This window comes from Alkalimonas amylolytica (genome assembly GCF_900107845.1).
In the GTDB taxonomy this organism is placed as follows: Bacteria; Pseudomonadota; Gammaproteobacteria; order Enterobacterales; family Alteromonadaceae; genus Alkalimonas; species Alkalimonas amylolytica.
The window spans coordinates 57,672-173,014 of sequence record NZ_FNRM01000003.1 but is presented as its reverse complement, the minus strand read 5'-3'; the positions used below and the strand labels follow the sequence as shown (position 1 = coordinate 173,014).

Sequence of the window (115,343 nt, the reverse complement as noted above, 5' to 3'; positions counted from 1 at the left end):
TGCTCATAGGAGGTCAATTCCGGCAGAGGTTTGCAATTAAACTACTCGAAAAATGGTTTTTCGTATAGTCGACGCCTACTCTTTCCATGTTTTTTTAGCTACTATTGGTTATAGAACAATACAGTATCCTAAGTTAACTGGAATATCCAGTAACTTGCCCCAGCCTTGTGACAGGGAACCGACTGATGAAACTCCAGCAATTGCGCTATATTGTCGAGGTACTTAACCATAACCTGAATGTATCAGCCACAGCGGAAAGCCTATTTACCTCACAGCCGGGAATCAGTAAGCAAGTCAGAATGCTGGAAGATGAGTTAGGTATTCAGGTGTTTGGCCGCAGTGGCAAGCATTTGACTCATGTCACTCCCGCCGGAAAAGAAGTCATAGAGATTGCCCAGCAAATTCTGGCGAAGGTTGAAAGCATCAAGGCGGTAGCAAAAGAGCACACCTTACCTGATCAGGGCAAACTTAATATCGCTACCACTCACACTCAGGCGCGGTATGCATTGCCACCGGTCATTGGTGGCTTTATTGAAAAATACCCGAAGGTAACCCTGCATATGCATCAGGGCTCGCCTCAGCAGATTTCTGAAGCCGCCTCCCGTGGTGATGCAGACTTTGCTATTGCAACAGAAGCCATGCATCTTTATGGTGATTTGGTGATGTTGCCTTGTTATCACTGGAATCGCAGCATCATAGTGATGCCCGATCACCCATTAGCCCAGCTTTCACGCAAATTGACGGTGGAAGATATTGCGCAGTACTCAATTGTTACCTATGTGTTTGGTTTTACCGGGCGCTCAGAGCTCGATAGAGCTTTTAATGCTTGTGGCCTTGAACCGAAAATCGTTTTTACAGCGACCGATGCGGATGTTTTGAAAACCTATGTCCGGCTTGGGTTAGGGGTAGGGGTACTCGCTACGATGGCCATTGATCAAGCTTTGGATAAGGATCTGGTAGCACTGGATGCCAGTCATTTATTTGAAGCTTCCACTACAAAGATAGGTTTTCGTAAAGGCGCTTTTTTACGCAGCTACATGTACGACTTCATTCAGCGCTTTGCGCCTCATCTGACCAAAGATGTCGTTGAAAAAGCCAATCTGCTGCGGAATCAGGATGAAATTGATACCATGTTTGCTTCTTTTGATTTACCCAGTCGCTAAAGCACCAGGCCAAGCGGGGTCAGCTTGGCACCGTACCTTTATGGTGGACCTGTGAAGCCTGATGAGTCGCAATGGTTTGCCAAAATGAGTCAATAATGGTGTAAGACGCCATTAAACAGCCATCTTGCTGGTTTCGTCAGCCTCTAACACACGCTTGAGCTCTTTGCACTTGCCAGTACAGGAAAAACTGAATTGCGCATGGGCATTACCACCCCTCCCTGCAATTTGGACGTCTAGATGTTGATATGTCTACTCTTGCCGGTTATGATGGGGAACTCAAATTGTAAAATAGCCTGAAGTTAATGAAGAAACCTCATCATGGTTGAGTTAAAACACCTCAAAGCCATTCAAGCATTGCGCGATACCGGTTCTGTGAGTGCTGCGGCGAACCTGTTGTGTCTCACGCAGTCTGCCTTATCACATCAGCTTAAAGAACTGGAGCACCGGTTGGAGCAAGGGTTATTTGAACGCAAAACAGAGCCGTTGCAATTTCTGCCAGCGGGGCAGTTGTTGTTGCAGCTGGCTGAGCAGGTATTGCCGGCTGTGCGGGCGGCAGAGCAAAGCTTAAAGCAAGGAATGCAGGCTTCTAAGTGTGAAATCCGTTTTTGTGTGGAGTGCCACGCTTGTTATCACTGGTTGTTACCTGCCATTAAAGCATTTTTGCACCAGGAGCCAGATCTGGAGCTGGATTTATCTGCGAGTATTCAGCATCAGGCCATCGAAGCATTGCTGCAGGATGAACTGGATTTGGTCGTGACCAGTGATCAGCGCTTATTGCAGCATGTGCACTATCATTACTTGTATCCGATGGAGCTGCGCTTGCTGGTGAGTCCAGAACACCCTTTGGCGCGGCAGAGCTGGCTCCAACCAGAGCAACTGCTTCAGCAAACCATTTTAAGTTATCCGGTGCCTCAGCAGCGGCAGGATCTGTTTCGGTTTTTCCTCGCCCAACATGCGTTTCAGGGCCGAGTTAAGCCTATTGAGCAAGGCAGCCAGATGATCCAGCAAGTTGCGGCCAATCAAGGGGTAGCTGTGCTGCCAAGCTGGATGGCTGAGCCTTACTTGCAGCAAGGGCTGATTGCATCATTGGCATTGGGGGAGGAAGGGGTATGGCGCCCTATGTATCTGGCATGGCGGCTGCAGGATAGATTGGAGCCTGCGTATCAACGCCTGGCCGCGCTGTTGCAGCAACTTTTGCCGCAACAGGCTCAATCATCGTGAGTTAAACCAGGCGTTCTGCCCACAGATCATAGGCGTCGGTGCGGGTAACTTTTACCGGTACCAACATACCAGGGCTAAGATCAGCTGAATTATCCAGATAAACCACACCGTCAATTTCCGGTGCATCGGCAGCGCTTCGGCCAACAGCGCCTTCAGCACTGACTTCATCAATTAAAATGGTCAGTTGCTGGCCTACTTTACGCTCTAAGCGGGCCGCGCTGATCGCCTGCTGAGTTTGCATAAAGCGGTGGTAGCGTTCTTCTTTGACCTCTTCCGGAACTGGATCGGGCAACTCATTGGCTTTGGCACCATCGATCGGACTGTATTTAAAACAGCCAACCCGATCCAATTGGGCTTCTTGCAGCCAGTCCAGCAGCATTTGGAAGTCTTCTTCCGTCTCGCCCGGAAAGCCAACGATAAAGGTGGAGCGTATGGTCAACTCAGGGCAGATGGCCCGCCATTTCTTTATGCGCTCCAGCGTCCGTTCAGCCTGACCGGGCCGCTTCATCAGTTTCAGGATACGTGGGCTGGCATGCTGAAATGGAATATCCAGGTAAGGTAACAACTTACCTTCGGCCATTAAGGGGATCACCTGATCCACATGCGGGTAAGGGTAGACATAGTGTAGCCGTACCCAAATACCCAGTTCGGTGAGTGCCTGGCACAAAGCCAGCATATCGGTTTTTACCGGTTGTCCATTCCAGAAGCCGATACGGTGCTTGACATCGACCCCATAGGCGCTGGTATCTTGTGAAATAACCAGCAACTCTTTGACACCGGCATTCTTCAGCCGTTGCGCTTCATCCAGTACCTCGCCAATTGGCCGGCTGACCAGATCGCCACGCATGGATGGGATGATACAGAAGGTACAGCGATGGTTGCAGCCTTCAGAGATTTTTAAATAAGCGTAGTGACGTGGAGTTAGCTTCACCCCCTGATCCGGTACCAGCATGGTAAAGGGATCGTATTTAGGCTTTGGTATAACGCTGTGCACCTGTTGTAGCACGTTTTCATAGGCATGCGGCCCGGTAATACCGAGCACATTTGGGTGGACTTGGCGAATTTCATCTTCCCGTGCACCAAGGCAGCCAGTCACAATGACTTTGCCATTTTCAGCCAGCGCTTCGCCTATGGTATCCAGCGACTCCTGCACCGCACTGTCAATAAAGCCGCAGGTATTGACTATCACCAGCTCAGCATCGTGATAAGTCGGCACGATTTGGTACCCATCACTTTTTAACTGCGTCAAAATGCGCTCAGAATCGACCAGATTCTTGGGGCATCCTAAACTGACAAATCCGACTTTAGGCTGTGACATGCTAAACCACCGTGCATACAAAAGGGCGCGTATTTTACTTGAATATCCGTTTGAACGCCAGCGATGTACTCACTGCCTCTTTGTCTGTTACACCAGCCATTCAAAGACCCGATTTGCATGGCATTCAGTGATGTGAGCGCTATAATCAGTGAAGACACTTTTCGTGCAACAAACATTGACCAAAGGAGCCTTTAAGGCATGGATAAAGCGGATTTAAGCAACCTTGAAGCTTTGAAGGTATTGATTGTGGATGATCAGTATCTGGTGCATAACTTGCTAAAAGAAGCTTTTGATGAACTGGGTATCCGACAAATAAAATACGCTGAAAATGCGTATTATGCTTTACGCTTATGCGAACAACATCGCTTTCATATTGTGATTTGTGCTTTCAATGTCAAAAGCGATAAAGATGGTTTCCATCTGCTGGAAGAGTTAAAGTTTAAAGGGTATGTCAATAAGCGCACTGTGCTCATTTTTCTTAGTGCGGAAACGGATGAAAGTCTGGTCAACAGCATTGTGGAGTTGCAACCAGATGATTTTTGGGTCAAACCATTGGACAGAGCCAGAGTCAAACAACGCTTGCCTCAGGTGTTGAACATTAAGCGCACTCTGTTTGATGTGTATGAAGCCATTGATTTGAAAAACTACAGTAAAGCCATTTATCAGGTCGATCGACACCTGCTCAACCCTAAATTATCACGTTTTTATTTGCAGCTATTGCGGATGAAAGGAGATGCACTCCTAAAGTTGCAAGAGTTTGAAGAGGCGGAGCGCTTTTACCTTGAGTTAAGGCAAAAGCATCAAATGTCCTGGGTGCATCTTGGTTACGTGAATGCCTTGCTCAAGCAAGATAAGATGCAACAAATAGAAGAGTTGCTGGCTGAGATGACCGATCGGGTGGATACACGCTTTGCGACCTACGATCTACTTGCTCAGTACCACATAGAGCGCCAGGACTTTGATCGCGCCTACGACGAAATTAAAAAAGCGGTGGCTCTGGCGCCGCGCAATATTGAGCGCAATAAAAAAGTCTGGGATCTGGCCCGGTTGACCCATGATTTTGAAGGTCAGTACCTGGCAACTCAGGCTATGGCCAAACATGCCAAAAACTCATTGCATGATTCTCCTGTCCTTGCTCTAAATGTCATCCGTGCTGGTTTGGATTTGGCGCAAACCTTAAATAATGAACGCTCGCATAAAATACTGCAGCAAACCGACCGCCATATTCAGGCACTGGAAAAAGACTACAAAGATGCTGCTTTATTTAAAGAGCAAATTACCATCGCCAAAGCACGTCTATTACTTGCCAATGATGAACGAAAAAAAGCAGAGAACTTGATAGATCTCCATGTGTCTGTCAGGCCTATCGTTTCGCTGGATGATAACCTGGATAAAGCGAAGATTTTCCATGAATTAGGGCGACGTGAAGAAGCAGCGTTGATTATGGATGCGGTGAAAAAACAAATTTCATCCGATAACCTGGCTGGTATGGTGGTTAAAAAATACGTTGAGCAGGAGTGCGATGAACAAGAGCGGGTTCATTTTACACCCAAGCAGCTGCAGAGCATGGCCGTGGAGTTTTTTAAAAAGAAAAAATACGGTGCAGCGCTAACGGCCTTGGAACAGGCCATGGAGCTAACCCCTAAAAATAACAAGATCCCGATTAGCGTGCTCAAGGTACTGGCGCTGATGTTTGAAGAGGGCGGCTTGTCCGCAAGCCAGAAAGAGCTAGCGCTTCGCACGGTCTCTTTGTTGACTAAAAACCAACTGACGGATGAGGAGTTACAGAGCGTTGCACAGTACAAGGAGCGCCTGAACTTAGTGTTGGCGCAGGCCATGCTTCCAATGGAATAAAAAAGGGGCCACAAAGGCCCCAAACTTACCAGGAGAAACAAAGCCGGTTAGAAGTTGTAGGTATAGCGTAGGGTATAGGTTGCACCTAGCCAGTCATGCACTGAGCTGGCATAACCATCGGTAGGTGATGATGCATAAGGCGGCTTCTTATCCGTCAGGTTACGCACTGCCAGTTGCAGCCGGCCGTAATCACCAAAGTCATAGCCTGCGCTGGCGTTGAGCACTAACCAAGACGATACGGTCTCATTGCCGCCCCACTTAAAGTCACCGTCGCCCATGCTGGCGATGTAGTTGGCTGTCAGGCCCAGACTCCAATTGCCATGGCGCCAGTCGGTGCCAAAATCCGCCACCAAATCTGGCCGTGCGATTTCGTTGGCGCCGCTTAAACGGCCCAGCAAATCTTGTGGTGCGCTGTCTGGTGTAATTTGACGCTCATAGCTGAAGGTTTTGGTGGCATTGGCAAAGAAATTAAACTGGCCATAGTCTTGCGTGTCCAGGCGATAGTTCAGCTTCAGATCCAAGCCATCGGTCTTTTGCTTACCCACGTTAAAGAAACCTGTCCGCAGGAAGACCAGATCGCCGTCGCTACTTATAACGCAGCCAAAACCAGCCAAGTTGGCCTCATCCGTGACTGTTGGAGCCGCGCCACTTAAACAGTTGCGCAGTGTGGTGTTGGCATCCACATCGACAATGTCTTTGTGCTCATAGCGCCAGTAATCGGCTGTCAATTGCAGGTTATCAGTCAGGTTCCAGGAAAAACCGATGTTGATGGCTTCAGAGCTTTCTGCATCCAGGTTCGGGTTGCCACGGGTTTCCTGATCAAAACTTACTTCATCATCGAAGTTGCCACACAAAGCATCAAACTCTTCGCCAGGGCCACAGTTGATGTAACCGGTCGCCAGAGCCCGGCCGGCACCCAGTTGTGAGAGTGATGGCGCTCTGAAGCCTGTGCTCCAGGAAGCGCGTAAGATCAGCGCATCGGTTGCACGCCAACGTAACGACAGTTTTGGATTAACGTCGCCGCCAAAGTCGCTGTAATGATCGTAACGAATCGCCGCAATGGCATCAATGTCATCGGTCAGAGGCAGGTTAAACTCACCGTAGAGTGCATATTGGGTCCGATCAGCCTGTGCATCACGTGCACCCAAACCATAAACGCCATCGGCAGCGGCAATAGGGGCTGGCGTATCTTTGATGTCTTCGGAGCGGTATTCCCCGCCAAACACCGAGCTAACAAAACCAGCTGGCAGCTCAAACAGTTCACCTGAGAGATTAAAATCAAAGCTGTGCGTTTCTGAACGACCTCGACGAGGTGCTTCGCTGCGCAGTGCTGCCAGTGTCGCTTCGCTGTTGTCACGGCCCAAATTAAAAGGGTTGTAACTTTGATTAGCAATACCAGCAAGAACAGCTTCACGGTTGAAGTAACCACGAATGTGGCGTACTTCATTCTCTGTTACGCCATAGGTTGCCGCCGCCTCCCAGAACCAATCACCAGCTTCACCGCGCAGCCCCGCTAACATACGGAATGACTCGGTATCGTATGCTTGTTGCCGGCGTTCCGGAAAGCGAGTACGGACGATGATAGTGCTATCGTTTGGATTCAGTTCACGCACGTAAGCAGGTACCAGGCTGGAGTCTGCTGCAACATTGACGGTATAGGCGGTAGCTGAATCGTAGGCCGACCCTTTGTTGCGTTGATACATGCCTTCGGCAAACAGCTCCATGTTGTTGTCCAGCTGATGAAGGTGGCTTAAGGTGACGCCTAGTCGTTCAGTTTCCGGCTGGATGGCACGTTCCATCACGTAGTCGTAGCGGCATTCAGTACCTCCACGAACCGTATCGGCGCCGCACCAGGCTTCCGGATGGTTTTGACCATCAATGCCGAGCGAGGTTCGCAGTGCGAAGGTCACATCAATAGGGCGATCGGCATTAAACAGAGCTTTACGGTCGAAATAATCCACGACTACGGTGGTGTTGCTGCTAGCGGTATTAAAGCCACCCACATACGTCAGGTTGTAGCGTCCAAAATCACTGCTCTTGGTATCGTTGCCGTACATAACGGAGACTTCATGGCCTTCGACATCATCGCGCAGAATAAAGTTGATGACACCGGCAATGGCATCTGAGCCGTACACTGAGGAAGCACCATCGGTTAGAACTTCAATGCGCTCAATGGCAGACATCGGGATGGTGTTGACGTTGACGAAAGAGTCTGCGCCATTGGCAAAGGAGTCAACCGCTACCCGACGGCCATTGACCAATACCAGCGTCGAGCTGCTACCAAGGCCGCGTAAGCTAACACCTGATGAACCAGCTGGCGCACCTGCTGCGGTAGCCGTGGCACCATTCTCACTAAAAGTGCCTGCACTGGCGGCTTGTGGTAAGTCGCGTAAAAAGGCGCTGACGCTGTCATAGCCACGGCTTTCTAACTCGTCCCGGCTGATGATTTGTACCGGGTTTGCCCCTTCCATGTCCACTCCTCTGAGACGGGAGCCGGTAATGGCGATGCGTTCGACTTCTTTTGCTTGGACCTCCGTTTCCTCCGCGTGCAGTCCTTGCAGACCAAAGAGGGCAGTCAAGGTTGCCAACGCAACTTTGCTTACTCCAGTGTTTACTGTTTTCATGCTTCTTCCTCATTTTGCTTTATTGGCTGCCGTGAAGCGGCAGTCTGATAGTTAAAGCTGTGCCAGATACACAGGCTGGATCGGTGTCACAGCAACAAATGCAATCAGGTGAGATGAAAAGCAGACGCTTGAAAGTAAAAAATGACTACTTAGCGATCACACCACTGTTTGGCACAGCGGTATGGCTAATTGTTGAACCACTCGGACAAGTAGTAAGGGGACACAAAAGGAGAAGCACAATAGCAGCGGCAATGCTGATTCAGCAATACAGGCATAAACTCCTCCTTTGGTTGGGAAATACACAATGACTATAAACTCGCTTAATTGTTAATGACTGTCAACCCCTTTTTCGGGGCAAGTCTTTGCTTTGCTAACTCATCGGATTAGTGCTTGACAGGGTTTTGATTCAAACGTACATTTCAAACGGTCGTTTGAAATGAGGGGCCTATGAGTCGAATCCAGACCCAACAAAAAATACTTGATGCTGCTGAAAGTTTGTTCGCCGAAACGGGTTTTAACGATACCTCGTTGCGGCAAATTACCAGCCGGGCGGAAGTTAACCTGGCTGCAGTCAATTATCATTTTGGCTCAAAGAAGGCCTTAATCCAAGCAGTGCTGCAGCGTTACCTAAAGGTTGTGATGCCTCGGCTGGAGCATCAGTTTGAAGTGTTGCTTGCCCGGCAAAAGCCAACCCAATTGCCCGAGGTGCTCGCAGTCTTTGTGCAACCTTTGTTGGAGCTTGAACAGATTAAGCGTCAGGGCACTACCTTATTTTTGCAACTGCTGGGGCGGGGCTATACTGATGTACAAGGGCATTTGCGTAAGTTTATCAGTCACCACTACGGTTCGGTGCTGAATAAATTCGTCTTATTGGTACAGCAATCTTGTCCCGGCTTAGACGCTGCAGAAATTTTCTGGCGCTTGCATTTCTCGCTGGGAACTGTGGTGTTTACTATGGCCTCCAGTGAAGCTTTGTTTGATATTGCAGCTGCAGATTATCAGCAGCAGGCAGATATTGAAAGTGTGATTCGGCGGTTACTGCCCTATCTGGCAGCCGGTATCGCTGCACCCGTGATTTATCCAGAACAACTTAACTCCATGGCACAAGCTGCCTCTTAAGGACCAACCATGAATTTGTTATTGATTCTTATTATTACTCTGGCGGTATTACTTGGCGTACCGCCAATCCGTCGGGCGCTGATTTCAGCGCCCATATTTAAGGTGTTCAAGAAAATTCTGCCGCCATTGTCTGAAACCGAGCAGCAGGCTATGGAAGCAGGTGATGTTTGGTGGGATGGGGATTTATTTCAAGGCAAACCCGATTGGCAGAAAATGCATCAGTACCCCAAGCCAAAGCTGAGTGAGGATGAGCAAGCCTTTATGGACGAGCAGGTAGAGACCTTGCTTGCCATGCTGGATGATTATGACATTGTTCAGAAAAAGCGCGACTTGCCTGAGAAGGTCTGGGACTACCTGAAGCAGGAAGGCTTCTTTGCCATGATCATACCGAAGAGCTACGGCGGCAGGGGCTTTTCGGCTATCGCCAACTCCACTATTGTTTCGCGCATAGCCAGCCGCAGCCTGACCGCCGCTGTGACCGTGATGGTGCCTAACTCCTTAGGCCCGGGTGAGTTGCTGATGCACTATGGTACGGATCAGCAAAAAGATTACTGGTTACCTCGCCTGGCCGATGGCAGAGATGTGCCTTGTTTTGCCTTAACCGGCCCGGAAGCAGGCTCGGATGCGGGGGGTATTCCGGATACTGGCGTAATTTGTCGCGGTGAGTTTGAAGGCAAAGAGGTCGTTGGTATTCGTTTAAACTGGGATAAGCGCTACATTACCTTATCCCCGGTGGCAACTGTGCTGGGCTTGGCCTTTAAAATGTTCGACCCGGATGGCTTGCTCGGTGACAAGAAAGACATTGGCATCACCTGTGCGTTAATCCCGACGTCGCATCCAGGCGTGGAGATTGGCGATCGTCATTTCCCGATGGGCATGGCCTTTATGAATGGTACCACCTATGGTAAAGATGTGTTTATTCCGTTGGATTGGATCATCGGTGGTCCGGATTACGCCGGTCGTGGTTGGCGGATGTTGGTGGAGTGTTTATCAGCCGGTCGCGGTATTTCTTTGCCTGCACTAGCAACGGCAACCGGCCATTTAGCCAGCCGGATGACTGGTGCTTACAGCTACGTTCGTCAGCAGTTTGGCTTGTCGATTGGCAAATTCGAAGGGGTGCAGGAAGCTTTTGCCCGTATCGGTGGCCTTACCTATGGTTTGGAGGCGATGCGGGTGATGACGGCTGGTGCCATTGACTTAAAACTCAGCCCTGGCGTAGTGACGGCTATCGCCAAATACCACATGACAGAAATGTCCCGCACCATTTTAAACGATGCCTTTGATATTCATGCTGGCAGGGCCATTCAACTAGGGCCAAAAAACTATTTGGCGCATGGTTACATGGGCGTGCCTATATCCATTACGGTGGAAGGGGCCAATATCTTAACCCGCAACCTGATGATTTTTGGCCAGGGCGCTACCCGTTGCCATCCTTATGTGCTGGCTGAGTTGCAAGCCGCAGCAAACCCGGATGCGAATGAAGGCTTACAACAATTTGATGGTTTGTTACTGCGCCATGTTGGTTTTGCCCTTGGCAATACCTTCAGCTGTTTGTGGCAGGGGTTAACTGCTGCCGCTTTTAATAAAAGCCCGATGGCAGGTGAAACGGCCCGTTATTACAAGCAGCTAAGCCGTATGAGCCGGGCCTTGGCGCTGACAGCGGATATCTCCATGCTGATGCTGGGTGGCGATTTAAAGCGCAAAGAAATGCTGTCGGCTCGGTTAGGTGATGTGCTGAGTCACTTGTATATGGCTTCGGCTGTATTGAAGTTTTACGAAGACAATGGTCGTCAGCAAGCGGATCTGCCTTTTGTGCATTACAATCTGCAGCGATCATTGGCAGAAATTGGCCGGGCTTTTGATGGTTTCTTTGCCAACTTCCCATCCCGTGTGGTGGCAGTGCTATTAAAGCGGTTAATTTTCCCATTTGGCATTGGCTACAAAATGCCAGCCGATGATATCTGCATGGATATTTGTGATGCGCTATCCAAGCCAGGCGTGATCCGCGATCGCCTGACGCATCTTTGCTACATTGGTGAGGGAGAGCAGGATCCAACAGGATTAATGGAACAGGCGTTTATCGAGATGCATCAGGCGCAGCCGCAGTTAAAAGCTATTTTACTGGCACAGCGTGATGGCAAAATCAGCCGCAAAGTCCCGATGGAGCAAGCCATTACCGAAGCGGAAGCCGCTGGTATTGTAACATCTGAGCAAGCGGAGCAGCTGCACCATATGAACAAACTGCGCTTTGAAGCCATCAGTGTCGATAGCTTCAAGCCAGGTGAACTTTGAACTCGCTGTTACGTAATAAAAAAGGACCCTAGGGTCCTTTTTTATTGTTAAGCCAACAGACTATCGGCCTTTGGCGATAATTTCCTGGGCCATAATATCGGCTACCAGATGGGTGGATTTTTGCTCATGGTCTGCGCGCTGGAAAATTTGCAGCAAGGTATCGTAAATCTGGTTTACCTTGGCAGTTGCGTCATCAGCGTTGTAACCTTCCGGACGCATTTCCATGTACACATTAATGATACCGCCTGCATTGATAACGTAATCCGGTGCATACAAAATACCACGCTCGCGCAGCATGTCACCATGACGGGCTTTTTGCAGTTGGTTGTTGGCACAACCAGCGACCACTTTGGCATTTAATTGCGGTATGGTGTCATCATTCAAGGTAGCACCTAAAGCGCAAGGCGCATAAATATCGACATCCTGGGCGTAGATTTCATCCAGTGCAACAGCGGTTGCGCCGAACTGCTTCACTGCACGTTCAATGGCTTGCTCGTTGATATCGGTGACAAAAAGTTCAGCGCCTTCTTTGTACAAGTGTTCGCATAGATAAAAACCAACACTACCAAGGCCTTGGATGGCAACTTTCAAGCCTTTTAGTGAGTCGACCCCAAATTGGTGTTTAGCTGCAGCACGGATACCCTGGTAGGTGCCGATAGCGGTGAAAGGCCCTGGATTACCGCTTTTGCCTTCCAGCCCTGCAACATAAGGGGTTTCTTTATTGACCATCATAATATCACCGGTGGTGATATTCACGTCTTCGGCGCTGTAGTAGCTGCCACCCAGACGGTGCAGATGCCGACCAAAAGCACGGAATAAGGCTTCGGATTTGATGGTTTTGGCATCACCGATAATCACTGACTTGCCACCGCCTATGGGCAAACCTGCCATGGCATTTTTATAGGTCATGCCCTTGGATAAACGCAGCACATCGCGGATTGCTTCTTCGTCACTGGCATAATTCCATAACCGGCAGCCACCGACGGCTGGCCCTAAAGCAGTGCTGTGTACCGCGATAATGGCTTTTAAACCGGTTGCCTCATCACTGCAAAAGACAACTTGTTCGTGCTGATCAAACTCTGTGTGATTGAATACGGCCACTTTCACTCTCCGCTGGCATAAAAATGATGGATCTGTGCATTGTTATCACCAATACCAGACCGAATTTTGCGCTGCGCAATGTATCATTTCATTCTGGCTTACGCCAGACTGTGTCTGAATTTTTAGCTGGTTTGACCAGGTGGCTGTTGATAAGAAAGGCTTAGTCTGACCAAGCTTGATTGTCAGCCTGTGCTGGCATAGAGTAGGCACTGGATTAATAAAGTAGATAGTAGTCATGAGTGAACAACTGACAGAGCAACAGCAAAGTGAATGGGTCCGCAGCCAGTTCCAAAAAGCCAATCAGTACCTGGCATCCAAAGGCATACTGCCAGATCAGGTGGTGGTGACAGAATCGCGTTATTTAGTGCCTTTGGTTGCGGTATGGCGCATTAAAAGCCAGGATCGTAAAGAGTTCTGGGTGCTGACCGGCGATTTGCCGACCGATCATATGGCGCTTAGTGGTGCTAAAAATGCAAAAGAGGCAATACGCGCCTTTTCGTTTCAATGGCAGTTAAAAGCCCAGCAGATCCTGGATACACAGCAGGGGGATAAAACCCAGTTAGACTTTGCTAACCTGTTGATTAGCCGAGCGCATGGGCTGTACGATCTGTTTGACAATGAAACAATCTGGCAAGTACAACAGCCGGCTTAAGCGTAAAGCTTGCCTTACAAAGCCGCCTGTTGGCGGCTTTTTTGTGTAGCTTACTCAACAAAGTACCAATAGCCTTGATTAATTAGTTGGGTAATAAAAGCAAGACGCTCTGGAGTTTGCACAAAGTGGCGGCATTCGGCTTCAGTTAGCTGACTGCGATCGGTTAGTAAGCGGGCACTGTCGATTTCATTGGCTGGCAGTGGAAAGCGATCACCGTTGATAAACAGCTGCACATCGCCCTCTGCTTTGGCTTGCTGGTAGCAACATCTCAGCCCGCCAAGACGGCCAAGTACTGAGCCTTCATCCAGGTATTCGGCAATTTCTTCAGCCTGATAATGAGGTTCCGGCTCCTGCAAATCCAGCTCACGCTTGGCTTGGCTGATGTAGCTGCCAAACCAGTGGCTTAGCAAATCATCGTCTGCCAGCAGTTGCTGCATCAATTGCCGAACCTGACCTAAATCTCGGCTGTTGATTTCACCTGGCGACAGACTGCGCAGCCGGCCTGGGTCGTTGAACCGTTCTCCTTCTATCTGAAAGTCGAGCAGGTAATCGGCCAGGCCGCCGATTAAGTCTTTTTGTGCCGGAGCGCGAAAGCCAACCGAATAATTAAGACTGGGCTCAAGTGAAATACCATCATGTGGGCAGCCCGGCGGAATGTACAGGATATCGCCAGGTTCCATCACGTCATCGATGCAAGCGTTAAAATCACTGACTTGCAACAGGCGAGGGTGCGGGCAGAATTGCTCCAGACTGGCATCCGGCATACCAACGCGCCAGCGCCGTTTGCCCATGCCCTGAATGATAAACACATCGTACTGATCCAGGTGCGGGCCAACGCCACCACCCGGTGCAGAGAAGCTGACCATCAGATCGTCAATCCGCCAGTTCGGGATAAAACGAAATGGCTCCAGCAGCCGTGCGGCATCGGGTTGCCAGTAATCAACGGCCTGCACCAGCAAGGTCCAGTTTTGGTCGCCGTACTTATCGAAGCTATCAAAAGGCCCTTCATCCAGCTGCCAGTTGCCGCCATCCTTCTGGATGAGGCGGCCATCGACCTGTTCATCCAGTGCCAACCCTGCCAGTTCATCGGCTGAGATGGGATCCTGAAAGTTAGCAAAACCGCCCTTGATAAGCAGCGGTTTTTGCTGCCAGTATTCGGCCAGAAACTGCTCGATGGTCAGGCTGCCGAAGTTCAAGCTGTACATAGTCTGCTCCAAAGCCATTACGGCAGGCGATCCACCAGGGCGATGGCGTCACCAATGTAACCGGCTGGGGTAAACTGCTTCATCATTGCCTTGCCTTCAGCCGGCATATCCAACGTCTCAATAAAGGCATGCAAGTCGGCTGGGGTAATCCGCTTACCACGGGTCAGTTCTTTTAGTTTCTCGTATGGCTTTTCAATACCATACTTGCGCATCACGGTTTGCACCGGTTCGGCCAGCAGTTCCCAGTTGGCATTTAGTTCAGCCAAAAGGCTGGCTTCATTCACTTCCAGTTTGCTAATGCCTTTTAAAGTTGCCTGATAAGCAATCAGGCTGTAGCCAATACCAACGCCCAGGTTACGTAATACTGTGGAGTCGGTCAGGTCGCGCTGCCAGCGTGATACGGGAAGTTTCGCTGCCAGATGGTCAAAGATAGCATTGGCCAGGCCCAGGTTGCCTTCGGAGTTTTCAAAGTCAATCGGGTTTACTTTGTGTGGCATGGTGGACGAGCCAATTTCGCCGGCGACCGTTTTTTGCTTGAAATGGCCAAGCGCGATGTAGCCCCAGGCATCCCGATCAAAGTCGATGAGAATGGTGTTAAAGCGGGCAATGGCATCAAACAGCTCGGCGATGTAATCATGTGGTTCAATCTGGGTGGTGTAGGGATTCCAGCTCAGTCCTAAACCGCTGACAAACTGCTCAGAAATCTGGTGCCAGTCAAGCGCTGGGTAAGCCGACAGGTGCGCATTGTAGTTACCAACTGCGCCGTTAAATTTACCCAGTAAGCTAATGCTGGCAATCTGATCGCGTTGGCGTTTCAGTCGCATATAGACGTTGGCCATTTCCTTGCCCATGGTCGTGGGAGACGCTGGCTGGCCATGGGTACGTGCCATCATCGGCACGGTTTTGTAATCGACCGCCAATTGGCGAATGGCGTTTAGCAACTGATCGCAGTACGGTAGGATCACCTGCGCACGGGCATCTTTGAGCATCAGGCCATGCGACAGATTGTTGATGTCTTCTGAGGTGCAGGCAAAGTGAATAAATTCGGTAACAGCGTTTAACTCGGCATTGGTTGCGACTTTTTCTTTCAGCAAATATTCCACCGCTTTGACATCGTGATTGGTGGTACGCTCGATCTCTTTCACTCGTTCGGCATCGGCCAGGCTGAAATTCGCGACTATGGCATCCAGCAGGGCATTGGCCTCGCTGCTGAGTTTAGGCACTTCAGCAATGCCATCAATTTTTGCCATTTGTTGCAACCAGCGCACTTCCACAGTCACCCGGTATTTAATCAGGCCAAACTCGCTGAAGAAATCGCGCAGCTCATTGGTTTTGCTGCCGTAGCGGCCATCTACCGGCGATAAGGCGGTCAGTGCGTTCAGTTCCATGGTGCTTCCTCGTAAACGTTCAAAAAAAAGGGTTAGTCTTTAAGCGCCTGACGCGCCTCGTGAACCAATTGCTTGCGTTTAAACAGCAAATGCCAACGACTGCCGCCAGCCTGACGCCAGAGTACCGCCGCGCGCACTGCGGCCAGTAGCAAGGCACGTACCTTGTGTTGCACATGCGTTTGCTTAAGTAACTCAGGCTGGCCTGCCACTTGAATACGGGTACCCAGGGTGCTGATGCATTCAATGTAAATGTCAGCCATATTCGACAATAAAGTCTCATCGGTAATGCTGAAATGTTCCAGCTGACGAGCCAGCTGTTGCAAGCGCTTGCCAAGGGCCGCCATATTGGAGCTGCTTTTGGATAAGCGTCGCTCCAACGCCAGTACGGCCACCACATAACGGGTGATTTCGACATCTTTGTTTGGGTTATCCCCCAACTGCTGCAACAACACCTGATAACCGCTGCGTAGATGCCTCAGCTCACCGCCATAAATAGCGAGTGGGCTGTCGGCATCCAGCATGGCAACGCTGCTGAGCATCAATTCCAGCTCAGTCGGGTCGGCGTCCTTGGTTTTGGCGACTGCTTTAACCAGACTAAGCGCCTGACACAGCGCAGCCAGAGCCATTACTTGGGTAGATACACTTGCTTGCATACGTTAATTCACTGCCTTATCAATAATGCCGCCGCCAAGGCAGACCTCGTCGAGATAAAAGACTGCCGACTGGCCGGGAGTGACGGCTTTTTGCGGATGATCAAAAACGACCTGTAGCTCACCATTGGCAAGTGGCGTCACCATACAGGGAATATCATGTTGGCGATAACGGGTTTTGACGCTGCAGCGAATGGGTTGGTTAGGCCCCGTTCGGTCAACCCAGTGCAGTTGACTGGCGATAAGGCCCTTCGCGAACAAACTGGGATGATCAGCGCCTTGCACAACCAACAAACGGTTGTTGGTTAAATCTTTACTGGCAACGTACCAGGGATCATCTCCGCTGTTCTTCAGGCCTCCAATGCCCAGGCCTTTACGCTGGCCCAGGGTGTGGTACATCAGGCCTTCGTGTCGTCCAATGATATCACCCGCAGGAGTAACGATATCACCGGGTTGGGCTGGCAGGTACTTTTGCAAAAAGTCTTTAAACTTGCGCTCACCAATAAAGCAAATGCCGGTGCTGTCTTTTTTGTCGTGGGTAATAAAACCTTGTTGCTCAGCAATGGCCCGAACCTCATGTTTTTCCAGCTCACCAACAGGAAATAGGGTTTGTGCCACATGCTGTTCGGCTAGCGTGTATAAAAAATAACTTTGATCTTTGTTTTGATCCAAACCGCGCAGCAGTTGCCAATGACCATTGAGCTCCCGCCGGCGCACATAATGGCCGGTCGCAATGTAATCGGCTTGCAGGGCCTCGGCAGCAAACTCAAGGAAAGCTTTAAACTTGATTTCCTTGTTGCACATGATATCTGGGTTGGGGGTGCGGCCAGCCTTGTATTCGGCCAGGAAATACTCGAACACCTGGTCCCAGTATTCAGCGGCAAAATTAACTTTATGTAGCTTAATGCCAAGCCTGTCGCACACCTGCTGTGCATCAGCCATGTCTTCGGCAGCAGCGCAGTAGTCATCGTTGTCGTCTTCTTCCCAATTTTTCATAAACAGGCCTTCGACCTGATAGCCTTGCTGCAACAGCAAATAAGCGGAAACCGATGAATCCACACCGCCGGACATGCCGACGATGACTTTCTTTGGCGTGGAAGCTGACATGAGGCCCTTACAACTCGAAAAAATTGGGCCGGATTATACCATTATTTTTTTCCCTTCACACCCGAAAACCGCCGTTGTTTTGGCTGGGAGCCTTTGGTTAAGGTTACTGCGGCATTAAGAAGATTCGCAGGGATCTCCAGCATGCGGTATTCACCTGGCGCCAGCGGCTGCAACTGCCAGGGACCAATGGCAACCCGGATCAGCCGCAGCGTTGGAAAGCCAACGGCGGCTGTCATACGCCGGACCTGGCGATTGCGCCCTTCACGGATGGTCAGCTCCAGCCAACGGGTGGGAATGTGTTGACGCTGTCGGATCGGTGGCTGACGTGGCCATACTTCCGGGGAGGATAACTGCCGAACGGATGCCGGGCGAGTTGGACCATCATTCAGTAGGACACCCTGTTGCAGTTGCTGCAAGGCTTCTGCTGTGATGTCGCCTTCAACCTGCACCCAGTAAGTTTTAGCCATCTTGTGTTTTGGATCGGTGATCTGCTGTTGCAATCGTCCATCATCGGTCAGTAACAGCAGGCCTTCACTGTCGTAATCCAGTCGACCAGCAGCATAGACATCGGGGATTGGAATAAAGTCTGCCAGCGTCTGGCGCTGTTTGGGACTTTGATCGGTAAACTGGCAAAGCACCTGAAAAGGCTTATTGAAGGCAATCAGCCGGGGTGTTGCGACTTTGGTCGGGTTGTGTTTTTTGAGGTTCACTGTAGGGTTCTGTGTACAGATGCTGGTTGTTATGACTGACAGGCTAGCATAAAAAGCGCTTTCGTTCAGGTTTGCAACAGTGCGCTGGTTTTTGCCGTTGACTAGGCGTGGCTTTGGTGAGCTGTTATAATCCCGGCGTTTTTCTGTCTATCCGGCTGTAGCTGACGTTACTTTTATCCTTGTGCCAGCGTCAGATCCAGCCGGATGGGTAGCAAGCAATTATGTGGTAAAAGACTGTGTTGTAAGAGCCTGCAGTACGGAGGATCAGCTGTTTTAAACAGCCTTAGGTCTGAGAGATGGAGCTGCAGTTTCGGGCCCTCGTCGTGGGGAAGCCATTTCAATAGGAATCATTATGTCGACTGAAAATTCAAAGATTATTTATACTGAAACCGATGAAGCGCCAGCACTGGCGACCTATTCCTTGCTGCCGATTATTCAGGCATTTACCAAAGCAGCCGGGGTTTCAGTTGAAACGCGTGATATTTCCTTATCCGGTCGGATCATTGCCAGTTTTCCGGAGTTTTTGCAAGACAACCAGCGTCAGTCCGATGCGCTGGCTGAGTTGGGTGAGCTGGCGAAAACGCCAGAGGCCAATATTATCAAGCTGCCGAACATCAGTGCTTCTATTCCGCAATTAAAAGCTGCTATCAAAGAGCTGCAACAGCAAGGCTATGCATTGCCAGATTACCCGGCCGAGCCGAAAACTGAGCAAGAAAAAGACATCAAAGCCCGTTACGACAAAATCAAAGGCAGTGCCGTTAACCCCGTGCTGCGTGAGGGTAACTCTGATCGTCGGGCGCCGGCTTCAGTGAAAAACTACGCCAAAAAGCATCCGCATAAAATGGGTGTTTGGAGCAAAGAGTCCACGTCGCATGTGGCCCATATGCAGGACGGCGACTTCTTTGGCTCTGAGCAATCTACCACCTTTGAGGCTGCGGACGATCTGAAGATTGTTCTCAATAGCAATGGCCAGCAGCAGGTGCTTAAAGCCAGTGTACCGGTGCAAGCCGGCGAAGTGGTCGATGCGGCTGTGATGAGTAAAACAGCACTCTGTGCGTTCTTTGAAAAAGAAACCGCTGCGGCGAAAGCCGAAGACGTGCTGCTGTCACTGCACTTAAAAGCCACTATGATGAAGGTGTCTGATCCTATTATGTTCGGCCATGCTGTGAAGGTGTATTTTAAAGCACTTTTTACCAAGTACGCCGAAACTTTCAAGCAACTGGATGTGGATCCAAGCAATGGCTTTGGCGATGTGGTCGCCAAAATAGCCCAGCTGGATGATGCCACGCGGGCTGCCATTGAAGCCGATATTCAGGCGGTGTACCAGCAACAACCAGCACTGGCTATGGTGAACTCAGATAAAGGCATCACCAACTTGCATGTGCCAAGCGATATTATTATCGATGCCTCCATGCCGGCGATGATCCGTGAATCGGGCCAGATGTGGGGGCCAGATGGCAAACTGAAAGATACCAAGGCATTAATCCCGGATCGGTGCTATGCCGGTGTCTATCAGGAAACCATCAGTTTTTGTAAAGAGCACGGTGCTTTCGATCCGGCCACTATGGGTACAGTGCCGAACGTCGGCCTGATGGCGCAAAAAGCAGAAGAATATGGTTCACACGATAAAACCTTTGAGATCCCGGCCGATGGGTCGGTGCAGGTACTGAATCAAGCCGGTGACGTGGTGTTTGAGCATGCGGTAGAGCAGGGCGATATCTGGCGTATGTGTCAGGTGAAAGATGCACCGATCCGTGATTGGGTGAAACTGGCGGTGAACCGTGCCCGTTTGAGCAATACGCCGGCAGTGTTCTGGCTCGACAGTGAGCGTGCACATGACAGCGAGCTGATTGCCAAAGTAGAAAGCTACCTGCAAGAGCACGATACCGATGGCCTGGAACTGCATATCATGGCACCAGTCGATGCTACCCGCTTTACCCTGCAGCGGGTCAAAGCTGGCCAGGACACCATTTCAGTCACCGGCAACGTGCTGCGTGATTACCTGACCGACTTGTTCCCGATTCTGGAGCTGGGTACCAGCGCTAAGATGTTGTCGATTGTACCGCTGATGAATGGAGGCGGTTTGTTTGAAACCGGTGCCGGTGGTTCAGCGCCGAAGCATGTACAGCAGTTGGAAGCTGAAAACCACCTGCGTTGGGACTCGCTGGGTGAGTTTTTGGCTCTGGCGGCCTCGCTGGAACATTTAAGTCAGGCAACTGGCAATGCCCGGGCGCAGGTACTGGCTGATACCCTGGATCTGGCAACAGCTAAGTTTTTGGATACCAACAAGTCGCCATCTCGTAAAGTCAAAGAGCTGGATAATCGTGGCAGCCACTTCTATCTGGCCTTGTACTGGGCAGAAGCACTGGCAGCCCAAACCAAAGACAGCGAGTTGCAGCAACGTTTTGGTAAGTTGGCAGAACAACTCACAGCCAATGAAGCGCAGATCGTGCGCGAGTTGAATGATGCTCAGGGAGTAGCGGTGGATTTAGGCGGCTACTACCGGCCATCGGCTGAGCTTGCTGGCAAAGTGATGCGACCAAGCACGACCTTTAATCAGGCTTTAAGTAGCCTTTAAATCCAGCCTTGTACCACTGCCATCACAGCATTGTGATGGCAGTGGTACCCGCTTATTAAGCGCAAAAAAGTCCCAGGCACTGCATGCAGTGCCTGTTTGTTTTTCCGGACAAATCAGTGCTGAACTAGTGTTCAGACGTCTGACTTTTCCTCACCTGGCAGGACAATATTGACTGCATGCAGCCCTTTCGGGCCTTCTGCCAAATCAAACTGGACATCCTGCCCGGCTTTCAGGGTACGGTAACCATCCATTGCAATGGTGGAGTAGTGCGCAAAAATGTCTTCATCTCTGCCATCTTCCCGGATAAATCCAAAGCCTTTGGCATTGTTGAACCATTTTACTTTACCGGTAGCCATACTACTTACATCCTTCTTTAAGTGAGCTAAATTCTGTGTGCAGGTATAATAATTACAGGGCAAATGCGTTACCCTAGTACTTACTGTAGATAATTTGCTCAGACAGTCAAGTTTTTTGCAATTAAATCTCTGGTTTTTTACGATTAATTAATCTGGTCTGTTTTATGATCGATAAGGCGTAGCGAAAGCGTATGAGTTGGTTTAAAGAATTAGCGAGTCAGCAGGAGGGGTTGGAGGAGCTAACCCGGCAGAAGGTTGAGCCTCCATCCATGTATCGGGTTATTCTACACAATGATGATTACACACCGATGGACTTTGTCATTGATGTGCTGACCCGTTTTTTTAATATGCAGTATGAACAAGCAAGTGAAGTCATGTTGCAGGTTCACCACAAAGGCAGCGCTACCTGTGGGGTCTTTACCGCCGAAATTGCTGAGACTAAGGTACTGCAGGTAACAGAATATGCAAAATCCCACGAACATCCATTGCTTTGTTCGATGGAACGAGCTTAACTTAAGGTATAAGCACCAGCACCAAACTAAGATGCAGTCAGGAGTCCATCTATGTTGAATAAAGATCTCGAGTTGACACTGAATCTGGCGTTTCGTTTTGCCAGAGAGCGTCGTCATGAGTACATGACTGTTGAGCACTTGTTGCTTGCCCTATTGGACAACCCAGCCGCTGGTGATGCGCTGAAATCCTGTGGTGCCAATATTGAAAAACTTCGTCTGGAATTGGCCACCTTTATCGATTCTACCACGCCTTTATTGCCCGATGGCGATGCAGAACGGGATACTCAGCCTACCCTTGGTTTTCAACGCGTGTTGCAGCGAGCGGTTTTTCATGTGCAATCCTCAGGTAAAACCGAGGTGACTGGCGCCAATGTGCTGGTTGCCATTTTTAGCGAACAGGAATCACAAGCCGTTTACTTACTAAAAAAAGTCGATATCAGCCGTTTGGATGTAGTCAATTACATTTCTCATGGTGTGATCAAAACTGAAAAACTGGAACAGCATGACGAGCGGGCACAGGATGATTTATCCGAAGCGCCTGCAGAGGAAGCACGCTCTCTGGATAACTTTACAGCCAATTTAAATGCTTTGGCCAAGCAAGGGCAGATTGATCCTTTGATTGGCCGGGATGCGGAGCTGGAGCGAGCCATCCAGGTGTTGTGTCGTCGCAAAAAAAACAACCCGTTGTTGGTTGGCGAGGCCGGTGTGGGGAAAACAGCCATTGCCGAGGGCCTGGCGTTTCGCATCGTTAATCAACAAGTGCCAGCGGTGATTGAGAATGCCACCATTTACTCATTGGATATGGGAGCTTTGCTGGCAGGCACCAAATACCGCGGTGACTTTGAAAAGCGCTTGAAGTCCTTACTGAAAGAGCTGGAAAAAGAAGAGGGTGCAATTCTTTTTATTGATGAAATCCATACGGTGATTGGTGCCGGTGCTGCCTCCGGTGGTGTGATGGATGCCTCAAACTTGATCAAACCATTGCTGTCGAGTGGACGTTTGCGTTGCATCGGCTCTACCACTTACCAGGAGTTTAAAAACATCTTTGAAAAAGACACTGCACTGGTACGTCGCTTTCAAAAAATTGATGTGACTGAGCCTAGCGTGGAAGATACCACCCGCATCTTACAAGGCTTAAAAGAACGTTACGAAAAACATCATAGTGTGCGCTATACGCAAAAAGCGTTGCGGGCGGCTGCTGAGTTATCCGCTAAATACATCAATGAACGGCACTTGCCGGATAAAGCCATCGATGTGATTGATGAAGCGGGCGCTAGTCAGCGGTTGTTGCCGGAATCACGCCGTAAAAAAGTGATTAATGTGCCGGATATTGAGCATGTGATTGCGAAAATGGCCCGCATTCCGGAGAAGTCTGTGTCGGCCTCCGATCGCGATGTGCTAAGTAATCTGGATCGAAACTTGAAGCTGGTGGTGTTTGGTCAGGATGGTGCTATCGATGCGCTCACCGCGGCGATCCGCTTGTCGCGCTCTGGCCTTGGTAGCGAAGAAAAGCCAATTGGTAGCTTCCTGTTTGCTGGCCCAACCGGCGTGGGTAAGACTGAAGTGACCAAGCAACTGGCCCGGGTGATGGGGGTGGAGCTGTTGCGTTTTGATATGTCCGAATACGTTGAGCGCCATGCCATCAGTCGCTTGATAGGAGCGCCTCCGGGCTATGTTGGTTTTGAGCAGGGTGGTTTGCTGACTGATGCGGTGTCGAAACATCCTTATGCCGTGGTGTTATTGGATGAGATTGAAAAGGCACACAGTGACATCTACAACATTCTGCTGCAGGTGATGGATCACGGTACCCTGACCGACAACAATGGCCGTAAAATTGATTTTCGTAATATTGTGCTGGTGATGACCACCAATGCTGGGGTGCAGGAAACGGTGCGAAAATCCATCGGTTTTCAGCAGCAGGATCACAGCCATGATGCGATGGCGGAGATCAATCGTACCTTTACGCCTGAGTTCCGCAACCGGCTGGATAGCATTATCTGGTTCGAGCATTTGGACAGCACCATTATCTTGCAAGTGGTCGACAAGTTTATCTGCGAGTTACAGGCTCAGTTGGATAAGAAACAGGTTTCGCTGGAGTTGTCTGCTGAAGCCAGAGCCTGGTTGGCTGAGCAAGGCTACGATCGTGCCATGGGAGCACGACCAATGGCCCGTTTAATCCAGGAACAGCTGAAAAAGCCACTGGCCAACGAGATCCTGTTTGGGCGCTTGCTACAAGGTGGTGATGTTCGCGTCGAGCTGCTGGGTAATAAATTGAGCTTCGTGTTCCAGGAGGAGCCTGAACCAGCCTAGTGCTTACTGCCACGCAAAAAACCCGCTATAGCGGGTTTTTTTATGTTCTGGCCATAGGCCGGGAAGCTGGGCTTAGCGCTGACGGAACACGATACGACCCTTGCTTAGATCGTAGGGGGTCAGTTCAACAGTGACTTTGTCGCCAGTCAGGATCCGAATATAGTGCTTACGCATTTTGCCGGAAATATGGGCAATAACCACGTGGCCGTTTTCCAGCTCAACTTTAAACATGGTGTTTGGCAAGGTATCTAAAATGGTGCCTTGCATTTCAATTACATCTTCTTTCGCCATTCAGCGTACTCGCCTCTGATAGTGTGAAAAATAAAACAGCGCAGATTGTGCCGAAATACGCCAGTCTTGTAAAGCAAGACCGGCTTTTTTAACCAATTGACCGCCACTTTTCTGATGAAAAGCGCTGCTGTGGCAGAAACTCTGCCTTGTAGGCCATTTTAGCACAGTCCGCCACATAATAGCCTAAGTGAAGATAGTCTTTCTGCTGCAGCTGGGCCTGCTCAATAAGCAACAGGATTGCCAATATACCAGGAGAATAGCGCTGATAAGCTGGATGATAGAAGGTATAGACCGCAGACAACACCTTGTCCAGCACATCCACGACACTGACGGCAATCAAGGTCTGCTGATGATAAACTTCCAGCACCTCGACATTCGCCCAATGGCACTCTAGTAACGAGTCTAGCTGCTGCTGACTGGGTGGATACATAGCGCCATCGGGATGGCGAGCCTCGATATAGTGCTTATAGAGTGGGTAATAGCTTTTCGCTGCAGGTTTACCAAATCGAAGCTGTAGCTGATCGCGTTTGGCCTTTCGTAAAATACGCTGCTGACGTCGGTTTGCTCGAAATGCACGGACATCCAGTCGTACCGACTGGCACTCTTGGCATGCGGCGCAGTGGGGGCGGTACACATCATTGCCTGAACGGCGAAAATTATGTTGCAACAATTGTTGATAAAGACTGGCGTCGATTGGGTATGAGGGTAATAAAAATATCACCTGCTCCTGTTGAGCCGGGAGGTAACTGCAAGGTGCAGGTGCTGTCAGCCCGAAAGTCAACTCAGTCATCAGATACCAGCAAAGACTGAGCATGCCAGCAAGCTCTATCCATTGGCTTGGCAGCCAATTTTTGTAACAGCGAAACGAAATCTGCTCTCATCATAGACTGAACGCCCAGTTGCTGCAGGTAGTCGTTTGGTAACTGGCAATCAATCCAACCACCCTCAAAACGCTGCAGTTGTTGTTGCAAAGCAATTAAGGCCAGTCGGGCAGTGCCCGGCTGACGATTGAACATCGACTCGCCACAAAATAGCTGGCCAATAGTAAGCCCATAGAGACCACCAACCAGTTGCTCATGCTGCCAGACCTCAATGCTATGCGCATGCCCCTGAAGATGCAGTTGGTAATAGGCTTGCTGCATCTGAGGCACAATCCAGGTATCACTTTGCTTGGTTCTGGGGGCCGCACAGCTTGCAACTACCTGACGGAATGCCTTATTTACACTGAACTGATAAGCCATTCGTCGATGCTGCTTGCGCAAGGTACGATTGAACTGCAGTTGTCCTGGTTCAAATAAGGCTCGTACTGAAGGGCTCCACCACAAAATTGGATCACCCTGGCAAAACCAGGGGAAGATACCTTGTTGATAAGCCGCCAGTAAACGGGCAGGGGAAAGATCCCCGCCCATTGCCAGCAGGCCATCAGGCTCAGTCAAAGCCTCACTCAGTGCCGGAAAGCTGAGTGAAGGACCAAGTTCCGGCAGAAATATTGGCACTATGATTTAGCTGTTCAGTGCATCCAGGTAGCGTTCTGCATCCAGCGCTGCCATACAACCGCTGCCCGCAGAGGTAATAGCCTGACGATAGATATGATCCATCACATCGCCAGCGGCAAAGACACCTTCAATGCTGGTTTGGGTGGCATTGCCCTCGGTACCGGATTGTACCTTGAGATAACCATTGTGCATCTCGAGCTGGCCGGCGAAAATATCGGTGTTGGGTTTATGGCCAATGGCAATAAACACACCCTGCACATCCAGTTGTGCCGGCGCTTCACCAATACTGGATTTTAACCGTACCCCGGTTACGCCCATCTCATCACCTAACACTTCATCCAGCTCACGGTGCAGGTGCAAAATAATGTTGCCGGTTTCGACTTTTTTCATCAACCGGTCGATCAGGATCTTCTCCGAACGGAAGCTGTCACGACGGTGCACCAAGTGAACTTCAGAGGCAATATTTGACAGGTAGAGTGCTTCTTCCACCGCAGTGTTGCCACCTCCTACGACTACTACTTTTTGGTTGCGGTAGAAAAAACCATCGCAGGTAGCGCAAGCAGAGACACCGCGACCACTGTAGGCTTGCTCGGACTCCAGACCAAGGTATTTGGCAGAGGCTCCGGTACAGATAATCAGTGCATCGCAACTGTATGTGCCATTATCACCCTGTAAGGTAAAGGGACGTTGTTTTAGGTTCACCGTGTGGATGTGATCAAACACAATTTCGGTATCAAAGGTTTCTGCGTGTTCTTTCATCCGGTCCATCAAAGCCGGTCCGGTCAGTCCATGTGGATCGCCAGGCCAGTTTTCGACCTCGGTGGTGGTGGTCAGTTGGCCTCCTTGCTGCATGCCAGTGATGAGCACCGGTTTGAGATTAGCTCGGGCTGCGTAAACTGCAGCAGTATAGCCGGCAGGGCCAGAACCCAGGATAAGCAATTGACTGTGTTTGATCTCTGACATCAGAGTACTCCATGGTTTATGTTCATTCGCATATGGGGCTGATTCTACGGAAAGGCAAGCCTGAGCGAAAGTGTTCCACGGTAAATTGCCATTTCTTCCGTGTAAACCTATTTTAATGCATGAACAATGGTGAATGTTTTGACGGCACCTGCAGTTCGATTTAAAGTGAATGACAGGCGTTTTAAATGGATTTGACCTTTGAACAAAGCCCTTACCCTATTGTTATTGGTATTTGCTTTCATAATATCCCTCAATGTTCAAGCGAATATCAATCGCATTGGCATTGATGATGGACTACCCAACACCACCATCTTTGCTGTTGTGCAGGATGAACTTGGTTTTATCTGGTTAGGAACGACCGATTCTGGCTTGCTGCGGTTTGATGGCTATCAATTTATCCAGGTGCCTTTATTAACAGAACAAGAAGCGCAGCAGGAACCGTTTACCGATGTCGGGGTGTTATTGCTCGATAGCGAGCAACAGCTCTGGGCTGGAACCTGGGGGCAAGGGGTAAGCCGGCTGGATCCATCTCGTAGCTCCTTAACTCGTTTTCTAACGGATGGCTATCAGGTTCAATCCTTGTTGGAGGCGGATGATGGTGCGCTTTGGGTCGGCACGACTGCAGGTTTGTTTCGCATCGCATCGGACGATCAGGTCTCTCAGATTGGCAGTGCCGATAGTGAGCAGCCACTTTTACACCAGCGTGTTTGGAGCCTGGCGAAAGGCGCGCAAGGCGAAATATGGATTGGTACCAGTCAAGGGGTGCATCGCTGGCATGCCTCTGCTGGGTTGCAAGTTGGGCGTTCACTGTTTCCTGAGGCTGCCACAAGTAGCCGGCAGAATGAGGCCAGAGCCTTGTACTTTGCCAGGGATAAAGTCTGGGTTGGCTCTCGCTCAGGTTTACTTGCGTTTGAACCTGATAGTTGGCAACGCCAGGTTTTTTCGGTACCAGGCGAGGGAGAATATGATTTCCCGCCTATTCTCAACACAATTTACCCGATATCATCTGAGTTGCTGGTGATTGGTAGCTACGAAGGTCTATTTCAATTCGACGTAATCAATAACAGTTACAAGTTCTTTCGGCAGGAAGCTTCTTTGCTGCCTAGTTTGAATATTCGCTCGGTGTTGCTGGATAAAAGCGGGGTGCTCTGGCTTGGTACTCGTGATGGCGGTTTGTATCATACCCGTTTTGCTCGCAGCGCTTTTAGCGAATTAACTTTAGCAGATTTGCCTGAGTGGCAACGACGCTATGAACTGTCCGTCAACAGTCTCAATGCAAGCCAGCCTGGTATTCTTTGGTTTGGAACTTCTGAACGATTGTACCGGATGCAACTTAGTAGTGGTGAAATCAGCAGTTATGAGACTTCGGCCAGAGTCAATCGGATTGTAAGCTCACCCAGCGGTCAAATATTTATCGCCACTGAAGCCGGTTTATTTCATTACCTGCCAGAGCAGGACCAGATAGAGCCCTATCAGATACCTTTTACGAGTTTTGCCAGCAGTCCCATTATTAGGGATATGGTGGTCTTGCCAGATAGTAGCATCTGGTTTGGACTTTGGGGCCAGGGGGTCTTGCATTATCATCAAGATAGCGGACGTACAAGGCATTTTGCGGAGGATTTTCAACGGCAACGAGCCAACGAAGTCGTCCAAACCTTGTATGCAATGCCGGATGGGCGCGTGTGGGCGGGTACCCGCTACAATGGCCTTTACTTGCTGGATGCCAATGAAGGCGTTGTTCAACAGCTCAATCTTGCCAATAATAGTTGGCTCCCCTCCAATACCATTCAGTGTCTGAATCGGGATGCCCAAGGCGTCTTGATCGTTTGTACCAACCGGGGGACTTTGTTTTGGCAGCCTGACACCGACAGTTATAAAGTCCTCTATGCCAGTGATGGGCTAGCCAGTGATCATATGCTGGGGGCTTTGCACTGGGATGATCGCACCTGGTTAGTGAGTGCTCATGGGTTGAGTCTGATATCTCCGGAGTTCGAAAACATTGTTACTTTTACCCATAAGGATGGTTTATCAGCAACGGAGCTCAATGCCGGGGCTATCTCTGCTGCCGCAGACGGCAGTTTGTATTTGGGGACTTTAAACGGCCTTAGTAAAGCAGAGCCAGAGCAGTTGTGGGTGAATCAACAGCCTCCCGCGCCAATGGTTACGGCTTATCGTATTAATCATGGTGAGTTGATCCCCTTATTTCTTCATCCGAACCAAGCGGCTTTGCAACTTCAACCTGGTCAGAACAGCCTGGAGCTTAATTTTTCGGCGATGGATTATCACGATGTGAGCCGAAATCAGTATCGTTACCGGCTAAAAGGTTTTGATGAGCGCTGGATTTATGCTGCTGAGCGCCCCAATGCCTTTTATTCAAACCTACCACCCGGGCGTTATCAATTTCAGGTGATGGCTAGCAATAATCATGGCTTGATGTCTGACCAGATGGATGTATTACAACTTGAAATCCTGCCTTATTGGTGGCAGCAAACTGGTTATCAGTTGTTATTGATTGTATTGTTGTTGCTGTTTGCTTTGGTGGCCCATTGGTATCGATTACAGCATATTCGTCAAGTCAACCGTTTGCTAAAGCAATCGATTGAAGAGAAAGGCGAAGCTCAGATGTTGCTGGAAAGCAAAGTGGCTGAACGTACCAAAGCATTGGAGCAAAGCTCGGCTGCTCTGTCACTGCGAACAAGACAACTTGAGAAGAGTATGCAGCAGTTGTCGCAAAGTAATCAGCGATTAAAGCAACTCAACCAGATAAAAGATGAGTTTATTTCTACCGTCAGTCATGAGCTTCGAACACCCTTAACCTCGATTCGAGGAGCTTTATCCCTGATCGATAATAAAATAGTGTCACCCGCTCAAGCCAGTTATCAAGAGTTGATTACTGCTGCTTTACGAAATAGCGAACGCTTGTCTGAGCTTATTAATGATCTGCTGGATGTGCAGAAGTTTGCTGCTGGAAAAATGAGTTTGAGGTCTGAACACATTCAGCTGCAAGATCTGATAGTGGATGCTATAGCGGGTATTGCTGAGTACGCTCATCGCTTTGATGTCGCTATTGGTTTCAACGCTGAAGACCATGTTCCACTTGTGGTAGGAGACAAGATGCGGCTACGTCAGGTTCTGGATAACCTATTGTCCAATGCAATTAAGTTTTCTCCGCCAGGGAGTGAGGTTCGTGTATGTCTGAAAGATCATGGCAATATGTTGCAAGTGACTGTTGCCGATCTTGGCTGTGGGATTGCGGAGAGCTTTAAAGCCAGGGTGTTTGAAAAATTTGCCCAAGCCGATGCTTCAGATAGCAAACAGGTACAGGGTACAGGGTTGGGGTTGGTCATTTGTAAAAACATCATTGAAGCTCATGGCGGTGAGATCGGCTTTGAAGCAAATCAGCCGCAGGGAACCTGCTTTTGGTTTCGGCTGTTAGTTGTTCCTACAACAAACAAAAATTAACAAAAAAGCACGGTATCAGGTACGATGTAATAATTTTATCATGAATTTATGGGTTTTTGTGTGTTTTTTTTGTGCAGTTGTCCGCGTTACACTCTTTGTGAAAGGACAATAAAAACATGGAGGTGTCATTAGAATAACACTGGAACATAAAAAAAATGAACAACACAAAAGCAACCAAGTTAGCACTGGCTATTGCCAGTACCTTCACCTTGTCTGGTATCGCTGGTACTGTAATCGCAGATGATCGCACAGGTCTGAGTTCTGCAAGTCAAGGATCTTCTCATTCACTGAGACCTGATAACCGACAGTCTGAGCGTTACATCATCAAGTTTCAAGCACCGGAGTTATTAGCAGCGGCAGGTATTAAGGCGGCTGCGGATTTTGAGCGTCTATCCGATGCAGAAGCGTTCTCAGTTCAAGCCGCGGAACATGTATTGGCACAGTATCAGGTAAACGCCATTATGCACCTGGACATCGTACAGGCCAGTGTGGCTGAATTAAGTCGTCAACAGTACTATGAGCTTGCAAAACATCCAGCGGTTGAATACATCGAACTGGACCACAAGCGTTATATTGCTGATGTCATTACACCCATGGCTCAGACCACGCCTTACGGCATCACTATGGTGCAAGCCAATCAGGTGAGTGATGCCAACGCGACCAATATGAAGGTCTGTGTGATTGATACGGGGTATCAGTATGGCCATCCTGATTTGCCAACTTCTGGAGTCACAGGTTCATCGTTTTCTGGCCATGGCACCTGGCACACCGATGGCAATGGGCACGGCACTCATGTTGCTGGTACCATTGTTGCGTTAAACAACAACATCGGTGTTGTGGGGGTGTTACCATCTGGACTGGTGGGGTTACACAACGTAAAAATCTTCAATAACTCAGGCAATTGGACCAATGCTTCAAACCTGATCCAGGCGATACAATCGTGTCAGAACGCCGGTGCCAAGGTGGTCAACATGAGTTTGGGGGGGGGCAGCTCCAATACCACCGAGCGCAATGCAATGAATAGTTTCAATAACAGCGGTATGTTGTTGGTTGCTGCAGCAGGAAATGCTGGTAACACCAGCTTTTCTTATCCAGCGTCGTACGATGCTGTGGTATCGGTTGCTGCGGTTGATGCCAATAAAAACCTAGCCAGCTTTTCACAGCGAAATTCTCAGGTTGAAATTTCTGGCCCCGGTGTGAATGTTGCGTCTACCTGGATAAACAGTGGCTATCGCAGTATCAGTGGTACCTCGATGGCTTCACCTCATGTTGCCGGTGTTGCCGCCCTGGTGTGGAGCAATCATCCGCAATGCACCAATACCCAGATTCGAAACGTACTCAATCTGACCGCAGAGCGTCGTGGAACTTCAGGCAGAAACACCTCTTTTGGCTGGGGTATTGTTCGCGCTAAGGCCGCGCATGACTGGATCACCAACAATGGATGTGACGGCAGTGGTGGTGGTGGTAACCCAGGTGGCGGCCAAACTTTCCATAATCTGTCAGGCTCTACCGGACAGTGGTTACGTGGCAGTTACAACATCCCGTCTGGCGTCAGTCAGCTTACTTTCCGCATTACTGGTGGTACAGGTGATGCCGACTTGTACATACGTTATGGGAATGCGCCGACTGAGCAAGTATGGGATTGCCGGCCATACCGGAATGGCAATGAAGAAGTTTGTACCTTTAATAACCCTCAGGCTGGCACCTGGCATGTTGGCATCCGTGGCTACACGGCTTTCTCTGGTCTGACGTTCAGTTACCAGTATTAAAATAATACGATGAGATGTTAAAAAGCTTGCCGGTGTTGACCGGCAAGCTTTTTATATAACAGAGTGGTTTATGGAATCAGCGCGCACCCCGTGGCATGCGTTGCCCATCGCCGATGTGCTTAGCCCAGCTGGCAGCAGCGGCCTGCTGCGCTAATGGGCGTGACTTGCCCACTATAGTGGCCGCTACTTTTTTCTTTGCAGCCGGTTTTGCTGTTGGCTTTTCAGCTGATTTCGCTGCTGGCTTGGCGGCCGCTTTTGCAGGTTTGGTTGGTGCTTTTGTAGCACCATAACTTTGAGCTAACTCAGATAGCTCTGCTAAGCGAATATTTTTACCACCATCCACGCTAAACCAGCCAGGTTTTTGCTCCAGCTGCGGCTCTTTACCAAAAGCAGCTTTGTATGCAGCAGTGAACTCAGCGATGACTTGGTCTTTGTCCAGTTTGCTCATTGATTGTTCCTGTTGTAGTTAGAGTCGGGTGCTGATTAGTTATACAACATTCACTGCTTTCTGACAAATTTGCGTCTATGTTGTGCTCTGTCCGGCTGTTAGAATGACCTCTTGCAGAGTAGGAGAAAACTATGACCACCATTCATCGTCAGCTTATGCTGTCACTGCTTACCAACAAACTTAACCCTGAGCAGGTATCAGATTACTGTCCGAATGGTTTGCAGGTTGAAGGCAAAGCTGAAATCGCTAAAGTTGTAACTGGGGTCACCGCTTCTCAGGCCTTGATTGATGCTGCCATTGCCTCAAAAGCGGATGCCATTCTGGTGCATCATGGCTACTTTTGGAAAGGCGAAGCGGCCAGCATCACAGGCATGAAAAAAAAGCGCCTGCAGGCATTACTGCAACACGATATAAATTTGTTTGCGTACCACCTGCCGCTGGATGTGCACTCAGAGCTTGGGAATAATGCGCAACTTGGCCAGCTACTTGAGTTAACGGATGTGCAGCCATTGGTTGGGGTTCAACCGACTGGTGTTGTCATGTATGGTCGTTACCCACAGGCAAAAACGCTGGACCAGGTGGCTGCTTTGTTGGAGCAAAAATTAGGACGTCCAGTACTAAGCCATAGTGCCGGTCAGCAAGTGGTGCAGCAGTTAGCCTGGTGTACTGGTGGTGGTCAGGGCTACATAGATGCCGCTGCACACGCTGGAGCCGATCTCTTTATTTCCGGTGAAGTATCGGAGCAAACCATTCACAGTTCTCGCGAGCAATGCATTCATTTTATTGCGGCCGGTCATCATGCTACTGAGCGCTATGGCGTCAAGGCGTTAGGTGAATGGCTGGCTGCTGAATCCGGTATTGCCGTAGAGTTTATTGATATACCGAACCCAGCTTAGTGCTTTGCACACTCAGGGGTTTTCCGGATCCCACCACAGCTTTAAGCGTTGTTGCCAAAGCCCCAGGTATTCGTAATGTGCCAGCGTGAGTGTACGAATGCCCTGTGGCGAAGGTAGGTAGCCGGCTATGCCGTGCTCAGCTACTGGACGCCTTACCTGGTAATGGGCAGGCGCAGCTGTCACATTTGCACCATAGTAGTCAAACCAACGCTTGGCGCGTGGCATGTGGATAGCCGAAGTAACCAGTACATTGCGTTGATCAACGAGCAAAGGCGCAGCTGAAGCTGCTTCTTGCTGCGTATTGGTAGGTTCAGTAAGGCGGAGAATTTTGTGTTCATGTACGCCCAAAGCTATGGCGAAATCCGCTGCTAGCTGGGTATGGTTGCCTGATAGCCCGGTTAAGTGTCCACTTACAATCAACCTGGCCTCAGGATGTTGATGCCAAAGCATGATGGCCTCGGTTAGTCTGGCTAATGAACACTCGGCCAGTCGGCTACTTAACGGTAAATAAGTATAATCACTGTGATAGCAGCCAAGGACAATGATATTATCGACACCAGCGCTAGACTGATATGTCGGGTAGCGAAGCTCTAGTCTGGCTGCTAAGCGCTCGGTGACTGCACTGCTGCTGCCAAGCCAAAGTGCTACGATTGCAGGGAACAACAACCACAGGCCTGCTTTCCTTTTGAAAGTGCAAAGGACAGCTGCGAGCAACAACCAGAGCAGCAACAATGGCAAAGGCATCAGTAAAGATTTTAGCAGAGGATCCATTGGGTCATTCATGAGCAAATTAAACGATCGTAATTTTGACAGCATAGCGCAGAAATTCCAACGCAACATTTATCAAACCACAAAAGGTCAGCTGCGCCAGCAGGTGTTGTTACGTGATTTGCTTGAGTTGCCCGAGTTTCAAAAGCCGCAGCACATTCTGGACGTAGGAGCCGGCCAGGGGCAGCTTGCACTGGAACTTGCCAAGCTCGGTCACACAATATGTTTAACGGATATATCGGCTGCCATGCTGCAGTTGGCAGCCGAGCAAGCCGAAGCACTTGGGCTTAGCCATCAGCTCCATTGTCAGCAAAGCAGTTTGCAGCAGTTAAGTGCTCAGGGTGAGAAGTATTCTATTGTGCTGTGCCATGCCATGCTGGAGTGGCTGGCAGAGCCGGAAGCTGCCATTAGGCAGTTAAAAGCTCTACTAACAAAGGGGGGGCTGCTGTCGCTGATGTTTTACAACCTGGATGCCAAGCGCTTTGGCAACCTGATTTATGGCAACTTTGACTACGTGAACGATGGTTTAAGTAAGCGTAAAACGGTATCACTCAGCCCACAACATCCGCTGGTACCTACTGAGGTGCTAAGTTGGTGCGACACTGAAGGTTTTGAGGTGATCAGTAAGACAGGTGTGCGTTGTTTTCATGACTATTTGCGCCAGCCGGCGATGCAACAAAGTCATTTCTCAGAGCTACTTGCGATGGAGCTTAAATACAATCGGCAAGAGCCTTATGCGTCCTTGGGGAAATACGTTCATTTGTTGCTAAGAGCCGGGTAAGGGTATTCAATCAAATTCAAAGCGGTAAAGTATATCCACCGATTGTTCCAGCCCTGTCACGCTTTCCAGGTAGAGGTTACGCATCAAGCGATAGCGTAAAGTAAACTCGCCGAAAGGCTCGAAAATGCCAACGCCGTATTTTATTTGTAAATTCCGGGTCAGATAGCCACTGACGGTGACCTGGGATTGATCGCCGCTTCCTGCCGTATCCAGTGTTAAGTCTTGTACGCCAAAAGCTTCACCAATATTACCAACCAGTTTTGAGCTGGACGCCAAGCCAAGGCCAATCAGGCTTGTTGTCACCGGATTGGCCCCACTACCGGACTCACTGTCCAAGTTTCGGCCAAGCAGTAGGTAGGAGGTAGCGTTCGCTTGAGCCATAGCCGGTTCAGAGAAAATTTGGAAGGTCGGCTCATCGGCTGGACCGCTCACCCGGATCCCGGCAATGACATCATCTTCGATATTGTCCGGGTTGCGGATGGCCTCAAGGTTTAAAAACGGTTGATCGGCTGGACCATTGAACAGCAATTGACCTCGGCGGATCAATAAATCCTGACCATAGGAGCGAAAGGTACCATCTACCAGGTTTAACTCACCATAAAGGCGAGGGTGTTCACTGTCCTGTCGTACTTGCAAACTGCCAGCTATGTGGCTGCGCAGGCCAAAGGCTGCAAAACGGACTTGGTCGCCAAGGCGAACCCTGATGTCGGTATGAATGGCTATAGGTCGGCTATCACTGGCTTCGGTCAGTGGCACAAAGTCTTCATCGGTAAGTACTTCATCGCGGCTGATGCTGACTGCGGCATCTGGTAGGCTGTCAATCACCATGCGCGCCCAGGGAATATCAATCGTGCCGCTGATCAGCGCGCGTTCGGGGTTTACCGTTAGCATCAGATCCGGCTGGACCTGCATCCGGCCCAGCGGGATCTGAACAGATAACGCATCTCCCTGAATATTCAGCCCAGCTTGCCAGGCGGCAAGATCAGTCCATTGGCTATCCCCCCGCAACCTGACTTGCCCCTGAGGGGTCTGAACAAAGCCCTGCAAAACAGCACTGTCATTTTTGAAGTCAATCGACAGCTCACCTTGCTCGATATCAATAGGGGACATCTGACCACGCACTGAGACATCCCGAATGGTTAGATGGCCGGTGACATCCGGCTGCTGCAAGGGGCCTTCAATACGGATCCGACTATTCAGTATGGCGCTGAGCTGGCTGTACTCATCCAGTAAAGGTTGTAAAAACTCGAAACTAAACTGATCGATCTGGATATCAGCGGCCAGCTGCCTGTCATCGCTGGCCAATTCCTGCAAGGCCAGTTGACCCTGCATGCGGCCTTGTTCAGTAACTGCCAGTTGCCAGCTCATGGAAAACTGATCCTGCTCCAGGGTAGCTTGCAACTGCAGATCGCGCCAGGGTAATTCCAGAGGATGGTCGTAGTGGTAGCTCAACTGTCCTTGTTCGCTTCGAAGCGCAAGGGATACGCCTAAAGGGGAGTCAGCGTGCCAGCTTAGCTGGCTGTTTGCCTGCAGGCGGCCTTCCAAGTCGGTAAAGATGGGCAGCCAAGGCTCTAACCAACTAAGTTCGAAGTCCTGCATCGCGAGTTTCAGCTCTGCCTGTTGCTGGCTGATTACGCTGTCCTGCTGCAAACAAAGGCTTGCAGCTTCACGCTGCCAACAATGAGCTGACAATAATAGCTGCTGCTGATCCACTAGAAGTTGCATCTGCAGAGGTTGTTGCAGCTGCCAGAGCCCAAGGTCGCTGCTTAGCCAGCTATTGTGCCATTGAGTAGACCAACGCTGTTCGTTGCGCTCAAACTGGCCGCTCAGATTCAGCTCTGCACTTAATGTGTTGCCCATGACAGTCAACTGCAGTTGATGTTCATGTTCAGTGCCTGACAGCTCGAGCTGAATCCCATCGAGCTGATGGTCTTGCAGCTGAAATTGTTCAAGTGTCATCTTCAGCTGCGTTTGCATTGGTTGACGACTATCCAACTCACCGCTGAGTGTCGCATTTTGGATCGACCCTAAATCTTGCCAGCCCAGTGCGCTGCCTGAAAGTTCTAGCTGCAAGGCTGGAGTGTTTCTTGGGCCAGTCAGTGCTACTTTTCCAGCAAGTTCGCCTTGGGCATTTGCAACCGAGTCGGAAAAGTCAACGATAAATACCTCGGCAGCCATCTGCCACTGATCGGTGAGTGTACCCTGAAGTACAAGTCGGTTTTGACCATGGTGCAAGCGGAGGGGAAGAACACTCAACTCAATAGCACCAGAGCCATCGGTATCCTCTAAAGAAAGTTGTCCATCGAGACGAAGTGGAAACTCCCTTAGCCAGCCAGATAGTTGTACCTCAGGAATATGCAATTGCCAACCTTGCTCTGGTGTCAGAGCACCATTCAGTTGACTGCTGCCAAAGATAAGTCCCGGATAGTCTGGCCAATGCAAGCCTGGATCCAATTGTTCAAACTGCCAGCGGCTGCGCCAGGCCACCTGCTCTTTGAAATCCAGCTCACCAGAGGCATGGATCTGCCCACCTAAGGTACCCAGTATTAGTTGCTCCACCTGAAGTTGTTGGCTGTTGAGCTTCGCATCCAGCTGAATGCTGGTAGCCGGAATTAACTCACCGCGAACATGGCTTTTCAGATGTGCATTGAGCTGCTGCAGGTTGCCTTCGGCCACCAGCTTGGTGTCGGTGAGCTGATACTCTGGCTCGGTATCAAGCGGCCATTGCAAGGCGTCACTTTGCAGCTGCAGTTTAAAAGGGAGCTTATCGGTTAATAAATCCAGTTCGGCACTGACCTGAGACTGCAGGATGCCATCTACCGACAATTGCAGCATCAGGGCAGATAGATCCCCTGTGATGGCGGCAGTTAGCTGGGTTTCTCCAGTCAACAAACTGGGGTGAGACAGCTGCAGACTGGCCAGGATTGGATAGTTTTGCTGAGGGGAAAGTTCAAGCTGAGCTTTAAGCTCCACGTGATCCTGGCGTGCACTGAAATCAATCAGCTGCAGTTTACGACGTTCCAGCAGCAAACCGAATTGAACGTGATCAAGCAGCAACTCATGATTCAGGCTAAGCTGGTGCAGCTGAAACTCAATCATATCGAGTTGCAGCGGAAACAATAGCTCAGGCAACTGCAGGCCTTGCCAGGTTAACAACTCTGTACTATCAGGCTGCCCTAACACAGGTTCTGAGGTAGCTTCCTTGTTAGCGTTGGTCACAATGGCTAACTGATGTGCAGCCGTTGGTTGCAGTACAAGTCGATTGCCCCACAGCTCAAAGCTGCTGTCAAACTGGTGCAGTGTCACGGTTAAGTCGGTCGTTTGAAACGCCAACTGATTGAGTTGAAGCTGGCGAATGTTGATAGGGAATGGAACCCAAATCTGAGGCAACGCAAGCTCAGTATTGTCAGCATCGTTAGTGGCAGGTTCCGGTTGTAGCTGAATATCTACGTGAGCCAGTTGCAGTCGATTAATACACAAACTAAAGCCGAACAGGCAGGGGAGATGGTTGTCTACCTCAAGCCGATCTATCTTAAGTTGGATACCCTCTTGGGCAAAATGCAGTTGGTGCAACGTAAAGCCATTTAGCAGGTTGCCTTCTGCCTTACCTATGCTCAGTTCGGGCACCATGCGTTCGAGTACCCAGAGGTTAAAACGAAGCCCTGGCTGACTGAAGGCAAGCACGACCGTAAGCAGCACAAACAGCAGCACGCTGTACCAAAAACCTTTATTCAGTTTAAGCAGCCACTTCATAACTCTGGCCCCAGTGAAAAGTGCAACTGAAACTGGCGCGATTTGCCGGTACTATGATCGAGACCCCAGGCAAAGTCCAGCCGCACGGGCCCAATCGGAGAGGCCCAACGAATGCCAAGCCCAACGCCACGTTTCCAGTCCGGATCTGTACTCCAGGCACTGCCATAATCGGCAAAAGTTGCCAGCCACCAGTTGCCAGCCACGCGGTATTGATACTCAGCACTGCCTGTCAACATATAACGACCACCTAATAAGCGATCTTCATCATCCCGTGGAGCTACCCGCTCATAGCCGTAACCTCGAATGCTGCCATCGCCGCCGGCAAAGAATCGCAGACTAGGGGGGAGTGCTGTGGCTTCTTCCAGCAAAATTGCACCGGCATCGAGTCGGGTCACTATTCGGTGGTCACTACCAAAACTAGCAATGTAGTTGGCTCTGCTACGAAAGCGAATAAAACGACTGTCGGATCCCCAGGCCCTGTCAGAGGTTTCCATTGAAAAGAGCAAGCGATCACCACGGGTAGGCATCATACCGCCTTGACTACGGCTTCGGGTAAAGCTGAACCCTGGCATCAGCAGGTTACTCCTGTCTTCCTGTTCTGCCTGCATGAACTCGGAGTAGAGCCAGCGCATGGAGACTGTACGATACCACTTATTGCTGAGTAACCAGTGCCGCTCTGCTGCAATGGTATAATCCTGGCCTTTGCCATCCTGGTTGTCGAAATTCTTCACACCAAACTGAAACTGATAAAAATCCTGCGCCACGTTGCGAAGTGGCAAGCGATAAGATGACTCCAGGCTCTGTTCAATTTCGGATAAAGCCAGGCGATTATTCAGGCTATGCCCTCGATCGTTCAACCAAGGCCTGTTCCAGTTGGCTTTTAAGCGTGCTCCTTGTACATCGGCATAACCTACACCAAGCTCCATGCTGTTGCGTGCTCTGGGTTCCAACTTTACATGCAGTGGAACGGTGCCATCACTGTCTTCCAGTGACTCGCCATCAGGCTCGATCAAAATAGAGCCAAACCAGTTGGTATTGGCGATGGCTTGATTAAACTCACCCAACTGACTGGCAAGGTATGGATCACCACTTTGGAATGGGATCAAGGAAAAGAGTCGGGGTTCCTGGATTTGTGAGCCAGTAAAACGCACATCGCCAAAACGGTAACGCTGCCCGCTGTCAAAGTGCACTGTTAATCTGGCTTCTTGTCGTGCTTCGGATACGGCTAGTATATTCTTGCTGAAATCCGCTTTGAAATAGCCTTTTCGTAGCGCAAGATTACCCATACTGCTTTTGAGTTGCTCGTAGCGACCATGATGTACTGCATCGCCTACCTTTGGTGCCAGCCGCTCTTTCAGTGCAATGAAGTCTGCATCGGTTGCGGCTTCGCCCTGAATCTGAATATCAATTTGTTGGTAGCGGGTGACGGGCCCCTGTTCTATCGTCATGACCAGGGTGGTGCCCCGGGCTGGTCGTTCTATGCTGAACTCAATGTTGGGGTGATAGTAGCCCAAAGCCCTTAATGCTGCTCTTGCTTCTTGCTCAAGCCGTGCCTGAAAACGCAGTGATGTTGAGACATCCCCATTGGCGAAGTTGGCCAGATACAGTTCTACATTGTCTCTGACAGAGCCTGATACTCCCTGAACTTGCAGACGGGTTTGGCCCTCAGCCAAAGTGACAAAGGAAGTCGTCAGTAATAAGAGCGTAACCAGTGCAGCGCGAACAAAAAACATCACTTTGGCATTGAATCCTTTTGCCGAATTAAATAGGTTCTGAGCCTGACTCAGGACTTAACATCATGAATGAGACAGTATCGCATGAAATAAAGGTTTACTGTAGCCATGCTAAGTTGAATTCAGCCTGAATTAAGGCAGTTGCATCAAAAATAGCAGACGGCCAGATAGCTATTGATTTTTTGTAACGATCTGGTTAGAGTAGCGCAGTCCATCGAATTCGATAGACCAGAAGAGGCGCGTTGCTCAGGTAGCCTGTGTCAGATGTCTGTACATCGTAGCACAGAGGAGGGGAGCATCGCCGAGGAGCTTACGTTACAGAGCGTATAGCTTCGGTCGCCAGGGCTGAATCCCTGGGACTGTCACCTGAACCCTGGTGGAGAGCTTCTGGCCTTTGTGTACTGCTAAACAGCATGCCTGCTTTTGTTGCCTGCCTGTTTCCGGTTTTATCAAATGCCGTGCTCTGCTTATTGTTGCTGCATAAGGAGAGATCCATGTCTGAACTCATCGTTGCTAAATTTGGTGGCACCAGTGTCGCCGATTTCCAGGCCATGTCCCGCTGTGCCGATATTGTGTTGGCCGACAACCGCATTCGTGTTGTCGTGGTTAGCGCCAGTGCTGGGGTTACCAATCAGTTGGTGGCCATTAGCCAGCATACCGAACTTACCGAGCGCTTTTCTGCATACACCGAAATTGAACGCATTACCATGGCAGTGCTGCAGGCACTTAGCCACCCGGAAGCGGTAGCTGCGCACGTTGAAGTGCTGTTGTCTGAGCTACGTCAATTGATCGAACAGGCGGGTACCGTGTTTAGCGTCCAACAAAAAGATGAGATCCTCTCTTTTGGTGAGCGCCTCAGTTCAGTACTCTTTACCCAGGTACTGGCTGAGCGGGATGCGGCTGTCGCCTGCTTTGACAGCCGCCTGGTGCTCCGTACCGACAGTCACTTTGGTAAAGCTGAGCCTCAAGTCGATGCTATCCGCGCTTTGTGCCAGCAACAAATAAAACCCCTGCTTGGCAGCGAGCGTTTGGTGATGCAAGGTTTTATCGGTGCGGATGCCCAGGGGCAGACCACGACCCTGGGCCGCGGCGGCTCGGATTACAGTGCTGCTTTGCTGGGTGAGGCACTGGATGCCAGTGTGGTCCAAATCTGGACCGATGTGGTGGGCATTTTTACCACCGATCCCCGTTTAACCGAGCAGGCACGTTGTATTCGCGAAATCAGCTTTGATGAAGCCGCTGAAATGGCTACCTTTGGTGCCAAAGTATTGCATCCGGCGACCTTGTTGCCAGCCGTGCGGCAAAATATCCGGGTATTTGTTGGTTCCAGCCGGGAGCCAGAGGCCGGCGGTACCTGGATTGCCCGTGAGGTCACCGAGCGCCCGGCCTATCGAGCCATTGCCCTGCGTAAATCCCAGACCTTGATTACGGTGAAAAGCCCAGCCATGCTGCATGCCGCTGGTTTTTTGACCCGGGTGTTTGATGTATTAAGTCGTCATCATATCTCAGTAGATTTGGTCACAACATCGGAAATCAGTGTAGCACTCACCCTGGATGAAGCCCCCGGTAGTGCTTTTGATAGCCTGACAGAAACGGCGATAGAAGAGTTGCGCTTACTCGGTGAAGTGAAAGTGGAACATGGTTTAAGTTTGGTGGCCGTCATTGGCAATCACTTGCACAGCAGTCGTGGTATTACCGGCGAGCTATTCCAAGCGCTGGAAGGGGTGAATATGCGCATGATTTGCCACGGTGCCTCCAAGCACAACTTGTGTTTCCTGGTACAGGACGCCGATGCAACTCCTGTGGTTAAACAGCTGCACCAGAGCTTGTTTACAGCCTGATGATGGCGTTGCCTTGGTCGCAGACAGAGAAATAAAGCTATTTATGCTACCTTGATGTAGAAAGACAACTACAAAAGGAGTATGCATGATGGCTAAGCCTGGAAGCCATTATTCCATCGCGGTAATTGGAAGCGGTATGGCCGGGCTTGCTGCGGCTTATCGTGCGCGTTGCGCTGGCCATCAAGTCACACTGTTTGAAGCCCTCAACAGCCATGGCATGGATGCTCATGCTCTCAGGGTAGACGGTGGCCTGGTGGATGTGCCATTGCGGGTGATGAGCCCAGACAGTTGGCCTGAGGTTTTGCAACTTGCCAAAGAGCTTGGTGTTTCTACTTTCGGTGTTCGTACTTTTACGTCCTGTAGCTGGCGCAACCGAGCAACCTGGTTCAAAAGCGGCGAGCTGCCGCTTTTAGGCTGGCCTTTTGTTGGTGGCTGGCGTTATCTCAATGGTCGCGCCCTGCGACTGGGGCTTGGGATCTGGCAACTGCGGCGCTTAACCGACAAGCTTGAACGACAGCAAAGCGAGCTTACCCTTGGCGAAGTGTTGCAGCAACATCGCATGGATCTGCTATTTTGGCGTGGACTGGTACTGCCCATTCTAACCACCATCTGCACCTGCAAGGAACAATATTTGCTGAACTGGCCGGCTAGGCAGTTGCTTGCGCTGCTAAACAGTATTTTGCACCACGGTGGTCTTTGTCGCCTTGAAGGGGGGACCTCGGCACTGGTGAGCGCTTTGAGCAAGAACTTGCAGCTGCATAGTGGCAGCCCTGTGGTGCAGCTGCAGCAGGACGATCTGGGAGTAAAGGTTTTTAACGAACGGGGTGACGGAGGCTTGTACGATCGGGTCATCGTTGCGACCCAAGCCAATCACCTGAGTTTTTTGGATGAACAGCAGTTTGCTGATGAGCGGGCGCTACTGCAAACCATTAGCTTTGACTCAGGGGAGCTTTGGGTTCACCAGGACCCTCGCTTTATGCCGCTCCATAAACGTGACTGGACGGCTCTGAACTTTCAGATGGACCAGGCGTTGCAACAGGTGATGTTTACCGTTTGGGTCAATCCGCTGCAACCTGGTCTCAATGACAAAGCAGCTGTGTTTCAGACCTGGAACCCATTGTTCGAACCCTCACCTGACAGCGTGCTGGCCCGGATACCACTGCAACGTGCCGTGGTTGGTGCCGCGAATGCCCGTGTGCATCAGGCGCTGGCAGAATGGCACCGCCAGCCTGGTCGCAAAGTCTTTTTTTGTGGCTCCTGGGCCTATGAAGGGGTACCGTTGCTTGAATCGGCCGTGCGTTCCGCCAAGGCCGTGGTTGAGGCTATTGCCGCCAAGCCTGCAGATTGAATACTTCAGCCGTTTATTGGCATACAGGCTTAGCTTTAGTGCTATAGTCTCGCCATAACTCACCAGGCAAGGGTTGCTATGAAGTTGGATAAAGCAAAAAAACGCATCGCAAAACAAATCAAAAAAGGTTTTGATGGGTATCCTCAAATTACCTTAGCGTATTTTGGTACTACGGCAAAGGGCAGCAACACACCGGATTGTGCAACGGAAGTGGTGGTAAGCTTTGTTGCAGAAGCTGGCGCAGCAGCTCAGGAACAGCGCTTTGCCAGCAGTGTTGATGTGCGGGAGGATGAAGCGATTCAATCCGTGCTGGTGAAGATTATCGAGCGAGCCAAGGCCCGTACGGTCACTGAAATAGCAGGTGTAGCTACTCGAAAACCGTGAGGAAACGTTTTGGCTCGCCAGGTGGCGCTTATTTAATCTCAACTCGTTGTGAGCGCATCACCACCTCGTCGTTAAGTTCAATACCGATACCAGGTGCTTCTGAAACTTGGAAAAAACCGTTGACTGGTTGAGGATCTTGCAGGCAGAGCTCGCGGTTCCAACGTTTTAAAGCGTAGGTATGGTGTTCGTGGATCAGGAAGTTCGGGATGGCCGTTTCCAGGTGCAGAGCGGCCGCAGTGGCTACCGGACCACCACAGACGTGAGCCTGAATGCGGATATCGAAGATATCGGCGTAATCACACACCTTTTTGGTTTCAGTAAAGCCGCCGCAAAGGCCGATATCCGGTTGCAGTACATCGATGCTTTGATCTTCAAAGTAGGGACGTACGCCCCAACGATTGTACAGTCGCTCGCCACCTGCAATAGGTACTTTCACCTTGCGAGCAACCTTGTCATGCAAAGAGTGGTTTAAGTAGTTCACCGGCTCTTCGTAGTACATGCAATCGAACTCTTCGGCGATTTCTCCAATCTGAATGGCGCTGGTAGCGCCTGGCAAGCTGTGGCACTCGAAAATAATGTCCACTTCATCGCCAACCGCTTCCCGAATGGCCTGCATTCTGGCGCGATAGAGTTTCATCTCGGTGCGGGAAATAATGTTGGTACGATCGTAATAGGTGTTGCCATCTTTATCGTACTGAATGGGGTCAACTTTTACTGCATCGTATCCTTCCGCAATGGCTTTTAAAGCGGCTTCAGCGTACTGTTCTGGGTGGATCAGGGCTTTGAATTCCGGGCCCCAGTCAAATTGCAGCTGTGAAGCATAGGTACGCAGTTTGTCGTTCACCTTACCACCAAGCAACTGATAGACCGGTACACCCAAAGCTTTGCCTTTAATGTCCCAAAGCGCAGTGTCAATGGCCGACATTGCCGCATAGACGACCGGGCCACCACCCAGTCCCCAGAAGCTTTCCCGCAACATCCGCGACCAGAGCTTTTCTGTTTGGAAAGGGTCGTGACCTATTAAAAAGGCTTCGGCCATTTCCTTGATCATGGCGGCTGCTGCACTGTGGCCCAAATCGTAGGCCAGGCCAGCTTCGCCGACGCCATGAATACCTTCGTCGGTGTGGATGCGCACAAAAACCGGGGTCCAGGCCGGACGCTCAGGACAGTGGATATCGAACACTTCAACGCGGATAACTTTCATAGCGCTTCCTTTTTAGAGCAGAAACCAAATTAACGGGCAAAGCCAGGATCGAGCCGCCAAGCTTTACGTAGCATCGCAGGCCAGGCCTTCTGGCCGCCTGTACTGCCACTATGCACCAGCTTCGCTTGTTGGTAAATACCATCCTGAATGGCTTGGGGTACTTCGATTGTTTTTTCACCACAGCTTTGCAGCAACACCTGAATTTCACAGGCGCGTTGCAAGTCATACATTCGCATAAACGCATCGCCCACAGTCGGTCCTACCGTTAAACCACCATGATTGACCAACAGCAAATGATTGTTCTGGCCTAAATCTGCTTGCAACCTGGCTTTTTCCTCGGCATTTACCGCAAGGCCTTCGTACTGATGGTATGACAACGAAGGCAGAGAAAACATCGAGTACTGACTAAGCGGACGCAGGCCACCTTCAAGGCTAGCAACGGCAATGGTGGCGGGCGTATGCAGGTGGATCACGCAGTGGGCATCTGCCCGTACTTCGTGGATGGCACTGTGAATGGTAAAACCAGCCGGATTGATCTGAAAAGGTGTGTCATCCAGAATAGTACCTTGCAAATCTACCTTCACCAGATTGGATGCAGTGACCTCGTCAAAAGTCAGACCAAAGGCATTGACCAGATAGTGATCAGTACCAGGTAAGCGTGCTGATAAATGGGTGTAGATGAGATCGTCCCAGCCAAAATGGGCTACTAAGCGATAACAGGCAGCTAAATCCAGCCGTAATTGCCACTCTTCATCTGAAACTTTGCCCTGCAAATTCAACTGAGGTAGAGGTGGGATCATCAAAGGCTCCTTAAATTTGGGCGCTGAAGTCGCCGGTTAAACCGAGTTCATGCATTAGGCGCTCCACCGCCTGCTTGACCTCAGGCACCGACTGTTCCTGCATAAATTGCATGGTCATACTGGCCTCCATCCACTGGCCATCATCTTTTGCGATGGTTTTTGAACGCAAGGCGGCAATGGAGACCTGATGCTGTGCCAGTAAAGCGGTGATGGCACGAAGGGTGCCTACTTTATCCGGTCCCTGATAGCTCAGCACGTAATGACTGGCCACTGGTGGAAGCTCATGCGCCGGAGTGCGTTTCATCATGGTCAGCAAATCCAGTTCCAGTCCAAGGCTTGGCAACAAGTGTTCTACTCTGCTTATGGCCGTTGGTTCGCCGGCCAATAACATAATGAAGGTAAGTTCATGGCCAAATATTGCCATGCGGCTATCAAGAATATTGCAGTGACAGTCCGTTACCAGCCGTGCTAACTGGCTAACTAGGCCGGTTCGATCGGTGCCTATCGCGGTAACCACCAGATGTTGCGTCATGACATATCCTGTACAGAGAAATTGCTGCGCATTGTAGCATATTGCTATGTGGTGTCATGCAGCCAAAGCAGGACAGGGACTTGTTTTAATAGCGAACCTTGTGTTTAGTTGGCGCAGTCTTTAACATAGGCGCCCGGAAAGAATTTGGGATTGTTAGCGCATGTTGAAAGGCAGTTATGTGGCATTGATCACCCCCATGCTTGCATCGGGTGAGGTAGACTATGCTGGTTTAGAGCGTTTGGTTGGCTTTCATCTGGAGCAGGGCACCGACGGTTTGGTTGTGCTCGGTACCACGGCCGAAGCCGCCACACTGGAGCGGGAGGAGCAACTGGCCATTGTCCAGGCGGTTTGCCGGCAGGTTGCTGGTGCTGTGCCAGTGATTGTCGGAAATGGTGGCAACTCGACCAAAGCCGTAGTAGAAAAAACCAAGTTGTTTGCTACCCTGCCAGTGGATGGTTTTTTAACGGTAACGCCTTATTACAACAAGCCGATGCAAAAAGGGATGAAGCTGCACTTCGAAGCCATTGCTGCGGCAACCGATAAACCTATTTTACTGTACAATGTCCCCGGCAGGACGGCAGTTGATTTGCTACCGGAAACAGTGGCAGAGTTATGTAAAGTAGCAAATATTGTCGGCATTAAAGAAGCCACTGGCTCGCTTGAACGGCTGCAGGATTTAAAAGACTGTTGCCCGCAAGACTTCTCGCTCTTCAGTGGCGATGATGGCAGCAGTGCTGATTTTCTGCTGGCTGGTGGCCATGGGGTAATTTCAGTTACTGCCAATGTTGCTCCTGCTGCAATTGCCGCTATGGTAAAGGCTGCAGCAAGCGCTGAAATAGAAACATGCCGGGCGATAGATGCCCGCTTGCAACCACTGCACAAGCAATTGTTTGTCGAGGCCAACCCCATTCCGGTAAAGTGGGCTCTGGCCCGTATTGGCTTGATAGCCTCAGATTTTGTTCGCTTACCTTTAACGACACTGGAACCAATTCACCAGGCCGGTATCGAAGAAGCATTACATCACGCCACCATTGATTTTTAGGAGTTTACCAGGTGCATTATTCGGTAACCAGTTGTGTTCTTGCCAGTCTGCTGCTTAGCGGCTGTTCATTTTTTTCCTCGCCAAAAGCTGATCCAGAGCCAATTGTTGGCCAGCCGCTGCAAGTGCCTGCGCATTTATCGGCACCACCTCAACCTGCACAGTATGATATTCCAGCTGTGCGCTACACTGTCCAACGGGTTGATGCGCAACCACCTGGTCTGGTGTTAACGTTGTCCTCAAGCAGTAGGGTAGATGAAGAAGAGACTCGGGCCCGTATCTGGTTTGACCGTACCGATTACAGTGGTGACTTGCAGCCCTTTTTAGAGCAAAAACTGAGTGAGTTTTTTTCCGCGAATAGTATTGGCTATCAGCAAGAATCGGAGTTGTCTTGGGTGACTGACTGGGTAGTTCAAACCGATACCACAGGTATGTGGTTCTGGAAATCAGAGCAGCCGCGTGATCAGGTTCGTTACCGGGTAAGTATGGAGCCAAGGCCGCACGGGCGCAGCGTGGCATTACTGGTCGAAATGCTGGAGCATGAGTACTTCGACAGAGGCAGAGCTCTGTTACCAACGGGTGTCAAACGTGAAGAAACCGCTTTTCTGAACAGTTTCACTGCTTTTGTCGGTGACTACGAGTTCCGCCAGGCACAGCTGAGACGCAGTCGTCCGGTCGACACCAGTCTGCAGTTAGGGGTAGATGGACAAGGCCAGCCTGCTTTACTATCCGAACAGCCACTCGAAGTGGTTTGGTCTCAGCTGGAAAGCCTGTTTGAAGCCGTGAATCTATCAGTGACGGATTTAAATCGGTCGGCTTCAACCTACTATCTGCGTTATGAGCAACCCAAACAAGGCTTTTTGTCACGTTTGTTCCGTCGTAAGGCAATGCCGACCTTACCACTGACAAACGGTGACTACCAGGTAGTGCTGGGACGTACTCAACAGCAAACCAGCCTCAGCTTTCGCGATAAAAATGGACAGATACTGCCAGAGTCTGTGGTAGCACAGCTTGAGTCAGTCCTGCTGACAGTCGTAAGCGAGACTCGTTTGGAGTTGTAAACAGCATGGTGTGTTTTTATCCTGCAAGCTGTTTTTGGATGAGAACCCATAAAAATTGATTTGAGAATGGCGCAAAGCCCCGTATACTTTGCGCCCTGAAATTTTGCTCAGGCCGGAGTCGCAGATGGCGCAAAAAACAACCGAGTTATACCGTGGTAAAGCTAAAACTGTCTATCACACTACGGATGCAGATAAGCTGATCCTGCATTTTCGCAACGATACCTCTGCTTTTGATGGTGAACGAATTGAGCAGCTAGCCCGCAAAGGGATGGTGAACAACAAGTTCAACTTCTTCATTATGCAGAAGCTGGAGCAGGCTGGAATTCCTACCCAGGTGGAAGCGTTACTAAGCGACGATGAAGTGCTGGTGAAAAAGCTGGATATGATCCCGGTTGAATGTGTGGTGCGAAATTTTGCGGCAGGCTCTTTGGTCAAGCGGCTTGGTGTCGAAGAAGGCCTGGCATTAACACCGCCCACTTTTGAATTGTTTCTGAAAAACGATGCACTACACGATCCGATGATCAATGATTCGCATGTAGTGTCGTTTGGCTGGGCAACAGCCGAGCAGCTGGCAGAGATGAAGCGGTTGACTCTACGGGTCAATGACGTCTTGTCAAAGCTGTTTGATCAGGCTGGTTTAATGCTGGTGGATTTTAAATTGGAATTTGGGTTATTTCATGGCCAGATCGTGCTGGGTGATGAGTTCTCACCGGATGGTTGTCGGTTATGGGATAAGGCTACCCGTAAAAAGCTGGATAAAGATCGCTTCAGGCAGGGCTTGGGTGGCGTCGTTGAGGCCTACGAGGAAGTCGCCCAGCGTCTGGGCGTGCCAATCGATTAATTTGTAAGCCACCGTTTGGTGGCTTTATCACGTATGAGGCAGCTGATGACCAAGCAGTTCACAGAGCAGTATAAAGCAGGGCAGCAATTGGCGTTGTTGCTGTTACTCTGTGTTCTGGCGATGCTGCTACAGAGTGGCCAGGCCATTGCCAGCCCGCTTTATACCGCTGAGGTGTCCGCAGAGCAAAGTCGTCAGCAATGGCAACGTGAAGCCTTTGATCAGGTGATCCGTCGTATTTCCGCTGATCCGGATGTGTTATCTCATCCCGCTGTGCAGCAAGAACGACAGCGGGCTAATACTTACGTCAAACAATTTGAGGCCATTCGCACTGAGCAAGGGCCTGCTGTGCGGGTAATGATGGATCAGCAAAAAATTCAACAGCTGTTTCGGGAGCAGCAGTTATTGATTTGGGACAGCCGGCGTCCTCAAAGTCTGATTTGGCTGGTGCAACAGGATAGGCAAGGGCGTCAGTTTGTAAGGCAGCGGCAGCATGACCTGGTGCTGGCTATACAACAACGCGCTCAGCAGCGAATGATACCGCTGATTTGGCCTTTGTACGATATGGAAGATCTACTCAATTTGACTGAAACGGACGTCTGGGCAGGATTCTGGCAGCAAATCCGCTCGGCGAGCAGCCGCTATCAGCCCGACTTAGTCGTCACAATGCAGTTAAGTGAACAGCAAAGCGAAGATAACCTTGAGTACCAACTATTCTGGCAACTTGATCAACAAGGCCGTGTAGAGCGTTTTGAGCTGGCTGGTAGCAATGCAACCCAATTAGCTTCTGACTTTGTTGATGCCTTGGCTGATTTGTTGGCACAACGCTTTGCCGTGCGCTATTTGACAGAGAGTGCGCCATTGGAGTTGATGGTAACAGGTGCCAGCGACTGGGCAGACTGGGTGCGTTTACAGCGTTTACTTAGCAGTTTTCCTGGTGTTGGTCAGGTCGATCTAATCAAACGATCTGGTGATTGGTCGAAACTACGCTTGCAATTATCGATTCCGTTGGACGAATGGTTGCAACTGGTTGCGCTGGAGCCCGCCTTAAGTTTATTAACAAGCGGTGAAGCAAATCAGCCGATAAGTCTGTTAACGCCGGTCAGTGCTGGAGTGGATGCCATTCAACTTCGGTTTGAACGTCCTTAGATGCAGCCCACCCAGTTTACGTTACCGGTGACCTTGCCGGAAGATGAAACGCTGGACAGTTTTTATAGCAGTAAACCGCATCCAGCGGTGGATTACATTCGGCAGTACTTAGCTCAGCCTGCTGGCAAAGCACCTTTGTATTTATTTGGAGCCAGCGGTGCTGGCAAGTCGCATTTGCTGTATGCAGCCTGTGTACATGCACAGGAAATGGGATTAACCAGTCAGTTGCTGGCGCTGGAGCATTTGCACCAGCTCGATGCCAGGGTGCTCGATGATCTGGAGCATCTGGATTTGGTCTGTCTTGATAATATTCAAGCCATAGCCAGCGACATTAGCTGGCAAACGGCGGTGTTTGATTTATACAACCGGATGGCTGAGCAGGGCAAATGCCTGCTTATTGTAGCGAATGAAGCTCCAACTCAGCTCGGTTTTCAGTTGGCAGATCTGGTTTCCAGGTTGCAAGCCTGTACCAGTTATCAGCTGCGGTTGCCTGGCGATCCGGAAAAACAACTGCTGCTGCAGTATAAGGCCCATGTAAGAGGCATAGAGTTAACCACTGAGGTGGCGCGTTACTTGCTGAACAGGCAGCAACGGGACATCCGGGCATTGGTGGCGATCCTGGACCAGCTGGATAAAGCATCCATCGTGCACCAACGTAAAATTACCATTCCATTCGTCAAAGCCGTGCTGGCAGATGACGACGGGCACTATTTCGATTGAGGAAGCTGAGGAAACGATGGAGTTGAATGCATTGTTAGAACAGGCGACACAAGCCATCCAGGCCAGTGGCGATATGGCTGGTTTGGAGCAGGTGCGTGTGGATTACATGGGCAAAAAAGGCCGGATCACCGAGTTACTGAAATCCTTGGGGGGCATGGATCCTGAGCAGCGTAAAGTTGCCGGTCAGCACATCAACGAACTTAAACAGCAGGTGCAGCAAGCACTGAATGAAAAGCGTGATCAGCTGCAGCAAGCACAATTAGCTGAAAAGCTGGCCAGTGAGCGTATCGACGTGACTTTGCCGGGTCGTCAATTGGAAACCGGTGGTCTGCATCCAGTCACCCGTACCATTCAGCGCATTGAAAGCTTCTTTGCCGAACTCGGTTTTAGTGTCAAACAAGGTCCGGAAATCGAAGACGACTTCCATAATTTTGATGCCTTGAATATTCCCGAACATCATCCGGCACGGGCAGACCACGATACTTTTTATTTTAACCCCAAGCTGATGCTGCGAACCCAGACCTCTGGTGTGCAAATCCGCACCATGGAAGTGGAAGCACCACCGCTGCGGATTATTTCGCCAGGGCGGGTCTATCGTAACGATTACGATCAAACTCATACACCGATGTTTCACCAAGTCGAGGGGTTGATGGTCGATACAGATGTCAGCTTCACTGAGCTTAAAGGCATTTTGCATGATTTTTTGCAGAACTTTTTTGAGCAGGAACTTCAGGTACGTTTTCGGCCGTCTTTTTTCCCTTTTACCGAGCCTTCGGCAGAAGTAGATGTGATGGGTAAAAACGGCAAGTGGCTGGAAGTGCTTGGCTGTGGCATGGTGCACCCGAATGTGTTGAAGTCGGTTGGCATTGATCCAACGAAGTACAGTGGCTTTGCCTTTGGCATGGGCGTAGAGCGTCTCACCATGTTGCGCTACGGTGTGACCGATTTACGTTCGTTCTTCGAAAACGATGTACGTTTCCTTAAACAGTTCAGATAAGCAGGATCGATTGACATGAAGTTTAGTGAAAGTTGGTTACGTGAATGGGTCAATCCGGCAGTCAGTTCGGAGGTGCTGTCTGAACAGTTGTCGATGGCTGGACTGGAAGTTGATGCGGTCAGCCCGGTCGCAGGTGACTTTATCGGAGTAGTGGTCGGCGAAGTGGTGTCCTGTGCTCAGCATCCTGATGCCGATAAACTGCAGGTAACAAAAGTTGATGTTGGTGACGAAGAGCTATTGGATATTGTCTGCGGTGCCAGCAATTGCCGACAAGGCTTAAAAGTGGCTGTGGCCAAAGTCGGTGCCGTATTACCGGGCGATTTCAAAATTAAAAAGGCAAAACTGCGTGGTCAGCCATCAATGGGAATGCTGTGCTCTTTATCCGAGCTTGGTATGGCCGAAGAGTCCGCTGGCATTATCGAGCTGCCTGCCGATGCCCCCGTTGGCCAGGATGTTCGCCAGTACCTGCAGCTGGATGATGTGACTATCGAAGTTGATTTAACGCCGAACCGGGCGGATTGCCTTGGCTTGCTCGGCCTGGCACGGGAAGTAGCGGTGCTCAATGCGCTGGACTTCCAGACACCAGAGTATCAGGTCGTAGCCCCAGCTCATGACGAGCAACGTCCGATTGAACTCTTGGCTCCGGAAGCGTGCCCTCGTTATCTGGGACGGGTGATCCGTAACATAAACCCAGGGGTGAAAAGCCCGCTCTGGCTGGTAGAAAAGCTGCGTCGCTGTGGCGTACGCTCGATTGATCCTGTGGTTGATGTTACTAACTTTGTATTGCTGGAACTCGGACATCCGATGCATGCCTTTGACTTAGCAAAAATTGAAGGCAATATTCAGGTGCGTTATGCCCACAGCGACGAGAAGATGGTGTTGCTGGATGGATCTGAAGTAACTTTGTTGCCAGGTACTCTGTTGATTGCTGATCAACAAAAGCCACTAGCAATGGCTGGGATCTTTGGTGGTTTGCATAGCGGCGTGACTGAACAAAGTAGCGACATCTTCTTGGAAAGTGCCTTTTTTGCGCCTGAAGCCATGGCAGGCAAAGCCCGGCAGTACGGTTTGCATACCGATGCGTCACACCGTTACGAGCGTGGTGTAGACCCAGCCTTGCAGCGCCAGGCGATGGAGCGTGCAACAGCCCTGCTGCTAGATATCGTCGGTGGAGAGCCTGGCCCTGTAGTCGAAGCAGTTAGCAGCGCACATCTGCCAACTGCCAATCAAATTGAACTGAGCGCCACTCAGCTAAACAAGTTGCTGGGCATCAGTATTGAAGCCAGCACTGTGGAGCGTATTTTGCGCCAGTTGGGGCTTCAGCTTACCAATACAGCGGATGGTTGGCATGTGAGCACTCCCTCCTGGCGCTTTGATTTGGCCATTGCGGAAGATCTCATTGAAGAAGTCGCCCGGGTTTATGGCTACAATCAGATCCCGAACGAGGCACCCAGTGCCCGTTTAACCATGCGCCGCTTTGCCGAAGCGGAGATCCCACTGCATCTGTTGCGTCAGTTGTTGGTCAATCGAGGGTACCAGGAGGCTATTACTTATAGCTTTGTCGATCCGAAAGTACAGCAGTTGATGTATCCGCAGGTTGAGGCGTTGATGTTACCGAACCCGATTTCAGCCGATATGTCAGCTATGCGTTTAAGTACCTGGGCTGGCTTGTTGCAAACCGTGGTAGCTAATCAGAATCGGCAACAATTGCAATTGCGTTTGTTTGAATCCGGCCTGAAGTTTGTACCGGATGCCTCGGCGGAAAATGGTGTACGACAGGTCCCTGTGATAGGTGGGGTACTGGTTGGTTCAATAGGGCAGGGCCAGTGGAATCAGACAGAGCGTCCTTATGACTTTTTCGATGTGAAAGGCGATGTAGAAGCTTTGTTGGCAACCACCTCAGATGCTGATCGTTTTGATTTTGTCCCCGCTGAACACACCGCGCTGCATCCGGGTCAGACTGCCGAGATTACTCGTCATGGCCAGCATGTTGGTTGGCTAGGTGCCCTGCATCCGGATGCTGAACGCAAGCTGGGGATTAAAGGGAAATGTTACCTGTTTGAGTTGGAACTTGCCGGGCTTGGTGAGCGGGCTATTGTGCAATGCCAGGAGCTATCCCGCTATCCTGCTAACCGACGAGATCTGGCTGTGGTGGTGAAATCGGATGTGCGTTTTGCTGATATTCTTGCTACTATTAAAAAAGTTGGCGGAAATCAACTGGTTGGCCTAAAATTATTTGACGTGTATAGCGGGCAGGGCGTAGCCGAAGGTTACAAGTCTCTCGCCATCGCTCTGACGTTACAGGATAGTGCGCGAACCCTTGAGGATAAAGACATCCAGCAGGTTGTTGATCAGGTAGTAGTGGCGCTGAAAAACGAGTTCAATGCAACGCTGAGGGATTAACCATGGCACTGACCAAAGCAGATATCGCAGAGCGATTGTTTACCAAGTATGGGGTAAGCAAACGCGATGCCAAACTTATAGTGGAAGCTTTTTTTGAAGAAATTCGCTCGGCATTAGAAGCCGGGGAGCAAGTTAAGTTGTCTGGCTTTGGTAACTTTGATCTTCGTGTCAAGAATGAGCGACCGGGCCGTAACCCCAAAACCGGCGAAGATATTCCTATCTCAGCCCGTTGTGTGGTGACTTTTCGTCCCGGACAAAAGCTCAAGTCCAGGGTGGAAGAAGGCACCAGTAAGCTCTGATTGCATCTATAATAAGGCCCTGACTTGTCAGGGCTTTGCATTTCTGGCAAACACTCTTCAGCAGTGCAATGCCTCGGTTCGTCGATTTTACAAGCGAACGAACTTCTTTTTGCATTGGCGATTGATCCAACCATCGACCAGTGCTGTATCAAAAACTATCCAGCTCTGTGAGAATCTTGCATGCAATTAACCATTGGCATCAGTGCCTGTCTGTTGGGGCAAAAAGTACGCTACGATGGAGGCCACAAGGCTTCTGAGTTCTGCCTTAGTCGATTACAACCCTTTGTGCGCTACCATGCTGTCTGTCCGGAGAATGCCATTGGTCTGGGGACTCCACGGCCACCGATCCGGTTGCTGAAAAAAGATCATGGCGACATTCATCTGGTGCAGGTGAAAGACGCCAGTCAGGACCATACGCAGGCGATGCTTGATTATACCGCGCAGGTGTTACCCACCATGGAGCAACTATCAGGTTTTGTTGTCTGTGCAAAATCGCCCAGTTGCGGCATGGAGCGGGTACGTTTGTTCAATGAGCAAGGCCATCAATTGGGAAAAGCTGGTGTCGGCTTATTCACCCGTGAATTAATGCACAAATACCCCTGGCTGCCGGTGGAAGAGGATGGACGTTTGCATGACGCTGAGTTGCGGGAGAGCTTTATTACCCGCATTTTTGCCTGTCACGACTATCAGCAACTGTGTCGTGATGGCTTTAGTGTTGGTGGGCTGGTGGCTTTTCATAGCCGATACAAGTTTCTCGTGATGGCGCATAGCCCAACGGCATATCGTCAACTGGGACGGCTGGTAGCACAAGCCAAACTGTTTGATGCAAAAGAGCTGCAGCAACGTTACTTGCTGGAGTTGATGCAAGCATTGAAACAACCATGCAGTCGCAAAACGCATGCCAATGTATTACAGCATTTGCAGGGCTTTTTTAAAAAGCATTTAACGGCAAAAGAGCGGCAGGAGCTCAGTAGTTTGATTGATCGCTTCCGGCTGGGTCATCTGCCACTGATGGCTCCACTAACTTTATTGCAGCATCATTTATCGCGTTTTGAACACCCATACCTGGCTGCGCAAACCTACTTGCAGCCTTATCCGGAAGCTTTGGGACTGAGGGGGTAAGACAGTGCCAGTAGTGCAGTTAGTCTGGTTCCGTTCCGATTTACGAGTGTATGATAACGCCGCCTTGACCGAGGCCATGGCCCAAGGCCCTACTATTGCTTTGTTTGTTGCTTTTCGTCAAAGCTGGTACCAGCATGATATGGCGCCGGTGAAGCAGGATCTGATTCGGCGCCGTGTGCAGGCTCTGCAGCAAGAGCTGGCTGGGCTGAATGTCCCTTTACTGCTGGTAGAAGGCAATAGCTATCAAGATGTGCAATCGGTGTTTGAACAACTGTTGCCGCTTGGTATAGCAAGGGTGTATACGGAGGTAGAGTACGAACTCCGCGAGCGTCGTCGCGATCAGGTGCTCAAAGACTGGCTTGCTGTGCGCGGTGTGGCTTGGTGGCAATGCGATCGGCAATGTGTCTTTGTTCCGGGCAGTTTTGTCAATGGCAGTGGCGCCATGTATCAGGTCTACACTCCTTTTAAAAAACGCTGGTTGCAACGTTTTGCTGAGCAAGGTGTGCAGGTGCTTGCTAAACCGAAACCCCAAGCACCCGTTGTGCTTGATTTACCCCTGGTAACACCGATGCAGGGTGGGAATAACAGTTCAGCGGATTGGCCTGTGCAGCAGGATGATGTAATGCAGCAGTTGCGCCATTTTTGTCAGCAGCAGGTACAGGATTACCAAAAACTGCGTGATCTGCCCGCATTGGATGCTACTTCACGGCTTTCACCTTATCTGGCTATTGGCGCTATTTCGGTGCGGCAATGCATTGCACGCTTGCAAGTTGAAGCAGGTGCTGATCTGCAACAGGCAAACTCAGGCGCTTCAGTCTGGCTATCGGAGTTAATTTGGCGTGATTTTTACAAGCACGTGCTGGTGGCTTGGCCTGATTTAATCAAGCATCAGCCGTTTCAGACCGACACGGCAGCCATTCGCTGGCACAATGATGAAACCCTGTTTCAAGCCTGGTGTGATGGTACAACAGGCTATCCACTGGTCGATGCGGCTATGCGGCAGTTAAATCAAACCGGCTGGATGCACAATCGATTGCGCATGGTGGTTGCCAGCTTCTTAGTGAAAGATTTACACATCGACTGGCGCTGGGGCGAGCGTTATTTTATGAGCCGCCTGATTGATGGTGATTTTGCCGCCAACAATGGGGGATGGCAGTGGGCTGCTTCGACCGGCACCGATGCTGCGCCTTATTTTCGAATTTTTAATCCGGTTACCCAGAGCGAGCGCTTTGATCCTGATGGCATCTTTATCCGTAACTGGGTGCCAGAGCTTGCCAGGCTTCCGAATCAACACATCCATTGGCCGCATAAATTGCCAATGAGCAAAGAATACCCTGGAGCCGTGGTGGATCATGCCAAAGCAAGGCAAGTGACGCTGGAGTTGTTCCGGCATGCCAGACAGCAAGGTGAAAAATCAGATGAGTCGACTTGATACGTTTTTAGATTTTTACAATGGACTTACTAACAAGGAGCTACACCGGTTGACGGAACTTTATCATCCGGATATTCGCTTTATCGATCCTGTGCACGAAGTGCGAGGCAGTGACGCCCTTCAGCGCTATTTTGAACATGCCTATGCTCGTTTAAGCTATTGTCAGTTTGAGCGCAAAGCGCAATCGGAGCAAGGCGAGTGTGGCTTTATCAGTTGGCAGATGATCTTTGCTCACCAGGCCATTAGCAAAGGAAAAAAAGTTCAGTTAGAGGGGTGCTCAGAACTGCATTGGCACGCAGATGGACGCATTATATGCCATCGTGATTATTACGATTTAACCGAGCTGGTGTACCAGCATTTACCGGTCATCGGCTGGGCAACCAGACAAGTAAAACAGAGGATGGCGCAAGCCTGAAAGGAACCCTATGAAAATTGCGGTTATTGGTGGTGGCATCGCAGGTATGATGTCGTTGTATTTGCTGCAACGTCAGCATCAGGTAGTCTTGTTCGAAGCCAACGATTACCTCGGAGGTCACACGGCCACGGTTGATATAGAATTAGCTGGAAAAAAGCTGGCAGTCGATACCGGTTTTATCGTGTTTAACAACTGGACTTATCCTTTATTTAACCGTTTTTTGGCGGAGTTGGCAGTGCCATTCCAACCGACTGAAATGAGTTTTTCTGTGAAGCATGAGCAGTCAGGACTTGAATACAACGGCAATAGCTTTGCGACTTTGTTCGCACAAAAACGCAACTTACTTCGACCTGCGTTTTGGGGCATGTTGTTGGACATTGTTCGGTTTAATAAACTTGGAAAAAAGCTACTTGCCGAAGAGCATGATGATCTGGATCTCACATTGGGAGACTTCCTTGCTAAGCATCGATTTGGTCAGGCAGTTCAAGAGCATTACTTGTTGCCTATGGGAGCGGCTATTTGGTCGTCCGGCCTGGCCGATATGCCCTCATTTCCAATGCGGTTCTTTTTGCGCTTTTTCAACAATCATGGTCTACTGAATGTGAGTGATCGGCCTCAGTGGTCCGTAATTTGTGGTGGTTCGCGTGAGTATGTTCGCCGCCTTCAGCAACAGGTACCCACAGACCGCATTCGACTAAATAGCCCGATAAAGTCCGTACGACGCATCGGTAGTGGTGTGGAGCTTACCTTGCCGGATGGTTCGATTGAGCACTTTGACCAAGTCGTGTTTGCCTGCCACAGCGATCAGGCACTCAAGTTATTGTCCGATGCCAGTCCGGCCGAGCAATCGATCCTTGGGGCTATCCCTTATCAGAGCAACGAGGTGGTGCTGCATACCGACAGCTCCTTATTACCAAAACGTCGCGCTGCCTGGGCTGCCTGGAACTACAATTTATCAGCCGATGCCAACGAAAAAGCAACTTTGACTTACAACATGAATATTTTGCAGCAACTGGAGTCGGAACAAACGGTATGCGTTACATTAAACAACACCGCAGCGATAGCCACTGATCGTATTCTGCATCGCTTTCACTACGCCCATCCTGTTTTTAACAGCTACAGCATGGATGCGCAGCAACGGCGTGCAGAAATTAATGGACAGAATAGAAGCTGGTTTTGTGGTGCTTATTGGTACAATGGCTTTCATGAAGACGGTGTGCGAAGTGCGGTTGATGTAGCACGGGCACTTGGAGTTGCATTTGGTGACGAATGAGTCTGGTCATGCCCTATACCAAGGGGTACTCGGGCATCAACGCTTTGCACCAGGTCCACATGGTTTTGGTTATCGGCTGCATTACTTTTGGTTAAATTGCCGTCAGCTGCCAGCCATTGGGCACAGTTGGTTGCTTAAATACGAAGGCTTTGCCGCATTTAGTTATCGGCGTAAGGATTATTTACCCGGCGCAGCTTGTTTACAGCAAGCTGTGTGTGACAAGGTACAACAGCTTGGCGGCGAGCTTCCCATTGAAGACGTGTATCTGCTTAGCCCATTGGCCAACTGGGGCCATTATTTCAGCCCTTTAACGTTGTATTATTGCTATGGGCAGGAAAATCAACTCCACTACCTTTTGGCTGAGGTCAGTAATACACCCTGGAATGAACGTCATCACTATCTCATACCGATGCTTGAAGACGGTGAGTTTCGCCATGAAAAAGCCTTTCATGTTTCCCCTTTTAATCCTTTGTCGATGCAATATCGCTGGCGAATCAATGCACCGGCAGAGCAGTTGGTATGCAGTATTAGCAATTACAAGAATGAGCAGCAGGTGTTCAGTGCTTGGATGACATTGACGCGCCAAACGTTGAGTGTACCGGCTATGAAGCAACTGCTGATCCACAATCCATGGCCTAACGTACTGGTTAAGATAAGAATTTACTGGCATGCCCTCACGTTGTTTCTGAAACGAAACCCGGTCTATGCCCATAGCAAAAAAGGATAGTGCCAATGACGATGTCGTTGACAGAAAACTCGGTTGAAAACAAGTTGAGCTGGTTTGATAAATTTAGCCGTCGCTTTGTGCTTAACTTTATAGCCAAGTTGCAGCACGGCTATATCAGGGTCTTTGAAGGCCAACAGCTGCTTGAGTTTGGAGATAAAGCTGCTGATCTACAGGTTACTATCCGGGTTGAAGACCCAACCTTTTACCGCAAAATGGTAAGCAGTGGCTCCATAGGTGCCGCTGAAGCCTTTGTAGAAGGATGTTGGACTTGCGATGAGCTTACTGATCTGGTGCGGATTTTTGCCCGCAATCTTAGCTTGCTGGATCAAATGGACTCCACCTGGGCCCGCTTAAGCCGGCCATGGCTTAAACTACTGAATTGGCAAAATGCCAACTCCAAGTCGCAAGCACGTAAAAATATTTCAGCACATTATGATTTGGGCAACGCTATGTACAGATTATTTCTGGATGAAAGCATGATGTACTCCAGCGCAGTTTACCCAAACCAGCATGCAAGCCTTGAACAAGCGCAGCAACACAAACTGGAATTATTGTGTCAACGATTGCAGCTGAACTCCGATGATCACTTATTGGAAATCGGTACCGGCTGGGGCAGCATGGCAATTTATGCTGCGCAGCATTATGGTTGTAAGGTAACAACTACCACGATTTCTCAGCAACAATACGACTATGCTACAGCCCAGGTTGCTGCTGCTGGCTTAGAAGATAGAATCACCCTTTTGTTACAGGATTACCGTGATCTGACCGGTAGCTTCGACAAGCTGGTCTCGATAGAAATGATCGAAGCCGTTGGTGATGATTATCTGGACACCTACTTCAAGGTGTGTTCTTCCTTGCTAAAGCCAAATGGAATTATGGTGTTGCAAGCTATTACCATGGTTGATCAGCGCTACAAACAGTATGTTCGGGAAGTAGATTTTATCAAGCGTTATATTTTTCCTGGCGGCTGTCTTCCATCCATCCATCGAATGTCTGAAGCGGTGACCAAAGGGACAGACCTGGTCATTCGTCAGCTACAGGATATTGGGTTTGATTATGCCAAAACGCTGCGTCATTGGTGTGAGCGTTTTTTGCTGCAGAAAGATGAGATTCTAAAGCTTGGGTATGATCATGAGTTTATCCGTTTATGGCATTACTACTTATGTTATTGCGAAGGCGGTTTTTTAGAGCGCGCTACCAGCACAGTTCATTTGGTATTGGCCAAACCAAATAACCGCTCAGCTTTTCAACCGGTAGCCTGAAGCTCTGGTTGCTGACGAATTCATCATCTCTTTCCTTGGCTGAGTTTTACGCTGGTGCTGGGGCATTATTCTGTGCTATAAGCGAGACAAAGAATAATGAAATGGCGAATGACGTCCCTGTAATTATGAGTAAGCGCAACCCTGATGCTGTGGATACCAGCAGGTTGGAAACAAAGCTAGCTTTGTTAACTGAACAGAACCATGAGCTGCGCATTATTAATCAGCTGGCAACCGAGCTGCACCAGTTGAACGATGTGAAAGCGGTTACTGACTATGTTGCCAGTACACTGGCTTCCATGCTTGGATTTGAAGATTGCGCTATCTTTTTGATGGATGCAGATCATCAACAACTATTGCGTTTTTCGGCCGCTGGTTCGCGTAATCTTTTGGATGGGATAGGCTACAGTGCATTGTTGCTTGATCAAGGTATCGTAGGTCATTGTGCCAGTCAGCGTCAGAGTTTACTGGTAGAAGATACTCGCCAATGTACGTATTATCTGATGGATGTGGCTCATAGTCTGTCTGAATTGGCTGTCCCAGTAATTGACACGGGTGAGGTGCTCGCGGTCATTGATTGTGAGCACCATCAAACAGGTTATTTTACTAAACAGCATCAGCAATTGCTGGAGCAGGTTGCTTCAATTCTGGCCAGCAAACTGCGGTGGCTGCAAACCTTGTCTCAGCTCGAAGAGTCGGTAGAGAAATTAGAATACGCCGAAAAACTTCAAAAATCCCTCTATGAAATAGCTTCATTTGCCTATTTTGCCGATGACTTATCCGAGTTTTATACCCATGTGCACCAAGTGGTAAGTGCCCTGATATATGCACCCAACTTTTTTATTGCTCTGTACGATGAAGACAAAGAACATCTGTATTTTCCATATTTTGTGGATACACGTGGGGATGAGAAGCCAGAGCAGGTGTATCCGAAAGAAATTCTGAAAAACAGTCTGACGGGCTACGTGTTTAGAACGGATCGTCCCTTGCTGGTCAACCGGGAACAGCTGAATGATTTATACCAACAAAAAAATTTGAAAGTCTATGGTGAAACTCCCGAGTGCTGGCTGGGCGTGCCATTTCATTCTGGCGACTCAGTGCACGGTGTCGTTGTAGTGCAAAGTTATATTGAACAAATCCATTACGAGCCCAATGATCTAGAGTTGTTGACCTTTGTGGCTCAGCATATCTCTAATGCATTGGAGCGTGTTTTTTCTGAGCGTAAGTTACAACATCAGGCGTTGCATGACAGTTTGACCGGTTTACCCAACAGAGCTTTGTTTTTAGACCGGGTACACCATGCTTTTTTGCGGATGCAACGCTTTCCTGAACAGCAGTTGGCTGTGATGTATTTGGACTTGGATAAGTTTAAAGCCGTCAATGATACCCATGGCCATGCCGTTGGTGATGCTTTTCTGGTCGCGGTAGGCAAGCAATTAAAGCAGTGCATGCGGCAAAGTGATACTTTGGCTCGGCTTGGTGGTGATGAGTTTGCGATTTTGCTTGAAGATGTAGATGAGTTAGCGACCATAGAAGAGGTGGCGCAGCGTATTCTGCTATCACTGCAACGCCCGGTTGAAGTCAATGGCCAGGCATTATTGGCATCAACCAGCATTGGCATTAGTTTCTGTCAATTGGATGCACCTGGTTTGATCCCGGATGAATTGATCCGCCGTGCTGATATTGCCATGTACCAAGCTAAAAAAGATGGTCGTGGTATCTACCGGGTTTATGATGAGAGCATGCAGGCTGATGAAATACCAGGCTGGAATATTGAGCAGGCCCTGAAAACAGCTTTAAATGACAACCAACTTCAATTGGTTTACCAGCCGATCGTGGCACTGGAAGGAAATATAGTCCAAGGCTTTGAAGCATTGGTTCGCTGGCCACACCCAGAGCAGGGGATGGTGATGCCGGATCTATTTATCCCTATTGCCGAACAAAGCCGTCTGATAGTGCGCCTGGATCACTATGTACTGCGCAAAGCGTTAAGACAAGCTGCCTATTGGTTTGCAGCGGGCCACAGGTTTTATGTCAGTGTCAATGTGAGTGGTACGACCGTGTCTGAAGCTGGCTTTGTTCCCTGGTTGCAGGAGCTTATTCAGCAGTTTGGCATCCCTTGTTATTGTCTGGCATTGGAGCTGACGGAGCGGGCGTTGATTGAGAATATGCTACAGGCAAAAGATAGCCTGCAACGACTGCGCAAGTTGGGGATTCGTATTTTGCTGGATGACTTTGGCACTGGTTACTCAAGTCTGAGTTATCTTAGCGAGTTCCGGCTGGATGTTCTTAAGATAGATCGCAGTTTTATTAATAATATGCAAGATGATGAGCAGGACCACCCTATCGTCAATACCATCATTGCGCTTGCAAAAACGCTGCAGTTGTCGGTCGTTGCTGAAGGGATTGAAACCCAGCAGCAACAGCATGTACTGCATCGTCTTGGTTGTGACTATGGTCAGGGTTACTTGTTTGCCAAACCACTTAGCGCTGAGCAAGCTTTGGACTGGTTAACTAGTTAACTGGTTATCGGGCGTAGTCAGGCTAAATAAATACCATCCACTTCAATGCGGATTTTTTTTGCTTTAAACAAGCTACCTATAGCCTGTTTAAAAGCTTTTTTACTGGCAGAGAACTGCTGATAAATTGCATCCGGACTGCTTTTATCGTGCAGGGGTAAAAAGCCACCAGCCTGCTGCAAAGCTTCAAGAATGGCGGGCTCCAGTGCTTTTACCTTGGCTGCACCTATCGGATTTAAACTTAAATCGATTTTACCGTCATTGCGTACTTGTCGGATATAGGCCGTCATACGCTGGCCAGGGTAGAGCCGCTCTTTCAGCTGATCTTTAAACAACAAACCCCAGTGTTGCTGGTTAATAATGGCTTTATAGCCCAAGTCGGTGTGATTGGCGATGATGATATCGACAGCTTGCTTTTCTTGATAGCTAGCCGGCGTTTTGTCCAGAAACTTATCGAGTTTACTGGAGGCAATGATGCGGTTGCTTTTATCCACCAGACAATGCACCAGATAGCGTTTTCCTGCTTGCATTGGAATTTGTTGTTCGCTATAGGGGACCAACAAATCTTTGCTGAGGCCCCAGTGCAAAAAAGCACCCACGCGATTCACATCGACAGCTTGCAACAAAGCGAACTCACCAACCTGCACTTTTGGTAATTCTGTAGTCGCAATCAACTGGTCCTCGGAGTCGAGGTACAAAAACACATCCAGCCGCTGACCCAGTTCTGCTTCAGCGGGGGCATAGCGTTTTGGCAGCAAAATCTCGCCCCATTCAAGACCATCCAAAAAATAACCAAAATCTACTTTTTTCTTAATCGCAAGCTGATTGATCTTTCCAAGTGCCAGCATCAGGGTTCCTAGTGTGGTTATCGTAAGTAAGGTAGCAGGGCAGTTAGTCGTGGTTTAGTGCTGGCAAGCGCTGGAGCGCATCTACCAGCATCGGCATATCAAAGCGTTCGTTTAGTGGCAAGCCAGTGGCCGCCGACCAGACACCAAAGCTGTTATCCTCACGAATAATGACCAGTTTGTCTTTATAAAAACTATAAACCTCGTGCTGGCTAATGGCAATTTTAGGCAGGTTGCGCGGTGCCAACAGGTTATCGCCGGCTAAAGCTGGTACGGTGACACAACCCGCATAAGCGAGCAGGGTAGGTAATACATCCAGCTGTAAGGTTGCAGCAGGTTGGGTTTGTTGGCGTAGTGCAGGCCAGCGGTACCATGCGTTTACCGGCGCCATCTTCCATTGGTTGTGGTTGGCGGTTAGCTCAACCAGCAACAGAGGGCCTGTCGGCAGGCTCAAAGAGGTGATGTCATCAATAAATTGCAGCTGTACGGGGGCTTCTGGCTGTGTATAGTGATGGAGCCAAGTCGGTGCTGCTGGAAATGAAGGCGTTACTTCAATGCCAAAACGCTCCGGAGCTTGCTGCAACCAAAAAGGTGGCTCGGCCAACAGGGCTGTGATTTCAGATGCTGCAACAAACTGACCAAATAACAATTGGCCTAGCGCTTCGTCTCGCTGAACAGGGGCAAAGTGAGGTGCTAGTTGTCGCAATCCCAACTGAGAGACATGCTGTTTATCATCCCCGCTCAGCGTAGGCATCACAATCACTGTTAACTGCTGGCTGCTGGCTGCTGGCGATTGACAATGCAGTTGCATAGAGACTGGCGTTAAGTAATCCAACGCATCCAATTGTTGTTGTTGGCTGCTGGCACGCTCTTGACGGTCCAGCAATCGATGCCTCGCTAAGAAGCTTTTAGCAGTGGCGGGGTAGCTCAGTGGCAGCACATTGTCTTGGCGGACAACGTCCTGATTGAGTTGCGCATCGGCCCAGATATGGATCAAATGACTCAGCATGAAGCAACTTACAAAAAACACCCAAATAGGCCGGCCTGTCTGAGTCGCCTGCAGTCGGCCAACTTTCTTCCAGCAAAAGTTACTCAGGGTCAGTTGCAATGCGAGTAAACCAGTTGCTGTAATGCTGACGATGAGTACAAAGTTTCGCAGGTTGGTGACGATCTGTGAACGCATCAGCTCAATGGTTTGCTGCCAGGAGGTATTGCCGATGTGATAACCAAGGCTGCGGTATACATAGGCATCAAAGATGAGTAATACCAGTGCCAGTGTAGCCAGTAAGGCTCCAAGGCCACGGACATGTCTTTGGGAAGGAAACAGCAGACTGATTGGGAAAATAGTAAGAATAAAAAACAAAAAGCACAAAAAGGCGGTATGACCGAGCCAGTTGCTTAATAAATAACTCCAGCCTGTGACTGTTTGCGGCAAGGGCTCAGCCAGCCAATAGCTGGCCGTAACCACCAAAGCCAGCAAAATATTAAAAAAAGTAAACCAATGGCCCCAACTAAGTAGACGGTTTACTTTATTGACCAGCGATAGGTTATGTTCCAGCACCATAAGCGGTTGTTCAGGCCTTGGTGGTGATACTGTCGGTTAACGCGAGACAGAACTGTTGCACCAGTTCAGCACGCTTGGCAGTGGGCACATTCTGATTGACGATGTGACTGACGGCGTTACCAAGGCACATAAGGCTCAGCTCGGTGGTAGCTTGTTGCTGGCGAAGCTCATCAAGCAGGGCATTGACCAGATTTTCAATTTGCGTCGAGGAATACTTTGATACAATGGGCATTGGAGTACCGGGAAAGTCCGCTTATCTGGTGTGAATAGTAACAGAAATCCGCAACATTAGGAAAATTTATGTCGGTCGATGTGTTCCAGTTAACCATTCATTATCTCGAGCTGGATGAGCAGCAAGCCCCTCAAATACGGGAGCGTCAGGCTTTAATCCCTACCAACACAGAAGTCTGCCATTTGCTGGAGCAGTTGCACCTGTCGTACAACGGCAAACCGGCTAAAGGCTATGCCCGCTTCAGTGCTGATAAATCGCCTTTGCTGCAAGAGAGTATGGAGCTTTGGTTGAAGCAGCCGGATGATTTTATGCAATTGGCCAAAACGGCTACAGCAGAGCTTGTCAAGCAACTGACTGATCACCAATTGGCGGAATCCGGTTATTTGCTGATAAGCCATTATCGTTATCTTGCTACTGATTATCTGTTACTGTGCCTGCTCGGCAGTAAAGAGCATTTCAGCGTTACTGCCGACCTGGACCTGGCCGCAGCTAGGCATCTGGATATAGCACGTATGCAATTGGCTGCTCGTATTGATTTGACCGAGTATCAGCTCAATCGCAATCATCCGCATGCAATTTCCTTTATTCGTGGCCGGGTTGGGCGCAAAGTAGCTGATTTCTTTTTAGATTTTCTCGGTTGTGAGGAAGGTACTGACGCCAAAGAAAACAGCAAACAGATGCTAAGTTCAGTGGAAGAATACCTGGCGGCAGCCGAGTTCGATCCGGCCGAGAAAAACCAGGCCCGTCAGCAGGTGTATCAGTACTGTGAGGAACAAAGCAAGCAGGGCCAGGATGTGGTGCTTAAAGAACTGTCCGAAGCGATGGATCCAAGCGATCAGCACGGCTTTTTGCATTACTGCGCCGAGCAACAACTGGCGGTGGCAGAACAGTTTCCGGTCGAAGTGAAAAGCCTGAAAACGCTGGTGAAATTCAGCGGGGCTGGTGCTGGCGTCAGTGTCAGTTTCGAGCAAAAGCACCTGGGTGAGCGGGTGGTGTACGATCCTCAGCAAGATACCCTGACCATTCGTGGGGTACCGCCGAATTTAAAAGACCAGTTGCAGCGCTTTTTGGCTGGGAATTAAGTTTAACTTTACGCTTCGGGTGGTTTTGATGGCGGCTTTGCTTGCTCTTCTTGCTTGGCCGCCGCATGTTGTATGTCTTTTGCTGGCTCATTACCAGTATCCGGCTTGGTTTTCGGGGTAACTTTGCTGCCTGGCAGTTTATCCAGATAGCGAATTAGCATCAGATTGCCGAGGATCAGGCCAAAGGCAAGGGCCAGGGCAGTTAGCAGCATCCAGTTCATGATTCAGCCTCACAGATGGTCAGCACATACCGTTGGTAAATCTGAGGCAGGTTGGCCAGTACCAGTTGCTGCTCGGCAATGGGCTGGGCAAGCAGGGCTTGGTGCAACATCTCAACGGTGAACTGCGCAAGACAGCGCTCTGCCAGTGGCTGATAACTCAGATGCCAGGGCTCGGCAGCGACACCGCCACGGTACTGACGGTAAGGCAGAAAAAAACCTGCGTCAGTGGCGTGCTGTGTTAACCAGTGGCCGAGGTGTGCAAAAACTCCGCCCGCCTGGTATTCCGCCGGAACTAACTGCAGTTGATAATCTGCCGGCAGGGCCGCTTTATCGATAACATCCAGCTCTGTGCCCCAGTGGTGCCGGCTGGCGCCGGGCAGGGCGCTGTACAACAAAATGGCTTCCAGCTTTTCCCAACCCACCAGTTGCTCTATCGCCAACGCTTGTTGTTGCTGATCCAGCACCGGCCGGGCACCACTGCATTTTTGCTGCCAGATGAGTGCCTGACGCTCGAAGCTGCGAAAGCTGGAAACTGCAGCCAGCTCGATGCCATCCCTGGCTGCCCGTTGGCAAAGCTGTTGCCAGGCATGGGCAGCTTCCGCTTGCAGCAGCTCACCGCTGTCAAGCTGAACCAGATGGCTCTGTGCTTGTCCGGTAAGCTGCTGCGCTGTCAGCGGCAGACGGTTCATGTCAGGCTGAGCTCTAAGATCTGCTCGTACATCTCGGCCAACCGATCCAAATCGGCGGCCAGCACGCACTCGTTTACTTTGTGAATGGTGGCATTGCACGGACCCAGCTCGATAACTTCAGCACCGGTTGGGGCGATAAAGCGGCCATCCGAGGTGCCACCACTGGTTTCAAGCCGGGGGGCAAAGCCCTGAACCTGTTGAACAGCATGCACGGCCGATTCCAGCAGGGTACCGGATTGGGTTAAGAATGGCTCGCCGTTTAGTATCCAGTCCAACTGATAATTTAGCGCATGCTTATCCAAAATGGCATAAACTTGCTGTTGCAACTGATCTGCCGTCACTTCAGTGCTAAAACGGAAATTAAACAGTACCTGTAGTTCACCCGGGATTACATTGGTGGTGCCGCTGCCTGCATGGATATTGGAGATTTGAAAGCTGGTGGCCGGAAAGAAGGCATTACCGTGATCCCACTCTTGAGCAGCCAGCTCTGCCAGGGCAGCTGCTGCTTTATGAACCGGGTTGTCGGCTAGCTGGGGGTAGGCCACATGTCCCTGTACGCCCTTGACCAATAAAGTGCCGCTTAATGAACCGCGACGACCATTTTTAATAACATCGCCAACCTGGCGACTGCTGGAAGGCTCGCCTACCACACACCAGCGAATTTTTTCCTGCCTGGCTTCCAGGGTTTCAATCACGCGCTTGGTACCATTAATAAAAGGTCCTTCTTCATCGCTGGTAATTAAAAAGGCGATATCACCGGTTAATTGGGGGTTGCGGGATAAGAAACGCTCAGTTGCCACAATCATTGCTGCCAAGCTGCCTTTCATATCGGCAGCACCCCTACCATAGAGGGTGCCATCTATAAGGGTAGGTTCAAAGGGCGGGGTATGCCACTGCTGCTCAGGACCTGGCGGAACCACATCGGTGTGACCGGCAAAACAAAATAACGGCTTACCGCTGCCTTTGCGGGCCCAAAGATTCAAGGTGTCTTCAAAAAACATAGACTCGATGACAAAGCCGAGCGGTGCCAGACGCTCTGCCATCAATTGCTGACAACCTGCATCTTCCGGGGTAATGGATGGCCTTGCCATCAACTCCATTGCCAGTTTCACAACGGCGCTATGCTCGCTCATGCTAATTGCTCCAAAAGTTGCTGATAACTCGCTTCTGAAAAGCCAACCCGGTACCCAAGCGAGCAATGCAGCAAAGGGCGCTTAATCAGCGTGGGGTGTTGCAGCAAAAGTTGTAAGGCCTTGCTAGAATTAAGCTTATCTTTATCGGTAGCAGGCAGTTGGCGGTAGGTGGTGCTTCGATTATTCAATACTTTGTCGTAGCCCAGCTCTTCAATAGCCGCTTGCAGTTGTTCCTTGCCTAATGGCTGCTCCCGATAGTCGATAAATTGGTAGGGCTCTTGCTGCTGCTCCAGCCAGCGCCTGGCTTTTTTTATGGTGTCACAATTAGGGATCCCGTACAGCGTGATCATGGGTTATTTCCTGTCATTTGAATAAAAAAACACGGCTCTTTAGCCAGTACCGTTTGACCAAAATGTTGCGGCTCGGCACGAACCGCTGGATGAGGGAAGACAGCGACGCTGATTACAGGTTTACTGCTTAAATAGCCTGGGTCAATTTCAAGCAATAGCTGTCCTGCTGCTACAGCATATTCATTAAGCTGCCAGCGAAGCCCAACTCCTAAACGCTCCAACCAGGCCAGAGGTAGATCGACCCTTACTTGCAAACCGCTGTTGTGGCGCACTCGAATGCATGGGTGAGGCAAGAAATGCACGCTCGTAGTTCCGGCACAGGGGCTGAGCAGATAGTGGCTAGTCGCCTGCAAACAAAAGCCAAGCCCCGCCAGCCGTTGAATGGCAGCTCGTGGGTGCTGGCTCAGAGGTTGTAATACACCATCTGCAGGAGATTGGATGGCAAAGCGGTATCTGTTGCTGGCCTGGTCGGTATCAGGATGCATGCTATTGTTGTCGTGGCTTCATATCTGATTATTAGCATAGCTAAATTGTTGGCCTGATGCATCACATATCCTTTGTAATTGGCTAGTTCAAGTTGGAATAAATGATATTTTTATGAACTAAGCATGAAATCATCATGAAGCTGGTGTTTTTGCTGTATAAAATGCTGACAGACAGCAGGCAATCCAGCTGGAAACAGTCTTGAACTTGTCCACAGAATCTGTGGATAATTCTGTGCTTAATTATGTTTAACTGCCATAATCAGTTGATTTTATTCATTTATATTAGTTGGCATATTTTTTGACTGTTTGTTTATAAGGTGAATTTGGTCCTGAAATGCCATAAATTCACTTTCTGAGGAGATTTTTGCACCTTGAGCGAGTTAACTGCACGTTAAAAGTCATTTTTCATGCTGTTTTAATTGACTTTGATAGGAATAATCGGTAACGCGTTGCCGATTTATCAGCTCTTTGCTGACAGAGGAATATGCTGGCTTTACTGATCTATTTCTGTGCAGATTGTGCTAAAGTCTAAGGTGAATTTGGCTGAATTGGTCCTGGGAGTGCTCCATGTCGCAATCGTTAATCGGTATCATTCAGGCGGGGGTGCGTTATGGTAAAGTATGGCCTTGCCAACCCGAATTAAACAGCGTGTTTCCAGAGAACCGACTAATACTACTTACTTTGTTGGCACAAAAAGTGATGCCGTTGTTTGTCGTGCTCAATGCTGTATCCCTTTACTGGTGGCATGGCAGCTCACAATTGCCTCTGATCATTGCAATGAGCCTGTTGCTGCTTTCTATTCCATTGCAAGGCTGGTACCGACTTGGTCTTCGTGCAGAAAAGCAGCTGCCACCAGCCATGCGGCATTGGTATCAACAAATACTGCAACAACTTCAGTCGCAAGGAGTTGCTGCAGCATCCATCAGTCAGCACACTGGTCAGGTACTGTGTTATTACGATTTAGGCCGGCTGCTGCAGCAGGCCTATCGTCAACTCGATAAAGCTTTTATCCGGGAAATGCTCTGAACAAAATCTAATTCATTCAACGGCGTTTCAGGATGGGAACTAGAGTGCAAAGCTGGACCAGACTGGTGCATGATCCGATGGCTTTTCTATACCTCGCAGCTCGTAATCGATGCCGGATTCAGTTAACAAGCTGCTCAGTGCAGTCGTGGCAAGCACAACATCTATGCGAAGTCCTCTGTTATCGAGAAAACCTTTGGAGCGATAATCAAACCAGCTATATTGCTCGCCGCTTTCCGGGTATAGCTGCCGAAATGTATCCGTTAACCCCCAACCCTGAAGACGTTGCAGCCAGGCGCGTTCCTCTGGCAGGAAAGAGGTTTTCCCTTCACGTAACCAGCGTTTGGCGTTGGCCTCTCCGATACCTATGTCGAGATCTTGTGGTGAAATGTTGATGTCACCAATGACAGCGAGTAATTCATCCGAACTGTGGTGTGCTTCCAGATAGTTTTGCAAATCGGCATAAAATTTTTCTTTGGCTGGGAACTTTATCGGGTGGCTGCGGTTTTCTCCTTGAGGGAAGTAACCATTTAACAGCGTTAGTTCACGGCCATCACTGACAGCAAAGCGGGCAATGACCATGCGACGTTGCGCATCCGCATCATCGGTTGGAAAGCCATACTGTACTTGAAGTGCTGGTGTTTTGCTCAAAATTGCAACGCCGTAGTGCCCTTTCTGGCCGAAGTAGTAAGCGTGGTAGCCCATGTCTTCAATAGCTCTCAGCGGAAATTCATCATCGTGAACTTTGATTTCCTGCAGGCCTATCAAGTCGGGCTGATGCTTTGTGATCAGTGCTTCAAGTTGGTGGAGCCGGGCTCTAATGCCATTGATATTAAATGAGACAATCTTCATGCTTGATTCGCTTTTGCTGTTGATTGAAAAGTTCTGTGGTCGATCTTACCATTGCAAAGAGCAGGGGTGAATGAAAGCTTGAGCAGAGTGCCAAAAATACCTATGCTGGCTGCACTTGAAATGAACGTAGCAAACAGGCTTTATGCTGCAAAACTTTGATACCGAACTGAACTATACGCTGGTGCGAAGCCCAAGGCGAAAGCGATTGGCACTTCAGGTTAAAGCCGGTGAACTCTATGTTCGCGCTACCCCTTATTGTCGTCAGCCAGAGATCGATGCCTTTATTCGTCTTAAGCGAGGCTGGATCCGGCAACAAATGCAATGGCAACAACGACAGTTGCGGCTATTAGCGATAGAAACCGCTGAGCAAGGGCTATGGTTGCTTGGTAAGCGTGTGCCTGTTCAGTGTATGCCCGCAAGCCATTCTGGCTTTGTATTTGATGGTCAGCAATTGCTATTGTATGCAGGCCCCAGAGTTCGCCCGGAGAGGCGGGAGCAAAGTTATCAACAACAGTTAACGAGCTGGTATCAACAGCAAGCTGTGAGTTGGATTGAGCAGCGACTTGCTTATTGGCAACAGCGAATGCAATTGCAATGCCGCCGTTTCTTTGTAAAATCCTGGCGTCGGCGTTGGGGATGTTGCAACAGCAATCAGGAGCTGGGCTTTAATTGGCACCTGGTGAAGGCGCCATCCTGGGTGATTGATTATGTTTTGGTCCATGAATTGGCGCACCTAAAGTGGATGGACCACTCGGCTGATTTCTGGCATTTGGTTCGCAGCCATTATTCTGAAGTGGATGCTGCCAGAGAGTGGTTGAAACTTCATCATCTTCGCCTATTGAGTTAAAAAAAACCGGCCAATAAGGCCGGTAAGACAAACACAAGGACGAAACATGAGTACAAGTGGGAGCCATGCCTGGGAGAGATAGGCTCATCACTGCTATTTACTATGACTGTGATCTTTTAAAAAAATTCCATCGATACAAAAAAATTAAAAGGCCAAACATGACTACCTTTGAACGCTTGTCACAAATGATGTCTTTGCTGGATGTTACCCGTTTACAGCAGCCTGATAGCGAGGAAAACATGCATCGCTGGCTGCTGCCAATAGCTGAATCTGGTTTTCGACCAGCTGCCATTTGCTTGTATTCTGAATATTTACCTTTGGTAGCCAATTATCCAGCACTGGTTTCGTCCAATGTTGCAGTTGCAACGGTAGTGAACTTCCCGACTGGTCAGCAAAGTGCCGATCAGGTATGTCTTGACATTGCTGCCGCTCTATCCTCTGGCGCAAATGAAATAGATTGTGTGCTACCTTATCAAGAGCTGATGGCTGGCCGGATTGGCGGAGTAAAAAGCTTTCTGCTTGATGTACGTCAGGCTTGCGGCACAGCCTTATTAAAAGTAATTATTGAAAGCGGTGAGTTAATCACCTGCCAGCAGGTTGCCAAAGCAACCGAGTTAGTGATCGATAGTGGAGCTGACTTTGTGAAGTCTTCTACCGGTAAAGTGCCGGTCGGCCTTACCGATGAAGCGGCGGAAGTGATGTTAACAGTCATAGCAGGAGCAGATCGGCCGGTAGGATTTAAAGCCTCTGGTGGTGTACGCACGATTGAGCATGGTCTGGCTATCATGCAGCAGTTTGAGCGTATTACCGGACGTCAGGCACAACCTCAGACTATGCGATTGGGTGCAAGTACTTTGTTTCAGGAGTTATGCAACCGGTTACAGTCAAAAACTTAGCGTCGCAGTTCACTACGGAACTTTTCAAATCGGGCCAGTAACTCCTGGTAACGAACGCGATGATGCTCTGGCAAAGGCATATGATCGACCACCCGAAATGTCTTGCGGCAACGTTCAAAAGCATCACCTGGCTTGCTACGGTTGTTTGCGTGTTGGGTGAGCAGTTGTAGCAGCGACTGAATGTAGTTTAGTGCAGCACCAGTATTCATCGGCGCTAGTTCCAGTGCTTGCTCAAAGTGGCGTGCGGCTTCATGGTAGTTACCACTTTTGTACAGCCGAATGCCTTCTTTGTTGTACTCAGCAAAGTGTGCTCTGCGCTCTCCGGTACTTTCTGTTTGTCTTCGTAGAATCGCATTTAACACTGGATTGGATAAGGTGCTATCCGGTAGTTGCTGCTTTAAGCTTTCAGCCTCTTCGTACTCGCCAATTTGGTTGAGTAATAAAACGGCATCGGCCAGACTGTGCTCTTGCTCATTCAGTAAATCAGCGACACTAGCATAGGTGCGCTTGGCTTGAAACTGCTGACCACTTAATGACTCCAGGCGGGCCTGACACAATACTTCAAAGAGATCAAAGTCGATGTCGCGAATCATACTTTCATCCAGCCTGGCGCGCTGTAAAGCAATCAGTGTCTCTTGTTGGTAACGATTTTTCAGTTGCGGGTCGTCAGCTTCCATCGCGGCTTCAATCACAGTACGAATGTAGTTTTGCAGATGAATAACATCTTGCTTCAGTGAACGTCGAGTAATCTCATACAATTGTTTACTGGCACTTACTTGCTGCGGGGTGTCATGCAATTCGCGAGCAATGTCCATCACCAGATACTGGCGCTTAATCGAATGGGGTGCTATTTCAGCTGCTTGTTGAATGGCTTTGAGCGCCTCTTCCGGCGCGCTGAGCGCCATGTAACATTTTGCTTTTAGATCCAGCGCCTCGGCAAAATAGCGGTTTGATTCCAGCGCCTCCTCACAGAGTGCCAGGCATTGCTCAAAGGCTTTGCGCTCAAAACAGATATGCGCTTGCAGTACCAAGGCCCAGCCGCTTCGGTGTTGAAGCAGGTTCTGCGTAAGCACCTGCTCAGCAGTATCCAACTGCTGCTGCTTAATGAGGGTTTCCGCCAGCACCCGCTTGCAAAATTGCTGGTAGCGACCTGCCTGACTGATTTCAAGTTGGCAGCGTTCAATCACCTGCTCATACTGTTCGTCATGCATGGCTTGATACAGCGCTTTTAGCTGATGTTTTTTTTGTTGAATTTTTTGGATGCGATTTCGGAGTACCCGCTGTGAAAAGGGTTTGATAAGGTAATCATCAGGTTCCAACTCAACGGCACTCATGACCATAGGGACAGTGTTTTCGCTGGTCACGATCATAAAAATACTGCCAGGCTTTAACAGTTTTTTTTCCCGTAAATCTTCCAGTAGTTGTTTGCCATTTTTGCCGGTACCCAAGTGGTAATCAACAAAAAGCACATCGTAATCCATGTTTATGCACTTGGCCAACGCCTGTTCACCGGTTGGTGCGAAGGCAACATTGGTAGCGCCCATCGAGTAGAGAATACCTTTAAACATCAGCTGAAATGAACGCTGATCATCGACAATTAATACCCGCAGGTTTTCGAGTGCTTTACTATCCATTGAGACAACAGTGTTGAAGTGTCATAGATTAAGTGTCAGTAAAATAAGGGGGGATAGCAAGGAAAAAAGCGATTGTGACGAAGGAAAGTGGTGGAGGGGGAAGGATTCGAACCTTCGAAGGCTGAGCCGGCAGATTTACAGTCTGATCCCTTTGACCACTCGGGAACCCCTCCACACAAGGCCTGCATAATACCAAAAAAAAACTTGATGTAAAGGCGCGGCCTTTATTTATTTGTTTGTTTGCCGATAAAGTCAGCAAGAGCAATCCTGGAACTGAATCCATGTTGATCCATGAGTGGCAACTTGGTCCAAAAATGAATCAAGCGCTGCAAAAGCAGCAGCCTGCTGACTTTCGTTTATGGCGAGCAATGTTATCGACTGCCGTCGAAGAGCAGGCTGCTTTTGTATTGAGACAACAGCAGCTGGACACTCCTGAACACTCTCTTAGACAAAGCTTAGGCTTGCGTGAGCAAAGACCTTTTAGCTGGCAAGATGGCGATCTGGAAAGCTGTCAACGGTGTAGCGATGCCTTGCAGCAGGGATTTGCGCAAAGTCGTCTGCAGCAACAGTTAAGCCCTTTGCCTTGGGTACTGAAAAACGATGCGAAAAAGTTGGATGCTCGGGTGGCAGATAACCTGGACTTGCATAGTCGGCGTCGGCTGTATCAGGAAGGGATAGAGCCAATAGAAACAGATGCCACAGCGCTCTACGAGGTGTTGCAACAATTGGACACTCAGGCCGCTGCATGACCTGAAGCTACATGTGGCTGACAGGCCTTAAATTTACGGCCACTGCCACAGGGGCAGGGATCATTGCGGCCCACTTTTTGTGCTGCGTGTTCACGAACGTCACCGCTGCTGTATAGCCATCGGTCTTGCTGACGGACAAAATGAGAAAGCTCGCTAAAACTGTGTAATTGATTGCCAAGCAGATACCACACCTGAAAATGCACGTAGCCTTCATCGTTGGAAAAAACCACGTGCGGCAATGGCAGCAGCTGTAGTCGTACAAAATGAACTTGGCTAACAAAGTCGCGCATCTGTTCCGGGCTTTGTTCCACTTGCAGCTCTGCTACACAGCTGAGCTGTAAATAGGGCAGTTCTTTCAAGCAAAAAGCGCTATAGCGAGAGCGCATCAGCTGTTCACAGGTTTCAGCTTGCCTCAGCCCGCTATGATAGGGTTGACAACAATGGCTGTAACTAAGTCCGGATCCACAATAACAATGCATTGGCTCGAAGATGTTTTATGTATAGTGGCTGCTGCGTCTTAATGGCACCAGCTGGTATTGGTTGTAAAGCAGTATACCGCACAGCCGCAAGACTCGGCCAGTAGCGATAGCTCATGTGTTTGTTGCAAATCAGTCAGCTCAGCAAAGTTGATAATGCAACTGCAGGTGCCAGCAAGGATGGCTTTTTTTAAGGTGCCGGCTAAATCCTGAATTTGCTTGCGGTGAATCAATAAAGTACGGCTTTGCTGAAACACCTCCATATCTGCCAACACTTTTAATGACGTAGTTTCTGGTGCCAGAATTAAGGTCCAACCTTTGGCGTGCTGCTGCTGTTGAAGCAGTTCATGCAGATAACGGCTTTCTTGTTGCTCGGCTGAGGGCAGACAATAATGCAAACCGGGTTGGTTGCTAATATTCATTGACGTCTGCTTGCGGCTTTGTGGTGAACTCATACCAACTCCTAACTGTTGTTATATACAGTGTATGCATATACAGTAGTTTGCTGTTGATGATAAATCAAGCATTTTTTTAGCTCAGGGCGTTTTTTCTGTCTTCGATGGATTCAAAACGCTCGGCTGCCAATTCAGTGGCTTGCTGCACTAAGTCCGCTGACATTTTACTCTGTAAAGTGCGAACCAATGCCAGGGCGGATTGATCACGCTGCTTGGCTGCCAGCAATAGCCAACAATAAGCGTGTTTGATAGAGGCTGGCATACCAAGACCTTTTGCGAACATTAATCCAAGATAATACTGAGCTTTAGCATGACCCAGCATGGCTGCCTGACGAAAATGCTGAGCGGCAGTTGGGTAGTCTTTGCTGGCATAGGATTTTAAAGCGGCAGTAAACCAAGTAGCCACGGCGTCTGCGATGGCAGGTCCTTGCAGCAGAGATGGCAATAAGATGCCGCTGTCTTTCACGATGGCGTTGATCAACTGTTGGTGTTCGAGCAGCTTGTCTTCCAGCTCAGCCAGAGTCAGTTTTTTAGTTGCAGCTAAGTGTTGGCGACCGGTTTTAAACGTCATGGTATCTTCTCGTGCCTTGAACTTCATTATGATACAGGGAGTGCCCAGTCACCCCTGCCATACCATGAACAAAGCATAAAGCCTGCCATAATTCAGAGTGGTCAACTGAGAAGGAAGCGAGTATGCCAATCCGAAGCGAGAAAATCTGCACTGGCTAGACCAATTTAGAGGAAAATTAGGGTAGACTTGTCGGGTTTTGCATTAAACCCGTGGATATTTCATGTTTTTGACTCCTTATATTAATCAGCAAGCCGGCGAGTTTAGCTTCAGTCGTCAACAAGGCAGTACCTTTGCAAAAAAAGTAGCCGGTGACTTTAATCCGTTGCATGATGAAGATGCCAAACGCTTTTGCGTGCCAGGTGATTTGATGTTTTCCTGGTTGTTAAGTCAGTACGGTATCAGCGAACGATTGTGCTGTACCTTCGCTGGCATGGTCGCTGCGGATGTTTGGTTACACTTCGAGCAGGATGGCAGTGAAATCCGGATTTGTGATAGAGACGGAAAAGTCTACCTATCGTTGACGCAACAGGGTGCTATAAGCAAGGATTTAGTGTTAATCGAAGCGATTACAACTGATTATGTGCAGTTTTCCGGTGAAAATTTTCCACATATTTTGCATCCTCTGATGCAGCAGCAGCACGTCATGATCCATCCGCAGCGACCTATGGTCATTTACGAGAGCATGACACTGGAACTCATGCAGTTGCCGACTTGCTCACCTCATTTAGTGCTATCTAATTCAAGCCTGGAGGTTGCAGGAAAACGTGGAAGTGTTCTGCTTGATTTTACCCTGGCTTGCGATGGAAATCACCTTGGCCAAGGTCGTAAGCGCATGATTTTAAGTAATTTATCACCTTATGATGCCCCCAGCATGGAAGCCATGATTGCTGAGTACAATCGTCGCAAGGCGGCTTTCACCGCCTGAATCAACGCGGATTACGGCGGCGCAGTGCGGACACAATGCGCCAGACATGCAATAACAGATAATAGTAACCTGCGCCCACCAGAAGAAACATCAGCAAAATTATGATGTCTGGCAATAGCAGGTACTCTGCCAAGGCACCAATACTGGCAGCGGTTCCTGCCAGTCCAACGATAAACATCAATGCATGGCGTGGAGCCAGACCTAGCCGAAGTGAAATATGATGTAAATGCTCTCGGTCAGCTTTAAAAGGGGATTGACCTTTGCGAATGCGCCGAATCATGATCACTGCCATATCCAGTAATGGAATGGCGATGATCCATAAGGCCGTCACTGGTCGAAAACTGCTGGCTGCACTTTGGCTGCCTTGCAGTAACAGCCAGATCACAGTCAGCCCAATTAACATGCTGCCAGCATCGCCAAGAAAAACCTTACGCAAGCCAAAATACTGTAAATTTGCTGCCAGGTAGGGCAACAGAGCAACTATCATCATAATTGCCAACAAGGCGGTATCTTGCTGCCCCCACATCAGCATAAAAAATGCGAGCACCAGCATGGTTAAAAGGCTCAGACTACCGGCCAGGCCATCGATGCCATCGGTCATGTTAAAAGCATTGATAGCAGCGATGACAGCAATAATTGTCAATGGTGGGCCAAACCAGCCAAGCTCGACCGGGCCAAAGCCAAACAAATTGCCAAGATGGGCCAGGTGCAAATCCAGCAACCACATCATCGCAATTGCCACCAGACATTGAAAAATCAGACGCACAGATACCGCCAGATCAAGTGCGTCATCCAAAGCACCCAGAAGCACGATCACCAATGCACAACCAATATAGGCCCAATGCTGCATCAGGCTGGCATCAGCCATAAGCAGGCCTACAGAAACGCCAGTAAAGATGGATAAGCCGCCAATCAGTGGGACTTTGCCCTGATGTTGCTTGCGGCCTTTGGGTATATCTAATAAGCCTAGCCGGTGGGCTAGGGGGTACAATACTTGCAGCATCAACGCTGTGATCAAAAAGCAACTAATAACGGGCCAGAACAGCGAATACATAGACATCCTTTTTTGTTATGCTGAGCAGCAGCTTAGGATTCAGCTTACAGTCATTCAGCTTGCACTAAGCTGAACATAGGATAAAAATCCCGATGTATGAGATAGATTGATGCAAATCTTGCTAATAAGCAATATGGGGCCCAAACCCTCGGCACCTGTGCAAGGACAGTTTATTGAGCTTCAGCGGCAAGCACTTCCTGTGCCAACCGCCTACCATTGGATGCGTTGGCACAATGATGGCTTGCTGAACCGGCTGTGTAAATACCCGGTGTGGTTGCTGGATTTTGTGCTGCGTTTCGTCTTTTGTCGACAGCGTTTTGATATCCTGCATGTACACTTTTTTTACCCAACCATCTGGTTGGCTATTTTGTACAAGTGCTTACGTCACCGCTCTGCCAAAATAGTAGTGACCTGTCATGGCAGTGATATTTACCGCTATCAACCGCCCGGTACACTTTATCGCTGGTGTGCTGGCTGGGTCGATCAATGGCTTTTTGCCAGTGAGCCTTTAAAGCAAGCATTTTACCAGCAACCCGACTCGGCACAGGTACTGGCCGCCGGCATTGCAGCGGACTATGGCAACGTGAACCGGTTGGATAAATCCGAGAAAGATATTGATCTACTCTTTGTTGGCAGTTTGAATCATAACAAAGGCCTGGATCGCTTGGAGCAGCTATTACCTTTACTTCAGCAGCATAAGGTTTGCATTATCGGCCAGGGCTTGGCATCGGGAAAGGTTAAACAGTGGCAACAGTTATACCCAAAGCTTATGTGGCTGCCAAGTCAAAACCCGCTGCAGCTAAAAAACTGGTATCAGCGAGCCAAGGTGTTGCTGAGTTTGTCACGGCAGGAATCCTTTGGCCTGGTGATGACGGAGGCCCTGGCCTGTTATACCCCGGTTATAGCCACCGACACCGATGGTGCCAGAGCACAGCTAAGACCGGAATTTGGCTGGGTGATTAGCCAGCAGCAAACCGAGCCAATGCTGATTGAACAATTACTTCGCCAATTAAAGCACTGTTGGCAGTTAGCAGAGCCAGATTATCTGCGCATGCAGCAAGCGGGTTTTCAATACGCTCAAACACAGCTTTTGCCTGTGATAGCCAGTGAACTGATGAGCATCTACCAGACTCTTTACAAGGCCAAGCATGACCTCAAGTAACACAAGTACAAATACAGCAGAAAGCATCGTCAGTGTTCAGATTGGGCCTGTCAAGGTTGGTGCTTTTATGCACCAGCAACAATTATTGGAAACCATTATTTCCCCGGATGGTCAGGTATTTGCTGGCGCGGCTATTGCTATTAATCCGGAAAAAGTCATGGCCGCCCGGCACGATCCCAAAGTAGCCGCTATGCTCAGTCAGGCGGAACTGCGCTATGCCGATGGCATTGGCGTGGTGATGCTGATGCGACGCCGATTAAAACAACCCGTGCAACGTATTCCTGGCTGTGAGCTTTGGCAAAGCCTGATGCTGCGCTGTGCTGCGTACCAGGTGCCGGTGTATCTGGTGGGTGCCAGATCCGAGGTGCTGGCACAAACCAAAGTGAAACTAGTGCACCAAGGCGTGCCTGTGGTCGGGGCGACCGATGGTTACTTTAACGACGAGCAGCAGTTGCTGGCAGAGATTCGCCAGAGCGGCGCGAAAGTGATTCCGGTAGCGATGGGCTCACCTCGGCAGGAGCAATTGATTGCGCGGTTACGTCAGCAACTGCCGGATTGCTTTTTTATGGGCGTTGGCGGCAGTTTTGATGTGTTCACGGGGCAGGTCAAGCGCGCTCCGGCACTTTGGTGCCGCCTGCATCTGGAATGGCTGTACCGACTGCTGAGTCAGCCAAGTCGAATTGGTCGGCAGGGACGTTTAGTGCAGTATCTGTGGCTAGCTATCTGGGAAAGAATATGAAGCAAAATTTGCCATTGATCAGTGTCTATATGCCAACGCATAACCGCAAGCAGATGGCGGCCACTGCAATTGACTCCGTATTGGCGCAACATTACCCACATTTTGAGTTGATAGTGGTTGATGATGGCTCGACGGATGACAGCTGGCCTTTTTTGCAGCAGGCCTATGGTCAGCATCCAAAGGTGCGTTTATTACGTCATGAACAAAGCCTTGGGGCTTGTGCTGCCCGTAATACCGCCATTGCCGCCGCCAAAGGTGAATTTGTTACCGGACTGGATGATGATGACGTGTTCTATCCGGATCGTTTGTCCAGTTTGATGGCCGCTTTTCAACCTGGTGATGCTATGGTCTGTTCTGGCTATCTGTGGCACTACGGCGCTACCACCAAAGCATGTTTTGCCAGTGATGCCATCATTGCGCTGGATGAGCTGCTGGATTTGCATACTTTGTCGAATCAAGCGCTGCTTCCAACCGAATCCATGCGTGCGTTGGGTGGATTTGATACTAAGCTTGCGGCCTTTCAGGATTACGATATGTGGGTGCGGGTTGTAGCGCGTTTTGGCCCGGCCCGACGCATTGCTCATATCAGCTATCAGGTGAATGCCGGTCACGAAGCTGGCCGAATTACCGGTTCGCCAAAACGCCTGCAGGCGCATGATGATTTTGTGGCGAAGCACAGGCCTTTGATGTCTGGTCGTAACTTGCAAAACCAGGCTTTTTATCGTCATAGCATGCAGCAATTGCCGATCTCGCTTAGTCAGCTTTGGCGCAGCAGCCGCTATGGTTTAAAAGCACTGAAATGTCGTTACTACCTAAAGCGAAAATTTTCCTGGCTAAGCCGATTACGGCTAAAATGGCTGCAAAAAGGCTGGCGGGGTTTGTTTGATTAAGCAAAGCAGCAACACCGAAACTTGCTGGCAGCTGATTTTTCTACTGGCCGCATTTAGCTTGCTGTTTGATATGCTGCAAGGTGCATGGCAGAGCCAGGGGCTGATCGGCTTTCCAGTGGCACAGGCCTTTAAGGCTGGCTTGCTGACTGCTATGCTTTGGGGTCTTAAAGCCAACGATAGTCGAATGCTACTGCTGCTGGCTTTGCTGGCTGCATGCTTTGCATTTGGGCCCTTACTGACGCAGTGGCGATTACAGCCACCTATGGGCTTTAGCCTGGAGCTTATTCTCATTAGCAAGGTTTTTGCACCACTGATCGCGCTATTGGCATTCACACGTTTCACCTGCCATTCGCCTGAATTAGCTCAGAAAAGCCTGCAACGTCTGATGTTGTGCTTTAGTGTGGTATTGCTGATAAATTTTGCATTTGGCTTTGCAGGTTTTGGTTATGCAGCTTACAGCCCGATGGAGCAGATAGAGCTGGGCTCGCTTGGCAGCAGTGGTTTTTTTGTATCGGCCAATGAGTTATCTGCTTTGCTGCTGATCCTAACCGCTTATCAACTGCATCACTATTGGGTGAAGTATAAACTGTTGTATATTGTGGTTGCTTTTTTAGCGCTGTTTTGTGCGCTGCAGTTGCTGACTAAAACGGCTCTGTTTGGTGTGTTGTTGTTGGTGGTACTGATCCCTTTAGTGCATCTGGAAGCTGAGCGACGCAAGCATGTTGCACTGTTCATTGCTGGGGTGGCGGTTGTGCTGTTGGTCAGTAGTCCGCTTTGGTTGGGGGCTATGCTGCAACAACTTGGTTTGTACCAAAAGTTGCTTTGGGTCTGGCAGGAAAAAGGTTGGTTTGGCCTTATCTTGTCATCGCGCGATCTTTACATGCAGCAGAACATGCGGGTTCTGACGGAGCATTTTCCTCCCTGGCACTGGCTACTGGGGGTGGGGCAAGCTGGCATAGCGCTTTATCAGAAAAAGTACTTTGCCGAATCCGACTTTTTTGACCTGCAGATGTTTTTTGGAGTATTAGCGCTTGTATTTGCACTTGGTTGGTTTGGCTATCTGCTGCGGTTGAGCTGGCAGGCCAGGGGCAGGGCTGAAGGGCGGGTGTTACTGCTGATCAATAGTATCTTGCTGCTGCTGGCTGCTCTGGCAGGCCATGTACTCACTTCTGGTCTACTTTGGTTACCCTGGGGCTGCTGGTGTGGTTACGTACTGGCGAGACAACAGATGCCAGCTGCGTGCAAAAGGAGCCGACCATGACTGACTTTATTCAATTGGCCTTGTACCCACAGAACCTGTTCTTGTATGCATTGTTGCTTGCTGCTATTTGTTACCGTAAAAAGGGACTTTGGCTGTTGTGGCTGATGTTTTATCTACTGGGCAATAGCTTTGTCACTAACCAGGTAAGGCACTGGCAGTTGCAACAGCTACGAAGCCCAACTACGTTGCAAAGCGATGCAACCTGGGTGCTGCTTGGCTGTGGTGGCTCAGAGCAAAGCTTACCCGCTTGTGCCCGCAATCGCTTGGATCATTTACTGGAGCGAACGGCAGATAATAGCTTTCCTGTCGTGATCACCACCCGGTATTGTGCCCCTTATATCGACTATTTGCAGCAACATGATTTCAGTGGCGCGATCGATTGTTTCGATGGCGGTAGTAACACCTACCAGGAGTTTTATCAGCTGGCTGCTCGCTTTCAGCAGCAGCCATTGCAGTTTGTCAGCAGTGACCACCATGGCTGGCGGGTGCAACGGCTGATTACATTGCATCAACTCAACGGCCATTTTTCTGCAGCCACTACCAGTACTTACCGACAACTGCCATGCCGCTGGCACTGCTGGTTGACGGTGAATTTGAGTAACTACGATTTTTACGCCAAGTTAAGTGGCGAGTGGTTTAGCTACGCCAGCTATCGGTTAAGCAGGCGTTGGCACAGTTGGCGGATGGATGCAGATACAAAAAAGGCCTCTGCAGAATAAGGCCTTGTTATTACAACTGTTTGGAGTAGCTTAGTTGTCAGTATTGTGCGGACAGATGTTCTTTTGTTCGCACTCACCGTACAAATACAAGCTGTGATTGGTTAGTTTTAGGCCATTTTTAGTGGCTATTTCCAACTGTTTGCGCTCTATGGTGTCGTCTTCAAATTCAATTACCCGGCCACAGTTCAGACAAACCAGATGATCATGATGGCTGTTGCCAGTCAGTTCGAACACAGACTTACCACCTTCGAAATGATGGCGGGTTAAGATGCCTGCATCATCAAACTGATTCAGTACCCGGTACACGGTCGCCAGACCAATGTCTTCACCGGACTCCAGCAGCAGTTTGTACACATCTTCGGCACTGATATGCTGATTGTTCGGATCCTGCAGGATCTCCAGAATTTTTACGCGCGGCAGGGTCACTTTAAGGCCCGCTTTGCGAAGTTCGGTATTGTGATCAGTCATAGCATGCTTCAGTTAGTCAACATTGCTTCGATTATAAAGCCATTGCAGCTTTAATCAAATGCTAATTCAGCCATCTGCTTAGCCATTGAGCAGCTGATACCAAACTTGCACTGTCGTCCAGCTCAGGTAAAATAGCTGCATCAGGTCATACCAGTTGAGGGCGCGGATGCAGTGGGCAATGAAGCCAGGGTTGATGAAGCGGTTGCTGAATCTGTGGCCACCATTTTTTTTTAGTGGTATTAAGGTCGAGACCATCCGGGACGATTTTTGCTATGTCCGGGTACGACTCAAATCGAGACCCTGGACAAAGAACATCAATCAAAGTCAGTTTGGCGGCTCGATGTTTTCGATGACGGATCCGATCTATCCGTTAATGATCATGGGAGCCTTGGGCAGCGATTATCATGTCTGGGATAAAAAAGCCGATATTGACTTTATTGCGCCGGGACGAGGGGCGCTAACGGCGGAGTTCTGGTTATCGGATGCAGTGTTGGCGGATATAAAAGCAGCGACAGAGGATGGTGATAAGCATTTTCCGGAGTTTTTAGTGCACATTAAAGATCAAAGCGGTGATATTGTTTGCGAAGTGAATCGCACTGTTTATGTCCGTAAGAAACGCTCTGCCCGATAAACCAAGCAAAAGGGCATGCGTTGCATGCCCTTACTGTATCGCTTTACAAGCCTTCCAGCTCTTGTAAGCACATTTCGTTGTAGATTTGCTTGCACCAGGCTTTCACCCGTTGCTCGGTCAGTTCTGGTTGACGATCTTCATCAATGCCGAGGCCAACGAAATGGTTGTCATCGGCCAGAGCTTTGGAAGCGACAAAGTCATAGCCTTCGGTTGGCCAAAAGCCAACCAGAATGGCACCTTTAGGTTCAATAATATCGCGCAACGTACCCATCGCATCCAGGAAATATTCGGCGTAATCCTCTTGATCACCGCAGCCAAAAATAGCGACCAGTTTGTCGGTAAAGTCGATGGCTTCAAGCTCCGGAAAAAAATCATCCCAGTCGCACTGAGCTTCACCGTAGTACCAGGTGGGGATACCCAGCAGTAAGAGATCGAAGTTGGCGATGTCTTCTTTGCTGCTTTTGGCGATATCCCGCACTTCCACCAGCTGCTTGCCCAGCTCTTTCTGGATCATTTTGGCGATGTGCTCGGTGTTGCCGGTATCACTGCCGAAAAAAATACCTACAGTTGCCATAGATGCATGCCTTTTACTTGATTAAAACTCTGGTTAAAACCTGCTCCAGATAAGCGCTACGGGTCAATTGCGCTTGCTCTGCTGCCTTGGATAGCTGCTGATATAGCTCAGCAGGCACTTTAAACTCAATACGCTTCAAGCCTTTTTCCCGATCGCGTTTTACCTGATTGCGCTTATTAAACTTTAATTGTTCCTGGCGCGGTAACAGATTGGTGCGAGGGCGACCTGGGCGTTTTTCCTGCGCAAACAAATCAGGTGTTGTCCGATCGCTACTGCTTTTAGCCATCAACCCAGTCCTTGTGTTTCGTAAAAAAACTGGATAATGCCTTTGGCAATAAAACCAGCACAACCGGTAAACAGCACAATCCAGACAAAAATCCGGCCAAACAGCGGCACTTTGCCTCGCTTTAACACATCTTGAATCGCCATGCCGATAAAGAAAAACAACACGGCCAGGCCAATCCACAGTGCCAGCGATTCGTACAACTCAATATCGTAACCCATAATGCGCACACCGCCAGAAAAAAACGGCGGCACTATAGCATAAAGTGAGCAGGAATTTCTTGTTTTATCACAAATTCATTGTTGGGAAACTGCACAATTAGACCGTCTGAGCTTGCAAGAAATCCAACACAATTTTATTAAATGCCGCCGGTTTTTCCGCATGCAACCAATGGCCGGCGCCATGAATGACTTTAGCTTTGGCTTGTGGCAACAGGGCTTGAATCGCGCTTTGATGTTCGGCTTCAATGTAATTGGAGTTTGCACCTTTGATAAAGAGCACTGGCCCGGTATAAGGAGCGCCTTCTGGTGCCGCCAGCACCTGTGGATAGCATCGTGCGATCACCGGCAGGTTGCAGCGCCATTGAAATTGCCCGCCTTCTTTGACCAGATTCTTCAACAAGAACTGCCGTACGCCTGCTTCCTGGATAGAGCGGGCCAGTTGTTGATCTGCATCCTGGCGTGAACTCAGGCTTTCCAGTCGCACACTCTGCATGGCGTCTATAATGCCGCTGTGGCGATCGTCGTATTGCACCGGCGCAATGTCGGCAACCAGCAAGGCCTTCACCCGATCAGGAGCCATTAAAGCCAATTGAATGGCCGTTTTACCACCCATGGAGTGACCGAGCAGATAAAAACTGCTGGCATCAGCCGGCAAGCTGTCCAGGACAGCCTGGGCCATCTGCGGGTAATTCATGCTGTCAACGTGCGGTGAGCGGCCATGGTTCGGCAAATCAATACTGAGTACGGTAAAGTATGGCTCTGCAACGCGGGCAATACCCGCCAGGTTGTCTTGGCTACCAAAAAGACCGTGCAGTAATACCAGATAGGGGCCACTGCCGCGCTGCTCTGTGAAAAGTTTCATGACAATCCTGTGACTTTTGTGCCCGGAGCATTGGGCTAAATGCAATTGTGGTATATGGTAGCAGAAACGAGCGAGCAGACGATACAGGCTGGTATCTGCTCTGGTGGCTTTATATAATGGCCAAAGACAGAAGATCCCATCGTTCCGTAACAGGCCAAATGCATGAAAACCATTGAAATTGATGAAGGGTTGTACCAGTACATTGCCAGTCAGACCCAGCAAATTGGTGAGAGTGCCTCACAGATCCTGCGTCGTTTGCTGTTAGGTTCGGCCGACGCTGTTGTACCGGCGCTCGAAACCGGCGCTACAGCGTCGGCCAAAACCGAAGCGGTCGAGCAACACAACATGGCCAGTAAAAAACAGCCAGATGATAGCAAGCAAAGCGTCACAGGCTCGGTATTTGATCGTATTAGCCGGCAGGATTTGCAGGCAGAATCGAGCATTGTTGGTCGTTTTTTGTTGATTTTATCGGCGCTGGCCAAAACCCATCCCAAGCAATTTGCCAAGGTGTTGGAGATTAAAGGCCGTGATCGTCAGTACTTTGGCCGTAGCGACAGTGAGTTGCTGCAATCGGGCAGCAGCACCAACCCTAAAGCCATTCCGGATAGTGATTTTTGGGTTATTACCAACTCCAACACTACCCGGAAAAAAATGATGCTGACCGAGGCCGCCTTAAAGCTTGGCTACAGCGACACGGAAGCCGAACAAATTCGCGATTTACTATAAGGAAGAGCTTTATGTCTGTTCACCCGAGTGCCGGCCAGGTTGCCAGCCAGGATCAGCTGATCAATGTGTGTCAGTTGGTCAGCAGCTATTACGAACTGAAACCCGATGCTGCCAATCCGCAGCATCAGGTCAGCTTCGGGACCTCAGGCCATCGCGGCAGTGCTCTAGCGCATGCGTTTAATGAGCCGCATCTGCTGGCGATTAGCCAGGCAGTGGCCGAGTACCGACAGCAAGCGGGCATAAACGGACCTTTGTTTGTAGGCAAGGATACTCATGCTTTATCGGAGCCAGCATTTGCTTCCGTGCTGCAGGTGCTGGTAGCCAATGGTGTTCGGGTACGTATTCAGCAAGGGCAGGGGTTTACCCCAACCCCTGTGATATCTCATGCCATTATTTGCCACAACAAAACACAGGCCGACCAAGCCGATGGTTTGGTGATAACCCCATCGCATAATCCGCCGCAAGATGGTGGTATCAAGTACAACCCGCCACATGGTGGCCCGGCGGATACCGACGTGACGGATGCTATTCAGCAGCGAGCCAATCAGTTGATAGCAGCCGATCTAAGCGGCGTAAAGCGCGTATCCTTTGAGCAGGCATTGGCATCGCCTTTGTGCGAAGCGTTTGATTACATAGCGCCTTATGTTGAGGATTTGCAGCAGGTGGTGGATATGGCCGCCATCGCAAAAGCCGGCATTCGTATTGCTGTCGACCCTCTGGGCGGCTCTGGCATTGCGTACTGGCCGGTCATCGTCAAACGTTATGGCCTGGATTTAACGGTAGTGAATGAAAAGGTCGATCCGACTTTTGGCTTTATGCCGCTGGACAAAGACGGGGTGATCCGCATGGACTGCTCGTCGGCCTATGCCATGAGTCATCTGATCCAATTAAAAGATCAATACGACATAGCCATTGGCAATGACCCGGACTTTGACCGTCACGGCATTGTTACCCGCAGTGGTGGCCTGATGAACCCAAATCATTATCTGGCAGTGGCCATCAACTACCTGCTTAGCAACCGGCCAGCCTGGTCAACCGAGCTTAAGATTGGCAAAACCCTGGTGTCCAGCGCTTTGATTGACCGGGTGGTAGCCGCGCGTGGGCGCAGCCTGTATGAAGTGCCGGTTGGCTTTAAATGGTTTGTCGATGGCCTGGCCGATGGCAGTGTTGCTTTTGGTGGTGAAGAAAGTGCCGGTGCCAGTTTTCTGCGCTTTGATGGCTCGACCTGGAGCACTGACAAAGACGGTTTTATCCTGGGGCTGCTAGCGGCCGAGATGCTGGCCAAAACGGGGGTTGATCCATACTTGCAGTACCAGGCGTTGACCAAAGAACTGGGCAGTCCTTTGTACCGGCGCCTGGATGCAGCTGCCAGCCCGTCGCAAAAGCAGGCATTGAAGCAACTGGATACCAGCAGTGTGGCGCAAACCGAATTGGCCGGCGATGCCATATTGGCGGTGATGACTAAAGCGCCTGGCAATCAGGCTGGCATTGGTGGAGTAAAAGTGGTCACCAAAAATGGTTGGTTTGCTGCCCGGCCCTCTGGTACCGAAAATGCCTACAAAATTTATCTGGAAAGCTTTGTTGATGCCAAGCACATGGCCCGGCTCGAAGCCGATGCCAAAGCCTTTGTCGATGCTGTTTTTGCCACAATCAGGGACTGAGGGCACTAAATATTGTAATATTCTTACGATAATTTATTGTCAATGCCACTGCAAACGTATTCCTGCCTTGTTTTTTGTAATCTTTTTACATTTAATAGCAGGAAATCTTTCACTTGTCTGAGCTTGGCGACAAGCTAAGCTTAGCTAGCACCCTATTGAAGATGCATTTTATTGCTGGTGCGATGCAAGTCAGGTGAGCTTCTAACCAACAGGATTGGCAATGACTAAGAAAACTACTTCCAAAAAACCGACTTCTGCCGCCTTGCAGCTAACGGCTGAGCAGCTGAAAGAGCGAATCGTACGTCATCTGCATGCGACCCTGGGCACGGATGTCAACAAAGCCAGCCCGCAAGCCTGGTGGCGGGCGACCTGTGCTGCTGTGAATGAATCCGTCTTTGATGGTTTACGAACGACACAGCGCGAGCACTACGAACAGGATACCCGGGCGGTACACTATTTTAGCCTGGAATACCTGATGGGCCGGTTATTCAGCAACAACCTGCACAACCTCGGCTTGTACCAGCCAGCCAAGCAGGCACTGGCTGAGCTTGGGCATGATATCGCCGAGCTGGAAGACCAGGAAGAAGACATGGCGCTTGGCAATGGTGGCTTAGGCCGTCTTGCCGCCTGCTTTATTGACTCGCTGGCCACCATGAACCTGCCAGCTGTAGGTTATGGCATTCATTACGAGCATGGCTTGTTCAAGCAGGATTTTCAGGCCGGGCGGCAAATTGAGCGACCCGACAGCTGGCGCGAATACGGCAATCCGTGGGAGATTTGCCGGCCGGAGTCGGTGCAGGAAATCTCAGTCTATGGCTATGTTGAAACCGTGTACGACTTGCAAGGCCGGATGAAAAAAGTCTGGCATCCGGGTCGTATCATCAAAGGGGTCCCCTGGGATATTCCGGTGGTTGGTTATCAGGGCAGCTCGGTCAATGTATTGCGGCTGTGGGAAAGCCGGGCCAGTGACTTTTTTAACTGGGACGTCTTCAACTCGGGTGGCTACATCGATGCATCGCGCGAAAACATTGAAGCAGAAACCATCTCCAAAGTACTGTATCCGAACGATGAAACCGAAGCAGGCAAGGAGCTGCGACTGATCCAACAGTATTTCTTCTGCTCTTGCTCGTTAAAAGACATTATTCGCCGCTACAAACGCGCCCACGGCGATAACTGGAGCAAGTTCCCAGAGCAAGTGGTCATTCAGCTGAACGACACCCACCCAGCGGTCGCTATCCCGGAGCTGATGCGTATTCTGGTGGACCGCGCTGATATGCACTGGGATGAAGCCTGGGGTATTTGTCAGCAGGTGTTTGCCTACACCAACCATACCTTGCTGCCGGAAGCGCTGGAAAGCTGGTCGGTGCGGATGTTTGAAAAAGTATTGCCGCGCCACCTGGAAATCATTTACGAAATCAATCGTCGTTTCTTGCTGGAGCAGGTGGATGTGCGCTGGCCGGGCGATAACGACAAAAAACGCAAACTCTCCATCATCGAAGAAGGCCATGAGCCGATGGTGCGGATGGGACATTTGTCGGTGGTGGGCTCCTTCCGGGTCAATGGCGTGGCCGAAGTGCACTCCAAGCTGGTGCAATCCGATTTGTTCCCGGAGATGGTGGCACTGTGGCCGGAGAAATTCACCAATGTCACCAATGGCGTGACGCCACGCCGCTGGTTAAAAGCCTGCAATCCACGGCTGTCCTCGATGCTGGATCGGCTGGTGGGCACCGACTGGCCAACCGATTTAAAGCAGTTGTCCAAGCTGGCTGCCTATGCCAATGATCCTAAGGTGCAGGATGACTTTATGGCCATCAAGCAGCAGAATAAGGCAGATCTGGCTAAAGTCATTCAGGATCTGACCGGTGTTGCAGTGGATCCAGCGGCTATTTTTGATATTCAAATAAAGCGGTTGCATGAATACAAACGCCAGCACCTGAACCTGCTGCATATTCTGGCGCTGTACCGTCGCATTTTGCAAAATCCGGATTACGACATGGTACCACGGGTATTTATTTTTGGTGCCAAGGCCGCGCCTGGCTACAAGCTGGCGAAAGAGATCATCTATGCCATCAACAAGGTAGCCGAGAAAATCAACCACGATAAGCGGGTGAAAGATCGCATCAAAGTGGTCTTTATGCCGAACTACCGGGTGACGCTGGCCGAGAAGATGATCCCGGCGGCCGATGTGTCGGAGCAAATCTCCACCGCCGGTAAAGAAGCGTCCGGTACCGGCAATATGAAGCTGGCGTTAAACGGTGCCATCACGGTGGGTACTTTGGATGGCGCCAACATCGAGATTGCCGAGGAAGTGGGCGAGGACAACATCGCCATCTTTGGTTTAACGGTCGATGAAGTCAAAGCGCTGCGTCAAAGTGGCTACCACAGCCGGGATTACTACCACAACAACCCGGAGATCAAAGCCATTTTAGACTGGTTGGAAACCGATTACTTCACGCCGGGCAAACCGGGCGAGCTCGCGGCCATTAAGCACAGCTTGCTGGAAGGTGGCGATCCTTATCTGGTGCTGGCCGATTTTGAAGGCTATCAGGCGGCGCAACAGCAAATCGATGGCTGGTACCGCGATAAAGCCGGTTGGGCGAAAAAAGCCATCATGAACACCGCCTGCGTTGGCAAGTTTACCTCGGATCGCTCCATCCAGGATTACGTGGACCGGGTCTGGCAATTAACTCCTTGCAAGGTAGATTGAAACGAGATTGAAGCTCAGAGGTCTCATCATGTCCCCGGTTTCAAGCCGGGGCTTTTGGCATATAACGCTGACTTCCTCGAACAATGCACGGATGGATCTACTGACCACGTTTTGTAACAGTGAGCAGAAAGAGTATCACTCTCAGTTTGATCTGTTTGTGAAGATACATTTTTACTACATTTCCCGGCTACAGAAGCGCTCATTGCATTGTTTGTTGAACGCTTCATTAACCTAAATGTCACTTGATGCCTTTAGCATAAAAATATCACCTAATTATCACAATTTATTGTTATGAATTGTGGTATGGTTTGTTGTTCTTTTTGCTTGCATTTCGCCTGAGAGTGGCTCTATGAAGTATCGCATGGACTCTGTTTTCTGAGCCGTTTGGGGTGGGTGCATTTTTAAATAAAATGGCGTGACTATGAGTGAAATAGATAGGCTGTTAAAATTACTCCATAAGATATACACAGATGGATATGTTCAGGGCAGGCAAGATGGCATTGAAGGGATGTTCATTGAGCCTCAGGTCATTCTGGATAATTATTTCAAAGATGAGGAGGTATATATTCAGTTATTTAAGCTTGATGTACTAAAAGAGGCCGACACAATGAAAAGCGCTGCTAGTATGCATTGACAATGCAGGTTCGAATTATGCTTGAGCAACACCCAACAAAAAGAACTGAAACCGAACATATTAGGGTTAGAGCACTTTACCTTGCTGTGTCTACTCTCTGCTATTGAGCTTAACCTCGCAATATTCAGTGCACGACAGCGATATTTTTTTCCGAAAGTTTATGGTCCAGAAAATATATGATGTATGGGAAAGGGGGACATTATGGGTATTAAAAAGGGAAGCTTTATTTTTATAAGCGTTTTCTTGGGAGTGATGTATTTATGGGTAGTTGCTGATCGTTTAGGGCTCTTGGGACCAGTTGGAAACCTTGGTGTTGTTTGGGGAGACTTTGATAACTTTTTGGAGTATACAGCTACTTTAAACCCTTGGTTCCCTAGAGTAGTGTCTGATATCTTGGGCTATTTAGTAACCTTTCTGGAGATTGTGCTCGGTGTTTTTTTGCTGGCTGGCATTCGCATAAAAGAGGCTGCTTTGGCAAGTCTCTCTCTGCTCTTGGTTTTCCTGTTGAGTATGCTGTTCTCGATCGGTTTCAAGGAGGCTTTTGATTACATAGCTTTTACGTTGGTTGTTGCAGCAGCTTCTGCACTTCTTTACAGGGAAGCAAAAGTAAGGAAGCTTGGATGGCTGTAGCCGATTCTGCGTTGAGTGGAAATCCACTTGGTTGCAAAGCATCTGGCAGATTAAGATTCGTTTCTACACTTATACTCTAAATAAGTTTGCTTGTTTTTTCTTATCCCATAGATAAATCTTGCGTTTGTTTATAATGTTCTTGCGCCAAAAGGATTGGCGCACTATCTTGTCTCTAAATATATCAATCTTAATTGATACGAAATCGTTTGTTATACGTATAAGTGGTAGTTGACTTGCAGCTATGCTTCATTCGCCCTAAAATGGGGCCAATACGTATGGCGGTTTACGGAGAGAAGTATTGAACGATCTATCATTGGAGCAGAAGTTAACGTCCGAGCTGAGCAGAGGCGATTTTTCAAGGATACTAACTCAGCAGTCCTATGAATATAAATCAATTTTTATCAACCGTATTCGGCCGGATAATAATAATGCCCGGTTTTTTCCTGCGGTGATAGCGTCTGATCAATTGTCATATCAAATAACCACAAGACGTTTAACGAAAGCACAATTGGTGGAGCGTCTTGATTGCAAAGACACCGTTGTAATTGGTAAATCTTGCATCGTAAATTGCTTTAATCGCGGTACAGTCGAATGGAAGAAGGCTAACGACACCATAGCCTCAATTCTTGAGTTGGCGGCACATGTATCCGTATCCGAACTTATTCAGGTACCCACCATTTACCCGTTGGAGAATGACAGCTATCAAATACTCACCGGGCACCGTCGCTTCTTTGCCATGGTGTACACTAATGGCATCGATGGTGCTGCACATTTTAAGGTGTATCACAATAAACCTTCGCTGCCGCGCACTAAACAATTCCAGGAGAATGCCAGTCGTGAAGATTTACCTAAGTATGGAAAACTACAAGCTTTTCAGGAAGCAATGCTGGAGCTGGATACATTAGGGGCTATGCGACAAAAAACAGAAGGTAAAAGTCTCACTGTGCGTGAAATTTCCAGTTTGTTGGGCATTTCTATGGGAGCATTTGATAATTATAATGTTTTGACTCGTTATCCGGCAGTCCTTGAAGCATACCAGAACGGTAACTCCACCTCTTTTATTGCGATGAAAAAAATTGTTGTTAATGAAGAGCAAAAAGTTAGAGAGCAAACCGGTCAGACGATGTTGAACATTGAGCAAAAGCGGGCCATTAATAAACAATTAAAAAATATTCTGAGTAATGCCAGAGTGGATAAGGGCACGCAGAAAAAGAAGCGTTACCGTTTGGGTACTGTTGACTCGCCTGAGCTGATGAAAGTTATACTGACAGAAAACCTGCTGGCAATGGATACTAGTATTGACTGGGACAGTATTAATTGGGCGCAGCCTAAAGAGGTTAATGAGGCGTTTGAACGTGTCGTCAGCTTCTTAAAAAACAGACTAGAATCACAACAGCCATAGTACTTTCCTGATAGAAATGCGCCCTGACAGACCAGGGCGCAGAGTTTTCATCGAGCCGCAGCTACTCTTATCGAATACGTGTAAGCGCAGCTTGGCTGAAGTCTTGTTCTGTCATACCAGTCCCAAAGCGATAGTTTTCAATTAACAGTACAGTGCTTTTGCCATTGGTGTGGTTGGTCATTTCCATATAGGCTGGGCGCCAATATTTGTTTTCGTACTGTTGATAGTCTTTGACAGTAAGAGTTTTAAGCAAGCTGTTACGGCGATCATAAAACTCTATTTGTATCGGTTGATGCATTGTTTTGTCCAGCCAGACGATTTGGCGCGTATAGCCGGAGTATCTGTCCACCGGGTAGTATTCTGACACGGTACAGTCATGGCCGTTCAGTGTTTCATCGCGAAGGTATTTATAGGTGTACTTTTCCACCTCAAAAGACGCCATATCTTCATAGGAAAATTCACTGCCCATGAAAGGGCCTGAGGCATTCTGTGACGAAATTCGTCTGACACGTCGCAGAGCTGGCAGATATAGCCATTGGTCATCAGGACCCACCGGATGAGAGTGGTTAAGAAAGGCGGTACCCTGCACATCTCGGGGCTCATCAAATATCACCAGGCTTTTGTCGCCACCATCCTGCACCTCCAAGTTACTGGTACGCATAACCCGCCGGCTTTCCTGGCCATTCTGATTCCGCAGGATCATGGTCATATCGGCCTGACTGTCACCCCAGCCTCTGTCGAGCTGCTTAGCTTTGACCGCAATGCTAAGGCCAAGCTCTTCTGCTGTCAGGCTGCTGGCTTCAGAACCGTATATGCCGAAGCTGACGATGAGCAAGGCAACTAAAATAGCGGAAACTTTGGATACTAACATGGTAACTTCTCCTTGGGGGTTAGCTGATTGTTTTCGATATCTTCATCCGGCTGAGCTGCAACAGCGGCTTTGTCGGTGGCGATCAGTAAGGATGGCAGAAATATAAAATCTATAATCAGGGCAACTGCAATGGTCGTAGCGGTCATAATGCCCATCTCGGCGTTCACCCGGTATGTCGATAAACCCAGAATTAAAAATCCGCCAATTAGAATGAAGGTTGTGATCCATAATGCCGGCCCTACTCGTTGGAAAGAGTAGTGGACTGCATCTTGTGGCGACATTTGCCGCTCGCGACGAGCGTGGAGGTACTTACTTATAAAATGTACGGTGTCATCAACTACAATACCCAGTGTTGTCCCGATAATCACGGATAATCCCAGGCCAACTTCGCCTACCAGCAGCCCCCAGATCCCAAAAGCGATACCTGCCGGCAACAGGTTTGGGAGTAAACTGATAAGACCATACTTAGCGGAGCGTAATGCCACTCCCAAAATCGGAGAAATCAATATCAAAGCAATGACAGAGCCAAACAACATGCTTTCAATATTCTTCTTACTGACATGAGCAAACATTAGCGAGATACTGGATGATTTTAACTCTAAGTCTGGGTATTGCTCAGCAAACCAGTCAGAGACGTATTCCTCCAACTCCAATAATTGATAGGTGCTGAGGTTTTTTAGTGTAACAACAAGTCGAGTAGCCGATTTATCCAAATTAACCTGGTTGTTTAAATCTAACCCCATCGGCAATGACATCTCATACAGCAACAAATATTGAGCGGCCAGCTCTTCGTTGTCAGGCAGCTTATACCATGAAGGATCGTCGTTGTGCATGTTTTTATTAAGACGTTTAAATATATCAGTTATCGTATTAACATGGTCAACTTCTGGCAAAGTACGAAGCCAGTCACTGAAATCGGCGATAGCAGCAATGACCTGGGGGTTGTTGATACCGCCAGTGACACCTGTCTCGATTGAAAACTCCAAGGTGTCGATACCACTGAGCTCTTGTTCCATCAACTCTGTAGCAGCCCTGAACGGCACTGACTCATCAAAGAACTCAACATACTTATCGTTTAATTCATTTTGAGGAATAAACAGCAGCATGCAAGCCATGACAATAACTGACCCTGGTAACAAGCGACGATGATGAGCTACTACGAAGTGGCTCATCTTGGTCATGAGTGGTGAGCCCTGATAGTTTTGTTGACTGGAAACCTTCATCGGTAACAGCGACAGTAGTGCTGGAAACAGAGTGATAGAGAGCACGAAGGCTATCATGACACCAAAGGCCACCATATTACCTAGATCCTGGAAAGGAGGTACATCAGAGAAATTCATAGTTAAAAAGCCAAGAGCTGTGGTAGCGCTGGTCAGAAAAATTGGCTTAAGATTTGTGCTAACACTGTCATACAACGCCTGATGACGCGTTTTACCCTGACGCATTTCATGAATCATTCCACTAAGAATGTGAACACAGTCAGCGACCACAATGGTCAAGATCATAATGGGGGCTGCTGCCGATGGTGGCGTAAGATAAATGCCGAGCCAGCCTGTAGCACCCAAGGTGACCGCAATAGAGGAGATCGCGATAATTAATGCAGCTATAGAACCAGTTATGGTTTTTAACAGCAAACCTATCGCCAGAAATACAACAATAAACATCAGTGGCACTAAAGTTTCGTTATCGTACAGAGCAGCTTCAATGAAAGCAACATCCATCATCACTAAGCCTGTAAGGTGAATGTCGACATCAGGATAGGTTTGCGAGAACTCTTGCTGCAGTTTGCGTGCATATTGACTAATGTCAGCTAACTCCTGCTCCGGGTCTACGCCTTGCTTTTGCACAGTGACATTGATCAGACTGACATGTCCTTGCTCCGAAATCAGCCGTTTTACCAGTAAAGGCTCTCTCAGACTAATGGCACGCAGCTGATCTAACATTGGTTGGTCAATTAGCTGTGGGTTGCGTACCAGATCTCCGACAATGAGTTCGTCATCGCTGGCAAAGCTGTGCTGAAAGTTGGTAAGCGAATCGACTCTGCTGACGTAGGGTATTTGCCAGGATCTATCTGTAAGGCTATGAATTAATTCAATATTTTCTCTTGTGAAAATATCGCGGTTTTTAGGGACCAATAGAAAAGCGACATTGTCGCTTTTGGCATAGACTGATTCCATTTGGTCAAAAGCTTGCAATTGCGGATTGTCTGGTTTGAAGAATACTCGGCTGTCGCCTTTGAAGACCAGCAAGCCTGCTCCCCAGCTAACAGCAATAATTATCGTCAAACATATCAGCAGCGTACTTATTGGCCGGTATACCACGGATCTAAGTAGAAAATCGCGCATTTTTAATACTCTCCATTATTAAGTTTTTCATGTAATTTGAACCTTAATCTTTTTTCTAGATATGCTATCCATGGATGTTACTTATAAATAATTTTTTCAAATGATTCGAAGTGTTTGTTTTTTTCAATATTGAATGCGATGTGGTATGCCTTAAGAGTGTTACCAAATAAGCCTCTATCGGCCATTAAATGTATCCAGGGAGCGAGCAGTACATAATCAGGGCCGTAAAAATAAAGCCAGAATAATGAAAAAACAATCCAGGTTAAGTAACTGTGCGAGATGTTGTAAATTGCATAAAATAATTTTGGTACATTCTTGCTTATGAATTTATAGTAAATTATGCCTGGGTAAAATCCTATAATATCAATACTCAAGAACAACGCGGTGAATAAATACCAATTGATGCTTTGATAATTCATATAGGCGAGCCAGACCATAACCAGTAACAAAGCGGTATGCTCGAGTCTGACAAGGTTATGGGTGTGAACAGTTTCATACTTGTTGTTAATATCCATGGTGCCATTGACCTTAAATTGGGTGGGGGTGCTTAATACTACCTCAGCCGATCATTTATTGTAAATAGCATGTACTGATAACTGCTTTTTCTGTAACCGCTTACTTACTTACGTGCGCTGCGATTGAGATGCTCTTGTCAATTTTTGATGCAGGTAACGGCTATCACGCAGAAATCTCCCCGCCCTCTTGACGTCTCACGCGTGAGATGTCAAGAGGGCAGGGGGGGGCTAAGCAGGGGTTGATTAATTCACTAAAATAACATGTTGACTTAGCTAATTTAACTGTTCTAGTATCTAACCACAGATGGTTGTGTAAAATCAGTTAACAGCTAAAAACTAAAAAGAGCTCCTGAGCGCATTGAACCTCAATTCCAATCGCCTCTTGCTGTAGAAACTGCCAGTTGTTCCAGCCGCAAAGATAGTCGTGAGAACTTGGCTTTAGAGACCCTTGATGATCATTGTAAATGGAAAGCAGCAAAATCAGATCGATGTGAAAGACCGTGGTCTTTGTTACGGTGATGGTTTGTTTGAAACAATAAAGGTGCAAGATGGAGTCCCTAAGTTATGGGGCATGCATCTCGATCGGTTGATTACTGGTTGCAGTCGACTGCGCATCCCGGTGCCTGATTCAGAGGGATTGCGCAGTGACGTTGACAAAGTGATTCATGCGAGTGGACCAAATCTGGTGCTAAAGCTTATTGTTACCCGCGGTGTAAGCCAGCGTGGTTACGCCTACTCAGGGGAGGAAAAGCCGACTGTTATAGTCATGTCAGCACCTGAGTACCAGATTAATGCAAATGACTACTTAACTGGTATCACTGCGATCATTTGTACTACCCGGCTCTCTCACAATGTGCATCTGGCAGGTATCAAGCACTTGAACCGACTCGAACAAGTGCTGGCCAGGGCAGAGTGGCACGACCCATTTATCAGAGAAGGGATTATGTTGGATGTTTCTGATTGTGTGATCGAAGGTACGATGTCAAACATCTTCATTGAGAAAGACGGTGTCTTTTATACACCACAACTAAGCCGAGCAGGCGTGTGCGGTGTGATGCGACGAAAAGTGATTGAAACCTTACGTGCAGAGCAGCGATTGGTCTGTGTGAAAGATATGGCCCTGACAGAGTTACTGAACGCTGACTCTGTAGCAATTTGTAATGCCTTATTGGGTGTCATGCCGGTGTCACGGATCGATAATACAGTGTTTGAGATTGGACCGGCTCTGAACGATCTTGTAGCTAAGAAGTTGCAGAATGCAGATGCCTAAGCAATACCTGCAGTAGTATCTAATGAGTTTTGTCCGTGACATGGCATTGATGCTGTTTTACGGATTGGAAAACCACTGGTTTACACCCATGGTTTTGCAACACATCCATATGCTGCATTTGTGCCCGCCTTTAAGGATGGGCATGAGTTAGTTTGCTGTTGACATTAGTGTAAATTAAATATAATTGCTGATAGCCCGGAGGCAGAATGTCCTATCATGACAATTTAGCAACGATAAAAAAGCTCCTTTTTAAGCGTGGTGAGCGACTGAGTGTCTCAAGTTTATTGGATGTTGCCAGTGAGCTGCACGGCGATAAACAAATATTTTTTCAACTGTCAGAGTGTGGAGCCACAGCATCGACTGCGTTCAGTGCTAAATCGCTTAAGAGACAAGTAAACCTCTACAGCAATATCCTGAAGAACAAATACCAGATTAAACGTTATGACCGGGTTGGGGTTTTGCTAAGTAACAGCATGGAATACCACTTATGGTTTATGGCGATTGTCAGGGCCGGTGGCATAGCGGTGCCGATGAATGGTGGCTTTGATAAAGCAGAACTTAATGAATATCTTGTTCAAACCGGCGTCAAATTACTAGTAACCGAGTCCAGTATTTGGGATCAGAGTTATCCTCCTCCACAGATAGCGCATTACCTGAGCCTGGATAACCATAATCTTGATGAGCGAGGCTGTTTTATTGAGGATGCCGCAAAAGGTCAGCCAGAAGAGTTTGAATGTATCCCCCTGAGTCCAGATGATGTGGTATTGATTGTTCATACCTCAGGTACTACAGGGATCCCTAAACCTGTGGTTCATACAGACTCGACATTGGTGGCTGTACTATTATCCAATTCTAAAGCAATTTTCACCTCGAAAGATGAAAAAATGCTACTGGCGATGCCTTGTAATCACTGGATATCACATTGTGCTTTTATCGTGACGCTGGTATCCAGCGATACCACCTGGTGGCTGATACAAAAGTACAGTGCACACTATATTTTGGACAGTATTGATAAATATAAAATTACCTGTCTGATTAGCTTTGCCGGCAACTACGCCAGGATGTATAACCAAGGCTTAGACAACTATCACCTTGACACGATAAAAATGTGGGTGTCGGTGGCGGATGTCAGCTATGAAGTCCATCAACGTGCTTTTGTGCAAAAGGGTGCATTGATTCGTGTGTTAGGGCGGGTCGTCGTTAAGTCACTGTTTATTGACTTGCTAGGTTCATCTGAAACCGGTGTTCCGGCGTTAATGCGCAGCGTGTCGTCATTTAGTAACCGGTTTGGTCGTTATCTTGGTCGACCAGTCAATAACAGTTTAAAAGTGAAAGTGGTTAACGACTTTGGTATTGAGGTGCCAGTGAACCAGCCAGGGCGCTTAGTGGTCAGTGGGCCTACGGTGTTCAAGGGATACTGGAATAACAGTGAGAAGATGCTCGGCGTCTTTCACGATAATTGGTGGTGGACCGGAGACATTGTATACAAAGACAAGCGTGGCCGCTTTTATCATCTGGACAGAGGCGTAAACCTGATCCAAACGAGCTCAGGGCCAATCTCTTCGTTGGTGTTGGAAGAGCAGGTGATTAAGGTGTCTGGAGTGTTGAATGCCTGTGTGCTTGGGGTAAGGCGTGACGACACTGATAGTGCAACTGTTGCCTGCGTTATTCAGTCCAATGTATGCCAGGAAAGCTATCGCACTATTGTTTCTGCGATAAAACAATGCGAACTGACCAAAGATATTGAACACTTTGTCTTTACCTTAAACGATTTCCCCCGTGGACTAACCGGAAAAATATTAAAAAGAAAGTTGAATGCTGATGTATCAGCGCTGTTACAGCAGCATGGCGATGAAATACTGCATGAATTTGGTTAAACCTAAGTGTCAGGTCATAAAACAGGAAAACTAAAATGAAACTAACACACCTGAATATGAATTATATTCTGTGGGGTAAGTTAATGAACTCCCACTCTGCAGAAATTATCCAGATAAGTGGAGACATTAATTTTGAGCGGTTACAGCAGGCGATTAACATCGCAGTAAACAAGCAGCCTGTTTTAAAGTGTTGTATTAAACGTAAGTGGCTGCGTTATTATTGGCACCCGCTGCCGGAAAATACACCTATAGCGATTGAGCGGTGTGATTACAGCGAACTAACGGATGATGAATTAAAGGCTAAGATAGCAAGCCATACTTGGTGCAGACAAGCCGATTATCAGACAGAGCGCCTGGTTCGGTTTTATCTGATAGACGCCGGAAATAAAGTCAGCTATCTGCAAAGTGTTTCGCATCACGCGGCAGCCGATGCTCAATCTGGATTTATCTTATTTAAAGACATTGCCGCGATATATACTGCATTAACTCATGGCACCCCTGTAGATAAAACAGAGCGCCGGGTCAATAATAGGGATGTTGGCCGTGTTTATCTGAATAAGCTACCGTTTACCGAGAGAGTTCGCATTTTTTGCAGAGGAATAAAGGCTTTTCTAACTAAGCCGGGTTTTGCCGTGTCAAGCCTTGATGTGGCAGAGCCTAAAACCGATGCAATGCGCTCGATATATACTGATGCTTTGCCCGATGAACTCTTACCTAAATTAAAAGCAACAGCAAAACACTACAATACCTCTGTTCATGTCCTGTTTGTTCTTGCCATGATTAAGTTCAAACAACAATTTAACCCAGGCACAGATAAGGCAGGCTTTCAACTCCTGGATGTCCTGACCTTAAGGCAGTTTTCTGATGAAGATGTTTCCATGTCTTATGATGCATACAGCATTAACCACTTCAAAGATTTCTATACAAACAAAAGTGATGAACAACTCATCGCTGACATCACCGCCTATATAACAGGGTTAAAAGCAGGGAAGATATTTGAAGACTGGTATCAGCAAAAAATTTGGGTTGGGGCTTTTTTGCTGCTGCCTCAGTGGTTGAAGGCCAAGTATGTTGCAAAAGTGCTGGATGACAAGCTAAGAAGCAATATGTTGATTTCTAATCTTGGTGTTTTTAACTTTAACTCCTACGCATTCGGTGAGGCAGACGTTACCGACTTTTTCAGTTTTCCAAACGTTGGTGGCCCGCTCCGGCTGGGTTTGTTCTTCTGTACATTCAAAGGTCGTCTGAAACTAACTTTGGTCTATGACGCACGTTGTTTTGAGCATCCGGTTAAACACTCGGTGATGGAGCCATTTGTCCAGGTTCTGCACGCTATATGCCGTGTGTCAGCAGATACAGAATCGGCAGTTGGTTATGGCTCTGAACTTGAAAAAATTGCTTAAAAGGAGTTGTTATGTTTTTGGCCCGGGAAAAATCTACAGTTGACCAGTTACTACCAGGACTTGCAGCAGCACTTAAGGCTAAAACCTTGATGGAGCTTGAGTCTGACGATGGCAGGCTATTGGTCAGTTATTTAAGGCAGTATGCCAACCCAGGACTTTTAGTGGGTGCTAAATTGGGTGGCATGGCTGTTGATCTGGTGTCCGCAGTACGGATTCACCGCTACATTGGCAGTTTATGTCCTTCACTGGCAGTTATGATGACCATGCATAATCACACGACCTACTGCCTTTCAAAGGCGATGGATGCTTCGTTGGCCAACAAAGATTCGCTACTCAGTGATGTTGCCCGTGACAAACTGGTGTTTTGTTCTGGCTTTGCTGAAGCCAAGCCTGGTGCTAACATTCTCAGTTCGTCAGTAACCTGTGCAGCCAGCAACGGTCACTTTGTTATTAACGGCAGCAAGAAACCCTGCACGATGGTTGATTTCGCGGATGTTGCTTTAGTGGGAATTACTAATCCGAATGCCGGAGAGGCAACAGCACGAGGTTTGTTGCTGGTCGACAATATGCGGGCAGACAAGATAGAAAAGGTACCATTTTGGCCGGCCTCAATCTTAACGGCGACCAGCAGCAACGAGCTGGTTTTTAATGGTTATAAAGCCACTGCCGGTAATGTTGTGCTGATGGAGGCGGGAGAGGCGCCAAGTACAGCTAAGCAGGCTATTGAAAACACGGAGCTCTGTGGTCTCAGTTGCTTCCAATTACTTATCGCCTCATCTTATCTGGGGGCTGCATCCCAACTTGCTGCACAGTGTTTTGCGGCAGCGCCAGCAAATGCGACAGACGCCAGCCAAATAGTGAACGAGCTGGAGTCGGCAGCTTTAGCTTTGGAAGGGGCGGCAGCACTGATCGATTCACATCAACCCTGCCAAACGTTGGTTGCTCTGAGTGTTAGCGTACGCACTATGGTAGCGCAGTGCATAGATCGCGCCAATCGCTTGGCTTTGATTGGTTTAGGTGGCATGCGATACCTGGCTAAAGAAGAGATCAGGTATTTGCTACAAGTCTCGCAATGCCTGAATTTTCATCCTTTGTCACGCAATGAGTCGGTAGAGTTAATTCAGCATGAACTGTGCCGGGCCAGTGACTGAGTGGACGTGTAACTGACCAGACTGATTGAGTTGTAACCTGAGCTGGCTTTTCGAACCCGGTGCAGCAGCTGCATTAGGGGCAAATTAATAATAAGGGTTGAGGAGAAACACCCATGTCGTTGATTAATCACTATCGAAAATTTTTGATAGGCAAACTCGATTTAGATCTTAATATTGTAAAATGTGAGAACAACAAAATATACACTCAGGACGGCAGGGTCGTGCGTGACTACTTATCACAGTATGGCGCTCTGCCATTTGGCCACAATCCGGATTTTTGTGCTAATGCCGTTATTGAACACTTGCAAAGTAAAGCGCCGGTATTTACCCAGCCAGTCTTTCAGAAAGCAACCGAAGAATTCGCACAGGAGTTAGTTGAGGTTCTGGGGGGCTGGGCCAATCATGTCACCTTTACTAACAGTGGCGCAGAGACGGTCGAGGTTGGTTTTAAGCTGGCCCGTATTAAAACGGGCCGTAAGAAAATACTCTCTGTTGATCGTTCTTTCCATGGTAAAACCTATTCCGCTTTGCTAGCCACCAATTCCCGGCGGCATAATATTGAGCACTTGCGTAACGATGACAAAAACTTCGACAAGATCACGCTGAACGACTTTGCTGCACTTGAACGCGAACTTGAGAGCCAGCAGTACGCGGCTTTCATTGTCGAGCCAATTCAGGGGGAGGGCGGCATGCATGTTGCGGATGTGGCCTGGCTTGCCCGTGCGCGCGAGCTTTGTAGTAAAAACCGCACAGTGTTAATCTTCGATGAAATACAAACCGGCTTAGGTCGCTCAGGTGGCATTTGCGTTGCGCAGGATATTGGTATCACACCTGATATCCTGTTATTGGCAAAGTCACTCAGTGGTGGGTTAATTCCAACCGGCGCAGCTGTGTATAGCAGCTCGGTGTCGACACCCGAGTTTGACCGGAAGCATAGCTCGACTTTTGCGAACAATGGCCTGGCTACCTGCGTTGGCAGGGCGGTGATCAGGGAATTGAGCAAAAACGACGGGGCAGCCTTGAAACACGTGAAAACTATTTCTGCGCTGGTAGATGATTGTTGCGCACAGTTGACGCTAAGGTATCCGGATATTTTTTCCTGGCGCGGTGCTGGCCTGATGCGTGCATTTCAGTTCCACGATGTGCAGGCAGATGCGAACTACATTGTTACTTACCTGCAAAACAGCGGTTCTTTGGCCTGGCTGATATGCAGCTATTTGCTCAACAGACACCAAATGCTGGTGATGCCGTTATTGTCTGATAAATGCTCCATTCGGTTTGAGCCACCTTTAAACAGCAGTGCAGAAGATATTGCCGACTTTTTTATTGCGTTAGAACAGGTGTGTATCCTGATCAACAATGGCCGTTACGACATTCTGATGGCCGGTCTGATTGAAAAACCGTACAGTGAACTGCCAGGTCTGGAGCAAGCCTTCCCGGCTGTTGTTGCACAGCAAACTGCGGCAACACAGTACGCCGGACAAGAGAAAAAGCGCGGTAAGACATTTGCCTTTCTAATGCATTTTACCGTGGTGGATGACTGCGTCCGTATGTTACCGCAATGTTTTCATCGTAACTTTACTGAAGCGGAGAATCGCCATTTAAGCAGTTTAATTATGGAAGTGGGGGCTGTGGATACCAGTCCGGGGGTTGCGCTGAAATTCTGTGTCAGCAATGCGCATGCTTTTGCCAACGGCATGATGATTATGAGCCCGATAGCGCCGCGCGATATGATGGATTTGCCTGCTGCAGAAAAAGAAAACCTGATCAAAGATTATATCGCAGTCGCACGGCGTGAAGGGGCTGAGTTTCTTGGCTTAGGTGCCTACACTTCGGTGATCACTCGGGGTGGCGAAAAAATGCTTGATGATATTGCTGGCCTGTCGTTCACAACAGGCAACAGTTTAACCGCCATTGCCACCACCGAGACGGTATTGGAGGCATCCGGCCGGGATCTGATCGGTGCTGTGATCAGTGTGATAGGTGCCCGGGGCGCTGTCGGCAAACTGATGGTCAGTGAACTGGCGCATTGGGGTGACAATATCATTCTGATGGGGCGGCCGGGTACCGAAAAGCATCTGTTACAGGAACTGCTGCCTTCACTTTGTCAGTTGGCGTTCAGCGCAGAACAACAAGCACAGCCGGGCTCAGTGATCGATAACATTCAAGGTTATGTGCATCGTGCTATGCCGGAATTGTCAGAGTACATTGGCGCTGGCAAAGCGGTTCCAGCCGCTGGGGTTGCGGCCGTTGTCGATCGCATTTTAGCGGACGATGTTGTTAACAGCCTGGGGTTAAGCACTTGTGATTGTTATAAAACAGCATTAGAGCAATCTGATTATGTGGTTTCTGCGACCAGCGAAGGTAAGCCATTTTTAAATACTGACTTTTTAAAAGAAGGCGCCATAGCAATTGATACCGCCCGGCCATTTGATTTTATTGTGCAGCCCGGGCAACGCGTTCAGGTCTTGGAAGGGGGCTTGGTGTTGCAGCCTGAAACACTAAGTTATGGCGACTGCAACATGGTTGGCCTGCCGCCGGGTGTCAATCTGGCCTGTTTGTCAGAAACCATCGCCTTGGCTATAGAAGGTTGTGAGGGACGCTTCAGTGTTGGGAAATCAATAGAGTATGCCCAGGCTCGATATGTCACTGATATTGCACGCAAGCAAGGATTCCTGCCACTGGGATATCAGGCACCTGCGCCAGCGGTACAGCAGGCGACCGTACCGGAGACTTCAGCAAACGAGGAACAATTAGCCGAGCTGAGTTAAGTACGACTTGCTTAGTGTTCGTTTAATTAGAAAACATGGTTTGCACTTATTGTATAAGGAGGTGCCGTGAAAATTCTTATTGTAGATAATTACGATAGCTTCACATTTAATCTGTATCAGTATGTCAGTGAAGTGTTCGCAGTTTTGCCGGTAGTGGTGAAAAACAATGATGTTACAGTCGACTATGAGCAATACGATGCGATAATTATTTCTCCTGGTCCTGGTACACCAAATAAAAAAGACGATATTGGGATATGTGAAACGATTATCAAAGAAACCACGAAGCCGTTGTTGGGAATTTGCCTTGGGCATCAGTCTATCGTTGCCGCTATGGGGGGGGAGGTTGAGATTTCTGGTGCACCCTATCATGGCCGAACAAGTAAAGTTTTGCATGGTGGTAGCGGCGTATTTGATCAGTTGCCAAACCCGTTAGAGGTAGTGCGCTATCACTCGCTTATTGCTTATCAACCGCTACCTAAAACATTAATTGCCACTGCTTTTACTGAAGACGGTTTGATTATGGGCGTTGAACACCGGCACCGACCAATGTGGGGCGTGCAGTTTCATCCTGAGTCAGTGTCTACCGATTGTGGGCGCCAGATTATTGAAAATTTCAAGACGCTGGTAGAACGACATAAAGCTGGCAGCATGAAGACGACGCTCAGAACAAATCGTGCACCAGCGCATATTAGCAGGCCTGTAGTCGTAGAGAAAACGCTATGGCGTTGTCAGTTTAAAGCACTGGACATGCAGCTTGCCCCGGCCATGGTGTTCGACAAGTTGTTCAGTCAGGCGCAATACAGCTTTTGGTTGGATACCAGCTCAGCGGCTAACGCCGAGGGCCGATTTTCATTTATGGGCGATGCATCCGGGCCTGCTTCTTATTGGTTTTGCTACGATGTAAAGGCAAAAACTGTCTCGATCGATGCGCAGGGAAAACGTACCAAGCGCTGTGTCGATTATCAGCGCTTTGTTGCCAATGCACTGCACGCAACTATCGAGGGTACCGAAGAGCTGCCTTTTGATTTTTGTGGTGGTCTGGTGGGGTTTCAGGGCTACGAGCTGAAATCAGAGACAGAGCCTGTTAGTAATAAACACTTGTCGGCACAACCTGATGCGGCTGGGCTTTTTGTCGACAGGTTTATTGCTTTTGACCACAAAACGGGGCTGGTTTACCTTGTCGCTTTGGACAAGGCCTCGGCGGACGACAGCGCAGTGGATGCCTCAGCGCTGTGGCTGGAGACGATGAGTCATGACTTGGCTGCGATGGTGCAACAGAACATCGCTAGTACAGTTGACGACATTGCGGTACGGCAAGCCTCTCATGATCCGAGCCAGCCGGTGCAGTTCATGCTTGAGGATGATTATCAGGCCTATATCGACAAGATAAGTTGTTGCAAGGACTACATCAAGCGTGGAGAAAGTTACGAAATTTGTTTAACAAACAGAATTCGTGCCACGCTCGGGGTGGAGCCATGGCCGCTGTATTGTGTGCTGCGTCAGGTAAATCCAGCACCAAGATCCGTGTATCTGCATTGCCCTGACTTTTCTGTACTTAGCTCGTCACCGGAGAAGTTCTTCAGCGTTGGCAGAAATGCGGTGGTTGAAGCCAAGCCAATCAAGGGCACACGTAAACGCGGTGTCACGCTGCAAGAAGATGCTGCTTTGATAGCTGATTTGGCAAACAGCGAAAAGGATCAGGCAGAAAACCTGATGATCGTCGATTTGCTGCGCAATGATCTGAACCGGGTTTGTGAGGCAGGTTCCGTGTGGGTGCCAAAGCTAATGCAGGTTGAGACGTATGCTTCGGTGCATCAGCTGGTATCCACCGTGCGCGGGCGTTTAAATGGCGACGAGTCATTGGCAAGTCTGTTTGCGGCTACTTTCCCGCCAGGGTCGATGACCGGAGCGCCGAAAACCAGAACCTTAGAAATATTGGATGAGCTGGAGTCGTCAGCACGAGGCATTTATTCCGGGGCTATTGGGTATATGTCGCTGAATGGTGCAGCTGAACTTAATGTGGCTATTAGAAGCTTGGTTGTGCGCGACGATCAGCTGGAAATAGGCGTGGGTGGCGCTATTACCTGGTTATCTGATGCGGAAGAAGAGTTTGAAGAAATCCTAATCAAAGCCCGGGCGCTGATGCGAGCAATTGCAAAGTATGCAACAGGTGACGAGAGTCATTATGCCGTCCAAGGCGCCGAGCCACAGCCTAGCCTGGTAATTGATCCATATGAAGAGGTTTTTTCAGATCCTTCTTATCTGAATGAACAAAACTACAAACTAAAAGAAGGCTTAGAAGCGTGTTAAAACATCATATAGTATTTGGCGAGTTAAGCTATGCTCTTGTGAGATTTGCTCTGACACTGTTAGTTGATGACACTTCTGAGCGGGTTTCGTTGGTGATTAAAAAATATTCTGATGAAAATTTACTTTACGGTGATATTAATCAGATTATTTTAGAGGTGGCAACGAAGAATAAGATTTTGTTGAATGAGAAACAGCTTAGTAAAGTGTCAGTGTATGAAAATGACACTGATCTGGAAATTAATGAGCCGCTAGTTGAAATAGAAAAAAAACTAATGGCACTGGGGATTTATCATAACAGTATTGTGAGTTGGCTGATTGACTCCAAACAAAACAGTGGCAATGCATCTGACAGCAAATATGGCACTGGTACCTATGCCCGGTTAGAGAAGTATGTGCATAACGATAATGCTCTTGTTGAACATTATAGCCCTGCATCTATTCGTTTTGGTAATATATTCGGCCCGGTTGGACGTTATCAGGATATTATTGATACACCGCTGAATAATTATATACATGGCATGATTGATTTTTCAGCCCGTCACAACAGTAGCAAGGTACGCACCTATGTCAGTGAAACGCTGTACCTGTGCTTCTCATCCTTTCTGCATTATTGTCAATTCATTTTAGATGATACTTATGTCCGGGGTGAAAATATAGACGTGCAGCATCAATATACAATACCGTTGAAAGACTTTATTTATTCTGTGGCAAAAGCACTCAGTATAGATGTGGCTTTTATCGATAATGCCGGTGAAGAGTTAAACGCACAGGAAAAGTACTTTGCACAAATTCTCGACACTGCCGGTTTGGTAACAAGCCAGGGCTGTCATGCCAGATTATCGGAGATGGCTGATTCTGAAGCGCGGCGTAATTTTTTATCCTTGGTCGAGAAGTCGGTGTACGAGGCTGCCCGTTGGCGAAGTGACATTACCGCTGACGCGCTACTATTTGCCAAAGAAAAGCGCTTTGAACACTATTTTAATTTTGGCGATAAAATTGTTGAAATATCAAGAAGCATTAACGGCGAGAAAACGGCAATATGCCATGCTGCCGGCTCAATGAACTACGGCTTGATAGAAAACAGCATCATGAACTTTGTTTCTAATATGGTGAAGCTTGGTGTGGTGCCAGGCACACGCGTTGCTATTGTTGCCAATGACAGCCCGAGCTTTGCAATAGCGGTGTTGTCACTGCTGTACTCTGGTTGTGTCGCGATTATAGTTAACCCACTACTAAAGCTCTCCACCATTGTCCAGGCGCTGGGATCGGCAGAAGTGAGCCATGTGCTTGCAGACAAAGAGTTTATCAGCCTATGTCGGGATAACAGTGAAGTTCCCGCCAATGTTATCCCGACTATATCGGATATCTATGACATTGCATCTGAGCAGCCCTGCAACCTATCCCTTGAAATAACCAGATGGTTGCCAGCCAGAACCCGGCCATTTGATGAGGGGATCGGCATGTTTACTTCCGGCACGACCGGCATCCCTAAGCTTATTATGCATCGGCATCAGGATTTTGTCGTGGCCGCAGAGCGTTATGCAGCTCAGGTACTGAATATTAATACCAGTGACAGAGCATTCTCAGTGTCGAGAATGAGCTTCGCTTTTGGCTTGCACAATTGTTTTAATGCGCTCTTTAATCGCGCAACAGCCATCATTTCACCGAAAGACCTGTCAATTGATGACATTGTGGCTGCAATAAAGCTATACCAGCCAACTATTTTATACGCCGTACCAACGGTATACCAGTTTCTGATTAATCATCCAGCGATACAGCCAGACGACTTTAAAGCAGTGCGCTGCTTTGTCTCCGCTGGCGATCGTATGCCGGTTGAGCTTAACAGAAAATGGCAGGCCAAATTTGATGCCTCGATTCTAGACAGTCTCGGGTCAACTGAAGCATTTAGTACCTACATTACCAATATACCTGGCTCAAGCCGCGCTTTTGGCTGGACAGGAAAGATTGTACCTGGTTTTGCAGCCAGGATTATCAATGAACGCGGTGTCATCTGTGGCCCAGGCGATATAGGTACTTTATGGCTAAGAGGCCCCACCTTACCGAGCAGATACGAAAACCATGGTGCAGCAACAGCATCACGTTTTCGTGATGGTTGGTATTGCACCAACGATATGTTTGTACGTGATCAGCAAGGTTATTTTAGTTTCTTCGGCCGCTCGGATGATGTGGTGAAGGTGTCAGGGCAATGGGTAGCGCCACAGGATATTGAAGACGTGCTGCTTGGCCATCCGGATGTGGTTGAAATTGCTGTGTTAGCTGTTGGTGATAACGAAACAACCACCCGAACAAAAGCGTTCGTTGTCACCAACAGGCAGGATCAGGTGCAGTTTACGAAAGAGTTAAAGCAGTATGCCCGGCAGCATCTCGAACGCTGGAAGTACCCGCATTTGTTCCAGTTTGTCGAAGCTCTGCCAAGAACCGTCACCGGGAAATTGCAACGAGAAAAGCTCAGGCACTTAATGACAGCTGCTGCCCAGGTTGAAGTTACTTGAGCCGAAACCGGTTTTGCACAGCAAGATCGGAAGTGCGCCCAAGCAAATACACTGGCACTTGCAGGGTTAAATTAAATAAAAACAAAATGTTAAACAATAAATTGAGGATATAGCAATGACGAATAATGCCATCAAGCTCGATCAGGCCATTCAAATGTTATCAGATAAATTATACAACCACTCTTTTCTGGTTCGCTGTCGGCAGGGCTCAATTTCCCTGTCGGAGTTGAAGGCGTTCTTATTGCAACATGGTTTATACAGCACCTATTTTACCCGCTATCTCTGTGCCATGATGGCAAGTCTGCCAGCAAACTCGCAAGTACTGGCCCTGGCTGAAAACTTATTTGAAGAACTTGGGCTGGCGCCAGACAGTCCTACACCCCATCATGTGATTTATAAAAATATGCTGGATACTTTCTCAATAGCGTTAGACTCGGCAAAGATTAACCAGGAAACCCAGGCGCTTATTGATTGTATGTTTAAACATTGCCGTGAGCAGAACCCAGCCTTAGGTCTGGGAGCGTTATGTATAGGTGCTGAAGCGATAGTTCCGGCACTGTACAGTAGCTTGGTGGCAGGTTTCAGGCATCATGGCATTTCAGATGAGGCTATACAGTTCTTTATTCTACATATTGAATGTGACGATGGGCATGCAGAAACGCTGCATGAAATTATGCTGGATATTTCGGGCGAGAATGAGTTACAGCTGGAAAATATGATTAAAGCCGGTGAGGAGCTGATTAATGCCAGGCTCAATTTCTTCTCTGCTCTTGAACATCAGCCTGCTCGTATAGCGTCGGAGAATACAGAAAATGTCGCCTTTTCCTGAACAAACGGATATGAACAAATGAATACGACATTTACGTTAGACAAACAGTCGCTGATGGAGAAAAGTCGGGCGGAAATAGCGCAACGACTGCCTGAAGGCCTGTGGAGCGAAAAACAAAAATTGGCGTTGGCTTGCCGGATCCTGTTTGCTCAAGGGCATGATTCCGGTTTAGCAGGGCAAATTACTGCCCGAGGCGAGCAGCACCATGAGTATTATACCCAACCTTTTGGCTTCGGGTTTGATGAGATTACGCCGGATAATTTGTTAACAGTAAATGCAGATCTGCAGGTGTTGCAAGGGGAGGGGCTACCAAACCCGGCAAACCGGTTTCACTCCTGGATATATCAGGCCAGGCCCGATGTACGCTGCATTATTCACACGCACCCGCTTCATATCTCGGCTTTATCTATGCTGGAAATACCATTAAAAATATCTCATATGGATAGCTGTATGTTGTATGAAGAGGTCGCTTTCCTGAAAAAGTGGCCTGGGGTACCGGTTGGTAATGAAGAGGGCGAAATCATAACGGCCGTGCTGGGGAATAAGCGGGCTGCGTTGCTTTGCCATCATGGACTGGTAGTGGCGGGGCAGTCTATCGAAGAAGCCTGTATGGTGGCCATTCAATGCGAAAGGGCAGCCAAACTGCAATTACTAGCCCAAGCCGTTGGCGACATAAAAGATATTGAGCCAGAGCTGGCCAGAGAAGCACATGATTGGATCTTACAGGAAAAGCGCTCTAAGGCTGCTTTTGCCTACTATGCCAGACGTATAGCCCATGAGTTAAACTTCGGTCAATGAGCTTAGGAGGCAGTAAGAAAGAGTAGAATCGCCTGCAATTCTACTCTCTTTTGTTACCCCTGAACGGATACTGTGGCCCAGGAATTTGTGGGGGCCTTCAGTGCATCTCTTAACCGCGCAAATAGTCAGTGAGACTTTGGCGCCAAAACCTGGTGATTAACAACCACTTGGGTGCACGTTTTCCCATATCCCAGTGTGTACTTAAGCGCAGGATAAACCCGGTAAGAACTGATGGCAAAAGCGATAGCAATGAGACCTCGTTGCCCCCATAGCGCCAGTATCTCTTCCCTTAGTGCATCAGCCTCCGGGTTGTGCGTTAACACCAGTTCAGTAAATCTCACCACCAGTGCAATTTCCTCCGGAAGCTCCGCCAATTCGCACTGAATTATGGCTTGAACAATACCGGGGTCCAATTTGGCTTCCAAGGCCAGGTTAACCGCTAACTGGGTACAGGGCCCGCAATCTTCTGAAATAATGGCGCGTATTCTGGCGGCGTAGAGTGCAGCTGCAGGTAAAGCTCCCGAATGAGTCGACATGGTCTGAAAACCCATGAACTTTAAAAAAGCTCCCAGATCTGTTTGGAGAATGTCCTGTTGATATTGCACATCGTAGTTATATTTTTTGTTAAATGAAAGTATCATTTTATTGAGTAGGTATCGGATCATTTGTGTAACCTCTTGTTCGAATGATTATGACGATGGGCAGGGTTGATGCAGACTTTCCGTCAGCTGAATGCCTTTCAACAACAAAGCAAAGTTAATGAACCTTGCCTTGGGGTATTGGATTGGCATTTTATGGCACCGCTATAAAAAGAAAATAATGCTAACCACCCTATCAATCATGAATACAATTCATGAATTTCATGTTATTTTTGGCTGATTGAGTGGCAGTGTGCAGTGAACGATGATGGACAAACTACGTTTGTTGGAGATTTTTTTAGCGACTTGTGATGCTGGCAGTTTCGCAGCCGCAGCGAAAAGCTGTGGTACGGATCCCTCCACGGTCAGTAAGGCCATCAGGCGATTGGAAGCACAGCTGGCATTGACACTTTTTCAGCGATCTACCCGGTGCTTAAGCATTACCGAGGCTGGTCAGCGTTATGCGGCGACGGTGCGTAGCATGATGCAGGAGCTTACTTCCTGCGAGCACGAGCTT

The 115,343-nt window shown here is 49.0% G+C and carries 102 protein-coding genes, 1 tRNA gene and 1 riboswitch (2 of these 104 cut by a window edge); of the genes, 59 read left to right on the top strand and 44 right to left on the bottom strand.

Annotated features, from left to right (window positions below):
• Positions 1-7, bottom strand: the 5' portion of a protein-coding gene (locus BLW37_RS07025; protein WP_091341369.1) for a sensor histidine kinase. The gene continues 686 nt to the left of window position 1, outside the view; 7 of the gene's 693 nt are visible here — the first part of the coding sequence; the start codon lies at positions 5-7; its stop codon lies beyond the left edge, outside the window.
• 178 nt (positions 8-185) lie between these two features.
• On the opposite strand from BLW37_RS07025, the gene cysB reads away from it, so the two are divergent.
• Positions 186-1,163 (top strand): HTH-type transcriptional regulator CysB, encoded by a 978-nt coding sequence (gene cysB / locus BLW37_RS07020; RefSeq protein ID WP_091341367.1) that lies wholly within the window; start codon positions 186-188, stop codon positions 1,161-1,163.
• Between the two features lie 318 nt (positions 1,164-1,481).
• Positions 1,482-2,384, top strand: coding sequence for a LysR substrate-binding domain-containing protein (locus tag BLW37_RS07015; protein WP_091341365.1), 903 nt, complete (start codon positions 1,482-1,484; stop codon positions 2,382-2,384).
• A gap of 1 nt (position 2,385) precedes the next feature.
• Here BLW37_RS07015 and rimO read toward each other — a convergent pair whose 3' ends face one another.
• Positions 2,386-3,702, bottom strand: coding sequence for a 30S ribosomal protein S12 methylthiotransferase RimO (gene rimO / locus BLW37_RS07010; protein WP_091341364.1), 1,317 nt, complete (start codon positions 3,700-3,702; stop codon positions 2,386-2,388).
• A gap of 198 nt (positions 3,703-3,900) precedes the next feature.
• Here rimO and BLW37_RS07005 point away from each other — a divergent pair, with 198 nt between their 5' ends.
• Positions 3,901-5,556, top strand: coding sequence for a response regulator (locus tag BLW37_RS07005; RefSeq protein WP_091341362.1), 1,656 nt, complete (start codon positions 3,901-3,903; stop codon positions 5,554-5,556).
• Between the two features lie 47 nt (positions 5,557-5,603).
• Here BLW37_RS07005 and BLW37_RS07000 read toward each other — a convergent pair whose 3' ends face one another.
• Positions 5,604-8,180, bottom strand: coding sequence for a TonB-dependent receptor (locus BLW37_RS07000; RefSeq protein WP_091341361.1), 2,577 nt, complete (start codon positions 8,178-8,180; stop codon positions 5,604-5,606).
• A 447-nt stretch (positions 8,181-8,627) separates the two neighbouring features.
• Between BLW37_RS07000 and psrA the strand changes: the two genes are divergently transcribed.
• Both psrA and BLW37_RS06985 read left to right on the top strand, forming a co-directional pair.
• A complete protein-coding gene (psrA, locus tag BLW37_RS06990) occupies positions 8,628-9,299 on the top strand; it encodes a TetR family transcriptional repressor PsrA (RefSeq protein ID WP_091341357.1) in 672 nt (223 codons plus the stop codon).
• Positions 9,300-9,308: 9 nt separating this feature from the next.
• Positions 9,309-11,591 (top strand): acyl-CoA dehydrogenase, encoded by a 2,283-nt coding sequence (locus BLW37_RS06985; RefSeq protein ID WP_091341356.1) that lies wholly within the window; start codon positions 9,309-9,311, stop codon positions 11,589-11,591.
• Positions 11,592-11,651: 60 nt separating this feature from the next.
• On the opposite strand, the gene BLW37_RS06980 is transcribed toward BLW37_RS06985, so the two are convergent.
• Entirely contained in the window at positions 11,652-12,692 is a 1,041-nt protein-coding gene (locus tag BLW37_RS06980; protein WP_091342008.1) for a Leu/Phe/Val dehydrogenase, read from the bottom strand.
• A 235-nt stretch (positions 12,693-12,927) separates the two neighbouring features.
• Here BLW37_RS06980 and BLW37_RS06975 point away from each other — a divergent pair, with 235 nt between their 5' ends.
• The gene (locus BLW37_RS06975; protein WP_091341354.1) at positions 12,928-13,344 is read left to right on the top strand and encodes a DUF4826 family protein; all 417 of its coding nucleotides are present in this window, start codon (positions 12,928-12,930) and stop codon (positions 13,342-13,344) included.
• Between the two features lie 50 nt (positions 13,345-13,394).
• On the opposite strand, the gene BLW37_RS06970 is transcribed toward BLW37_RS06975, so the two are convergent.
• The 5 genes from BLW37_RS06970 to BLW37_RS06950 are packed head-to-tail and all read right to left on the bottom strand — an operon-like array spanning position 13,395 to position 18,404.
• Positions 13,395-14,549: a ribosomal protein uL16 3-hydroxylase gene (locus tag BLW37_RS06970; RefSeq protein WP_091342006.1), complete on the bottom strand. Its 1,155-nt coding sequence runs from the start codon at positions 14,547-14,549 to the stop codon at positions 13,395-13,397.
• A 17-nt stretch (positions 14,550-14,566) separates the two neighbouring features.
• A complete protein-coding gene (gene purB / locus BLW37_RS06965; RefSeq protein ID WP_091341352.1) occupies positions 14,567-15,937 on the bottom strand; it encodes an adenylosuccinate lyase in 1,371 nt (456 codons plus the stop codon).
• 32 nt (positions 15,938-15,969) lie between these two features.
• Entirely contained in the window at positions 15,970-16,590 is a 621-nt protein-coding gene (hflD, locus tag BLW37_RS06960; protein WP_091341351.1) for a high frequency lysogenization protein HflD, read from the bottom strand.
• Positions 16,591-16,593: 3 nt separating this feature from the next.
• Complete coding sequence (gene mnmA, locus BLW37_RS06955; RefSeq protein ID WP_091341349.1) at positions 16,594-17,694, bottom strand: tRNA 2-thiouridine(34) synthase MnmA; 1,101 nt, start codon at positions 17,692-17,694, stop codon at positions 16,594-16,596.
• Between the two features lie 41 nt (positions 17,695-17,735).
• Positions 17,736-18,404 (bottom strand): pseudouridine synthase, encoded by a 669-nt coding sequence (locus BLW37_RS06950; protein ID WP_245785646.1) that lies wholly within the window; start codon positions 18,402-18,404, stop codon positions 17,736-17,738.
• Between the two features lie 352 nt (positions 18,405-18,756).
• On the opposite strand from BLW37_RS06950, the gene BLW37_RS06945 reads away from it, so the two are divergent.
• On the top strand, positions 18,757-20,982 hold the full coding sequence (locus tag BLW37_RS06945) for an NADP-dependent isocitrate dehydrogenase (protein ID WP_091341345.1): 2,226 nt from the start codon (positions 18,757-18,759) through the stop codon (positions 20,980-20,982).
• A gap of 131 nt (positions 20,983-21,113) precedes the next feature.
• Here BLW37_RS06945 and cspD read toward each other — a convergent pair whose 3' ends face one another.
• Positions 21,114-21,338 (bottom strand): cold shock domain-containing protein CspD, encoded by a 225-nt coding sequence (gene cspD / locus BLW37_RS06940; RefSeq protein ID WP_091341344.1) that lies wholly within the window; start codon positions 21,336-21,338, stop codon positions 21,114-21,116.
• Positions 21,339-21,529: 191 nt separating this feature from the next.
• Between cspD and clpS the strand changes: the two genes are divergently transcribed.
• Together clpS and clpA are read left to right on the top strand one after the other, a co-directional pair.
• A complete protein-coding gene (gene clpS / locus BLW37_RS06935) occupies positions 21,530-21,850 on the top strand; it encodes an ATP-dependent Clp protease adapter ClpS (RefSeq protein ID WP_091341343.1) in 321 nt (106 codons plus the stop codon).
• 51 nt (positions 21,851-21,901) lie between these two features.
• Positions 21,902-24,160, top strand: a complete 2,259-nt coding sequence (clpA, locus tag BLW37_RS06930) for an ATP-dependent Clp protease ATP-binding subunit ClpA (protein WP_091341341.1) — start codon at positions 21,902-21,904, stop codon at positions 24,158-24,160.
• Positions 24,161-24,232: 72 nt separating this feature from the next.
• Here clpA and infA read toward each other — a convergent pair whose 3' ends face one another.
• The 4 genes from infA to trxB form a co-directional block, all read right to left on the bottom strand.
• Positions 24,233-24,451: a translation initiation factor IF-1 gene (infA, locus tag BLW37_RS06925; RefSeq protein WP_091341339.1), complete on the bottom strand. Its 219-nt coding sequence runs from the start codon at positions 24,449-24,451 to the stop codon at positions 24,233-24,235.
• 88 nt (positions 24,452-24,539) lie between these two features.
• Entirely contained in the window at positions 24,540-25,241 is a 702-nt protein-coding gene (locus BLW37_RS06920; RefSeq protein ID WP_091341338.1) for an arginyltransferase, read from the bottom strand.
• Positions 25,234-25,947 carry a leucyl/phenylalanyl-tRNA--protein transferase gene (aat, locus tag BLW37_RS06915; protein WP_091341336.1) on the bottom strand — a complete coding sequence of 238 codons (714 nt, stop codon included), beginning with the start codon at positions 25,945-25,947 and terminating at the stop codon, positions 25,234-25,236. The genes BLW37_RS06920 and aat overlap by 8 nt, the downstream gene beginning before the upstream one ends.
• Before the next feature lie 6 nt (positions 25,948-25,953).
• Entirely contained in the window at positions 25,954-26,910 is a 957-nt protein-coding gene (gene trxB / locus BLW37_RS06910) for a thioredoxin-disulfide reductase (RefSeq protein WP_091341334.1), read from the bottom strand.
• Between the two features lie 198 nt (positions 26,911-27,108).
• On the opposite strand from trxB, the gene BLW37_RS06905 reads away from it, so the two are divergent.
• Both BLW37_RS06905 and BLW37_RS06900 read left to right on the top strand, forming a co-directional pair.
• On the top strand, positions 27,109-30,372 hold the full coding sequence (locus BLW37_RS06905; protein ID WP_091341333.1) for a sensor histidine kinase: 3,264 nt from the start codon (positions 27,109-27,111) through the stop codon (positions 30,370-30,372).
• 155 nt (positions 30,373-30,527) lie between these two features.
• Positions 30,528-32,141: a S8 family serine peptidase gene (locus tag BLW37_RS06900; RefSeq protein ID WP_091341331.1), complete on the top strand. Its 1,614-nt coding sequence runs from the start codon at positions 30,528-30,530 to the stop codon at positions 32,139-32,141.
• A gap of 76 nt (positions 32,142-32,217) precedes the next feature.
• Here BLW37_RS06900 and BLW37_RS06895 read toward each other — a convergent pair whose 3' ends face one another.
• Positions 32,218-32,589 (bottom strand): hypothetical protein, encoded by a 372-nt coding sequence (locus BLW37_RS06895; RefSeq protein ID WP_091341329.1) that lies wholly within the window; start codon positions 32,587-32,589, stop codon positions 32,218-32,220.
• 131 nt (positions 32,590-32,720) lie between these two features.
• Between BLW37_RS06895 and BLW37_RS06890 the strand changes: the two genes are divergently transcribed.
• Positions 32,721-33,485 (top strand): Nif3-like dinuclear metal center hexameric protein, encoded by a 765-nt coding sequence (locus tag BLW37_RS06890; protein WP_091341328.1) that lies wholly within the window; start codon positions 32,721-32,723, stop codon positions 33,483-33,485.
• Between the two features lie 12 nt (positions 33,486-33,497).
• On the opposite strand, the gene BLW37_RS06885 is transcribed toward BLW37_RS06890, so the two are convergent.
• Positions 33,498-34,256 carry a YdcF family protein gene (locus BLW37_RS06885; RefSeq protein ID WP_171907570.1) on the bottom strand — a complete coding sequence of 253 codons (759 nt, stop codon included), beginning with the start codon at positions 34,254-34,256 and terminating at the stop codon, positions 33,498-33,500.
• Between the two features lie 10 nt (positions 34,257-34,266).
• On the opposite strand from BLW37_RS06885, the gene BLW37_RS06880 reads away from it, so the two are divergent.
• On the top strand, positions 34,267-35,034 hold the full coding sequence (locus BLW37_RS06880) for a methyltransferase domain-containing protein (RefSeq protein ID WP_091342003.1): 768 nt from the start codon (positions 34,267-34,269) through the stop codon (positions 35,032-35,034).
• Between the two features lie 6 nt (positions 35,035-35,040).
• On the opposite strand, the gene tamB is transcribed toward BLW37_RS06880, so the two are convergent.
• Both tamB and tamA read right to left on the bottom strand, forming a co-directional pair.
• Positions 35,041-38,787 carry an autotransporter assembly complex protein TamB gene (gene tamB, locus BLW37_RS06875; RefSeq protein ID WP_091341326.1) on the bottom strand — a complete coding sequence of 1,249 codons (3,747 nt, stop codon included), beginning with the start codon at positions 38,785-38,787 and terminating at the stop codon, positions 35,041-35,043.
• The gene (tamA, locus tag BLW37_RS06870; protein WP_091341325.1) at positions 38,784-40,520 is read right to left on the bottom strand and encodes an autotransporter assembly complex protein TamA; all 1,737 of its coding nucleotides are present in this window, start codon (positions 40,518-40,520) and stop codon (positions 38,784-38,786) included. The genes tamB and tamA overlap by 4 nt, the downstream gene beginning before the upstream one ends.
• Positions 40,521-40,744: 224 nt before the next feature.
• A riboswitch (Lysine riboswitch) is annotated at positions 40,745-40,915 on the top strand.
• Between the two features lie 99 nt (positions 40,916-41,014).
• On the opposite strand from tamA, the gene lysC reads away from it, so the two are divergent.
• From lysC to BLW37_RS06855, 3 genes are all read left to right on the top strand, one after another.
• Positions 41,015-42,361, top strand: coding sequence for a lysine-sensitive aspartokinase 3 (lysC, locus tag BLW37_RS06865; protein WP_091341323.1), 1,347 nt, complete (start codon positions 41,015-41,017; stop codon positions 42,359-42,361).
• An 85-nt stretch (positions 42,362-42,446) separates the two neighbouring features.
• A complete protein-coding gene (locus BLW37_RS06860) occupies positions 42,447-43,709 on the top strand; it encodes an FAD-dependent oxidoreductase (RefSeq protein ID WP_091341322.1) in 1,263 nt (420 codons plus the stop codon).
• 78 nt (positions 43,710-43,787) lie between these two features.
• Complete coding sequence (locus BLW37_RS06855; RefSeq protein WP_091341320.1) at positions 43,788-44,093, top strand: hypothetical protein; 306 nt, start codon at positions 43,788-43,790, stop codon at positions 44,091-44,093.
• A gap of 28 nt (positions 44,094-44,121) precedes the next feature.
• On the opposite strand, the gene BLW37_RS06850 is transcribed toward BLW37_RS06855, so the two are convergent.
• Genes BLW37_RS06850 through BLW37_RS06840 form a run of 3 tightly spaced genes read right to left on the bottom strand, consistent with a single transcriptional unit; the run spans position 44,122 to position 46,629 of the window.
• Positions 44,122-45,297, bottom strand: a complete 1,176-nt coding sequence (locus BLW37_RS06850) for a mandelate racemase/muconate lactonizing enzyme family protein (protein ID WP_091341318.1) — start codon at positions 45,295-45,297, stop codon at positions 44,122-44,124.
• A 29-nt stretch (positions 45,298-45,326) separates the two neighbouring features.
• Complete coding sequence (locus BLW37_RS06845) at positions 45,327-46,097, bottom strand: class II aldolase/adducin family protein (RefSeq protein ID WP_425426606.1); 771 nt, start codon at positions 46,095-46,097, stop codon at positions 45,327-45,329.
• 10 nt (positions 46,098-46,107) lie between these two features.
• Positions 46,108-46,629, bottom strand: coding sequence for a glycine cleavage system transcriptional repressor (locus tag BLW37_RS06840; RefSeq protein ID WP_091341316.1), 522 nt, complete (start codon positions 46,627-46,629; stop codon positions 46,108-46,110).
• 160 nt (positions 46,630-46,789) lie between these two features.
• On the opposite strand from BLW37_RS06840, the gene dapA reads away from it, so the two are divergent.
• From dapA to BLW37_RS06765, 15 genes are all read left to right on the top strand, one after another.
• The gene (gene dapA / locus BLW37_RS06835; RefSeq protein ID WP_091341314.1) at positions 46,790-47,671 is read left to right on the top strand and encodes a 4-hydroxy-tetrahydrodipicolinate synthase; all 882 of its coding nucleotides are present in this window, start codon (positions 46,790-46,792) and stop codon (positions 47,669-47,671) included.
• Between the two features lie 11 nt (positions 47,672-47,682).
• Positions 47,683-48,729 carry an outer membrane protein assembly factor BamC gene (gene bamC, locus BLW37_RS06830; RefSeq protein WP_091341313.1) on the top strand — a complete coding sequence of 349 codons (1,047 nt, stop codon included), beginning with the start codon at positions 47,683-47,685 and terminating at the stop codon, positions 48,727-48,729.
• Positions 48,730-48,853: 124 nt separating this feature from the next.
• A complete protein-coding gene (gene purC / locus BLW37_RS06825; RefSeq protein ID WP_091341311.1) occupies positions 48,854-49,570 on the top strand; it encodes a phosphoribosylaminoimidazolesuccinocarboxamide synthase in 717 nt (238 codons plus the stop codon).
• Positions 49,571-49,615: 45 nt separating this feature from the next.
• Positions 49,616-50,716 (top strand): DUF2066 domain-containing protein, encoded by a 1,101-nt coding sequence (locus BLW37_RS06820; RefSeq protein ID WP_171907569.1) that lies wholly within the window; start codon positions 49,616-49,618, stop codon positions 50,714-50,716.
• Positions 50,717-51,436: a DnaA regulatory inactivator Hda gene (gene hda, locus BLW37_RS06815; protein ID WP_091341308.1), complete on the top strand. Its 720-nt coding sequence runs from the start codon at positions 50,717-50,719 to the stop codon at positions 51,434-51,436. It abuts the gene before it with no gap.
• 16 nt (positions 51,437-51,452) lie between these two features.
• Positions 51,453-52,433 carry a phenylalanine--tRNA ligase subunit alpha gene (gene pheS, locus BLW37_RS06810; RefSeq protein WP_091341305.1) on the top strand — a complete coding sequence of 327 codons (981 nt, stop codon included), beginning with the start codon at positions 51,453-51,455 and terminating at the stop codon, positions 52,431-52,433.
• A gap of 15 nt (positions 52,434-52,448) precedes the next feature.
• On the top strand, positions 52,449-54,836 hold the full coding sequence (gene pheT, locus BLW37_RS06805; RefSeq protein WP_091341303.1) for a phenylalanine--tRNA ligase subunit beta: 2,388 nt from the start codon (positions 52,449-52,451) through the stop codon (positions 54,834-54,836).
• A gap of 2 nt (positions 54,837-54,838) precedes the next feature.
• On the top strand, positions 54,839-55,135 hold the full coding sequence (gene ihfA / locus BLW37_RS06800; protein ID WP_091341292.1) for an integration host factor subunit alpha: 297 nt from the start codon (positions 54,839-54,841) through the stop codon (positions 55,133-55,135).
• 180 nt (positions 55,136-55,315) lie between these two features.
• The gene (locus BLW37_RS06795; protein WP_091341291.1) at positions 55,316-56,257 is read left to right on the top strand and encodes a YbgA family protein; all 942 of its coding nucleotides are present in this window, start codon (positions 55,316-55,318) and stop codon (positions 56,255-56,257) included.
• A 13-nt stretch (positions 56,258-56,270) separates the two neighbouring features.
• Positions 56,271-57,689: a deoxyribodipyrimidine photo-lyase gene (gene phrB, locus BLW37_RS06790; protein WP_091342000.1), complete on the top strand. Its 1,419-nt coding sequence runs from the start codon at positions 56,271-56,273 to the stop codon at positions 57,687-57,689.
• The gene (locus BLW37_RS06785; protein WP_342744202.1) at positions 57,649-58,104 is read left to right on the top strand and encodes a nuclear transport factor 2 family protein; all 456 of its coding nucleotides are present in this window, start codon (positions 57,649-57,651) and stop codon (positions 58,102-58,104) included. The genes phrB and BLW37_RS06785 overlap by 41 nt, the downstream gene beginning before the upstream one ends.
• A 10-nt stretch (positions 58,105-58,114) precedes the next feature.
• Positions 58,115-59,377 carry an NAD(P)/FAD-dependent oxidoreductase gene (locus tag BLW37_RS06780; protein ID WP_091341284.1) on the top strand — a complete coding sequence of 421 codons (1,263 nt, stop codon included), beginning with the start codon at positions 58,115-58,117 and terminating at the stop codon, positions 59,375-59,377.
• A complete protein-coding gene (locus BLW37_RS06775) occupies positions 59,367-60,104 on the top strand; it encodes a DUF1365 domain-containing protein (RefSeq protein ID WP_091341998.1) in 738 nt (245 codons plus the stop codon). Before BLW37_RS06780 ends, BLW37_RS06775 begins: the two co-directional genes overlap by 11 nt.
• A 5-nt stretch (positions 60,105-60,109) precedes the next feature.
• Positions 60,110-61,366, top strand: coding sequence for an SAM-dependent methyltransferase (locus tag BLW37_RS06770; protein ID WP_091341270.1), 1,257 nt, complete (start codon positions 60,110-60,112; stop codon positions 61,364-61,366).
• Between the two features lie 101 nt (positions 61,367-61,467).
• Positions 61,468-63,885 (top strand): EAL domain-containing protein, encoded by a 2,418-nt coding sequence (locus BLW37_RS06765; protein ID WP_091341267.1) that lies wholly within the window; start codon positions 61,468-61,470, stop codon positions 63,883-63,885.
• Positions 63,886-63,902: 17 nt separating this feature from the next.
• On the opposite strand, the gene BLW37_RS06760 is transcribed toward BLW37_RS06765, so the two are convergent.
• Genes BLW37_RS06760 through BLW37_RS06750 form a run of 3 tightly spaced genes read right to left on the bottom strand, consistent with a single transcriptional unit; the run spans position 63,903 to position 66,523 of the window.
• The gene (locus tag BLW37_RS06760) at positions 63,903-64,730 is read right to left on the bottom strand and encodes a CvfB family protein (protein WP_091341266.1); all 828 of its coding nucleotides are present in this window, start codon (positions 64,728-64,730) and stop codon (positions 63,903-63,905) included.
• A gap of 43 nt (positions 64,731-64,773) precedes the next feature.
• Positions 64,774-66,291: a DUF3413 domain-containing protein gene (locus BLW37_RS06755; RefSeq protein WP_091341264.1), complete on the bottom strand. Its 1,518-nt coding sequence runs from the start codon at positions 66,289-66,291 to the stop codon at positions 64,774-64,776.
• A gap of 10 nt (positions 66,292-66,301) precedes the next feature.
• On the bottom strand, positions 66,302-66,523 hold the full coding sequence (locus tag BLW37_RS06750) for a YejL family protein (protein ID WP_091341262.1): 222 nt from the start codon (positions 66,521-66,523) through the stop codon (positions 66,302-66,304).
• A 68-nt stretch (positions 66,524-66,591) separates the two neighbouring features.
• On the opposite strand from BLW37_RS06750, the gene yejK reads away from it, so the two are divergent.
• A complete protein-coding gene (gene yejK / locus BLW37_RS06745) occupies positions 66,592-67,605 on the top strand; it encodes a nucleoid-associated protein YejK (RefSeq protein WP_091341259.1) in 1,014 nt (337 codons plus the stop codon).
• 8 nt (positions 67,606-67,613) lie between these two features.
• Here yejK and BLW37_RS06740 read toward each other — a convergent pair whose 3' ends face one another.
• The 5 genes from BLW37_RS06740 to BLW37_RS06720 are packed head-to-tail and all read right to left on the bottom strand — an operon-like array spanning position 67,614 to position 70,483.
• Positions 67,614-67,826, bottom strand: a complete 213-nt coding sequence (locus BLW37_RS06740; protein ID WP_091341257.1) for a hypothetical protein — start codon at positions 67,824-67,826, stop codon at positions 67,614-67,616.
• On the bottom strand, positions 67,823-68,515 hold the full coding sequence (locus tag BLW37_RS06735) for a M15 family metallopeptidase (RefSeq protein WP_091341255.1): 693 nt from the start codon (positions 68,513-68,515) through the stop codon (positions 67,823-67,825). Before BLW37_RS06735 ends, BLW37_RS06740 begins: the two co-directional genes overlap by 4 nt.
• Positions 68,512-69,648 (bottom strand): succinyl-diaminopimelate desuccinylase, encoded by a 1,137-nt coding sequence (gene dapE / locus BLW37_RS06730; protein WP_091341253.1) that lies wholly within the window; start codon positions 69,646-69,648, stop codon positions 68,512-68,514. The genes BLW37_RS06735 and dapE overlap by 4 nt, the downstream gene beginning before the upstream one ends.
• Positions 69,645-69,998, bottom strand: coding sequence for an ArsC family reductase (locus BLW37_RS06725; RefSeq protein WP_091341251.1), 354 nt, complete (start codon positions 69,996-69,998; stop codon positions 69,645-69,647). The genes dapE and BLW37_RS06725 overlap by 4 nt, the downstream gene beginning before the upstream one ends.
• Positions 69,995-70,483: a PTS glucose transporter subunit IIA gene (locus tag BLW37_RS06720; protein ID WP_091341249.1), complete on the bottom strand. Its 489-nt coding sequence runs from the start codon at positions 70,481-70,483 to the stop codon at positions 69,995-69,997. The genes BLW37_RS06725 and BLW37_RS06720 overlap by 4 nt, the downstream gene beginning before the upstream one ends.
• Before the next feature lie 567 nt (positions 70,484-71,050).
• On the opposite strand from BLW37_RS06720, the gene yfbV reads away from it, so the two are divergent.
• Positions 71,051-71,509, top strand: coding sequence for a terminus macrodomain insulation protein YfbV (yfbV, locus tag BLW37_RS06715; protein ID WP_091341247.1), 459 nt, complete (start codon positions 71,051-71,053; stop codon positions 71,507-71,509).
• Between the two features lie 39 nt (positions 71,510-71,548).
• Here yfbV and xthA read toward each other — a convergent pair whose 3' ends face one another.
• The gene (xthA, locus tag BLW37_RS06710) at positions 71,549-72,358 is read right to left on the bottom strand and encodes an exodeoxyribonuclease III (RefSeq protein WP_091341244.1); all 810 of its coding nucleotides are present in this window, start codon (positions 72,356-72,358) and stop codon (positions 71,549-71,551) included.
• A gap of 142 nt (positions 72,359-72,500) precedes the next feature.
• Between xthA and BLW37_RS06705 the strand changes: the two genes are divergently transcribed.
• Both BLW37_RS06705 and deoC read left to right on the top strand, forming a co-directional pair.
• Positions 72,501-73,205, top strand: coding sequence for a M48 family metallopeptidase (locus BLW37_RS06705; RefSeq protein WP_091341243.1), 705 nt, complete (start codon positions 72,501-72,503; stop codon positions 73,203-73,205).
• Positions 73,206-73,363: 158 nt separating this feature from the next.
• On the top strand, positions 73,364-74,101 hold the full coding sequence (gene deoC, locus BLW37_RS06700) for a deoxyribose-phosphate aldolase (RefSeq protein WP_091341242.1): 738 nt from the start codon (positions 73,364-73,366) through the stop codon (positions 74,099-74,101).
• Here deoC and BLW37_RS06695 read toward each other — a convergent pair.
• On the bottom strand, positions 74,098-75,735 hold the full coding sequence (locus BLW37_RS06695; RefSeq protein ID WP_091341241.1) for a tetratricopeptide repeat-containing response regulator: 1,638 nt from the start codon (positions 75,733-75,735) through the stop codon (positions 74,098-74,100). The two genes, deoC and BLW37_RS06695, sit on opposite strands and share 4 nt — an antisense overlap.
• An 88-nt stretch (positions 75,736-75,823) precedes the next feature.
• Positions 75,824-75,908 (bottom strand) — tRNA-Tyr (locus BLW37_RS06690).
• A gap of 108 nt (positions 75,909-76,016) precedes the next feature.
• Between BLW37_RS06690 and BLW37_RS06685 the strand changes: the two genes are divergently transcribed.
• Entirely contained in the window at positions 76,017-76,484 is a 468-nt protein-coding gene (locus BLW37_RS06685; RefSeq protein WP_091341240.1) for a VC2046/SO_2500 family protein, read from the top strand.
• On the opposite strand, the gene BLW37_RS06680 is transcribed toward BLW37_RS06685, so the two are convergent.
• From BLW37_RS06680 to BLW37_RS06670, 3 genes are all read right to left on the bottom strand, one after another.
• Complete coding sequence (locus BLW37_RS06680) at positions 76,469-76,963, bottom strand: YchJ family protein (protein ID WP_091341239.1); 495 nt, start codon at positions 76,961-76,963, stop codon at positions 76,469-76,471. The two genes, BLW37_RS06685 and BLW37_RS06680, sit on opposite strands and share 16 nt — an antisense overlap.
• Before the next feature lie 38 nt (positions 76,964-77,001).
• Complete coding sequence (locus tag BLW37_RS06675; RefSeq protein WP_139243673.1) at positions 77,002-77,415, bottom strand: hypothetical protein; 414 nt, start codon at positions 77,413-77,415, stop codon at positions 77,002-77,004.
• A gap of 76 nt (positions 77,416-77,491) precedes the next feature.
• Positions 77,492-77,986, bottom strand: coding sequence for a tetratricopeptide repeat protein (locus BLW37_RS06670; protein WP_139243672.1), 495 nt, complete (start codon positions 77,984-77,986; stop codon positions 77,492-77,494).
• 220 nt (positions 77,987-78,206) lie between these two features.
• Here BLW37_RS06670 and BLW37_RS06665 point away from each other — a divergent pair, with 220 nt between their 5' ends.
• The gene (locus BLW37_RS06665; protein WP_091341236.1) at positions 78,207-78,911 is read left to right on the top strand and encodes a DUF3581 family protein; all 705 of its coding nucleotides are present in this window, start codon (positions 78,207-78,209) and stop codon (positions 78,909-78,911) included.
• Between the two features lies 1 nt (position 78,912).
• Here the strand turns inward: BLW37_RS06665 and wecA are convergent, their stop codons facing one another.
• On the bottom strand, positions 78,913-79,965 hold the full coding sequence (gene wecA, locus BLW37_RS06660; protein ID WP_281248650.1) for a UDP-N-acetylglucosamine--undecaprenyl-phosphate N-acetylglucosaminephosphotransferase: 1,053 nt from the start codon (positions 79,963-79,965) through the stop codon (positions 78,913-78,915).
• Positions 79,966-80,074: 109 nt separating this feature from the next.
• On the opposite strand from wecA, the gene BLW37_RS06655 reads away from it, so the two are divergent.
• The 5 genes from BLW37_RS06655 (at position 80,075) to BLW37_RS06635 (ending at position 84,736) form a co-directional block, all read left to right on the top strand.
• Positions 80,075-81,127, top strand: a complete 1,053-nt coding sequence (locus BLW37_RS06655) for a glycosyltransferase family 4 protein (RefSeq protein ID WP_245785643.1) — start codon at positions 80,075-80,077, stop codon at positions 81,125-81,127.
• A gap of 67 nt (positions 81,128-81,194) precedes the next feature.
• A complete protein-coding gene (locus tag BLW37_RS06650) occupies positions 81,195-81,866 on the top strand; it encodes a WecB/TagA/CpsF family glycosyltransferase (RefSeq protein ID WP_245785642.1) in 672 nt (223 codons plus the stop codon).
• A complete protein-coding gene (locus BLW37_RS06645; protein ID WP_091341232.1) occupies positions 81,863-82,756 on the top strand; it encodes a glycosyltransferase in 894 nt (297 codons plus the stop codon). The genes BLW37_RS06650 and BLW37_RS06645 overlap by 4 nt, the downstream gene beginning before the upstream one ends.
• Positions 82,749-84,017, top strand: coding sequence for an O-antigen ligase family protein (locus BLW37_RS06640; protein ID WP_091341231.1), 1,269 nt, complete (start codon positions 82,749-82,751; stop codon positions 84,015-84,017). The genes BLW37_RS06645 and BLW37_RS06640 overlap by 8 nt, the downstream gene beginning before the upstream one ends.
• Positions 84,014-84,736: a YdcF family protein gene (locus BLW37_RS06635; protein ID WP_091341230.1), complete on the top strand. Its 723-nt coding sequence runs from the start codon at positions 84,014-84,016 to the stop codon at positions 84,734-84,736. Before BLW37_RS06640 ends, BLW37_RS06635 begins: the two co-directional genes overlap by 4 nt.
• 30 nt (positions 84,737-84,766) lie before the next feature.
• On the opposite strand, the gene fur is transcribed toward BLW37_RS06635, so the two are convergent.
• Positions 84,767-85,204 carry a ferric iron uptake transcriptional regulator gene (fur, locus tag BLW37_RS06630; protein ID WP_091341229.1) on the bottom strand — a complete coding sequence of 146 codons (438 nt, stop codon included), beginning with the start codon at positions 85,202-85,204 and terminating at the stop codon, positions 84,767-84,769.
• A 166-nt stretch (positions 85,205-85,370) separates the two neighbouring features.
• Between fur and BLW37_RS06625 the strand changes: the two genes are divergently transcribed.
• On the top strand, positions 85,371-85,835 hold the full coding sequence (locus BLW37_RS06625) for a DUF4442 domain-containing protein (protein WP_091341228.1): 465 nt from the start codon (positions 85,371-85,373) through the stop codon (positions 85,833-85,835).
• A 43-nt stretch (positions 85,836-85,878) separates the two neighbouring features.
• Here the strand turns inward: BLW37_RS06625 and fldA are convergent, their stop codons facing one another.
• The 4 genes from fldA to BLW37_RS06605 form a co-directional block, all read right to left on the bottom strand.
• Positions 85,879-86,409 (bottom strand): flavodoxin FldA, encoded by a 531-nt coding sequence (gene fldA, locus BLW37_RS06620; protein WP_091341227.1) that lies wholly within the window; start codon positions 86,407-86,409, stop codon positions 85,879-85,881.
• A 13-nt stretch (positions 86,410-86,422) separates the two neighbouring features.
• A complete protein-coding gene (ybfE, locus tag BLW37_RS06615; RefSeq protein ID WP_091341226.1) occupies positions 86,423-86,695 on the bottom strand; it encodes a LexA regulated protein in 273 nt (90 codons plus the stop codon).
• The gene (locus BLW37_RS06610; protein WP_091341225.1) at positions 86,695-86,913 is read right to left on the bottom strand and encodes a DUF2788 domain-containing protein; all 219 of its coding nucleotides are present in this window, start codon (positions 86,911-86,913) and stop codon (positions 86,695-86,697) included. The genes ybfE and BLW37_RS06610 overlap by 1 nt, the downstream gene beginning before the upstream one ends.
• A 97-nt stretch (positions 86,914-87,010) precedes the next feature.
• On the bottom strand, positions 87,011-87,775 hold the full coding sequence (locus BLW37_RS06605; protein WP_091341224.1) for an alpha/beta fold hydrolase: 765 nt from the start codon (positions 87,773-87,775) through the stop codon (positions 87,011-87,013).
• A 162-nt stretch (positions 87,776-87,937) separates the two neighbouring features.
• Between BLW37_RS06605 and seqA the strand changes: the two genes are divergently transcribed.
• The 6 genes from seqA to BLW37_RS06575 all read left to right on the top strand — a co-directional run bounded on the left by seqA (position 87,938) and on the right by BLW37_RS06575 (position 95,535).
• Positions 87,938-88,501, top strand: coding sequence for a replication initiation negative regulator SeqA (gene seqA, locus BLW37_RS06600; protein WP_091341223.1), 564 nt, complete (start codon positions 87,938-87,940; stop codon positions 88,499-88,501).
• Between the two features lie 11 nt (positions 88,502-88,512).
• Positions 88,513-90,162 (top strand): phosphoglucomutase (alpha-D-glucose-1,6-bisphosphate-dependent), encoded by a 1,650-nt coding sequence (pgm, locus tag BLW37_RS06595; protein WP_091341222.1) that lies wholly within the window; start codon positions 88,513-88,515, stop codon positions 90,160-90,162.
• A gap of 220 nt (positions 90,163-90,382) precedes the next feature.
• Positions 90,383-92,869: a glycogen/starch/alpha-glucan phosphorylase gene (locus tag BLW37_RS06590; protein ID WP_091341221.1), complete on the top strand. Its 2,487-nt coding sequence runs from the start codon at positions 90,383-90,385 to the stop codon at positions 92,867-92,869.
• A 421-nt stretch (positions 92,870-93,290) separates the two neighbouring features.
• Positions 93,291-93,503 carry a hypothetical protein gene (locus tag BLW37_RS06585; RefSeq protein ID WP_091341220.1) on the top strand — a complete coding sequence of 71 codons (213 nt, stop codon included), beginning with the start codon at positions 93,291-93,293 and terminating at the stop codon, positions 93,501-93,503.
• 201 nt (positions 93,504-93,704) lie between these two features.
• Positions 93,705-94,133, top strand: a complete 429-nt coding sequence (locus BLW37_RS06580) for a MauE/DoxX family redox-associated membrane protein (protein ID WP_091341219.1) — start codon at positions 93,705-93,707, stop codon at positions 94,131-94,133.
• Positions 94,134-94,431: 298 nt separating this feature from the next.
• The gene (locus BLW37_RS06575) at positions 94,432-95,535 is read left to right on the top strand and encodes a ParB/Srx family N-terminal domain-containing protein (protein WP_091341218.1); all 1,104 of its coding nucleotides are present in this window, start codon (positions 94,432-94,434) and stop codon (positions 95,533-95,535) included.
• Positions 95,536-95,602: 67 nt separating this feature from the next.
• Here BLW37_RS06575 and BLW37_RS06570 read toward each other — a convergent pair whose 3' ends face one another.
• Both BLW37_RS06570 and BLW37_RS06565 read right to left on the bottom strand, forming a co-directional pair.
• Positions 95,603-96,406: an outer membrane lipoprotein-sorting protein gene (locus tag BLW37_RS06570; protein ID WP_091341217.1), complete on the bottom strand. Its 804-nt coding sequence runs from the start codon at positions 96,404-96,406 to the stop codon at positions 95,603-95,605.
• The gene (locus BLW37_RS06565; RefSeq protein WP_091341216.1) at positions 96,400-98,751 is read right to left on the bottom strand and encodes an efflux RND transporter permease subunit; all 2,352 of its coding nucleotides are present in this window, start codon (positions 98,749-98,751) and stop codon (positions 96,400-96,402) included. Before BLW37_RS06565 ends, BLW37_RS06570 begins: the two co-directional genes overlap by 7 nt.
• Before the next feature lie 966 nt (positions 98,752-99,717).
• Here BLW37_RS06565 and pabC point away from each other — a divergent pair.
• From pabC to BLW37_RS06515, 9 genes are all read left to right on the top strand, one after another.
• Positions 99,718-100,536: an aminodeoxychorismate lyase gene (gene pabC / locus BLW37_RS06555; protein ID WP_091341214.1), complete on the top strand. Its 819-nt coding sequence runs from the start codon at positions 99,718-99,720 to the stop codon at positions 100,534-100,536.
• A gap of 206 nt (positions 100,537-100,742) precedes the next feature.
• The gene (locus BLW37_RS06550) at positions 100,743-102,413 is read left to right on the top strand and encodes a class I adenylate-forming enzyme family protein (RefSeq protein ID WP_091341213.1); all 1,671 of its coding nucleotides are present in this window, start codon (positions 100,743-100,745) and stop codon (positions 102,411-102,413) included.
• A gap of 35 nt (positions 102,414-102,448) precedes the next feature.
• The gene (locus BLW37_RS06545; protein ID WP_091341211.1) at positions 102,449-103,816 is read left to right on the top strand and encodes a condensation domain-containing protein; all 1,368 of its coding nucleotides are present in this window, start codon (positions 102,449-102,451) and stop codon (positions 103,814-103,816) included.
• A gap of 11 nt (positions 103,817-103,827) precedes the next feature.
• Positions 103,828-104,967 (top strand): acyl-CoA dehydrogenase family protein, encoded by a 1,140-nt coding sequence (locus tag BLW37_RS06540; protein WP_091341209.1) that lies wholly within the window; start codon positions 103,828-103,830, stop codon positions 104,965-104,967.
• 113 nt (positions 104,968-105,080) lie between these two features.
• On the top strand, positions 105,081-107,738 hold the full coding sequence (locus BLW37_RS06535; RefSeq protein WP_091341207.1) for an aminotransferase class III-fold pyridoxal phosphate-dependent enzyme: 2,658 nt from the start codon (positions 105,081-105,083) through the stop codon (positions 107,736-107,738).
• A 66-nt stretch (positions 107,739-107,804) separates the two neighbouring features.
• Positions 107,805-110,048, top strand: coding sequence for an aminodeoxychorismate synthase component I (gene pabB, locus BLW37_RS06530; RefSeq protein WP_091341205.1), 2,244 nt, complete (start codon positions 107,805-107,807; stop codon positions 110,046-110,048).
• A complete protein-coding gene (locus BLW37_RS06525) occupies positions 110,042-112,561 on the top strand; it encodes an AMP-binding protein (RefSeq protein WP_091341202.1) in 2,520 nt (839 codons plus the stop codon). Before pabB ends, BLW37_RS06525 begins: the two co-directional genes overlap by 7 nt.
• 115 nt (positions 112,562-112,676) lie before the next feature.
• Positions 112,677-113,390 (top strand): iron-containing redox enzyme family protein, encoded by a 714-nt coding sequence (locus tag BLW37_RS06520; RefSeq protein ID WP_091341200.1) that lies wholly within the window; start codon positions 112,677-112,679, stop codon positions 113,388-113,390.
• Between the two features lie 18 nt (positions 113,391-113,408).
• Entirely contained in the window at positions 113,409-114,188 is a 780-nt protein-coding gene (locus BLW37_RS06515) for an aldolase (protein WP_091341198.1), read from the top strand.
• Positions 114,189-114,313: 125 nt separating this feature from the next.
• On the opposite strand, the gene BLW37_RS06510 is transcribed toward BLW37_RS06515, so the two are convergent.
• The gene (locus BLW37_RS06510) at positions 114,314-114,853 is read right to left on the bottom strand and encodes a hypothetical protein (RefSeq protein ID WP_091341196.1); all 540 of its coding nucleotides are present in this window, start codon (positions 114,851-114,853) and stop codon (positions 114,314-114,316) included.
• Between the two features lie 238 nt (positions 114,854-115,091).
• Here BLW37_RS06510 and BLW37_RS06505 point away from each other — a divergent pair, with 238 nt between their 5' ends.
• On the top strand, positions 115,092-115,343 hold the 5' portion of the coding sequence (locus BLW37_RS06505; RefSeq protein ID WP_245785640.1) for a LysR family transcriptional regulator. The gene runs 714 nt beyond the window's last position; the window shows 252 of its 966 coding nt (coding positions 1-252); it begins with the start codon at positions 115,092-115,094; its stop codon lies beyond the right edge, outside the window.

Coding starts and splice junctions, on each gene's coding strand:
- BLW37_RS06840 (WP_091341316.1), bottom strand. CDS start 46,629: ATGACGCAACATCTGGTGGTTACCGCGATAGGCACCGATCGAACCGGC.
- dapE (WP_091341253.1), bottom strand. CDS start 69,648: ATGAGCGAGCATAGCGCCGTTGTGAAACTGGCAATGGAGTTGATGGCA.
- BLW37_RS06855 (WP_091341320.1), top strand. CDS start 43,788: ATGAAGTTGGATAAAGCAAAAAAACGCATCGCAAAACAAATCAAAAAA.
- BLW37_RS07015 (WP_091341365.1), top strand. CDS start 1,482: ATGGTTGAGTTAAAACACCTCAAAGCCATTCAAGCATTGCGCGATACC.
- BLW37_RS06675 (WP_139243673.1), bottom strand. CDS start 77,415: ATGAGTTCACCACAAAGCCGCAAGCAGACGTCAATGAATATTAGCAAC.
- BLW37_RS06720 (WP_091341249.1), bottom strand. CDS start 70,483: ATGCATCCTGATACCGACCAGGCCAGCAACAGATACCGCTTTGCCATC.
- BLW37_RS06850 (WP_091341318.1), bottom strand. CDS start 45,297: ATGAAAGTTATCCGCGTTGAAGTGTTCGATATCCACTGTCCTGAGCGT.
- BLW37_RS06970 (WP_091342006.1), bottom strand. CDS start 14,549: ATGTACAGCTTGAACTTCGGCAGCCTGACCATCGAGCAGTTTCTGGCC.
- trxB (WP_091341334.1), bottom strand. CDS start 26,910: ATGTCAGAGATCAAACACAGTCAATTGCTTATCCTGGGTTCTGGCCCT.
- BLW37_RS06765 (WP_091341267.1), top strand. CDS start 61,468: ATGGCGAATGACGTCCCTGTAATTATGAGTAAGCGCAACCCTGATGCT.
- BLW37_RS06845 (WP_425426606.1), bottom strand. CDS start 46,097: ATGATCCCACCTCTACCTCAGTTGAATTTGCAGGGCAAAGTTTCAGAT.
- BLW37_RS06725 (WP_091341251.1), bottom strand. CDS start 69,998: ATGATCACGCTGTACGGGATCCCTAATTGTGACACCATAAAAAAAGCC.
- lysC (WP_091341323.1), top strand. CDS start 41,015: ATGTCTGAACTCATCGTTGCTAAATTTGGTGGCACCAGTGTCGCCGAT.
- BLW37_RS06785 (WP_342744202.1), top strand. CDS start 57,649: ATGCCAGACAGCAAGGTGAAAAATCAGATGAGTCGACTTGATACGTTT.
- BLW37_RS06945 (WP_091341345.1), top strand. CDS start 18,757: ATGTCGACTGAAAATTCAAAGATTATTTATACTGAAACCGATGAAGCG.
- BLW37_RS06760 (WP_091341266.1), bottom strand. CDS start 64,730: ATGCTGGCACTTGGAAAGATCAATCAGCTTGCGATTAAGAAAAAAGTA.
- BLW37_RS06545 (WP_091341211.1), top strand. CDS start 102,449: ATGAAACTAACACACCTGAATATGAATTATATTCTGTGGGGTAAGTTA.
- BLW37_RS06860 (WP_091341322.1), top strand. CDS start 42,447: ATGATGGCTAAGCCTGGAAGCCATTATTCCATCGCGGTAATTGGAAGC.
- BLW37_RS06890 (WP_091341328.1), top strand. CDS start 32,721: ATGACCACCATTCATCGTCAGCTTATGCTGTCACTGCTTACCAACAAA.
- BLW37_RS06655 (WP_245785643.1), top strand. CDS start 80,075: ATGCAAATCTTGCTAATAAGCAATATGGGGCCCAAACCCTCGGCACCT.
- BLW37_RS06880 (WP_091342003.1), top strand. CDS start 34,267: ATGAGCAAATTAAACGATCGTAATTTTGACAGCATAGCGCAGAAATTC.
- yfbV (WP_091341247.1), top strand. CDS start 71,051: ATGTCGCAATCGTTAATCGGTATCATTCAGGCGGGGGTGCGTTATGGT.
- pabC (WP_091341214.1), top strand. CDS start 99,718: ATGATCATTGTAAATGGAAAGCAGCAAAATCAGATCGATGTGAAAGAC.
- BLW37_RS06580 (WP_091341219.1), top strand. CDS start 93,705: ATGGGTATTAAAAAGGGAAGCTTTATTTTTATAAGCGTTTTCTTGGGA.
- BLW37_RS06645 (WP_091341232.1), top strand. CDS start 81,863: ATGAAGCAAAATTTGCCATTGATCAGTGTCTATATGCCAACGCATAAC.
- seqA (WP_091341223.1), top strand. CDS start 87,938: ATGAAAACCATTGAAATTGATGAAGGGTTGTACCAGTACATTGCCAGT.
- BLW37_RS06635 (WP_091341230.1), top strand. CDS start 84,014: ATGACTGACTTTATTCAATTGGCCTTGTACCCACAGAACCTGTTCTTG.
- BLW37_RS06585 (WP_091341220.1), top strand. CDS start 93,291: ATGAGTGAAATAGATAGGCTGTTAAAATTACTCCATAAGATATACACA.
- BLW37_RS06535 (WP_091341207.1), top strand. CDS start 105,081: ATGTCGTTGATTAATCACTATCGAAAATTTTTGATAGGCAAACTCGAT.
- BLW37_RS06605 (WP_091341224.1), bottom strand. CDS start 87,775: ATGAAACTTTTCACAGAGCAGCGCGGCAGTGGCCCCTATCTGGTATTA.
- BLW37_RS06550 (WP_091341213.1), top strand. CDS start 100,743: ATGTCCTATCATGACAATTTAGCAACGATAAAAAAGCTCCTTTTTAAG.
- BLW37_RS06565 (WP_091341216.1), bottom strand. CDS start 98,751: ATGCGCGATTTTCTACTTAGATCCGTGGTATACCGGCCAATAAGTACG.
- infA (WP_091341339.1), bottom strand. CDS start 24,451: ATGGCGAAAGAAGATGTAATTGAAATGCAAGGCACCATTTTAGATACC.
- BLW37_RS06680 (WP_091341239.1), bottom strand. CDS start 76,963: ATGCATTGTTATTGTGGATCCGGACTTAGTTACAGCCATTGTTGTCAA.
- BLW37_RS07005 (WP_091341362.1), top strand. CDS start 3,901: ATGGATAAAGCGGATTTAAGCAACCTTGAAGCTTTGAAGGTATTGATT.
- purB (WP_091341352.1), bottom strand. CDS start 15,937: ATGGAACTGAACGCACTGACCGCCTTATCGCCGGTAGATGGCCGCTAC.
- BLW37_RS06795 (WP_091341291.1), top strand. CDS start 55,316: ATGCAATTAACCATTGGCATCAGTGCCTGTCTGTTGGGGCAAAAAGTA.
- rimO (WP_091341364.1), bottom strand. CDS start 3,702: ATGTCACAGCCTAAAGTCGGATTTGTCAGTTTAGGATGCCCCAAGAAT.
- deoC (WP_091341242.1), top strand. CDS start 73,364: ATGACTACCTTTGAACGCTTGTCACAAATGATGTCTTTGCTGGATGTT.
- BLW37_RS06685 (WP_091341240.1), top strand. CDS start 76,017: ATGTTGATCCATGAGTGGCAACTTGGTCCAAAAATGAATCAAGCGCTG.
- pgm (WP_091341222.1), top strand. CDS start 88,513: ATGTCTGTTCACCCGAGTGCCGGCCAGGTTGCCAGCCAGGATCAGCTG.
- tamB (WP_091341326.1), bottom strand. CDS start 38,787: ATGAAGTGGCTGCTTAAACTGAATAAAGGTTTTTGGTACAGCGTGCTG.
- BLW37_RS06515 (WP_091341198.1), top strand. CDS start 113,409: ATGAATACGACATTTACGTTAGACAAACAGTCGCTGATGGAGAAAAGT.
- BLW37_RS06770 (WP_091341270.1), top strand. CDS start 60,110: ATGACGATGTCGTTGACAGAAAACTCGGTTGAAAACAAGTTGAGCTGG.
- xthA (WP_091341244.1), bottom strand. CDS start 72,358: ATGAAGATTGTCTCATTTAATATCAATGGCATTAGAGCCCGGCTCCAC.
- mnmA (WP_091341349.1), bottom strand. CDS start 17,694: ATGTCAGCTTCCACGCCAAAGAAAGTCATCGTCGGCATGTCCGGCGGT.
- BLW37_RS06985 (WP_091341356.1), top strand. CDS start 9,309: ATGAATTTGTTATTGATTCTTATTATTACTCTGGCGGTATTACTTGGC.
- BLW37_RS06735 (WP_091341255.1), bottom strand. CDS start 68,515: ATGAACCGTCTGCCGCTGACAGCGCAGCAGCTTACCGGACAAGCACAG.
- cysB (WP_091341367.1), top strand. CDS start 186: ATGAAACTCCAGCAATTGCGCTATATTGTCGAGGTACTTAACCATAAC.
- BLW37_RS06570 (WP_091341217.1), bottom strand. CDS start 96,406: ATGTTAGTATCCAAAGTTTCCGCTATTTTAGTTGCCTTGCTCATCGTC.
- psrA (WP_091341357.1), top strand. CDS start 8,628: ATGAGTCGAATCCAGACCCAACAAAAAATACTTGATGCTGCTGAAAGT.
- BLW37_RS06695 (WP_091341241.1), bottom strand. CDS start 75,735: ATGGATAGTAAAGCACTCGAAAACCTGCGGGTATTAATTGTCGATGAT.
- BLW37_RS06740 (WP_091341257.1), bottom strand. CDS start 67,826: ATGAACTGGATGCTGCTAACTGCCCTGGCCCTTGCCTTTGGCCTGATC.
- fur (WP_091341229.1), bottom strand. CDS start 85,204: ATGACTGATCACAATACCGAACTTCGCAAAGCGGGCCTTAAAGTGACC.
- BLW37_RS07000 (WP_091341361.1), bottom strand. CDS start 8,180: ATGAAAACAGTAAACACTGGAGTAAGCAAAGTTGCGTTGGCAACCTTG.
- ihfA (WP_091341292.1), top strand. CDS start 54,839: ATGGCACTGACCAAAGCAGATATCGCAGAGCGATTGTTTACCAAGTAT.
- BLW37_RS06625 (WP_091341228.1), top strand. CDS start 85,371: ATGCAGTGGGCAATGAAGCCAGGGTTGATGAAGCGGTTGCTGAATCTG.
- BLW37_RS06755 (WP_091341264.1), bottom strand. CDS start 66,291: ATGGTGCTGGAACATAACCTATCGCTGGTCAATAAAGTAAACCGTCTA.
- BLW37_RS06590 (WP_091341221.1), top strand. CDS start 90,383: ATGACTAAGAAAACTACTTCCAAAAAACCGACTTCTGCCGCCTTGCAG.
- BLW37_RS06900 (WP_091341331.1), top strand. CDS start 30,528: ATGAACAACACAAAAGCAACCAAGTTAGCACTGGCTATTGCCAGTACC.
- hda (WP_091341308.1), top strand. CDS start 50,717: ATGCAGCCCACCCAGTTTACGTTACCGGTGACCTTGCCGGAAGATGAA.
- BLW37_RS06705 (WP_091341243.1), top strand. CDS start 72,501: ATGCTGCAAAACTTTGATACCGAACTGAACTATACGCTGGTGCGAAGC.
- cspD (WP_091341344.1), bottom strand. CDS start 21,338: ATGGCTACCGGTAAAGTAAAATGGTTCAACAATGCCAAAGGCTTTGGA.
- fldA (WP_091341227.1), bottom strand. CDS start 86,409: ATGGCAACTGTAGGTATTTTTTTCGGCAGTGATACCGGCAACACCGAG.
- BLW37_RS06820 (WP_171907569.1), top strand. CDS start 49,616: ATGACCAAGCAGTTCACAGAGCAGTATAAAGCAGGGCAGCAATTGGCG.
- wecA (WP_281248650.1), bottom strand. CDS start 79,965: ATGTATTCGCTGTTCTGGCCCGTTATTAGTTGCTTTTTGATCACAGCG.
- pheT (WP_091341303.1), top strand. CDS start 52,449: ATGAAGTTTAGTGAAAGTTGGTTACGTGAATGGGTCAATCCGGCAGTC.
- yejK (WP_091341259.1), top strand. CDS start 66,592: ATGTCGGTCGATGTGTTCCAGTTAACCATTCATTATCTCGAGCTGGAT.
- clpS (WP_091341343.1), top strand. CDS start 21,530: ATGAGTTGGTTTAAAGAATTAGCGAGTCAGCAGGAGGGGTTGGAGGAG.
- tamA (WP_091341325.1), bottom strand. CDS start 40,520: ATGTTTTTTGTTCGCGCTGCACTGGTTACGCTCTTATTACTGACGACT.
- ybfE (WP_091341226.1), bottom strand. CDS start 86,695: ATGGCTAAAAGCAGTAGCGATCGGACAACACCTGATTTGTTTGCGCAG.
- BLW37_RS06610 (WP_091341225.1), bottom strand. CDS start 86,913: ATGGGTTACGATATTGAGTTGTACGAATCGCTGGCACTGTGGATTGGC.
- BLW37_RS06895 (WP_091341329.1), bottom strand. CDS start 32,589: ATGAGCAAACTGGACAAAGACCAAGTCATCGCTGAGTTCACTGCTGCA.
- hflD (WP_091341351.1), bottom strand. CDS start 16,590: ATGCAAGCAAGTGTATCTACCCAAGTAATGGCTCTGGCTGCGCTGTGT.
- BLW37_RS06885 (WP_171907570.1), bottom strand. CDS start 34,256: ATGGATCCTCTGCTAAAATCTTTACTGATGCCTTTGCCATTGTTGCTG.
- BLW37_RS06540 (WP_091341209.1), top strand. CDS start 103,828: ATGTTTTTGGCCCGGGAAAAATCTACAGTTGACCAGTTACTACCAGGA.
- BLW37_RS06650 (WP_245785642.1), top strand. CDS start 81,195: ATGCACCAGCAACAATTATTGGAAACCATTATTTCCCCGGATGGTCAG.
- BLW37_RS06920 (WP_091341338.1), bottom strand. CDS start 25,241: ATGACTGAGTTGACTTTCGGGCTGACAGCACCTGCACCTTGCAGTTAC.
- purC (WP_091341311.1), top strand. CDS start 48,854: ATGGCGCAAAAAACAACCGAGTTATACCGTGGTAAAGCTAAAACTGTC.
- BLW37_RS06975 (WP_091341354.1), top strand. CDS start 12,928: ATGAGTGAACAACTGACAGAGCAACAGCAAAGTGAATGGGTCCGCAGC.
- pheS (WP_091341305.1), top strand. CDS start 51,453: ATGGAGTTGAATGCATTGTTAGAACAGGCGACACAAGCCATCCAGGCC.
- BLW37_RS06520 (WP_091341200.1), top strand. CDS start 112,677: ATGACGAATAATGCCATCAAGCTCGATCAGGCCATTCAAATGTTATCA.
- BLW37_RS06665 (WP_091341236.1), top strand. CDS start 78,207: ATGTTTTTGACTCCTTATATTAATCAGCAAGCCGGCGAGTTTAGCTTC.
- BLW37_RS06780 (WP_091341284.1), top strand. CDS start 58,115: ATGAAAATTGCGGTTATTGGTGGTGGCATCGCAGGTATGATGTCGTTG.
- dapA (WP_091341314.1), top strand. CDS start 46,790: ATGTTGAAAGGCAGTTATGTGGCATTGATCACCCCCATGCTTGCATCG.
- clpA (WP_091341341.1), top strand. CDS start 21,902: ATGTTGAATAAAGATCTCGAGTTGACACTGAATCTGGCGTTTCGTTTT.
- BLW37_RS06670 (WP_139243672.1), bottom strand. CDS start 77,986: ATGACGTTTAAAACCGGTCGCCAACACTTAGCTGCAACTAAAAAACTG.
- BLW37_RS06750 (WP_091341262.1), bottom strand. CDS start 66,523: ATGCCCATTGTATCAAAGTATTCCTCGACGCAAATTGAAAATCTGGTC.
- BLW37_RS06510 (WP_091341196.1), bottom strand. CDS start 114,853: ATGATCCGATACCTACTCAATAAAATGATACTTTCATTTAACAAAAAA.